The organism is Vibrio sp. QJM3NY_35 (genome assembly GCF_057785915.1).
This window is the reverse complement of sequence record NZ_CM173508.1, coordinates 1-115343: the sequence shown is the minus strand read 5'-3', so window position 1 is coordinate 115343 and position 115343 is coordinate 1. Positions and strand designations below refer to the sequence as shown.

Sequence of the window (115343 nt, the reverse complement as noted above, 5' to 3'; positions counted from 1 at the left end):
AACCTGCTGGTGCAAAAGAGTTTATTATTTCCGACGATTTTGTAGGTGCGTCTAATATCTATACTGCTGGTGAAAATATTTATATCATTGGTTTGAATAAAAATGGCAAACCATATGTTGAGAAAGCGAAAGGCGGCACAAACGAATTTGAACGCGTTTATGAGTCTAAATCAGACAAAAAATTTAGCCACGGTAAGGTGCATATTGAAGATGGTAAACTGTATTACTATCTGATGGAACGTGCTAAAGGTAATTCTCGTCCACTATATCTACAAGTTATTGACTTAGATCTATAAGATAAGAAAGTATAGTAAAAGTGCCAACAAGATAATTGTCTTGTTGGCACTTTTTATATAAGAAATATAAGATTATTGATTACAAGCTTCTATGGTTATTTCTTAAATTCTGTATTCAGTAAATCGACGATAATTAATATGCTTTGCTACCCAGTCTACATCACTAACATCATTAGATCTGGTTCTGGTATTGCCGAGTAGAACTTCAGCGATTGCAAATGCAAAATCGATGGTGTATCCGTAATCTTGACCAGTAATAAATTGACCATCCATTACAACGGGCTGATTAATGTATGACCCATCAGAGTAGTTTTGATGGAAGGTTCCACAGCAAACGTAGTGGTGAGAGCCCAGCAGCGAGTTCTTGGCTAGTACTTTTGCACCAGAAGAGCATAGCGCTGCAATATAGGCCCTCATGCTGATGTGTCTTTCAATAAAGCTGATAACCTGACCATCTGTACCTAGTTTATCGGTATTCGGTGGACCACCAACAAGAACAATTGCATCAAAATCACATTGTATGTTGGCGGATAATAAGTCATCTGCAACAATTTTTACCCCATGATAGGAGGTAAGGTTAACGGTTTGATCGCAAGACAATACCTTCACCGAAAGCTGCAAGCGACGTAATATGTCAATTACGCTGATTGCCTCACCTTCTTCGAATCCGTCACTGAGTAAAAGTGCAATATTTTTCATACAGTATTACCTTATATATTAAATGTATTCATCGCTATCAGTGTCGATTGTATTCATGCTATCTACAATAATTATTATTGCCCAATGACTTGTCATATATTGCTCGCCACTTCATCACTACGTTCTAATAGTGTCACTATTATTTTAATAATTACGTTCCCCCTGTCTAGGTAGTTGCGCAGAAATTGTTCCAAGAGTTAACAAAAATAAATCTTATAACTTGTAGAGGAAATTGCAAATATAACGTTAGTAAAAAAACATTGAAAATAAGCCGAGTATATTTCACTACCATACTCAGTAATAAATATAATTCAAGGAATTGAAACATGAACAAAGCAAATCTAATTGCATTAGCAGTGACCTCTACCCTCATCAGTACCTCTGTTCTTTCAGCAACATTGATGGTCCGTCAAGAACACTTGGCCGATCCTAGTAACCCAATAAATAAAAACGCTACTCTGATTAAACTTGGAGCTAGCTCTGGTAACACGTTCTTTGGCGCTCAGGTTTCTCATAAGGGCGAAACGCTAAGCACGTATCAATTAGGTAGTGGTGAGGTGCAACTTGGCCATCGTTACAACGTTAATGACGATATTAGGCTCATCCCACAGCTTCAAGTGACATCAGTAACTAGTGGTCTTCTGTACAAACCGCAAATGGGTTTTGTTTATCAGCTTGGTAGCGGTTTCTCTACTGAGTTGAAATATAAGCATGAGTTTCATGTTCGCAGCGATGACAAAGATACTACCCAAAAAAGTCAATACCAATTTAATCTAAATTATCGAATAGATGACGCGCTGCGTTTGGGCTTACAGTATGATTACTTTAAGAGCCTTGACGATGTAAAACAGTATAATAACGATGACTTTAAACAGCACCTAGAGCTAAAAGCGTATTACCGAGTGGCTAAGGGGTGGACGCCATTTGTTACTATTGCAGGTGTTCCTGTTAGTGCTACGTCAGAAGACTACCAACTCCGTACAAGGGTAGGCTTCCTCTATAGCTTTTAATATAAAATTGCTTAGCTGATATTATTAAAAAACAGGGCCTCAAAAGAGGGCCTGTTTTTTTTTGGGAGTAAATGCAGTCGTAAAGTACCATAGGTTCAGTGGTTAAAATAACTATAACTATAACTATAACTATAACGATAACTATGACTAGCTCGCTATGCTTTTGTGTTTACAGAGCAATAGATAGTACTAGTTTTCTGGTTCCATTTATTATCCTTATTTTCATGTTAATATTGCAATTTAGGCTAATTTAGTCTTATTAAGTGGTTATTTTTGCTTATATAAAGAGTGTTGAAAAATAATTTTGTTATAAATGTGATATTGACTACATTTAACAATGAGACCCATCATTGAAATGAGGAATAAAACATGAAAGTAATTATTGCAGTAGTTTCAGTTTGTATGTCATTAAGTGCCTATGCAATGACAGACCACGATGTTTGTGAGGCATATGGTGTTGCGATAGCGGCGAATAGTACTCATGACCAGGTGCATTTCTTTGACGAAATGCGTTCTAGAATTGAGAATAAATCTTGGAGTCTAAGCTCTGAAGAATGTAATAACCTGAGTATGGAAGCAAAATATGAGTTCGATGTTGATTTGATGATTGAAATGGGGACAGATTAATCTCTGGTTATCGGTGACAAATGAAAAAGCCTCAACCCACCTTGTTCTAGATGAGTTGAGACTTTAATTATCGCTTCTATTCAGTGCGCGTAAGCGCTTCTTCCTGCAACCTTTGGATTGGTCCGTTATCTCCGAGGAGGTACATCTTGCGCCATTGCGTTGATCCTTTTGCTTTCTCGGCAACAAACAGTCGTGCATCTGGATGAGCATTGCTAATCATAGCGGACATAGACCAACCAGACTTCGCTCTGCGTAAGAGTTCCGTGCTCTTCTCAAATGTCTGACCACCATCTTCAGAAGTAAAGTAGGCTACGACACCATCACCTTTTTCCTTATACCCCAGTGTAAATGTTACTTTTTCAGGTGATGAAATAAAGAAATCACCACGAGTATCGACGCCCCAGTTTACCGCTGCAGGGTTAACGGGATTTCCACCTATCCACTCTTCACCTGTCCAGCGAATGTGGGACGTCTGTTTTGGACCACCCGTCTTCTTAACGCCTAAGTCGACACCAATGTTTGTCCCAATATGAGGGTTACCATCTTGGTCTAAATGCACTGAACCATTAAAGGTCCACTTGTCTTCGGTGTCAAAAGCGAGTGTTTTCTTATCTGCGAGCTCTTTGGTAACCGGCAGGTCGAACGTTTCACCCTGGACATTACGCCATGTCCCTTCCTTGGTATTAAATACCATATAGTAAGTGTTGTGACGTTCTGTCGTGTGCCCGCGATCATTGTTTGCGTGGGTTTTCCAACACAGGTGATAGTCGTAGGTGATGATTATGTTATCGCCTTGTCCCTTGACGGCCCAAGCATACCAACTGTCTACGGCCTCTACATCATCACGCTCTTTGTGTTTGAGGAATGAGACAGGGTCTTCGAACGTACGGCCATGATCTGTCGATTTTTGGTACACCCAATCACTCTCATGAGCACCATGGCGATAGAACAGGTAGATATCGCCATTATCCATTTTGACCGCTTGGTTGTAGTTGCCAAATGGAGGAATATTGTCAAGCTCTACCCAGTCAGAAATGTCGTGTGGTTTTTTTGAAACGATATGCTTATTTTTCCCATCATGAACATCGCCCAACGGGTTCTCACCATGGCGGGCACCACCACCATGTCCGCCAAAGAAAATGTGGATGAAACCAAGATCGTCAATAATCATCGTCGGCTTACCGTGGTTGTCGATAGCACGGCCAGATGGAGCCCAATAGTTATCTTTACCTAACTCACTAAAGCCGGCTTTTATTGGACCTTGCCACTCCTTTGTCTCGTGGTTGTATGCAACGACATATGGATCTTCTAGGTCGCCTTGGTAGGTAAGATAAGTAATACCATTCTCATAGATCCCTGCTGGCGCTTGGACCACGGCAAGAGGGTTCCCGAATCCATTGTTAGCAAAGTAGTCAACCATCTCACCCTTGTCTTTTTCTGTCTGATCTGCCGTCGCGTTGAATGCGGTTGTGCCTAGAGACAATATCATGGCAGATGCCAATAGGCGTTTCTTAAATCGAGATGGCGTAGTGGTAACAGGTTGTGTATGTGACAAGTTGTCATTAGTAATCGTCATTAATGTTCCTTATATATTTTATTAAATAACAAACTAAAATTAGAAAGCTATGGATTATTAATTTTTTACTCTTTGAATAAAGAAATATAATGATATCGTAAAGTTGGTGGATTACTATTTCCATGCCTATTTTTGGGTTGTTGTAAGGCAAAATTTGCATGTAGGTATCAACTACAATTTATCAGGCCATATCACTAATCTGATAGAACTTAAAAATATGATGTGTAAAATCTTCTATAACTCATTTTTAGAGATTTATTCGGAAGTAACTTTAATTTAAATATCACTAGTAGTTCCAGTAGCTTGTAATAATTAAGTATGAGGTTGGGGTGGGATGACTATTTTTATATATTTGGTTTTAATATATCATCATAAGTTAAATATTAGTTAAGCTAGACTATTTAGTGTGATTAATTCGTTAGATTTCCTTATTAATGTTGAGTCTAGTTCACCAGTTACCCAGGGCAAGATCATGAAAAACCCATATGGAATAAGGGGTAGCGTGAAGTAATGTTTCCACTAATTTGTACACTGAAGTCACAATAATCTCAATACATCCAAGATCGATTTGATGATCAGATTTAGGTGTGATCATATACTGTTTTTTAACAGCAGATATTTAGCCTAATGAACGGATTAAGCCTTTTGGACCATATTTCAGTTATTCGAGACCCTCGCCAAGCTTGGAAAATAGAGCACACGCTAACCGACATTATCTTCTTAACAATTGCAGCAGTGATTGCTGGTGCTGAAGGTTGGGAGGATATTGAAGATTTTGGTGAAGATAACTTGGAATGGCTTAGACAGTATGGTGATTTCAAACAAGGCATACCAGTACACGATACCATTGCCCGAGTTATCAATCTTATTTCCGCCAAGCAACTACAACGATGCTTTACAGCGTGGATGAAAGACTGTCATGAGGTGACTGAGGGTGAAGTGATTGCTATCGACGGCAAAACTCTCAGAGGCACATACAACAAAGACAAGCGTTGTGGTGCAATCCATATGGTTAGTGCGTTTAGTGCTGCAAATCAAGTTGTGTTAGGGCAGGTTAAAACAGCAGACAAAAGCAATGAAATCAAAGCGATCCCCGAACTGCTTGAAATGCTTTCCTTACGAGGTTGCTTAGTGACGATTGATGCTATGGGATGCCAGAAGGATATAGCTGAAAAGATAGTCGGCCAAGATGCAGATTACCTCTTAGCGGTAAAAGGTAATCAAAAACGATTGGAGCAAGCGATTAGCCAAGTGTTTAATTCTAGTATGCTTAATAGTTTTGAAGGTGATAAATACGTCACTCAAGAGAAAGGACATGGTCGTACAGAAACGCGTTTGAGTATGGTTGTTCACAATACAGATTTCTTAGGCGATATAGCGCTTGATTGGGCGGGACTCTCCACCATTGGTATGGTCGTTTCAATTCGTCAAGAAGGTGATAAGCCAGCAGAAACAATGCAAATCAAGCACTACATAAGCTCAGCAAAACTGACGGCTAAAGCTTTACTAGAGAGCACGCGAGCACATTGGAGCATTGAAAATCAGATGCACTGGCGATTAGACGTAGGTTTTAAAGAAGATGAATGTCGGATTCGTCGAGAGCAAGCTGGTGAGAATTTAGCAGTTATAAGACATATAGCTTTAAATCTGCTGACGGAAGAAACTAGCTTCAAAGCAGGGATCAAAAGAAAGCAGAAAAAAGCAAACCGTAGCAATAGCTACCTTTCGCAAGTCCTTGCAGTACAAGGGGCTTCGTAATCTTGCCCTGACCAGTTACCGTCCTTGGTGATTGGTTTTTCTTACTTCATAAATACCTAACTGTCTCATACACTCAAGCCAAGTGATACGATTATTGACCAATTTCTCAGTGGCAATTATTGACTGATTTATTGTAAAGACGATAAATAACATATCGTTTGTTTGGTGGTCTTCTTTCCTGTTAGCGTAGCTTTTGTTTTTAATTGACTTAATTTAAAGGGTATTTTTTATTGGATACGCTTGGTTGAATAGCAAAAAATGACACCATTAAGGGCAATTTAACGCATTTTACCAACTGCTGATTCTTGTATGATGAAATCAAACACTAGGAGGTGGTTATGAATTACTTTTTGGCAGTCGATATTGGTGCTTCTAGTGGAAGGCACTTATTAGCGCATATTGAGAATGAACAAATAGTGCTTGAAGAAATATATCGATTTGAAAATAAACTTTCATCAGTCGATGGTCAACTATGTTGGGAGCTGGATAATCTATTTAGTCATATTCTCGAAGGGCTAAAACAATGTGTCACGATCGGCAAGATACCAAAAAGCGTCGGTATTGACACTTGGGGTGTTGACTTCGTTCTTCTGGATAATGAAGAGAATATTATCGGTAATACGGTATCGTATCGAGATAGTCGTACAAAAGGTGTTATGGATGATATTTGTGATCAAGTTGGGCACCAAGAAATCTATAACAAAACTGCCATTCAGTTTATGGGTTTTAATACCTTATATCAGATGAAGTCTGTGGGTTCAAAAGAGAAGCAACAAGCCTGCTCGTTTTTGATGATTCCAGATTATATCAACTATCTGCTAACGGGTGTTAAAGCGAATGAGTATACCAACTCAACAACAACTCAAATGCTAAATATTGATACTGATGATTGGGATAAAGATTTACTTGAAGTATGTGGTATCAGCAAAGATATCTTCACTAAACCCCAATACCCTGGTCATCAGCTTGGAAACCTTAAATCCTCAATACAAGAGGCGATTGGCTTTGATTGCGAAGTAGTATTACCAGCTTCACACGATACAGCTTCTGCTTTTATTGCCAGTGTTTTAGAACTCGAAGACGATGGTGTAATTTTGAGTTCTGGTACTTGGTCATTGTTGGGCACTGAACTTGAGAAACCGATAGTTTCTGATATTTCTCGTCAAAGCAATTTCACTAATGAAGGTGGTTACGACAAACGATTTAGATTTTTGAAAAATATTATGGGTCTTTGGATCGTTCAAGAAGTTTCACGAATATTGGAATACAGGTATTCATATGCAGAATTAGCCGATCAGGCAAGAGAAGCCAGTGATTTTACCTCTGTTATCGATGTCAATAATGAACGCTTCTTTGTGAGTGAAAACATGATCGAAGAAATTGTCGATTATTGTAAAGAAACTGGACAAGACATCCCACAAACAACAGGTGAAGTCTGCATGTGTGTTTATCGAAGCCTAGCCAAGTCTTATAACCAGTACATTGAAGAACTTATCAGTATTACCGGAAAAACCGTAGATAAAGTCAATATCATTGGTGGAGGGTGTAAAAATCAGTTTCTCAATGAGTTAATTGAACAGGAAACCAAGAAAGAAGTTATTGTCGGCCCAGTAGAAGCAACTGGTATGGGTAATATTATTGTACAAATGTTATCCATGGGCGAAATTGCTCATTTAAAACAAGCGAAAAATTATATTAGAAACAGCATTTAATTAGGAATTATCATGGAACAGAGTTTAAAAAATAGATACGAACTGAGTAAGTCACTTTACGCTAAATGGGGCATTGATGTAGATGCTGTTCTTGAGAAATTAAAAGGCGTTAAGGTCTCTATTCATTGTTGGCAGGGTGATGATGTTACGGGCTTCGAGGAAGCGGCTCATGAACTGTCTGGTGGTATCTCTGCTACTGGTAGCTACCCGGGTAAAGCAACAAATGCACAAGAGTTACGTGCTGATTTAGACAAAGCACTGAGTCTAATCCCAGGCAAGCACAAGATTAACCTCCACGCTCTTTATGCAGAAACACATGGTGTAGCGGTTGAGCGTGATGAGTTGAAACCAGAACACTTTGCTGGTTGGGTCGAATGGGCGAAAGAGCGTGCTCTAGGCCTAGATTTCAACCCTAGTATGTTCTCTCACCCGAAAGCGAGTGATGGTTTGACACTGTCTCACCCTGATAAAGAGATCCGTGATTTCTGGATTAAGCACTGTATTGCTTCACGTAAAATTGGCGAATATTTCGGTAAGGAATTGGATCAAACGTGTCTGACAAATATCTGGATTCCAGACGGCTATAAAGACACCCCAAGTAACCGTTTTGCGCCGCGTCAGCGCCTAAAAGATTCTCTAGATGAGATTTTTGCTGTTGACGTTGACGAGCAGTTCAACAAGGACTCAGTAGAATCAAAAGTATTCGGTATTGGTGTTGAATCTTACACGGTTGGTTCGCATGAGTTTTATATGGGTTATGCGGTCGCGAACAATAAGCTTTGTTTGCTAGACAATGGCCACTATCACCCGACCGAGTCGGTTGCGGACAAGATCTCATCAATGCTGCTTTATCAAGATGAGCTTGCTTTGCACGTTACTCGCCCTGTTCGTTGGGACAGTGATCATGTCGTAACGCTAAATGACGAAGTTAAAGAAATCGCGAAAGAGCTAGTTCGTACAGACAGCTTGGACAAAATATACCTGGGTTTAGATTTCTTTGATGCAAGCATCAACCGCGTAGCTGCGTGGGTATTGGGTACTCGCAATATGCAAAAAGCGCTACTTGAAGCGATGCTTATGCCACATGACAAGCTGACTGAGTTGCAAGATAAAGGCGACTTCACACAGCGCTTGGTTCTGATGGAAGAGCTAAAAACCTATCCAATGGGTGATATTTGGAACTATTTCTGTGAATTGAATGATGTACCAGCAAACGAAGATTGGTTTAGAGCGATCGAAGTTTATGAGCAAGACGTTCTGTTTAAGCGAGGCAAATAATGGATAAGTTAGCATTTATACAAGAGTTTAAAAAGACGACCAACGACGCATGGTTGAAAGGATGGCATGAGCGTAATGGGGGCAATTTGTCCTACCGTTTGACTCAATCCGAAGTAGAGCAAGCTCGTCCATTTTTTGAAGAAACATCGCAATGGCTGGAGATCGGTGTAACGGTTTCCAATCTTGCAAATGAATACTTTATCGTTACCGGTAGTGGTAAGTACTTTCGAAACGTAGAAGTTTGTATTGAAGAAAATGCTGGAATTATCCAAGTTTCAGAAGATGGCACTCAATACCGAACACTTTGGGGTCTTGTTAACGACGCGAAACCGACGAGTGAGTTGCCTGCGCACCTTATGAATCATTCAGTCAAGTTTGACGCGACGGGTGGAGCGCATCGAGTTGTTATGCACTCTCACACGACAAATTTAATCGCGCTTACCTTTGTTTTGCCGCTGGAAGCTGAGACGTTTACTCGTGAACTATGGGAAATGGCGACGGAGTGCCCAGTTGTATTCCCTGCTGGTGTGGGCATTGTCCCATGGATGGTTCCCGGTGGTCGTGCTATTGCTGAGTACACTAGCGAACTGATGAAAACGTACGATGTGGCTATTTGGGCTCATCACGGTACATTCTGTTCTGCGGAAGACCTAAGTCTCGCGTTTGGCTTGATGGATACCGCAGAGAAGGCCGCTGAAATACTAGTAAAAGTTCTCGCGATGGGTGGCAAACGTCAAACTATTCAACCAGCAGAGTTCAAAGAGCTAGAATCTGCATTTAACGTTACGTTGAATGAAAAAGCATTGGCTTGAGGAGGCGTTAGGTGATTAGAAAAGCGTTTAAACTCAAAGTTAACATGGATCAGTTTGAAGAATACAAAAAGCGTCACGACAATATTTTTCCTGAGTTAATTGATGTACTTAAAGCTGCGGGAGCAAACAACTACTCTATCTTCCTAGACGAGGAGACAGGTTGTCTGTTTGGTTATGTTGAGTTAGAATCTACTAATAAATGGAACGATGTTTCAAAAGCTGAAGCTTGCCAGAAGTGGTGGAGTTATATGGAAGATATCATGGAGACGAATCCAGATAGCAGCCCTAAATCCACAGAGTTAACAGAGATGTTTTATCTAGCGTAACTATGATCCGCTAATGCTATGAAACAAATTAGTATCAAGAGGTAAATATGAACAAGCCGAATATTATTGTAATTTTTAGCGATCAGCAGCGTTGGGATACGTTGGGTTGTTACGGTCAGGAACTGCCTGTAACACCAAACCTAGACGAGCTTGCACGAGACGGTGTTATGTTCGAGAACGCATTCACAGTCAACCCTGTATGTGGTCCAACACGTTCAACGATGCAAACTGGGCTGTATCCAACCGAAACCGGTTGCTTCCGAAATGACATTATTCTTCCCCAAGGTCAAAAAACCGTGGCTCACTTTCTTTCTGATGAAGGTTACAGTGTCGGTTACGTCGGTAAATGGCACTTAGCTTCAAATAACACTGCTCATGAGGGCTTTGTTGTAGCGGCACCGACAGAAAGCTCAGGTGAAACTATCGATAATTGCTTCACAGCAATACCAAACCAGTATCGAGGTGGTTATAAAGACTTTTGGGTTGCTTCCGATATCCTTGAAGGCACATCGCATGGCTATGGCGGACATATGTTTGACATCGATGGCAACAAGGTAAGTTGGGATGAAGATGTATATCGCGCAGATTTTTTGACTGACTTGACGACAGACTACATCGATAATTACCAAGAAGAGAAGCCGTTCTTTTTATTCTTGTCTTATCTAGAGCCACATCATCAGAATGACAAAAATACGTATGAAGGCCCCCATGGCTCTCAAGAGAAATGGAGTAACTTCAAAGTCCCTGGTGATCTAGAACCGTTTGTTGATGGTAATTGGGCAGAAGAATACCCAGATTATTTAGGTTGTTGTAATAATCTCGATCAAAATGTTGGAAAGATTCGCCAAGCGGTAAAAGATAAAGGCTTAGATGATAATACTGTAATCGTTTATCTGAGTGACCACGGCTCTCACTTCAAGACTCGCAATGGTGAATACAAGCGTTCATGTCACGACTCTTCGATTCGTATTCCGTTCGTGATTTACGATCCACGTGCGAAAGCAGGTCAGGTGATAGATGACCATGCAAGCATCATTGATGTAGTTCCAACTCTGCTGAAGGCTGCGGGCGTTAAAGTACCTAGCTACATGCAGGGTCAGCCGCTTCAAGATCTGTATATTGACAACGCTAAGAAGAGTAATGCTAGCTTTATTCAGATCAGTGAGTCACAGATTGGCCGTGCTATTCGTACTAATTCATGGACGTATTCGGTATCAGCTCCGGATCAAAGTGGTTTAATCGAGAAAGACAGCGGGGTGTACCAAGAAGAGTTCTTGTACAACCTAGTTGATGATCCTAATCAGTTAGAAAACTTGGTGGCTAATGAAGATCTGAAGCCGGTGAAAGCGGAGCTAAGAAAGCTTTTATTGGAAGAGATCTATCGTATTGAAGGGGTACAACCGGAAATCATCGAAGCGTAACTGTTGGTGTTGAACACACATTTATATGTTCATTGCAAAAGTCCATAGTGGTAACACTGTGGACTTTTTTATTGTCATCTTTCCAGCAACAGTTTCGATCTCAATGCTAATGGGCACCTTGGAGGTGCAACCTATGATTCGGCTGTGCAATCGGTTTGTGCTCATTCGTAAGCAACTATGAGGAAACCATTATTGGGCGAGGATAGTTCGTTGATACGGTGGGGTAAATGAAGATATGGTTCGGCGGGAGGTTATACCGCAAGAAAAAAGACGTTGAGTATGAACCTCTATTGGAGTTGAACACGAACTAAATGCGCGGAGCTTCTCCTCTGGAGGGGACTAAAAGTCAAATCCGCCTTCTAAGAAGGCGGGTTTTCACCTAGTTGTTATGCACAACAGCGTTTGTATTTCTTGCCACTGCCGCATGGGCAGGCGTCATTTCTACTCACTTTCTCAGCCTGTTTATTGGCAAACTGTGCCATGATCTCTGCAGGGGACTTACCATTCTTTATTAGCTTCGCCATATAAGCCATCGCATGTTGAGAATGATCGAAGAAACTATAATAGCCCTCACACAAGTAGTTATGGTCGAGTTCCCCTGTTGGTCCAGGCAAAAATCGATGTTTCGGGCAGCCGCCGTGACAGGCGAATCGATATCGACATGATTGGCACTTGCTATTCAGTTGTTTTGACTTGTTGAGTCCGAAGTCGATGGCCTCTTGACTATTGTTCATCGAAAGGATGGTGCGGTCATGGATATTGCCTAGTTTGTACTCTGGGTACACATAGTGGTCACATTGATAAAGGTCTCCATTTGCTTCGATGGCAAACGCATGCCCACATCGAGGTGCGAATACACATATAGGGCTGGGTTGACCAAGCCAAGTGGTTAATGTGGTATCAAATTGTTGAACAAAGACGTGTCCAACATCCTTGGTTACCCAGTAGTCGAAGATTGTATTGAGGAATTGACCATAATCAACGGGTTGGACAGACCAAGGTGTGACTTTTCCATATTTTTGGTCTGGATTTACTAACCAGGTATCGTTTGTCAGTTGATCAGATTCTTGTCGTTCAACTAATGGGATAAATTGAATAAAGTTCGAACCGATGCTTTTTAAAAATTGATAGACCCTGAGAGGATGCTTGACGTTCTTGTCATTGACAACCGTGAGGGTATTAAACTCGACTTGATGCTTTTTCAATAGCTCGATTGCTGCGACGACTTTACTGTGAGTCCCCTTACCACTGGTGTTGGTGCGATAGGCATCATGTAGATCTTCAGGGCCATCTATTGAAACGCCAATAAGAAAGTTAGCTTGCTTGAAGAGCTCACACCACTCATCGTTGATCAAAATCCCATTGGTTTGAAAGGCGTGAGAAATCGTTTTATTACCCCGATAGCGTTCGCACAATTGAAGTACGGTGCGATAAAAGCCCACACCGAGTAGTGTCGGCTCTCCCCCTTGCCATGCAAACTGAACGGTATCGCCCTGCTGCGCGTCGATATATTGTTGAATAAACACCTCAAGCGTTTCTTCATCCATACGCCAGTTTTTTTGTCTATCTGGATAGAGTTTTTCTTTCTCTAGGTAAAAACAGTAGTCACAGTCGATATTACATACCGAGCCAGATGGCTTGGCCATCACATGACAGTTGGTAATTTGGTTCATTGTAGTTTTCCTATGAAGACATCAGATAGCATGGTTAGGGCGTAGGTCACTGCTATCAGCATTATTATTATTGAAGTTAAAAACTTGATAATTCGCGCATGGGAGAAAGAGCACATGATGGCAACCAGCATTGCGGTTGCACCACATAAATATGTGAGAGTGGCATCTTGAGTTATCGAGACCTTTAGCAATACCACACCAATGGCAAATAGAACCAACTGAGTTCGTAGCCAGGATAGAGCAGTACGTTCAAACTGTAGCCCTTTAACCGCACTCATAGAGTGATGGCCAACGTGATAATGAAGGTGAGCACTAAAATGGTTGCACTAATAATCTTCATGTTCGATGTGTATTTGAGGTCTTGGTTTAGCCTCATCGCTTGTTCGTTGCGAGACCATCGTCGATAAGCATAGATAGCGACCGCTCCAGAGCAGAGGCATAAAAAACACGAGAGCAACAGTCGCACAAGTGGGTTCGCTAGTTCCGGAGTCAGCTGATCGAGAGCAATAGCGCCCGCTAACAAAGCAAGTGATGTTCTAATCCATGCTAGATAAGTTCGTTCATTGGCGAGTGAGAAGCGATAATCCGGAGCGCTACCTTGCTCCCGCCATGGTGATTTTTTAGAGCGGAACTTTTTCATTCTACTTTTTCCTTGGACAACGAGTTAAGACTCGTAAGCTTTGATAGATCGGCAGGATGGGGGCTGCGATGGTGCATGCTCAGCACTCCGGATTGTTTGAGTGATTTACAAAAACGAATCACAGTCGTCACGTCGGTAGCGCTGTACTCGCTAATTTCGCGATAAGTCCAGGGATAGTGTGGGTAGTATGCGAAGAAATGCTGTATCGCATCGATTATTCGGTTTTTAGCGTTGAAAGCACTAAATTGAACAAGACGTCGCTCAGCTTCCCCTAACTCTTGGCAAACTTCGGTCGTTAACGCTTTGGTTAGTGAAGGGGCCAGCTGTTGCAGATCTTCAAAGGTGTGAATATTTACTCGACTAACAACACTGTTCTCCATCGCTCTAGCCGTCGCTGGGTAGCGCTGATGAGTAAACAGAGAGCGATAACCGAAGTATGAGCCCTTCCCGTACAGTCTGAGTAACGATTCTTTTCCGGTTTCTGCCACTTGGTAAAGCCCTATAAATCCACTTTCAACGCGATAAAACCCAGATGCTTTGTTGTTACTAAAGTAGACAGCTTCTTGTTTGCAAACGGTGAGTTTACTGGTCATCTCTTTCAGTGATGTTGGTATCGGTATCGTCATACTGCCGTCATTGCGTGTTACTGGAAGCGATAGTGTACTGCAAAAAAAACAGAAGAAATATGATCAACGCCATAAACTAAACACTAATTGGTACGTTAGATTGTTTTTAGTAAAAAGGTGTTTTGTTTTTAGTGCTAACGGAGGTGGTCTATGCCATTCAATGAGCTGTTGATGAACGTGTGGTCTGCGGATGCAGTGGCTTTGAAGCTGCTTTTAGGAAGCATTTTTGGTTTATGTTTAGGGCTAACCGGGGTTGGCGGAGGAGTGCTGTTAATACCAATGTTGCAGTTATTTTGCGGAATGTCTCCCGTGTTGGCGGTCGGCACAGCAAGTTTGATTTCAGCGATGGTTAAGATCAACGCTTCCCTAGTTCATATAAAAGCTCGGAACGTATCTTGGAACAAGATAGCGCTACTGTTTGTTGGTGCGGTACCGGTTACATTGGTGGTCACTCAGCTGGTAGTTTACTACAGTACACATCCGCTTTACTCGCAAAGTACAGAACAGATGGTGACTTGGCTTGTGACAATTGTGATGGTTGGGTCACTGGTTTCAGTGTTCTCTAAATACAAAAGCATGTCTAAGGTTGAGCCGGGCTTAATTTCAGAGCCTAAAACAAACACCAAAAAAGCGATTGTTTCTGGCATGTTCTGTGGTTCAGTTTTGGGTTCGACGGGTGTTGGTGGGGGCGTTTTGCTTCTCCCTGTACTCAACAATGTGTTGCATTTGGATATTAAGAAAGCCATTGGCTCTTCGGTAGTATTGGCATTGTGTCTGTCTGCCATTGCCGCAGCTGGTTATGCAAAGGGTGGACAGTCAGATATTCATACCGCAATCTTGTTTTTTATCGGTTCATTTCTTGGCGTTCCTGTGGCTGCTCATTTGATGAAACACATGTCTGAACGTCACGTTTATTCGGCGACCATGATTGTTATTTTGGTTAGTTTGATTGCATATCTAATGCTTTAGATATCGAGCTTAGAGTTTGCTTTAAATTACTGTCGCTGGTGAATCAGCGTTCCTAAAAGTGTAGGTCGAGTTTAAAAAGTCGACCTGTGATTATTTGTAAATATATTGTTGTTAATTACAAGGATTAAATATGGCATTTACTTTGGCACTACCCAAAATAAATATCTCTGGCGAAAATGCGATCAACGAATTGGTTTGTCATTTAGTCTCCAAAGAGGTTGGTGATGGCTTTATTATTGCGGACAATGCATTAAAAGATCTGGGTTTACTTGAACCACTGATTACAGCGCTCAAAGAATCTAATTTGTCTTTCACTTGTTTCACGGATACGGTTCCAAATCCAACTGTAGCCGTTGTTGATAGTGCTTATCAGGCATACAAAGAGTCCGGTGCGAACTACATTATTGGATTTGGTGGAGGTAGTGCAATTGATACCGCGAAAGCTGTAAAGATCCTGACTGCGAATCCACAACCAATCACTCGTTATACAGGGGTGAACAATGTAAAGAATCAAGGCGTACCACTATTTGCTATCAATACCACGGCAGGTACTGCTGCAGAGGTGACCAGTAATGCTGTCATTACCGATGAAAAGAGCAAAGTAAAGTGCGTTATTATCGATAGCAATATTATTCCGGATATTTCTGTGAATGACCCTAGCATTATGGTTGGCTTACCCGCTGATGTTACGGCAGCAACTGGTATGGATGCCCTGACTCATGCTATCGAAGCTTACGTTTCAGTAGGTGCACACACCCTAACCGATCACTCTGCGCTAGAGTCTGTTCGCGTGATTAGTCAATACTTACCTCATGCTGTAGAGGATGGTTCAAATATCGAAGCGCGAGAGAAGATGGCATTAGGTCAGTTCCTAGCAGGTATGGCATTTAATAGTGCTGGATTGGGTATGGTTCACGCCATGGCACATCCAGCAGGCGCACATAAAAACCTACCACACGGGGTCTGTAACGCTATTCTCTTGCCACTAGTGTGTGAGTTTAACCGACCACATCGGATAGGGAAATTTGCCAAACTGGCTGTTGCTCTGGGGTGTAAAATTGATGGAATATCTGAAGAGCAGGCGAGTATCGAAGCTGTGAAGGCGATCCGTGAACTTAGCTCGCGTGTTGGTATCCCCGTTGGATTTGGCCAGCTAGGTGTCACAGAAGATGATGTGAAAGTCTGGGTGGATAGTGCGTTGGCAGACCCGTGCGCCGGAGGCAACCCCGTCAGCATGACCCCTGACGATGTGCTCACTTTGTATATCAAGTCGCTTGGGTAGTTAACACCATTACGTTGATTACATGAGCCCGTCATTCAAGGCGGGCTCATTTGTTTGCAATTTTTTAAGGTTTCAAAAGAGAATCATCTTACTGATTGCATTTTTTGACGCGATTCACATTGGTCATCCAGAAATGCGAACATCTCTTTGTTATTTAAACCCACGCACTATGCAAATTTTGCCCTCAAAATTACCAAAAATTATCATTTAACTTAGCAAGTATAGATTGTAACTTTACTATGTTGGTTTTAATTGATGGTGAAATTAATTCTCAAAATGAAATTTTTGTGGCTCATAAATAAATGGAATAGATTGTTTATTCTAATTTTTCATGTCACTTATTTATTCAAATGAGATTGTGATTAATGTTCGGATAAAACGGGCAAATTAAAATAAATTACGTTGAAATAAAATAAATGAAAGGGAAGAAACATGATTGATATAGCAATCGTACTGGTTTACTTTGGCTTCCTTGTGGCAATTGGGGTCTTATTTAAATCCTTCAGTAACTCCACAAGTGATTATTTTCGTGGGGGCGGTAAAATGCTGTGGTGGATGGTGGGTTCCACATCATTCATGACAGCGGTTAGTGCCATGACGTTTACTGGCCACATGGGGAAAGCATTAACGGGTGGATTCGCAGTAGCGACAACAGTTTTTTATGCAAATGCACTTGGCTACCTGTGTAACTATCTGTTTTTTGCTGCAAAAGCGCGTCAAATGCGAGTGGATACACCACTCGAAGGCGTACGCATGCGATTGGGTGCCGTGAATGAGCAGGTTTTTACATGGGCTAACGTACCATTAAGTGTTCTTCAGGCCGCGATTTGGATCAACGCACTTGCGGTATTCTGCAGTGCAGTCATTGGGCTTCCTCTAGAATTAACAATCGTAGTTGCCGGTTCTGTTGTGTTGTTTATGTCTCTTGTTGGTGGTAGCTGGGCTGTTATCGCATCAGACTTCATGCAAATGATCATTCTAACGACAATGACGTTGGTAACAGGTGCTGTTGCGATTTGGAAATCTGGTGGCTTAACACCATTGCTTGATGCAGGCCTTCCTGAGCAGCCATTCATTGGTGACGGATACAACCACGCATACTTGTTTGTTGGTTGGTTTATCTTCATGTTTATTAAACAGTTCTTTAGTACGAATAACATGGTGGATTCATACCGTTATATTGCTGCAAAAGACACCAAAAACGCACGAAAAGCGGCTATTCTAGCTGGTACCTTGATGCTTATCGGTCCACTACTATGGTTTGTTCCAGCTTGGTATGTGGCAGCTCACTACCCGGATACAAGCACTTGGGGCTTGGATGGTTTGGGTAACAAAGTCGCCGACGCGACCTATTTTATGTTTGTAAGTCGCGAAATGCCCGTCGGAATGGTTGGATTGATGCTCGCTGCTATGTTTGCTGCAACCATGTCTTCGATGGACTCAGCGTTAAACCGAAATGCAGGTATTATTCTCAAGAGTGTATATCAACCATATTTCTGTAAAAATCACTCTGAGTCACACCTCATTTTTGTGAGTAAACTGCTGACGGCTCTATTTGGTATCATCATCATTGTTTCAGCGTTGTTCCTAACATCATTGAAACAGTTTGGTTTGTTTGATTTAACGATGTTGGTGAGTACGCTAATCGGCTTCCCAATCCTTATTCCGTCGATCATGTGTTTCTTTGTCAGAAAAACACCTGATTGGGCAGGCTGGGGTACGGTTATTGTAGGTATGTGTGTGTCAGGATTTATTGCCATTGTTCTAACACCGGAAGTACTACAATCAATTTTAGGTTTAGATCAGCCACTGACGTCTCGTGAATACACAGAAATGAAGTCGGTAACGTTAGGCTTGATAGGACACATGTCGATTACACTACCGTTCTTTGTTTGCTCACAGTTCTTTTATAAAGGACTACCAGCGAAACGAGAAGCTGAAGTTAAACAATTCTTTACCAACGTAGACACTGAAGTTGTCGTTGAAGATTGTCCAGAAAGTGTTGCGATGGATAATAAGCAAAACACTGTACTAGGTAAGATGGTACTTATCGCGTCTGTCTTTATCCTTTGTCTGACTCTCGTTCCTAACCCTTTGTGGGGAAGAATGCTGTTTGTCTTTATCGCAGCAATTCTAGCACTTATCGGTACCTTGTTAGTTAGGTCTGAACGTAAACTTGAAAGTACAAAAGTAACTCAATCTTCAGCAACCGTTTAGATATAAGATAATACTGAAACCCTTAATGAGTTAATTCCCATTAAGGGTTTTTGGGTTTACAGCGAACCATAGTTATTTTTACATCTGGGATTCTAGTTTTGTGGGCAAATTATGATATTGCTATGGGCAATAAGTTACCTTGTTGAGTGGTTATTTATATCAATTAATTAGGTAAGATAGATGCGGACGCCTTACTTTCTACTATGACAATAAAAATATTCATATAAATAGTAACTTAAATAAGATGAGACAAACTTATGAACCACAGTCATTTAACAAAAAACCTATCTCTCTTGATTCTCAGCTTAGTATCGAGCACCGTAGCCGCCGAAGACTGTACTTCAGCGCCGATAAACCCAAAGGGTGATACAAGCAAACTTCAAGCTGCGCTCCAACAAGCCACCAATACAGGCACTGAACTGGTACTTACGGGTACTTATTACATCAGCCAAGATACAAAAGTTTACTTGAGAAACGATCTTAAAGTAGATGCTAGCGAGGCTAGCTTTATTGCTACAAAGCAGTTGGATGGTGATATGTTTAGTTTCGATACGCACACCTCAAAATCGGATGAGTGTGGTGGCGCGAGTGTGCTAGCGAACTTTGATTGGACTGGTGGCACATTCAATATGTCAAAAGCCAAGGTTTCTACTGTTGTTCCACTTCGCTACAAAACCCCTGCGGGAAGAGAGGGAACAAAGCAGACAGCAGATGCGCTTTCAATCCGAGGTGCGACAAATTCAGGCAGGAGCAAACTTAACGAGTTACTTATTGAAGATATTGTTTTTATCGGTACTGAAAATGACACTGACCCTTATTATCTAGCTGGTGGAGATAGCGGAATCCTCATGACGGGGGCACTAAAAGCAATTATTAGAAACAGCAGCTTCTTTGGCGTTCGTGATGCAGCAATCTATGTTTCTGCTGGGGGCGTATCAGGAGAATATGGAGATCACTTCACACTGGTTAACAACTACGTTGAAAGAGCTTATGATGGCATCACGAGCAAACGAGGCGCTGATAATATCAAGATGCAAAACAATATCATGAACGATGTCGTAGTAGGTTTGAGTATCAAGAGAGTGTATGACGGTTGGACTGCAACCAACATTAATATTTCTGAAAATAGTGTGTCAAACTCGGTTAGACCGATTAGTGTAGAGCGAGCTAATGATGTTGTGATAGACAGTAATCGTATCGATAATCTTGGCTCTATTGTTGCTGATTCTCCGAAACCAACAAACAAGTATGGGCAGCAATATGAAGGTATCGCACTCAACGGCGCTCAAGGGAGTAATCGTGTGACGAACAATATAATCAACGGAATCACGCAAGACGACTCACGCGAGAAAGATACAACGACATGGGGTATTGTCCTTCGTCCGGAAGATGGTCGAGAAACAACGAATGTTGTTATCGAGGACAACAGTTATTCTAGGCTCGATAAGTGGGTAAATAGAATATCGCTTTAGTCTGCATTTGAGAGTGTCTCTTTTTATCTGAGTGGCTCTTCAGGTTTCGCGACCACGATGAATCCAAAGAGCTAGATTGGGTAATGGTGATACCCGAGGTTCTTAGAAATGTTACGAGCCGCATGATGCAATGAGCTAAAGTAATCGCGTTTTCTTTTTTCATCAAATCGATTTGTCGGAAAAGAGATTGAAATTGCCGCTGCGGCTTCTCCAAATCGGTCAAAAACTGGCACTGCAATACATCGTAACCCTGGCTCTTGCTCTTCAAGATCTTCCGCATAATGTTGATGTTTGACCCAATCTAGCTCCGCTAGCAGATGCTCTACAGTTTTGTGTGTTTTGTCTGTGTGAGCTTTGAATTCCACAGGAGAGAGTAGCCCCCTGATTTCGGACTCAGAGAGGTAACTCATGATAATCTTGCCAATTGCGGTACTATAGAGAGGAGCTTGTCGCCCGATTCTAGAATGCATTCGAAAGTGATAGTTTGAATCTACTTTGTGAAGGTAAATGATCGCATCTTCATCGATCACGCCTAGGTGAACGGTTTCATTAAAGGCACTGCAGACAGTCGCCATTTCCTTGTTTGCTGCGTCGACAAGATCAACATGAACAAGCGCTTTTGAACCAAGCTCAAACAGCTTGGAAGTTAGTTCGTACTTCTCTGCATCCCTATTTTGCTGCACAAACCCTAAACTCGTCATCGTTTGTAAAAAACGGAAGGTCGTTGCTTTCGACATCCTCAATTGCTTTGAGAGCTCAGATAGGCCAGCCTCTTTTTGGTCCGCTAAGGCAGAGACGATATTAAATACCTTTAGTACTGAGGAGACGGCTCCTGGCTGGGTTGTTTTTTCCATTTCATGCCCTCGGCTTCGTTTAAATCAAAAAGTCATCACATATAGTTTTGCTAACTCTGCGATCTCATTTTGATAAACTTTAGTGTTGAGTAAAAGGCTAAGGTTTGCAGTGTTGACTGGCAGATTTAGTGCTAGCCTTAATCATTCTAGCCAGGGAGCGGCGTTATAGGTAATTAAGCTTGTACTAGCGCAAGTAGAGGTCTGGTATCAGTTGCGACAAAGACAAGCTTTACCTTGCACTTTGAATATTCACGTATTAGTAGGTCAATGCAAAGCCTGATGGTTATATCTTTGAGTTAAAAGAATGTAATGAAAAAAGGATTTATCAGATTTTTTGATCTAACTGATGAATGTCCTCTTTATGATCACAAAGCGATTCGGGAACACATCTTTGATCAAACTTAATTTTCAGATATTGAGCTTTCGTTCATGTAATCTAATACAGAAATGGTCAAACTATTGTCCTCCGACAAGATGTACCCTAGGAGTTCTTCTGGTGGCATTCCATTTACTAAAAGATGTATTTTGGCCGCAAGTTCTTTCATTTCTTTCAGAATGTCTGCCGCAACTTGTGCTTGTTCAATCAATTGAAGTGCCTTATAGATAAAGTGGAAATTTAGCTCGTTACTGAACCGCTACGAAATCGATGGACACAAGCATGCCTGTACGATTACCCAACTATTAGCATATTGAGTCATAAAGGAAATTTGATCAAATAATGAGATTCAAGAATGTTGCGAGTAATGACCCTAAGTAAGAATGAAGCAAAACCTTCTCAGAACGAAAGACAAACGACGATAAAAAGCATCGAAAAGTTTCGAGCTTTATTGTCGAGGGAACAAACTATCAATCTTTGTTGTTCCCCAATGTTTTAAAAGGCCAACAAAGTTGGTTTTGGAGGAACCAAGCATACTGAGTTGTGTGGTAAAAAGGTTCGGTTTCGTTAGTTATTAGCGCATCAATGGATAATAAGTGAATCGAGGGGTAGACCTTGGTCAGTGATTTGCTATCACTGACCAGTCGTTTTATGTACTTTACTTAACTCTACCCAAACACGATCGGATTCTTTCTTGTTGGACTCCTGAAGCCACTTGCCGTAGATCTTCGCAACCATTGTAATATCCGCGTGACCCATTTGTTGGGCAAGGTAGCTAATATTGATGTTTGCATGAGTGATCATCCAACTAGCGTAAGTGTGTCGGAGTTGATATTGATTGCGGTACTTTATACCAGCATTATCACAGAGCGAGCGCCAAATTCGACCGATGCCACGAAGCCCGTAGTAATCATAGTCACTTCCTTTTTGAACTCGGACCGCTTTAGGATTGAACACAAAATGGAGTTGTTCACATCTCTTTGCCTTACCGGGTAACTCCACTGCATACTCTTTCGCTGGAAATGAGTCCGTAAGTAGAAGCTGTGACTTTAAAGCTTCAATGGCTGGTGGTAATAGATCTACATGTCTCTCTTTATCGGTTTTGGTTGTTTTCAGGCCACGGTCTACATAAGTCGATCTGCGGATGTGGAGCGTGCGCTTTTTAAAGTCGACATCCTCCCATGCTAGTGCACATAGCTCACCAGTTCTAATGCCTGTATAAGCAAACAAGGTAACTATGTTTCGGTGCTGTAACTGCATGCAGTTGGAGATTGCATCATGAACTTCTTCTATTGAGAATGGCTCGATATTCGGCTCACTTTCCTTTACACGAGCTAGGATAGTAGAGAGGTCTCGGGGTACATAATCCATAGTGAAAAGCCATTTAAGAAATGCATTCACCGTGACTAAGTTACGATTAATTGTTCTACCACTGCGGCCATTAACAAGTTCTCTTTTATACTGCGCTAATGATCTAGGTGACAGGGTATCAGTACTGCGGTTACTACCGTAGATCTTGCAGAAATCTCGAAGTACCCAGTCATAACGTTGTAGTGTAGAGCGCCTTACATCTATAGAAACCTCGTCGATGTATTGCGCGGCTAGTTGGCTGATCTGTTGACCTTTAGGCCTCCCAAACCCATGCTTAGAATCAGGGAAATGCTGAGCATAATTGAAAGTGCCAATCTTCATCTCATGCAAGATAGTCTGGCGCTTTCCTGCTGCAAATTTTATGTTCTGCTTAGTTGGACTTAAGCCGAGAGCTTCTCGGTAACGCTTGCCTTTGTAATAGAAGACAATTCGTAACGTTGAACCGTGACACTCAATACCCGATGGTAGAGCTATTGATAAGTTCGATGCCATCTGTTCCACTCCTCTATATCGGCCATCCATGTGCCATTCACTTTCTTGAAAACCGTAGATGGATAGACACCTTCGTGAATTCGGTTGCGTAATGTCTTCGGAGAGAGACCAATAAGCCCCGCAGCTTTGTTAAGCGTTATGATGGCTACTTGTGTGTTGTTCATAAAAGCCTCCGATTTATTTGTTCGGAAAGATGCTATCGGATTCAACATAGTGAACTGAGCCACAATAACCTTGTGGGTTTGTTTCACTTGCCTTAGCGTAATTACGGTGGTGCTTGTCAATTAATTTAGAAAGTGGATACATCAAATAGTCCGAGCATGATTGAGTACCCAATTGAATATCATCGTGGACGCAAATACCGCCACTTGTTGACTGGGATAGATGAGAAGAGAGGCAACGAACTTCAACGTGGTTATAGCTACCATCGACTTTATTGATCAGCGTGAGACAAGACCTTCCAACATCGATATTGTCGATAAAGTAGTGATCTGTTAGTAGTAACCCGGCTAGGTGAAGTGCTTTTTGGTCGGTCGTTGGGAGCAGGGCATCAGAAGTTTTAAATAATGACACTGAGGGGTAATGAGAACCGGTTGATAGCTCAACCGTAAGACCGTTAATAAGAGTGTTGCCATTACTATATTGCTTTTCGATCTCTTCAAAAAACATCTGGTAGATCATGTAAGGAATAGTGATTTGTTGCCCAGGTGAATAGCATACGCCATGAGCAGCTAGCCAGTCAGAAAAACCATATTCTGAGAGTCCTAGTGAATTCTTGAACTCGTCTAGACAACCAATGGTCTTATTGAATTTCGTTGTGTTCATGCCACTGTGCAGCAGTTCATCAATCGTCAAAAAAGGAGCTTTACACAGCACCTTTGATACATAGTCAAGTAGGCGAACTTGCTCCTCAGTTACTCCCATGTTGAATACTGGTGTGAAACTGACAGAGCGGGCAAAGGTCTCTTGCTGTTCGAGTAAGTACATTACGGCATTACGTTGGTATTGATTGAGTGTCTTCACTGGTCTACCCCTCAATTAAATTAGCACCCAAAGGTCATTATTAACCCTCTTGAGGTACATAATAGTCCTCGATTATTTGCTGTCAAGGTTCTTTTTGATTCTCTAGGGTGTTATTTTATGGCTATAAAGGTAGGTTAAATTGAAGGAATAGATTTCGGATAGAAATTTTGCGTATAATGAAAAGATAATTCAGCGAAGATATCCCTATGATTAAGTGCCATTTATCGACCATTATGGGGTCGAAAAAATTAAAAGTATCTGATGTAGTACGAGCGTCTGGAATCAACAGAAATACTATTACTCGCCTTTACCATGAAACGAACAATCGGATTGATTTCGATACTTTAGATATTCTTTGTAAGTACTTAAATTGTACGGTGGGGGAGTTACTGGAGCGTGTCGATGAGAGTGATCTAGCAGAAAAATAAGAGCCAAACGTTGCTGATGCTATAAAGCATCGCGCTCGCATCAGCAACGTTTGGAGTGTTAGAGAACAGCCAATTTTTCCTGCCAATGACCAGTGGTTTAATTGCGCGTTCAGCGCGATTATTATCGATAGATAAGTGACCATCGTCGATATAACGAATGAGTTTAGGCCATTGCCCGAGTGTGTACTTTATCGCTTTGCCTAGTGGGCTAGAGCCTATCACCTTCTGGGTTGTCATCCATTGGTAAAGATCATCCAGTATCGGCTTGGCAAGCGCTTGACGCTCTGCTTTTCGCTCTTCGGCAGGCGCACCTTTTAAGCGTGATTCTATCCCGCAGAGTTTTTGGGTTTTAGCCAGCGCCTTATCAGCCTTACCTTTACCTTGAAGTTTCTTCGCGTCCATGAACTTGCGACGAGCATGCGCTAAGCACCCCACATTGGTGACTTTATGAAGTCCATCATAAGCTGCGTAGCCATCGGTTTGTAGATAACCGTTGTAGTCACCTAAACAGTCCACGGGACACGCCCTCGCGCGACTGTTTTGGTAGTCGTACAAGGCGATATTTTTCACATTAGGCAGTGCCGCTTCGGGCGAGTCAGCGCCTGAGCAGTAGAGCCACATATAACACTGCTTCTCTTCTTTGAGCACATTGAGCGGCGTTTCATCCGCCTGAACCACCACTTGTTGAAGTAGGTGCTCCTTCAAGGCGGCATACAGCGGGGCGAACTTCTCGCTGACTTGGATGACCCACCTTGCCATCGTAGTGCGTGAGAGATCGATACCCGACTGGGTAAGCAGCGATTCTTGGCGATAAAGTGGCATTGCGTATTGGTACTTACCAAGAGTGATGCTGGCCAACAAGCTTTCTGTGGCGAAGCTTTTAGGAATAAGGCTCTGAGGGGATGGTTTCTGAACGATACGGCTGCTGTCGCTTGTTTTCTCGCACTGGCGGCAAGCGTACTTAGGGCGAACATATTCCAACACCTTGAGTACCGCAGGCGTGAACTCAAGCTTCTCGCTACGGTCTTCACCGATTTTATGCAGGTTATGATTGCAGCAAGCGAACGGCTTTTCATGGTCGTCTAAATCGAGTTCGATAACCTCACGAGGTAAGGTCTTAGGCAGAGGTTTACATTTTTCGTTGTGGTGATCGTCGTGACTTCAACTTCTTCTTCCTTAGCGGCTTCACATTCCGCTTCGTTGAAGAGATCACTTTGGGATTCATCGTAAGGCTTTAATGCCTCCGAGCGTTTCGCGAACTGGCGCTCTTGTTTCCACTCATTTTTCTCCGACATCAGAGCGGCTACCATCGCTTGTAGCTCGGCAATATTTTGGCTTTCTGGGTTGATATTTGGCGTCTTTTTCATGGCATTGATTATACTGAAATCGCGCCGTTAACGCTTGGTTAATAAGGCTTTATTCTCGATTGACTCATTGTAAAATAGTTTATTTTCACGGGTTCATGGCCGATAGCTGTGAAGCCTGAAAGCAGTCTATCAAGCTCAAATTGTGTCAGGGTAAACACCTGATTGTTCTCTTTTGAAGGCCACTTATACTTGGCTTTTTCAAGGCGTTTGTACCAGAGGGCGAAGCCTGTTTTATCCCAGTACAGCACCTTAATCTTATCGCGCTGTTTATTGGTAAATAGGAACAGCGCACCGCTGCCAAGAGGCAAGTCCGTGTCATTTTCGATAATCGCGGCAAGACCATTAATGGATTTTCTAAAATCGACGCTTTCACGATAAAGGTAAATGTCTGGCGGGCTGAGCATGCCTTTCATGACAATGCTCCAATGAGTTCAGCAAGATAGGTGGCTGGCGTACCTTGAGGAATGCTCAGTTCCACATCATTGATGGTAAGTGTCATGTTCGCCGTGGCTATCTGCGCCTGATACTTGGTTGTCTTTTCAACGATTTCAGCTTTAACAAATCCGACAGATTCCGATTGGTTGCTGTTTGGAGTTGACGCCGCTTGGTAAAGAACGTGGATAAACTCAGTCCATGTTGTTCGCAAAAAGCGCGCTGGGTAATATTGCTGCTTTCATATTGTTCAAACAGTGTTTGCCATTCTAGGTTGGTGCGTCGTTTTGCCATTTCAACTCTCCTTTGGGTTGGAGAGTTGATCTTATTCTTCATGCTGAAAGATTAGAATGCGGGGTTCATGACACGCTTACGGACAAAGACATCGAGGCTGTAAGTCCAATGAACCACTTCTGAAGGCCTGAACCAAGGTTTTAGATAAACGGGTAACAAATTCTCAGTGTGTGCGGAGTCTCAGTAAAGAGTAGAAACCCTACAGCTACGTTAGGAATAGGTGGAGAAGTCGGAAACGGATCTGCAACTAACGAAGAGAGGCAAGACACAGTGGCGTTGAAGTTAGGCAGTTCATCTAAGCCAACGAATGTTGGTATACCTTGGAACCGCCGTATGCGACCCACGCTTGTACGGTGGTGTGAGAGAACGGAGGCCGCGAGGCCTGCTCCTACTCGATTGGAGTTGACGCCGTTTGGCAAAGAACGTGGATAAACTCCGCACTGCTGCTTTCATATTGCTCAAACAGTGTTTGCCATTCTAGGTCAGCGCGTCGTTTTGCTATTTCAAATCTCCTTTGGGTTGGATAGTTGATCTTAGTTTTCGTGCTGAAAGATTAGAATGCGGGTTTTATGATGCGCTTACTTTACATCAATATAGAAGTGAAAGTTATCGCAGTGGCTCGTTGTTACGGGTGTCATCAACACATTATTCTTCTTTTAGTAGTAAGACAAAGTGCTTTCTACGTTCATTATTTGTAAAAATGACGCGATTTTTGTCAATGTCAAAGCCCCAGAGTAGTTCGCCGTCAGAATAGTTTAAGACAGAAACCAAAGACCATAAGCTCAAAGATATAGGTGTTGCTAACGTGTTGGGTGGAATCGGCATTGGGTAATCAATAGATGAATGTACATTATCCTGCGAGAGACTAAGAGTCGTGAGATCTGATTGAAAGTGCTGATCTATATGTAACCGAGCTTTTTTTTCATCGTTGGCAACATTGAGGTTTACCAGGGTTTCTTTCAATGTGTGCGTACTAAATGAGTTGAAATACTCATTGTCCAGTGAACGGAATTGTTCGGCAACGCTTGCTCCATCCCAGGTGGGTTGAGTTTGTCTAAAAGCACATTGCCATTGACCTCTAGACAAAGATAAGTGGGACTGACAAATATCAACCCGAACTGAGCCTGAAACCTGACTTAGCAGACCCGTTAATTTGCTAAGGGCAGATATGTTGATGTGTGCCAGTCGGTTATTATAGGCGAAATTTTGTGTATCGCATTGTATATCAAGCTCTTGGCTGGCAAACCATTGAGATTTCCGTGAATACAAACTGATGTAATTATGTGACTCATTTATTTTAGGCTCTAGAATTAGCTCGCAGCTTTTAAATTTGTTGTTATCCGGTTTGATGTCGCCTCCTTCTTTAGCCAATAGCTCAATCAATTTGAGCTCTTTGCAGAGCGTCGCTGCATCGACTTTAAACGAGCACTCATTGCCATTAAATAGAAAATCATATTCATTGAGTTTTCGATGCTCGATAGATTGAATACTGTAACGTGGACCCGTTCTATTCGTGATCTTAGGAGTATATGCTGGTGGCTCAAAAAGTGATATTTGTGATGGGTGAGTTTCTTGGTAGGTTGCAATATAGATTTTATTTTCATCTGGCAGTCCCAGCCATACAGGTTCATTAACGCCTACCTTACTAAGTATTGAAACGAACCCCCGAGCGGGCACCTCTAAATAGCGGTTTTTGAGAAGAGTAGATTGTACGATTGGCCACCGATAAGTCGCATAGAGACCTGAGCGAACGGATAAGTGAGTGCTGATTTCAAGAACTTGTTTTTGGACATCAATATATACACCAAAATAAACGTGGGTGGAGTCAGTCCCAATAATGGCTCTGACCATGAACTCTAATAATTTAATTCTACCGCCTACTTCTAACACGAGACTGTTGCGACATTCCATTAGTACCCTTTATCCTTTACAAAAATGAGAAAATCAAAGTAATCAATGATTTGTTTGATAATTAGTTCAATATGAATCCATAATGGCCACCTAAGCCGATAAGGACGCAATGCAGCAGTGAGTTGCCCACTGACTTCAATTTCAAAAATAGGCGAACCAAATTTTTGTATTAGCTTTTGCCACTGATCTATTGATGTGGAATGAGCGTCCCCGACCAACTTGATGGCAATTGGTTGCAGGTTGAGTGATTGGTAAATGGTCAAAGCGTTGTGTAACTCTCTATACTGGGTAATGTCTCGTTTTTGGCTGAGCAACCGAAGAAATTTTTCGCATCGGTTTCTCATTCTGTTTAAGTTTTTGAGAGGCTTGGTGTGCCATGTGTCTAGGTGCAACGATAATGTCAACCACGCACTGGCTTCGTTAGCTTTGGGGATGAATACGTTAGGAGCGCACTGAGTGGATTGTAACCATGCAATTAAAGTACTGTTGCAGTCTTTATCGTCAGCGTGATGATGCAGTTTTACGAGCTCAGTCGTGTAAACGGAAAATGGGAGATTACTACTAATACGGGGGGCATTGTCGACGAACGTTGTCGAAATATCGTAATAAGTACTCACACCCCAATGGTGTTTGACCCAATGGCGTAGAGAGTCTAGATGAACAATACCAGTTAGGCTTCTGTCGTTTTCCGATTGAAATAGCTGTTTTTGACGCTCGAAGCCATAATTTGAGTCTGATGTCCAATAGCGAAGGGCTGCTTTGGTGACAGGACGCGGCTTTGCGTTAATTACGATAGAGACCCAGTCTAATAAATGAAGGTAGCTTCCAATCGTTATTGAAGGCGACGCATGACCGAGTTGGCTACTCACCCAACTGAGTATAGGAAAATACGGTGTTAACCTCTGACCACATATTTTGAATGACTGTTTGATTTTTTCTCTCTGTTCACTGGAAAAAAGAACGTGTTGATTGAAGTGTAATTTCGGTTCAATGGGAGGTTTAAAGGCTATGACCGACAATAAATAGGTCCAATTGTTTGCAGTACAGTGTCGTAAGGAATGTGTGACCAAATCAGGATCTTTGAGTTCATCTCTTAGGTACTCGATAAATATCTTCTCTTGATTAGCATACAAAGATGAATCAAAAAGCGTATTATCTTCGTCCTGTGTTGACCTTAAAATGATACGACGCTCGTTTATTAAAGTGCTGATACTTTTAAGTGCATGATTTGGAATCAGCGCCAATGGGATCTTCCGGTGCGCGTTTTTTGACTTTCGTTTTTTAGCATCAGTAACATAAAGCAATCCGGTATTGAAATCGATGTCCATTATTTGTAATGAAAGCGCTTCATCTTCTCTTAACCCTGCGTAGTAACAAAGCTGCATAAATACGACAATCGGAAGAGGGCTATGGGCATGAGGTGGGTAATAACGACGACATAAAGCATCAAACATGGCTGGCGGAATATAATGTACGCGGGTTAGTTGTTCATGATGAGAGAGCTCTAAAGCGTCGACCTCAATCCTAGGAAAGTCATCGAATTGTCTACAGTACGTTAGGAATCGAATAACGGTACGTTGTCTATCGTTGTTTTTTAATGCATCAAGCCCATATTGGCATCGCGCTTCAAGCTCATGCAGTGGCAGATCTAACACCCCATCCTCAAATCCTGCAAGCTTAATAAAAACACTAATGGCCGATTGATAGGTGAGCAGTGAGTCAACAGCAAGTGTGGGCTTCCAAGGTGATCCATATAGAAAAAGGCTCGTTATCCAGTGAACGGGTAGTGCAATTGTCCAATGGTGCCTTTCATTCTGTAGGCATATTAGTGAAGACTTACAGTACTTGGCAGCGGCACTTCTCCGATCTTGAGTTGGGGATTGAGTTTTAAATTGTTCAAGTGCTTCCCTAAGTTGTCGATGAGTATTTTTCGACCTTGATTTATCTTCGCTGGTGAGAGTGTTATTCCAAACAATGCTACTGGTAGGCAAAACTTTAGGTGATGGTCTACTTGGCTCTGGGTTCTCAACTACCGTTCCTGCAAATGTTCTTACGAAGGTATGCGGTTTTAATGGGTGATGATTTTGCCATAAATGACTTATCCCTTCAGAACGGTCTAGTATCGACAAATTCTGTACCATCGCATCGATGGGTAGTGCCTCGATAAGTGTTGCGATGTGCTGTGGGTACTGGAATTTAGCGAATGTTTTCCAGTCTATTAAGCTCTCCTTAAGCCGTATTTTTTGACGTGAACAAGGCAGTGCGTTCATGGTCAATTGTACGCGTCTTAATGCGAGAATCGCCTCTTCTACTGCGTAGATTCGTCGATTTGAATTGGGGAGTAATGTACTGACAATAGGGTAAGTACCAATAATTGTTTGCCATGCTTCGTTCGGTAGCATAATGAGCGCCTCTAACTCCTGCATTGTTTTCAATTCACAGCGATAGGCTACGGTTAAAATCGCATGCCCTAGACTTGCGCTCTCTATATTGACAAGTGGTACAGTTGACACCTTCGATGTAGGGTGATGGTTGAAAAGACAATCCTTTAATGCCTCGATAACCCTTATAGGGGGAGTGGTGTCATTAAATAGAGGTTTCTCATCTCGAAGTGGCAGGGAAACCGTAGGGCTGAATAGATTTGGATTTAGCTGCTGGTGAGCCTTATACAAAGTGATAAGTACATGGCTAGTGGCGCGCAGTTCATGTGCAGTTTCCGCTTGCGCCGTGAGCAGTTTTGCTAGTTTTTTAAGAATGTGTTTCGGTAAATCGACATTATTGTAAAATAGGCGAGATTCCAATTTATAAGCTCGATGAATGACGATAATGAGTGCATTTCTAAGCTCGGAAGGCTCCGTATCAGGCAGTGCTGTGTCAATTTTGAAAATCCACTCTTCTAGACTACCTAACATCCGCCCCCCTTAGGTTTATATTGCCGCATTTTGTTCGTGATAATGACATCCCATTTTTCTACTGATGCCCAGAAACCATGAGTATGGTTAGCTGCATTGTAATGCTTGACTTTCTTTTGCATTCGCCGTTGTACTTCTACCGAAGTACTTATCGAGCACAATGAGAATTCGCCTAAAGTATTCTGCCCACGCTTGTAGTGATTCATTTTCTGATTGAGTTCGCTCTGTTGAAAATCGCCATGGGGCTCTAATGCCATTTGGATAATTTGATGTGCGCATAAGTGACGAAAGCTACCAGGGTCAATTGGTGCGAGGTATCTCTCACTTAATCGACTAATGACTTGAGGAGACATCGCTTGCAACTGGTCATCAATCAGCACAGACAAACAGGGGGCGTGAGAAGGGCAATAATGAGGCCTGAGATTTTGAGAAAATTTCTGATAGTCTTGCAGCAATCCTGATAACTCTTCAGATAATATAAGTAGTCTCCTTTCTTCATTATGGTGTACTCGTTTATCTTGCACTACCATGATGCCCGCACTCCAGGCGCAGTTTTTATCGAGGGGATAAGGGGCTTTTACGGGGCGCAGTGCAAGCTCAACCGCAGTACGAATATGCAAGTACAATCCAATCCGTTGTGAGCAGTCAGTGTCAGAGATTTGTCTATCTTGGCTTTCTATTGGTGAGAGTAATGCTTCAAATAAGTCTCGAAAAAGCGTATCTCTGAGAGTAATCGCACTGCCGAGCTGCTGATGAAAGGTGTCATTGAGAGTCGAACCACTGTCTGTTTGTGAAGACCATCCAAGCTCATTAGGTACGCCAACAAGCGTTATAAAATGAAACCAATGCCGATTAAGCAAAGATGAAAACGCGGATGTTTCAACATTCACATAGTGCATGAGTACGCTGCCATTTTGATTCAAGTAGTCGCTCCACACCGAAGGCAATGATTGTGCATAAAAGTGCTGAAAGGCATGGAATAGAGCATTTGGGGTTACTTTAAAAGGGAAGGTTGGTTTGCTTTCTTTTATTAAAGTTGAGAGCCATTTATTTTGTTCACTAGCAGATCGAGCAAGCGCCGAATCAAGTGAGATGTTGTGTCGCTTATTTGCGGGCAATGTTCGTAATATCAGATTCAACAGCGTACCTAAAGGCCAAGGAAGTTTGAGTTCAATATAAGTTTGGTTTGAGTAATACTGTTTGGCTCCCTGTGGGGCTTGCTTACCCTTGAACAGACGCCGAGTAGATAATCGAAGTGAGGATGCACAGTCTCCTTTTTTATCAAGGATATAGGTAATAGAGGTGTCTTCTGGTGAGTCTCCGAGTTTATTGGCTTGATTGAATAATATGGGATTGAATTTGATGTTCCCTAACAATAACCGTAAGAAAAATAGAAACCAACAAATACGATCTTCCTCGGTAAGCCGATTGAGTTGATTCGTAAAAAGTTCGGGGCAATGATGAGTTAGCCAGCATTGCAATTCGCTCGGTGTTAGTGCTGCCATACTCATTGGCAGTTTTTGGTTGTTCCGAGCAATAGCGTTCTCAACTCCAACTCGATGAAATTGATAGTGTCTTTTTGCTTGATCGTGGGTTAGTGAAGGTGAGCCTTTGAATGTGGGATCGTCTAATTCATAAAAAGCACTTTTTTCATTGCCATCTCTATCTACAGGGGTACAAACAGTGATTGATTGACCCAACGCTGTCGTCATGTTGTCTTTGTATTCATTGTCACTTTTATATGGGTGGTATGGTTTCCGTTTTCGAGTTGGGTTAGGTGGAGAAATAAAATAGTGACTGAACCTACGCAGTTCAGGGGATGAGCGGCATAAGTTTGACAGTTCAATTTGAGACAGCTCTTTAATGTCACTTAATATGAAGGTATCTTCTTGAGATAATGTTCGCCTCGCATTATCAAAGTCCAATAATTGTTCATAAGTCAGATTTTCCATGCAGAGTTGCAAGCGTGCTAGCAGCCAGAGCCAAGTATTCTTTTGCCCTTCATCTGGTATGGAGTGGATAAAAAGCAGTGTACTGTAGAGTGGGAAGTCGGTGAGGTGTGTATTTAGTTCAGACCTCTTAGCATTGCATGAAATAGTCCTGATATCTTGATTATTAATAGACATGCAATGGCATAGTTCATCAATGCAATTTTTTAATAGGTATAGTCGATTCTGTTGCAACTGGTTAGGGTGATTTGTAAGTTGAACATGGATATCTAACCAGCGATAGATAATGCTCTTATAAGAGTCGATAAAGCGAATACTGGCAGGAGTAGGGCACAGTTGCCATAAATAATTGAGACCTATTCGCCTATGTTCTATGAGCAGAGTGCTTGCAAATTCTGGAGATAGGAAGTCTAGATAGACTCCTGATTGGGTTAAATCGACTGGAAATACGTTAGATTGTTGTAGAAACCACATAGCAATCTTCCGTTCATTTGTTAGTGTTATTTGAAGGTATTTGTCGCGTCACTTTTTGCCACGTGAAATCGCTGGAGTCGATATGTGCTTCTGGAGATAGTTCTGGTGATTCAGTTAATTGCTTATGATGCCGACGCAGCAAACTACGCTCACAATTTATTAGTTGGGCCCACTGTTTTTGGTTTAAGAAGGGAGAGTAGTCACTGTTGATTTGCTCTTTCCGTTTTTGTTCGAGTCCATAGAGATCTTTATTATTTATGGAAGACAGGTGTTTAAGGATGAGTCGTGTATAGATATGTTGGTTAACTTCAGCGATGCTATTGACTACTTCAACAGTGATAGAGGCTATTTGCGTTTCTGGATAATGAGAACGAAGCCAGAGGAGTTCATCGAGGTACTCGACAGGGTAGAGTTTTCTTCTGTATTGAACGACTTTTATTGGGCTTATGCAGGCGATAAGGCAGTCTAAAACATGCGGATGTGCAGTAAGGTGATTCAAGTAACGAGCGATTTCATCATGTGGATATATCTCAGTCTGGATGTTGATTTTTTTTAATGAGATTGCCGTTACCATAAATGCCCCACCTAACCGCACAGTATTATGTAACGTTTATGTTACCAGACTTATTTATGAGACGTAAAGGTTTTTGGTTGAAATTTAACCGTAATGAAAGAGGGAGGACTGTTAAAAACAGAGTTTTTCAGTTAAGCAACGTTTTAATTATGCAGCATAAATGCAACATTGTAAGTCAGGTTTTTGCTTAACATTTAAGATTTTTGTTTTAAATTTATCGCCCCAAATTCGCCCCAAATAGAGGTTGTTTTATAGCAAGTTATTGAAATTAAATTACTTTTTCCCTTGGTTCGTAAAATGTTCGAAACTTGGTACAAGATGGCTTCACTAATCCAGTCTGGCCTAGATCTAACACCAATCATTACTCACCACTACAAAGTGGACGACTTCCAGAAAGGCTTCGACATGATGCGCTCTGGTATGTCAGGTAAAGTAATTCTTGATTGGGAATAAGCTTTAGCTGAGTAACAAGATATTAGAAAGGCGACAGTTTTTACTGTCGCCTTTTTTACATCTCGGAACTCAAGAAAATGGGCGATATGATCAAGGTTCAGTTGCCCATTTTTTACAGCAATGAGTTGTTAACCCAATGCAGCAGCCTGCATGATTAGGCCACAGATGTAAGCGCCGTATGTACCGAGTGCGTAACCAAGTACAGCCATTAGAATACCTACTGGAGCTAATGCTGGGTGGAATGCTGCTGCAACGATAGGAGCTGATGCAGCGCCACCTACGTTGGCTTGGCTACCTACAGCCATAAAGAACAATGGAGCACGGATCAGTTTCGCCATCGCTATCATCAGAAGGGCATGGATAGTTAGCCATGTGATACCAATGAAGAAGTAACCAGGGTTGTCTAGGATAGCTGTCACATCCATTTGCATACCGATAGTTGCGACAAGAATGTAGATGAATGCCGAACCTACTTTTGATGCGCCGCTGTGCTCAAGGCTACGTGTCGATTTGAAGCACGAAGCGATCAACGCGAACGTTGTTACCATGACAATTAACCAAAAGAAGCCAGATGTTAAGCTGTATTTTGCAAGCTCTGGTGCGTTGGTTGAAATCCATGGTGCAATCATGTCACTGAAGTAGTGAGCTAAACCCGTTAGACCAAATGCGATAGCAGTGATCTTCATTAGATCAGTTGTAGTGGTAGGGCGTGCGTTCTCTTCTTGGTATTTTGATACCGTCACTTTTAGCTCATCAATAGATGATGTGTCTGCTTTCAGCCATGCGTCAATCTTCTTCTGGCGGCCTGCCATAACAAGCAGCACTGCCATCCAGATATTTGCACAGATAACGTCAACGGTAATCATTGCTGAGAACAGTTGGTCGTCAACCTCGAACACTTCTTTCATCGCTGCTTGGTTCGCGCCACCACCAATCCAAGAACCAGCTACCGTTGTTAGACCGCGCCATACGTCGCCAGATACAAGGTCAGGGTTAACTTGGTCGATAATCAGAATAGCCAGTGGGCCACCAATGATGATGCCGACAGTACCGGTCAAGAACATGATGACGGCTTTAGAGCCAAGCCCGAAGATTTTACGAAGGTCTGCTGAAATGATCAGAAGAACTAATGCACCTGGTAATAGGTAGCGGCTTGCCACAAAGTATAGCTTCGAGTTTGAAGCATCAATGATGCCAAAGCTGTTTAATAGCGAAGGAACGAAGTAACAGAGTAATAGACCCGGAACGAACGAGTAGAATTTTTTTAGTGCGCTGTTTTGGCTACTTTCCGTGATAAATACACCGCCAAGAATAACAGCTAACATGCCCATAATTACGGCATCATTAGTAATCATTATTATATCTCCTTTAAGGTGAGCGCAAAGGTCTCACTTTTTGAATTGCAGGACTATACCGACAACCGCCATTCGTTACAAATTGTAACGATAGACATACTTTGAAATGTTTATGTTAATTTTGATGGTTTGAATTTGTGAATGTCGTGCGTTATTTATTTGATTTATGAATGAATCTGTTAGGGCTTTTGCGGCGTATTTCGATATATGCAATGTAATTCAAGCCTTAGAGAGTGGTCGCTAAGAATTGGGTGGGTGCTTGTATGGTAGGAATGAGTGCATATATAGCCATGTTTATGGTGTGGTTTATGCAGGGGTGGAATGTTTCAATAATGTAAAGATTGAATCCACTTTTGCTATGTGGTCAGAAATTAAAAATCTTAGCTAGATCACACAAATCTCTCGGATTACGAGTATCAGCACTTGATACTTTTATGCTCATTTGAGGTTTTGTCGGGGTTAAATGAAAGAAAAAGCGGCTCAAATAGCCGCTTTTGATGGTTGAATTGCATGGTTATCTAGAGCTGAAGTCTAGATGCTACTTAAGACTCTTCTTCCTCAAAGCCATCTGCATAGCCTTTCGGTGGAGGTGTCCAACCACGTTCAGAGCGAGAGTGCTTGTCTGAACGGTCTTTCTTCATATCTTCTTTCATTGCTTCCTCAAGGTGAATGAAGATTTGTCGGTAGTTGTTGTCGTAGCGTGGATTCTCTTCCGCTTCAGACCAAGCTTGGTAAAGCTTTTCAGACTTACGACTCTCAACGCGTTGATACGTCGATTTTTGCTGCTCGACGAAGAATGGATGATGACCCAACGAGCGTAGTGCTTGTGCGCCCATTTCTAGTGCTGAGTGGTAGGTTTCTGATTCTACGAAATCAGCACCAGCCTCTCTTAAGCGGTAACTATGACCACGGTCGAACGCACGAGCCAAGATTTTTACGTTAGGGTAGGAGTGCTTAACGTATTTGACCAACTCCACGCTTGAGTCTTGGTTGTCGATAGCCACAACCAACATTGCAGCTTCTTCGATACCAGCGGTATGTAATAAGTCATGACGTGTCGCATCACCAAAGTAAGATTTGATATTGATAGAGCGCAGTAAGTCTACTTGGTTCGCTTGGTGATCCAGAACCACCGTATTGACATCGTTCGACACCAACAAGCGGTTAACGATTTGACCGAATCGACCAATGCCCGCGATGATAACGGTGCCTTTCTCTTCGATGGTATCTTCTTCGCGGTCGTTAGATTTTTGTTCGTAACGAGGAAGAATCACTTTATCAAATAAAATGAACAGCCCTGGCGTTAGGAACATTGAAAGTGCCACAACCAGCGACAATGTTTGGACGATGTCAGCAGGTAATACGTGGTTTTGAGCTGAGAAGCTTAGTAGTACAAAACCAAACTCACCGGCTTGCGCCAAGCTCAGTGTAAACAGCCAACGGTCACTGTTTTTGATTTTGAATATCAATGCCAACGTAAATAGCACCAAGGCTTTAAGAAGCATAACGCCAAGGGTTAGGCCAATGATCAAACCAAAGTCGTTGAATAGAACATCAAAGTTGATGCCTGCACCTACGGTGATGAAGAACAAGCCAAGTAGCAGCCCTTTAAACGGGTCGATATTGGACTCAAGTTCGTGGCGGAATTCACTGTTCGCTAAAACCACACCCGCAAGGAAGGTACCCAAAGCCGGAGATAGGCCGACTAGGCTCATCAGTGCAGCAATGCCAATCACCAACATCAGTGCGGTTGCAGTAAAGATTTCACGCAGGCCTGAGCTTGCCACGAAGCGGAACAGTGGACGACTCAAGAAGTGTCCGCCGACCACAACAATCGCAATAGATGCTGTGATCACAAGGCCATAAGCCCAACCGGGTAGGCCAGCGACGAGGCTTAACTCTTCATGGTGATCAGAAGCCGAAGCAACCGCGCTTTGTGCAGCTTCAATTAATTCTGGCAAGGCTAATAGAGGGATAAATGCCAACATAGGAATGACGGCAATATCTTGGAACAGTAGGACTGAGAAAGCGTTCTTTCCGCCTTCTGTTTTGGATAGCCCTTTTTCGTTAAAGGTTTGGAGTACAATCGCGGTAGATGACAGTGCGAAGATCAAACCGATAGTCAGTGCGATCGTCCAAGGCTGCCCAAAGAACAGAGCAATACCCATTACAATCGCGGTAGTGCCACCAACTTGCAGGCCACCCAGCCCCATAAGTCGGTTCCTCATTGCCCAAAGCATCTTAGGTTCAAGCTCAAGACCGACTAAGAACAGCATCATAACCACACCGAACTCGGCAAAGTGTTGGATCGTTGTGGTCTCTTCACCTACCAGACCAATGATTGGGCCAATCACAACACCAGCAATGAGGTAACCCAATACAGAACCAAGGCCAAGTCTTTTGGCAATAGGCACGGCAATAACTGCTGCGACTAAGTAGATAAATGCTTGTAGAAAATATCCCGTCATTATTTAACCTCTGCCATTAGTTCTTCTACGTAGTGGTTGAGTTTTTCTGCTTTGCTGGCTTTCTTGATATTGATCTTGCCAGCAACTAACGCCTCTAACAGCACTTTATAGCTATCGACATGCTCTTGAATGCGGTTTTCTTCCAAAGCGGTACGCGAGCCAAATAACGCAAAGGGCGCGAGATAGTTCATCCCGCACAGAGAAGCGGTTTGTTCGATTGGGTGAAGCAGTTCTCGAATCGTGAAATGGTTGTAACCATCACTTTGGTAGGCATCTTTTTTACCTCCTGCAGTAATGCTACATAACAATTTCTTACCCTGTAGTTCATTGCCTTCGGCGCCGTAGGCGAAGCCGTATTCAAGAACAAGGTCTTGCCACTCTTTAAGAATCGCGGGTGTTGAGTACCAATACAAAGGGAACTGAAAAATGATGATGTCATGGTCTAACAGGCGTTTCTGTTCACGGTCGATGTTGATTTTAAATGTCGGATACTCGGCATAGAGATCGACACAGGTAACACCGTCAACGCGTTTGGCTTGTTCAAATAAGGGTTTGTTTGCTTCAGAACGATGTTGAGAAGGGTGAGCGAATAGCACCAAGACTCGATTTTTCGACATATAGCCCTCTTTGTCCATTAACGAATAATATTTATTGGAATTATAGATATACAATAATAGAAGAATGGTTGAACAACAACGAATTAGCCCATACTTATCTATTTAGATGCGTGTGTTTTTAGGTACTTAATTATATAAAACATCCGTCAATTTGAGTATTTCTGGCACAAGCCGCCGATGACTGAGTAAAACTAATTATTCACGAATAATAAAAGCGAATATGGGCATTTTATGTCACCGTTGGTGGGTAACGTAAATAATCCAATAACCCTACATAGAACGATAATGAATAAAGGAAAAACTATGAGCATGGACTTGCGTCAACAATGTGATTTGTTGCTTTCCGGTCACCTAGAACCGACTCCAGCACAAACATTCGCTCAGATGGCTGAATGGTGTGAGGCACACAATGTGAGCCATGATAGCTACGGCGATGGTGAGTTTATCGAGAGCTTCGAAAACAAAGTCGCGGAACTGCTAGGATATGAAGCGGCTGTATTTGTGATTACTGGCACCATGAATCAACCAACAGCATTAGAAATTGCGTGCCAAGAGAAAAGAAACCCAGTAGTGGCGATGCATGAATCGAGTCATATTATGCGTCATGAACGCCAAGGGTATCAGCTCCAAAACCGATTCAACGTACTTCCCGTTGGCAACGTATTTCGCACTTGGAATGTTGATGACTTAAAGGCGTGGCCTGATGAGATTGCAGCCGCTCTATATGAATTACCCATGCGTGAAATCGGCGGCCAATTACCAGAATGGGATGAGCTTGAAGCGATCAAGCAGTACTGCAAAGAACAATCAATTCACCTTCATATGGATGGTGCGCGTTTGTGGGAATGCGGCGCCTATTACCAAAAGTCATACAGCGAGATTGCTCAGGGCTTCGATAGTGCTTATGTTTCGCTGTACAAAGGTCTCAATGGCCTTGGGGGGTCGTTATTGTTGGGCGATAAAGCCTTTGTAGCGAAAGCATCTGCGTGGATGAAGCGCCAAGGTGGCAATGTTTATCACCGAACGCCTTATATGGTTTCAGCAGCAATGCAGTTTGATGAGCGATTAGAGTTGATGCCATCACTGTTTGAGCGAACAAAACAGATCTACCAAATCTTATTAGACTATCCTCAGTTCACTGTTAATCCGCAGCAACCGCAGGTCAACATGCTTCACCTATATTTACCTGTGAACTATGAAGACGGCATTATTGTGAGAGATAACATAGCGAAGAAACACAAGATTTGGATAGGAAACCCAGCGATCAGTGAGTTGCCAAACCAATGTAAGATTGAATGGTATGTAGGGGATAACCTACTAAATTTGCCTGATCATGAGCTGATAGACATTCTAGATTTTATTAGCGAAGAGCTGATTTGATCACGGAAGAGCTGGCTGAAGAAGAACTGATCTAATTGGAACTGAAATGGATACAGGAAAAGGTTCTTATATCCATTTATATAGCTAGGATGTCCGGCTCTGTTACATATACTGGTTGATGTACACATCAACTAAGAACATGAACACTGGAACCGTGCTGAGAAGTCCGAAGAAGACGATTGGCACCCAGTTTTTCATTTTCTTTTTAGGTTGCTCAGTGTTATTCATAAATTCGGCCTTAAATTTGTTGTTGAGTCTGTTTAGCTTTTTGGTACTAAAAATCTAAGTGTATGGTATCAAATAAATGGGTTTAGCCCTATGTAGATTTAGAGAACCGTGGTGTATATCAATCACATAAAATGTAAGTGATTCATAAACGGTTCATAAAGGTTCAACAATAATGAACCTAATAGAACAAGCATTGCCTTACTCGGCATATCAAATAAACAGCATTCAAAGATTTGGAGAATACAGAATGAAAACAATAGGAAACATTATTTGGTTTCTATTCGGTGGCGTATTTATGGGACTGGCTTGGTGGTTCTTCGGACTGCTCGCATTCCTAACCATCGTTGGTATTCCATGGGGCAGAGCATGTTTTGTGATGGGTAACTTCTCATTCTTCCCATTTGGTCAGGAAGCGATTTCGCGTGACGAGCTAACCAATGAAATGGACATCGGCACGAGCCCGCTAGGTGTGATTGGTAACGTTATTTGGTTCTTATTTGCGGGGATCTGGCTTGCGATTGGTCACATCATGTCAGCTGTGGCGTGTTTCATTACCATCATTGGTATCCCGTTCGCGATTCAACACCTTAAGCTAGCGGTTATCTCGCTGGCGCCAATCGGTAAGACGGTTGTCGATAAACGTGAAGCAGAAGCGGCGCGAGTAAGAAATTACAAAGGTTAAGATTACACTTTCAGCCTGATTGAATTGAAAAGCACATCGCATGATGTGCTTTTTTGTGCCTCTGTTCTTATCTCTCGATGCTCATATCCTAAACACTAACTAGGCGTTGTTGAGCTAGACATTATTGAATAGGACTTCAAGCCGTAGGGTGATGTTGGCTTCTTCGGTGTGTTTCTCATGGGGCTCTCGTTCCCATTGATAACGAGGGATGAGTTCGTAGAACAGCCACTCTTTCCATACGTTTTGTCGGTAGGTAACCGAAACCTGAGCGTATTCGTAATGATTATGCGGCTCATCCGTTGCATTAATCGTGGCGCTATATTGAAGTGCTTGGTCTTGGGCAAGGTAGTGATACAAGATTAGCCCTGTACCATAGTTCCAACCTTTAAGGTTGTCGTTGTACCCTGCAAAGCTTGACCATCGAGCCAAGAAATCATCACTCAAAGAAAGATCAAAATCGATGTCAGTGATTTCGCCAGTCTCTTGTTTTTCTTGATATACACGTAGAGTAAGCCTGAATACCGCATCGGTTGTGAGAGGGTAGGTAAATCGGTAGCGAGCTTCAATACGCGGGCGCAGTGTCGCTTTGATATTGAAGCTACTGTAACCCTTGGCATAAGCATCGTAACGTAGGCCGAGTGCGCTCTCTAATTCCTCTGAATCTTGCGGAAAGAAATCCAAGAACTCTTCATCGCTGACAGATTCGTAGATCAACTTTAGGCGTTTACTGACAAAGGGGAGATGAAGGCGCGCTTTGAGCTTGGTCGAGTAGTCTAGCTCCCCACCTTCAGAATAAATAAAATCGTTATACCAACGTACAGATGTGCCAGCTCTGGCATCTTCAGTTATTCGGTCATCTACAAAGAAGCTATCGAACCAGAGTGCAGGTTGGCAAAATTTACTGTTCAGAAAATGGTAAGCCTTTTCGACAGGGACGTCTTCTAACGGCTGACTGTGGCACTCATTCTGTTCCTCTGCCTGAACGGAGTATGAAATGAGTGACGCCAATAATGAGGTGCTAGCTATCCTACGACTCAATGGAACCTGTTTGTTATTCTATATATCAATAGTTTGACTATAACCAAGCGATTGCAACAATGCGACTTTTTAGTGATGAGTGATGAGTGATTAGCGAGGAAGATAAAGGTTTGAAAGGGATTGGATAGATAAAAGAAAACGGACTCACAAGGTGAGTCCGTTTGTTTTAGCTATAAGAAGTGATTTGTATCTAGGTTACATTGCCGCTTCGAAGATCGCTGAGATCTCTTCGTGAGTTGCTTGTTTAGGGTTGGTGAAGCCACAAGCATCTTTAAGTGCATTATCAGACAGCGTTGGGATATCTTCTAGTTTCGCACCAAGTTGCGCGATACCAGTTGGAATGTTCACGTCGTTTGCAAGTTGAACAATCGCGTTGATCGCTGCTTCTGCGCCTTGTTCTGCCGTCATGCCTTCAACATTCACACCCATTGCTTTTGCCACATCACGTAGACGCTCAGGACAAACTTGTGCGTTGTAGCGTTGAACGTGTGGAAGCAAGATAGCGTTACATACACCGTGTGGAAGGTCGTAGAAACCACCCAGTTGGTGCGCCATTGCATGAACGTAACCCAGTGACGCGTTGTTAAACGCCATACCCGCCATGAATTGTGCGTAAGCCATCTGCTCGCGAGCTTCAATGTCTTCGCCGTGCGTTACTGCTGTTCTTAGGTGCGCTTGCACAAGTTCGATCGCTTTAATTGCTACAGCGTCGGTAATTGGCGTTGCTGCGATTGAAACGTAAGCTTCGATTGCGTGGGTTAACGCATCCATACCCGTTGCTGCAGTCAGTGATGCAGGTTTAGCAAGCATCAACTCAGGATCGTTTACTGAGATAAGCGGAGTTGTGTGCTTATCAACGATAGCCATCTTAATGTGACGAGCTTCGTCAGTAATGATACAGAAACGTGTCATCTCAGATGCCGTACCAGCTGTGGTGTTGATAGCGATCAATGGCATCATTGGCTTTTCAGATTGGTCTACGCCTTCGTAATCTGCAATCTTGCCGCCGTTAGAAGCAACCAGAGCGATACCTTTTGCACAGTCGTGTGGAGAACCGCCACCTAGAGAAACAACAAAATCACAATCGTTGTCAGTCAGCAATTCTAGACCATCGTTCACGTTAGTGATGGTTGGGTTTGGTTGAGTGCCGTCGAATACAACTGCATCTACGCCACGCTGGCTAAGAAGGTCTTGTACCTGCTTAACTACGCCAATTTGGTTCAGGATCTTATCAGTAACGATCAGACCTTTTTTAAAGCCTTGAGACTGAATGCTATCAGCAGCATCCTTCAGACAGCCAGTACCCATGAAGTTGATTGTAGGGATGTAAAATGCAGTAGACATTGGAAAACTCCGTTAATTATGATTTTTAATTTCCTACATGTTGTCGGCATTCAAGTGGTCGACCATTGATCTGGAACAACTTTGATTCCGAACTACCACTTTGTGGCTAGTCGTTGTGATAGGGCTCATATAGCAATCGTTTTCATGTTTTTTGGTTGTGTTCTTTGTCATTAATGGGTCGTGATAACTGGGCTCCACTAAGAGCAGAATGGTGCTCTATAACAATGAAAATCAAGATTTGTCACTGAAAGTTGATCTGGTTAGGCAGGTGTCGATTTTTTATCAGAGTCATCACTGCATTCAATTTGAGGATCTTGCGACTCTTCAGAACCAAGGGTGTCTTCTGGCTCCTCGTCATAGTATTTGACAAGAAAAGGGGTGAGCATGACAGATGACGGTAAAAAGTGCTTCATAATACCTCCCGGTACTTAAGTGTGTTTCTTGTATGGTATTGGTTTAATATGTGGCAAAATTTGCGATACATCATGACTTGTGGCTTGTTATCTATAAATTATTAGATTTATATACAGGATCACAGATTTGCGAGTAAAGTGATTGCCAGCCTACAAGGCGAAAAGAAAAATTAAGCAAAACTACGATAAAAACAGACACAGCATTGCTCAACAGCGCGAATAACAGGACAGAAAATGAAGTACGATTGGATATTCTTTGATGCGGATGAAACCTTGTTCCACTTTGATGCTTTTCAAGGAATGAAGCTGATGTTCTCCCGTTTTGGTGTGGACTTTAGTGAACAGGATTATTCGGTTTACCAAGAGGTGAATTTACCACTTTGGGTAGATTACCAAGATGGGCGTATTACGGCAGCTCAACTGAAGCACGCGCGTTTTGAAAGCTGGGCAACAAAGCTAGAGACAACAACAGCAGAACTAAACAGTGCATTTTTGACCGCAATGGCAGACATCTGTTCGCTGCTTCCTGGTGCAAAAGAGTTGATGGAGTCTTTAAAAGGCAAAGTGAACATGGGCATCATCACTAACGGTTTTACAGAGCTGCAGTCAATCCGTTTAGAGCGCACAGGAATGACGGATTACTTTGATCACGTGATCATTTCTGAAGAGGTTGGGGTAGCGAAACCGGATGCCGAGATTTTTGAATATGCGCATAAGCTGGTTGGATTGCCATCGAAGCAAAGAATATTGATGGTCGGGGATAACCCACATTCCGATATTCTAGGTGGGTTAGATTTTGGCATTGAAACTTGCTGGTTAAATAGCCAAGAAAAGGCAACGCCAGCGGGCATCAATCCTCACTATCAAGTGAAGTCTTTGGCTAACTTGCAAGCTCTGCTGCTGGCTTAGTTATTAACTGCCTGCCACTACTGAATACGCATCATAACTGGTTGATTTCGTTAATTGAGCAATGCTTTGTAAATTGATTGGCGTTTCGCTGGTGGATAGATGCTTCGTTAATTGATTAATGTTTCGTAAATTGATAGATGCTTTGTAAACAAAGTATTGATGGCCGAGTACGAAAATGTACTCGGCCAATTATTTTGAACTTGGTTTAACCATAGAGTGACCATCAAAACAGATAAAGGAAAAGGCGTGCTGAAATCTCATCGTTATAGCTGCTACGGTATTATCGCCATTTTATTATGGAGCTGTTTGATTGCTCTGTCTCGTAGTGTCTCAGAACAGCTAGGTCCAATTGGTGGCGCGGCCAGCCTTTATACGGTGAGTTCGCTATTGTTGGTTTGTGTTATGGGGCTACCTAAGCTTTCACGCTTTTCTAAGTCTTATTTGCTGATTGGCGGCGCCTTGTTCGTTTGTTATGAGATCTTCTTGGCTCTGGCATTGGGAATGGCGAACAGCCGACATCAAGCGATAGAGATGGCGGTAATCAACTATCTATGGCCAGCACTGACGGTGTTATTTGCCGTGCTGCTGAGCGACAAGAAGATTAACTGGTTGGTTTATCCAAGTATCTTTTTGGCATTCTTTGGCGTGGCGTGGAGCATCAGCGGTGACCAAGGTCTCTCTGTCGACCAGATTGCTGCCAATATTGCGACCAACCCTAAAACCTATTCTATGGCGTTTTTCGGTGCGATTATTTGGGCGGTTTACTGTAACTACACCCAGCGGGTCGCGAAAGGGCAGAATGCGATTGTGCTTTTCTTTATCGCTACGGCGATCACTTTGTGGATCAAATACGCATTGAGTGATGAAACCGGTATGGTGATGACGAGCAGTGCTGCGATTGATTTAGCGCTAGCGGGCGCTTGTATGGGCGCAGGCTATGCACTTTGGAATACTGCGATTCTTGGTGGCAACATGGTGTTTCTTGCGACCATGTCGTACTTTACGCCAATTTTCGCGACCTTACTCTCTTCGGTGATTTTGGGCTTGTCATTGACCATGACGTTTTGGCAGGGCGTATGTATGGTAACTGTTGGCTCACTGGCTTGCTGGTGGGTAACAAGAGAAAAGCCGACGGCAAAGGCGTCGGCTTCTAAAAAGGTTCAATCTCAGCTTTAATTTGCGCTAATGTGCCAGCGTCATTTGCTCGGTGAAATCTTAGCTCGCGACATTGAGGTTTAGTTGAAGCTCATAAGGCATTTTAGATAGGCGTCGCTTCAGTTGGCGGCGCGTTCGTTCAATATCATCAACCGCAATCGCATCTTGGTCGTTGGTATGAATATCAACATTGATACGTAATTCTGGACCAACCTTAGTCACACCCATCAGCTCCAAATCTTGCTCCGCTTCTTTGTCTACCGCGACAACGTTCTTATCTACCGCATCACAAATATCTTTGTTTGCCGACATCATAAGCAGTTCGCGCATCGCCTCACGTAACATGTCGAAAGGCACTTTGATGAAGTAGAAAGACATTAGCAACATCATCATTGGGTCGGCATATACTGCGTATGACGCAAGAGGAGAGAATGTCATTGCCCACGCTACGACGAAACCAGCCGTTACCGCGACACTCAATAGTGTATCCATCTGCCACTGCTTAGATTCCGCTTGAATCAGACCAGAAGAGATACGTTTGCTTTTGTTAGCGATGTACCACCAAGCGTAACCACAACCCAACACGTTGAAAATACCAAACAAAGTTGCGATAGAAGCATCCACCTCACGACCGCCAGTCATCAAGGCACCAATCGCAGAGTAAAGTGAATAACCAACCACAAGTAGAATCACAACGGCTTTAATGGCAATAACAATCGGTTCGATAATTGCTCGACCAAACGGGAATTCAGTGTCCGAAGGGCGATTGATGTATTTCGAGGCAGCTAGTGACAATAAAGTTAACAGTAAGCTGATAAGAGAATAAACACCGTCAAATACTATGACCAGAGAGCCAACGAGAAGACCCAACACCAATCCGCCAATTGCGAAGCCTGATGCTAAAAGGGCTGAGAACAATAGTACTCGATTTTCGTTTTGGCTTTTCCTGTCACACATAATATTTTCCAGATGTTTTTGATAACTTCATTGTTCTAATATTGAGCTAACTTTACAAACTTTATCTGATGACGTTTATATGCCCTATTTAAGCAAAATGTATAAACACTTTAAATTCAATGGCTTAGGTTGAATTTAAGGTGTCAATAAAGTTGACGTTGAGTGTTTTTTGGGATGTTATGCAACTGAAATAGGATCGTTTATGATTAATAAAACACATTAGTCGCTAAGGTTTTATTGGTCTTCTAGATTGAACTGCGACTGCGACTGCGACTGCGATGGACAAGGAGTGAATCAATATGAAGTTTGACGATATCAGTGATAACGATTTGTGGGCGATTGCTAACCCGATCATGGATAATCTGATGGATGGTTCAACCAAGGTTGATCATGAGCAGCACTGTCGAGACTTTACTCAAAGAATGAAAGACATTGTTACGCCGGAATATTTAGAAAAGGTGTGCCACCATTATCAGCACAGTAATGGCTTTTTTGCTGAGCGTGAGCCTGTGGCGCTATTTAGACGTTCAGACTCCATCGCTTTTGTGTGGAAACAAGCTTACACCATTGCCAAAGGTGAGTTTGTCGCTGAAATGGTATTGGTTGAAGAAGACGGACGCTACTTAGTGGATCACGTGATGGTTTTTTAGGAGCAGTGCTGTTTGTGATTTTGCCCTTTGCTATAGACGATAAGCTATAAGCGCGAGCTAGAAATCAAACAAGTAGTCACTGAGCTGGTCGGCTAACCAATTCATTCCCGGGTGCTCCGCCATGCCAGCTGCGGTAAACATACAGTAGTCTTCTTGAGTCAGGCCGTAGGTGTGTTTGATCACCGCTAATTCTTGTTCACGTAGCAAGTGACGAATCAGTGGCTCTGGCATTACGCCCCACGCCTCTTCACGTAAAATCGTATCCAACATAAAGTCAAAGCTAGAGAAACCAATGTAGCGACGCGAAAAGGGCTCAAGCTCTGGATTATCCTTTTCATTAAGATAAACCATGGTCGCTTGCATCGAATTTCTCAGTACCTCATCAGACACTCGTCGCATCGCACTCAAATCATGGCCTTTCTTACATACAGACATCATTCGAATCTTACCAAGCGGGTTGTAGATAATTCTTGGGTCATCGACACGTTCGTAATCGACGCCAAATGCGAAGTCGACTTGCTGAGTTTCAACTAGGTTTGCTAAATCACCGCTCGACGCGAGAACGAAGTTGAATGAGGTAGAAGGGTACTTGTTATTTAAGGCATGAGATAAGTCCTGCCACATTTCATCGGGTAGGGAATCATCTCGCGCTATCCAAATCTCTGCGTTGAATTCGCCCGAGACATGTAAGCAGGTTTGTTTAATACGCGCGGCTGTCACCAACATGCCTTCGCAATCTTTGTAAATCGCTTTACCCGCTTCTGAAAGCTCAACGTGGTTTCCGCTGCGGACGAACAGCTCGACATCTAACTCTTTTTCCAAGGCTTTAATCGACATGCTGAGTTTGGTTCGGTTGCATTCTAACTGGCGTGCAGCTTCAGACACTGATCCTAAATCAGCAACGGAACAAAAGGCTTGGACTTGAGAAAGGTTCATTTCATTTCCATATTGAGCGGGGGTCGGTGCATATTATCTGAATATTGTGCTGACTATCTTAGAAATAGTCCATCTTTGGATGATAACTCTATGACGAATTGACTAATTTGGTTTACTCTGGGGAAGTTCCGAACCTACAAGAAGTAAAGATGGAGGCCATGATGGCGAAACAATGGGACGAGTACGCCGTTGATTGGGATAAAGATCCCGCGACCGCAGTATTCGCACAGTCCGTATTTGACCAGTTAACACAGCTCGTTGATTTAAACGGAACCCGTGTCCTTGATTTTGGTTGTGGTACAGGACTACTCAGCCAGAAAATATCTCCTTTAGCAAAAGAGATCATCGCACTTGATATCTCTGAAGGGATGATTGAAGAGTTAGATAAGAAAGAGTTACCTAACGTTGAACCGGTAGTTGATATTTTATCGCGCGGACTTGCAGCGCAGCATCCAGCATTCAGAAACCAGTTTGACCTAGTGGTAGCTTCTTCGGTGTGTGGTTTTATCCCGAACCTACAAGACACAGTCAGTCTGATTTACACGCTGCTTGAAAACGACGGCACGTTTGTACACTGGGATTGGTACTTGGAAAGCGACAGTGAAGACTACGGTGTAAGCCAACAGCGATCAGAAAATGTATTGAGCGCAGCGGGCTTTGCAGTGGTTGAGGTCTCTACACCGTTCTCGATTGACACTCCACAAGGAGAGTTAAAGGTATTAATGGGTGTTGGACGTAAACAAGCGCTTCCTGATCTGTAATCGTGTGTATGCCTTGAGCTAGCATTCAGAATGCTCATTTAAACTACTAAACCCACATTAACGACTTTAAGTCAGTTATGTGGGTTTTCTCTTTTTGGCGCTATCGTTTTAAACAGAACGAGTTAGCGCTTTCTCATTTCTTCACTATTAACTCTGGTTTCTCTATTTCTCATCTCGCTCATAGAAAACTCAACATCCCCCTAATTTACAAATTACTTATTTCCATTTTGGAAAAACAGCATTGCATACATTTCATTAGTGGAAATATGATGGTGAGATATAAAATAAGCCCATAACAATTTTAAGGGTTTAATAATGAGCCACCAATCTGCGTCATCTACTTCTTCACCACTTTCAGAGCAACAACAACGCTTTAGCAATATCATTTCAGATGCCCACCTGTCTCCAAAGCAGAAGTCGAGCTATCTTGCCTTAGAAGCTGAAGCCAGCCTGCCGTACATGCCGGTAAGCAACGAAGTAGTGCAAGCCCTACAACAAGGTGTGCTATGTGACATGTTTGAAGGGCATGCACCATTTAAGCCGCGCTATGTACTTCCAGACTATTCTAAATACTTACATCAAGGCTCAAAGTATTTAGAGCTTAGCGCGGCAACTAATTTCGATGAAGCATTGAACATGCTTACCATCCTTTACCACCATGTTCCGTCTGTGACATCAATCCCGGTATACCTAGGTCAGTTGGATGATGTACTGATGCCATTTGTTGGCGGCTTGACGGATGAGCAGGTATATCAAAAGCTTAAGCTGTTCTGGATTATGCTGGACCGCACATTGCCAGATGCCTTTATGCATGTGAATATCGGCCCGACCGATAACATTGTGTGTCGTACGATTTTGCGCGTAGATGCTGAACTGAAGCAGATCGCACCAAACCTAACCTTTATGTATGACCCTGCTGTGACACCTGATGATCTACTTCGTCATGCGGCAAGCAATATCTGCGAGTGCAGTAAACCACATATCGCAAACTATCCAGCGCATGCCGAGGCTTACGGCGACAAGCGTTTTGGTATTGTGAGCTGCTATAACTCTTTGCCTTTAGCGGGTGGTTCAAACACGCTAGTACGTATGAACCTGAAGCAAGTGGCGTTGAAGTCTGAGGACAGTGCTGATTTCTTACAACAAGTATTGCCGAACTACAGTGGCATCATGGTTGAATTGATGAACGCTCGTAGCCGCTTCTTGCATGAAGAGTCTAACTTTTTTGACGGCTTCCTGACCAAAGAAGGCCTTATCGAAGAAGACCGCTTTGCGCCAATGTTTGGTATTTATGGCATGGCGGAAGCCGTCAACATCTTGATGGAAAAAGAAGATAAATCAGGGCGCTATGGTCACGATGAACAAGCTAATCAACTCGGTCACCGTATCTCTGAAAAGCTGGCTGAGATCGTCGAAAGCTCTGAAGTGAAATATGGGCTGGAAGGTAAGGCTCTGCTGCATGCTCAAGGCGGTATTAGCCTAGATGAAGATGTGACTCCGGGTGTCCGTATTCCTTATGGCACCGAACCAGATCCAGTCTCTTACGTTCGTGCTACCGCGGGTCACCATAAGTTCTACATGTCGGGCATCAGTGACATTCTGACCATCGACGAAACAGTGAAATCTAACCCTGAAGCGATGTTCAATTTGTGTAAAGGTGCGATTCAAGCGGGTTACCGTGAGTTTACGGCTAACGTGGCATCAAACGATTTGGTTCGCGTGACGGGTTACATGATTAAGCTGTCTGACATTGCCAAATATGACGAGCAAGGCTCACGCACCAATACCACCTTCTTAGGTGCTGAAGCTGCGAAGAACACGGGCATATTAGAGCGTAAACCACGCGTGGCGAGCTTAGAGATGTCGCCGACATACGAATAGCTTTAACGTGCGTGTGTTATGTGTGTGTTGCGTTTCGACTACGAACAATGTGAATTATGAAAATTTCTGATCTAACAACTCAAACGGCTAGGGTTAAAAATAATAAGACAGAAAAACAAGCGAAGGTCAGCCGTGTGCTGACCTTTTCTTGTGTTGATGGACCGGGGAATCGGCTTGTGCTGTTTCTACAGGGGTGCAATTTCGACTGTATAACCTGTCATAACCCTCATACCATCAATCACTGTAACCATTGTGGAGATTGTGTGAGTGGCTGTCCAAGCCGTGCTTTAAGCATGGTTGATGGCAAAGTGAAGTGGGACCCAGCAGCTTGCACCAACTGCGATAAGTGCATTGATGTCTGCGACCATAAGTCGAGCCCGAAAATTACCACAATGACGGTCTCAGAGGTTCTGGAGCTTGTCAGGCATAATCAGTTTTTCTTGAGTGGCATTACCGTTTCTGGCGGTGAAGCGACCATGCAGTTGCCGTTTATCATAGAGCTATTTCAAGCGATTAAAAGTGATCCTCAGCTAGCGCACCTTACGTGTTTTATTGATAGTAATGGTTCGCTGTCACTTCAAGGGTGGGACAAGGTGTTGCCTTATCTTGATGGCGCGATGATTGACCTAAAATCATGGCAATCGGAAACACATCAATGGTTAGTGGGCAGAGGCAACCATAGGGTGTTTGAAACCATTAACTACTTAGCAGATAAAGGAAAACTGCACGAAGCTAGGTTGCTGCATATTCCAAATAGAAGCGACCTTGAGGACGAAATTGAACAGGTGGGGCGTTACTTGAAGACTCTACCAAGTGATGTTCGAATTCGACTGAATGCGTTTCAACATCATGGTGTCATTGGCGAAGCGTTAGATTGGCCGAAATGCAACGAACAACAGATGCAGAGCTTTCACGATAAGCTATACACCATAGTTCAAAGACCGATGCAAACCCCTGAGGTTTATACCTAGTCTTTAGATTTCTTAGGCGGTCAATTAGGCTTCTAAGAACGTTAACTTTCTAAAGATATTAAGTCTCTAAAAATATTAAGCTTCTAAAAACAGGTCACACAACCATTTGATCGCTTGATCATTCATGTTGGGCTTATTCCACACCAAGCTATACGCCACCTTACCGTAATCAAAAGGCAAGGGCTTGCTCACTAAGCCCTGAGCTTGTTTAGCATGCTCAGCCCACTGTTTAGAGCAAGTGAACAGGAAAGGTGTGTGGTGACACAACACAGCCGCAGCGCCGAAGTCCGCGACCGATATTGCCATCTCTCTTGGCTGGTGGCATTGAACCAAGTTTTGTTCAAAGTAGGGCTGAGACAGTTCGTTATCTAAAATCCCAATGTGCTTGTAATCTAAGTAGCCTTCCACCGTCAGTTCTTGCTGAGCAAGAGGGTGATGTGCGCCCATCAAACAAACCATCTCGTCAGGAAGAATTGTTTCCCAAACCAGCTCTTTGTTATCGGTCGGCGGCTGAGATATATCATGGGGCAACAAGATCAAATTGACCTTGCCACTGAGCAAAGCATCGAAGCCGAGCTGTTGTTTCGAATAGATGTTGAGCTTCGCGTTTGGTGCGAGTTCAGTGGTAATTTTGCTGAGCTTTGACGCGAATACTTCAAAGGTACTTTCGCGCATCGAAAGTGAAAAGCTGCCTTGGTATTCTTGAGGGGTAAAACTCTTCTGATGAAGCAGTCCGTTCATGCTTGAAAGAATCGCGTGAACAGTAGGAGCTACCTGCAAGGCAAATGGCGTCGGGATCAGCTTGGTGCCGTCCCGATAGAAAAGCTCGTCGTTAAGTATGTCACGCAGCTGAGATAATGTCTTACTCACACTCGAAGGGCTGACAAAGAGTTGCTCTGAGGTTTGAGTAACGCTGTGGGTGTTCAGCATAATATGAAGCGCAGTGAGGTGCTTAAGGCTCACTCTAGATAAGTGTAAGTAATCCATTTATGACTCACGCATTCAGAGTGGCTTGTGCTCTTGTGCAATCCACAAAATCTCACAAGCCAAATTGGATAAAGGTTATTAACGAGCTAATTTGTGATGAGCTCGCGAAAAGTGACCTGCGCAAAACGCGCCTACAATCGACAGTTCACCCGCTAAACATAATGCAGCACATACCTCAGCTAAGGCTTGCGATTTACCATTGCCGTGAAGACCAAGTAAATCTAGACATGCCTTTTGGCTTGGTAGACCAGTGCCGCCGCCTACTGTACCTAGCATTAAATTAGGCAGTGTTACGCTAGCGTATAGGCCACCTTCTTTGTTCAACTCCATGCGAGTCATGCCAATGGCAGATTCTGCAACACACGCTGCGTCTTGTCCGCAAGCAATATAAAGAGCAGCTAGTGCATTAGCGTAATGGGCATTGATACCGATAGTGCCGCTCAGAGCGCCGCCCACAGTGGTCATTTGACCAAACTGAACCATCTTCTCTGGCGTGGTATGTAGATACTTAGCCACCAGTTCTGCTGGGATATTAACTTCAGCGGTTACCTTTTTGCCGCGCACGCTGCGCAAGGTTTGGGTATTGGCTTTCTTATCACCCGACAAGTTACCATCAAGGAAGGCATGGTCAGGCTTAACTGGTGTGTGTTCGATGATGTACTCAAATACCGCGTTGGTCGCGATGGTCACCATATTCTGACCAGATGCGTCTCCCGTTAGAAACTCAAACACCAAGTAAACATGGTTGCCTTCAATGTTGATATTGATGTCGGTCAGTTTGCCGTGAGAAGTCGTAGATTCTGCTAAAGTTTTAAACTTTTCATATTGGGTCACGGCCCATGCCACAAATTGCCCTGCTTCTACTAACCCTTGAAACGCAAACCCTGGGGTGCGCGTAACACCTTCATTCAACAACATTGCACTCGCGCCACCACAGGCACTAATGAGTTTAGAACCACGGTTGTAAGACGCGACAAGTGCTGCTTCGGTTGTTGCCAGTGGAACTAGGTAATCACCTTGGGCAAACAAGCCGTTAACGCGCAATGGGCCAGAGATACCTACAGGTACCTTAACAGTGCCAACGAAGTGCTCGATGTTTTTCTCATAGGCTTGCATCTGACTTTCGGTATGAGGGTCGAGTAGCTCTTTTTGTGATTCTTCATTATCGAGAGCAGTCCAACGACGTGTCACATTCTTTTCTGTCAGGTAAGGGCTAGGAGTCAGCTTGTTTGCTGGCTTTTCAAAATTAGGTTGGAGTTTATTTTCTAATTCGTCTGCGGAGATATCGCCCCCTAAAATAGAAACATAGTCACGGCGATGCAGATTTAGTTTTGGCATAAATAGTATGAAGTAAAGTTTGTGCAGCAAAATGGTTTGCGCTGATTCTACCGAGTAATAAACCAGAAACAAGCGCCAGATATAATGAGTTACAGTTTGTGTGCTTATTGCGTCAAAAAGCGTCCAAAGTGGTTGAATCGAGTCGATTTAGAACATTGAAAATAAGTGCGAACAGTAAGTATAGCTTAGATGTGGATGTCTAGAAGACTACCGATCGCTTCGTTTTGACGATCAACCACACTCGCACCCACATGGTTATAACTGGCACTTTGGGTTAGCTTCAATAGTGAATCGGTTGAAGATGAAACAGGTTCTGGGTCTTTGTCTTTAAACGAAATGGATTGTTCAGGCTCTATTTGGTTGAAGCTGAGATCACTGCCTTTGAAAGCATCATCGGATTCTGGAGTGTGTTTGGAGGCTTGATTGAGTTCGATCGCGGCTTCTTCAGCCATGTTGTTTGACTGCTGAATAATGGCGTAACCAGATTGAATACCAGATATCGACATAGCAGAACCTTTAATTGACGTGTTGAATAAGTCTAGGTGGACGATATTTTGAGCGCAATGGTGAAGGGGTAAAATTTACAGTGAAACGGAGTACTTAAGCTAAAATAGTGACGTCTGTCTATTAACTGAACAGATCGTTCAATGCATTTAGTTCTTCATCAGTAAGAAGAGTTTGTTGTTCCGTTTCAAGATTACCGTCAATCTCGCCTTGCAATGCTTTTAATTGCTGCGGGCTAAGAAGCTGAATCTGTTGTTTGAATGCTTCAAATTGTTGTGTATTCATAATGTGACCTTGGTGCAAATCCATATGCTCAATTGAGCATAGACTACTGGTGCAGGAAATCAAACAAGATTAAGTGAATATTAAACGAAATTTGTAATTTCCTAGAACTAAGACAACTATAAATTCCTCTGGTCGGCTTTTTGTCCGACAAATTTTAGGCAAAGTTAAGGCTTGGTCAATCAAAGTCAGAAAATTCCTACAACGTAAAAATCGTCTTAACCCTTATGGGGTAAGGGTAGGTAAGCAGTTGCTCTACTCAATTAGAGGTATTGGTAGAGCAACATATAACGGTAACAAATGATCAAAAGGTGTTCGATTAATGCTATCTTTTTGTTTTTACAGTATTTTGTTTGTCTATTAAGAATCTGCTTTATCGAGCGGTTTATCAATCTTCACCTTAACCGCAAACTTGGTCGCTAGCGTATGCAGTTCTGGAAGCATTCGATAAATCAAATGAAGCTGTTGTAAGACCATTCTGACAGAACTCTCATCTTCCTCTCGCCATTCACTTAGACGTTTATCAAGTTCAGGGTCGTATGCATTTTTAACCTCACACTGTTCACGATGTGAATAGAGTTGGTCATTCAGAGCATCAAGGTGCTCGTGTATCACACGGTGTGCATCCAGAACGAGCTTGTGTGTGGATTCGTCGTCAATACGCGTCCTGTGTGCGCCCAGTGCCGAAATATAGCTGAGTAGGGCGTGATTCAGCGTTAGAAAGCGAAAGCTCTCATCCTCAGAGGTTCGATATTTACCGGGTTCCACCAACATGCTGCTGATAGCGCTAGTCAGGTTCGCATCGTTATTGTGTGCGCTGCGGCGGGCGATACGGTAATTCAATGTGTCTTTCTTACCTACACGATATTGGCCGATGATTTGCGCGAGGTAGTTCTTGTTGGAATCAAGAGCATCAGCCATCACTTTATGCAGTCGTTTTGATTGCCAATCAGGTAACAAATAAACGACCGCCAATACAGCGAGGGCACAGCCTATGAAGGTATCTGCCAGTCTTGGTAACACCACGGCGTATCCTTCGCCAAGTTGGTTAAAGCAGAACAATACCAATAGGGTAATAAAGCCTGTTGCGAATCCGTAGTTGTTGATACGGAACGCAAAAAACATCACGCCACTGATCACAATGAACACCAACTGGCTCTCTTGAGAAGGGAAGAAGGTCAGTAGCGGAACGCCAATTAATAAGCCTGCAACGGTGCCAATGACACGTGCAGTAAGCTTTTGACGAGTAGCGCTGTAGTTTGGCTGACACACAAATAGCGTCGTCAGTAGAATCCAGTAGCCGCGTTCAATGTCAAAACCTTGAATAATGCCGTAACCGAGTGTCAGCGTGATCGCCATACGAATTGCGTGACGAAACAGCATCGAATCTGTATGCAGGTTGGCTTTTATCTTTTGCCACATCGCCGTTAAGGTGTGCGGATTGGTATCGTCTAAGACATCTTCTTCTAACTTCTCTGCATCTGGGTTACTGATGTTCGATAGCTGCTTTTCAACCGTTGCAAGGTTATTGAATAGATAATCCAATTGGCTCAGCAATGGCTTCCATTCTGGTTTGTTTTGTTGATGAAGGTGATTAAGTGAAGACATCAGTTCATCAAGCGCCAATACCGATTTATCGCCATGTTGGTATTCCGCGCCAACCTTTAGCGAGCTCGCCACTTCTTTACACGCGGTCGCTTGCGCTTCCAGCAGATATTTAAAACGGAACAGCACATCAGAGCGCTCAAAGTGTTTGGCAAGTTCTTGATAGCGATAGTGGGTCGAACTCACGCGTTCGTGAATGTCTTGCGCGATGAAGTAAGTATTGAGGAATCGGTCACTGGGTCCGTCAATGTGTCCGCGTTTGGAGCGATTAAGCAAGGTTGCTTTACACATGTTGAGCGCATTGACGGTACTCGCATTTAATTTGGCTTCAATAATGCGGTGCGGCTGAGGGATAAGATCAGATACTGGGTAGAACAGTTCTGCCTTAGATTCCATGTAGGTGCCAACCTGATCAAACACGTTAGCAAGGTTTTGCTGCACAGGTTGCATTGGCCATACAATCTGCCAGATCATCGACATGAAGTAGTACCAAGCCGCGCCTGTTAAGAGCAATAACGGTTGGAACCATAAGTTGATGCTCTCATGAGCGCCGAGCATGGTGTAGATAGCAACCAGCAGAGAACCAAACGCGATGCTGGCATATTTGGGCCCAATTGCACCGAGCATGATGAACGAGAATGTGGATGCGAAAAGACCTAATGCGAATAACCAAGGTGTGTCGAACAGCAGTTCTATAGAAAAGGCGGCGATCGCAAAACAGATAAAGGTCAGGGTGAGCGCTTTCAAGCGTCCCGTAAAGCTGTCATCACTTTCTGCCAGTGCCGCGGCGATCACACCTAAGATCAATGGAGTGATGAGTGTGTTTTGCCCATAATACCAAGCCGGAACGACAACACCGAGCAGAGTGATGAGAATTAATACGCTGTAATTTATGGTTTTATTCGCCCAATAGAGGCGTAATTTGGCTGAAAAGTCCACAGTCGCTCACTTGACACACTAAAAACCATAATCCTAACAGAAATCAAGCACAAGAATTTGATACTTATCCATAATTGCCCGTAGGTGGTCATGAAAGCGTCGATAAGATATGAGATATTATTAATTCTCATTGCATCATGATATAAATTCAATATTCCTAATTAAGAGCACACTCCAATGCAGCTAAGCGCTAACAAGACTGCACAATTTTTTATTCAAAATGAATATCATCAGGTTGAACTTGATGGTTCACGTCTGCTGTTATCTTCAGTAGGCAGTGAAGAGCGTATCCCGTTTACTATTTGGAGTGGCAAGATCGCTATAAAACGCGGATTGTTTTGGGGATCGCTACAATTTTTTGCTAATCAACAAGATGGAACACAGCGCAGTTGGTTAGTACAAGGCTTACCTTGGGATCAATGTCGTCAATTTGCACGCGCGTCAGTTACCGCTTATCAGAAGTGGCACGACACGCAATGTGAACAATTGGCTGAACACGTACCTCAGTGGGAAGCTGAATTAACACGCCTTGAGCAACTCCCTGCTTTTCTACCGCATTCGAAGGTCAATACTTGGGCTGATATGGTCAACTCAGGCCTAGAGAGTATGACTATGACGCTAGAAGAGGCCGCGCAGCGCATGCCAAATCGCATCGCAAGAATGCAGCCATGGTTGTCTGAAACGGAGATCAAGCAAGCTGAAAGAAACCAGCAATGGCTAGAGACCGAGCGAAAGAACTGGGAAGTGTTGTTTGCGCAATGTGAGTCGTCACCACTGAACTTATCGCAGCAATATGCGGTGTTGATGAATGATGATCACAACCTTATTTTAGCGGGTGCAGGCTCGGGTAAAACCAGTGTTCTAACCGCTCGCGTCGCGTATTTACTGCAAAGCCATCAAGCTCAAGCTGAAGAGTTGCTATTGCTCGCTTTTGGTCGTGAAGCGGCAGAAGAGATGAAGCAACGTCTCGACAGCAAAATTGGTTTATCAGCAGAGAAGGTGCAAGTCAGCACTTTCCACCAGTTGGGTTTAAAGATACTGAATCAAGTTGAACCTGAACGCGTGGTTATTTCTCCTTTAGCGCTCGATGACAACCAACGCCAAGCATGGTGCATTGATTGGTTGAAGAAGCACTGGATGACACCGACCAACTTTAAACGTTGGCAAAAGCATTTGTCTAAATGGCCAATCGCTTATTTAACCGGTGACGATGAGCTTGGTAGCCATGTTTCAAACCTCAAATTGATCGGTTGGCTTGAAAAGCAGCTTGAACAGTTAAATGCGTCGGGTTTAACGAAAAAAGAAGTACAGCAACAGCTGATTGACCACCGAGACTATACGCGCCTCAACAGCGAGCTTTCACTGTGTTGGCCATGTGTAACCGCGTGGCAAAAGGAGCTGAAAGAACAAAATCATATCGACTTCTCAATCATGATCAGCCGAGCTACTCAGTATGTCGAGAAAGGCAAGTTTATCTCACCTTGGAAGTTCATCATGATCGATGAGTATCAAGATATCTCACCCGATCGTCTTGCCTTGGTTGAAGCACTTTGTAATCAGTCTAAAGCCAAGCATCAAGCCTCTATTTTTGCAGTAGGCGATGACTGGCAGTCGATTTACCAATTTGCGGGTGCGGATGTGGATTTGACCACGGGCTTTAAGGATCGTTTTGAAAGCTCGACCATACATCACCTAGATACCACTTATCGCTTTAACAATCAGCTAGGTGCAGTTGCCAATCGCTTTGTACAAGAAAACCCAATTCAGATTCCGAAAGAACTGAACAGCTTCAAGCAACAAAAGCAGAAGGCGGTGTACAGTGCGCCAAGCAAAGAAGTTGAGAAGATTCTTGATCAACTGAACCGTCAATCCAAAGGCAAAACCAATAAATCGGTGTTGCTACTTGGACGTAATCATTACCACAAGCCAGAGTTGTTGGAAGATTGGAAGAAGATCTTCACTTCCATTGATATCAAGTTCATGACTTGCCACGCCAGTAAGGGTAAAGAAGCAGACTTCGTTATTATCCTTTGCGTGGATGAAGGACAATTCCCAGCGAAGAAGAAGCAACTGCATATTGATGGTGCATTGACTGAATCGTCAGACGTGTTCCCATACGCGGAAGAGCGTCGTTTGTTCTATGTAGCAATGACGCGAGCAAAAGAGAAAGTGTGGATCACGCACAGTGGCGATGGTTCTGGCTTCGTACAAGAGCTACACGGCTCCGACTATCCTGTGGTGCGTAAAAAGTAGTCGCCCCGCTAGGGTGTTTTGATAAGGGCTCAAGTCGCATTCGCCTGTATTTTATTTGCAGACATAAAGCAGAAGGACATGCATATGGAACATGGATCAATCAACTATATCGAATTTGCCGCGAAAGATATTGCCGCGACCAAGGCGTTTTTCAGCCAAGTGTTTGGTTGGAACTTTGAAGACTATGGCCCTGAGTATTCTGCTTTTGAAGGCAAAGGCTTAATGGGCGGTTTCTATTTGGCTGATTTGTCTTCTGATGCAGAAAAGGGCGGGGCATTGATGGTTTTCTACAGTGAAGATCTCGAACAAACCGAATGTGACGTGCTTAATGCGGGTGGAGAGGTCAATCGTGAAATATTCAGTTTCCCAGGTGGTCGACGCTTTCATTTTCGCGAGCCAAGTGGCAATGAAATGGCAGTGTGGAGTGACAAATAGCCTCTTATCAGAATTTCTATATTCAGATAAACAAAAGCCTGCGATTAAGCAGGCTTTTTAGTCTGTGACGTACTCATCTGTCTTAACGAGAATTAGGTACGCTCAGCAAGGTACGCTTCGTAATCTGGAATCTCGATAACAACTTCTTCTTCAAGTAGTGAAGAGTTGAAAAGGAAGTTCGCAGTAGCGCGGTTGGTTGCTACAGGAATGTTCCAAACACTCGCGATACGCAGTAGTGCTTTTACATCAGGGTCGTGCGGTACAGCATTGAGTGGATCCCAGAAGAAGATCAGCATGTCGATCTTGCCTTCTGAAATTAGAGCGCCAAGTTGTTGGTCACCGCCCATAGGGCCGCTGATCATGCTCTTGATTGCTAAGCCTGTCTCTTTACTTAGTAAAGAACCAGTCGTGCCCGTTGCGTAAAGGAAGTGCTTTTGTAGTTTTTCTTTGTTCTCTTTGACCCATCTTAGTAGCTCAGGTTTGAAGTGGTCATGAGCGACCAAAGCGATATGCTTATGTGTTGGCATAGTGCGCGTCGTTTTTTGCATGAATGTTCCCTAAATTGTTGTTTCGTTTTTATTGTTTTGAGTTCTTCAGCCAATATAGCACTAAGGATTCACACTGAATACCGGACGAAACTCAGAAGGTGACAATGAGTCGGCGATAATTTGATCTTTGAGAGTTGCAGGTGTCAGCGCTTCGATAATCGGTGCGCTGTGTTGCTCGTAAGGTTGACCGCGTAAGTAACTCGTGGCTTGTTTTACCGACAAGCGACCTTGCTCAACCATTTTATCGGTTGGCGCAAAAAGTACCTTGTTACGAAGTAAACCACGGTAGGTTCCGTGACTTAAGTAACTCGAAATTAACCCAATCTCTTCGGTTTTATCGGCCGCTCGTAGCTCACTGATCGCTGCTTCAATCGCGACGGCACTTCCGACTATATATTGTATATCCGGCTCCTCGATCACCTGTTGTACTAGATTTCTTTGAAGTTCTTTATCGTTATCTGCCCAATAGCTGATCGCAATTTTGATATCACTCGACTTGATCGCATCATAAAACCCCAGTGCTACAGGCTTAGTGCCGCCACTCGCTTGTGGGCCAAGTAACAGGGCGATAGGTGTTTCGCCTGATCCTTTCGGGTGTCGTTTCGACAAAAACTCTCCGACTTGGTATCCCATTTGGTACCAATCGACACCGACTGTGCCTTTCAGTACCTTCTGTTGTTCTTCATTGACGGTTAACTCATTCACCGTAGCAAACACAGGTGTCGAGCCAACCCAATCACTGAGATTGTCATGGTATGCATCGGGTGAAACGGTGCCTAAAATAATGGCATCGGCTCCCCATTGTGTGCAAAGCACCAGTTGCGAGGCTTGTTTGGCCACGTTGGGGTAACCGCCAGCTTCCAAAACTCTTAGCTCAACTTGCTGCTTTTCTGCTTCAGAGATCATTCCATAGTTTACCGACAACCAATAAGAGTCTTTGAGGTGCGGATAAATGGCACAAATTTTCTCTTTGTGTGATGTGGCTTCGGCTGGTTTTATTGGGCTCAAAGGCTCGCTAGCACTTGCGACAGTAGTCACTGAGGCCAGTAGTGAGAGAAGAATTATTGAAGCGAAAGGTCTAGATAGCATGAATTGCCGTTTTATTGGTTTTAGATAAGAAACACTGCAAAATATAGCGTATTCTGCATGGGTAAAGAAGAACGTTTTAAGGTTTAGAGTTTATGTTGTTAGCTTCAGCGAGTATTGGACGCAAGCTGCTGGCCTCATTCTTAGTGATGGCACTGTTGGTTCTATTGTCTGCATTGATCGGTGTTTCTGGTTTTAGCTTTGTAGCCAAAACGGAAAGAAACGTCGTTGATTCGGCGCTTCCTGCCATGATCGAAGCTCGTCAGGTTTCTGAGTTGAGTAACCGTATTATTTCGTCAGTACAAACACTTTCTAATGCGAGAAACGAGGCCGAAAGAAAAGAGGCTGGCACCGTACTGTTTGACCAACTTGAGTCGCTTCTTCAACATATCAAAGAGCTTGGTGTCGACAGTTTCGATTCTCAGCTCCTCAATAAACTCGAAAACAATGTTCAAAGCGTTATTAACACACTGGCTGAGTTGGGTGTGTCGGTTGAGCGTAAGCTTTGGTTAAGCAAAGAGTTGTCGTCTCGTGTCGAAGAGATGCGCCTATTGGCCGAAGAGCTAGAGCAGTTGACGCGAACCCAAGTTTTGAACACGGCTACCATTGCGGTTGCTAACGTCACGCATATCTATGACCTGCTAGAAACCAAAGAAACGGATAAAGCCTACCAAGCCTTAGATGCGCTTGTAGAGGTTGACCTTGATTTGTCTGAGCGCCTACACGAATTGCATTTGCTGGCGTTCAAAATGCTTAACCAAATTGAAGAAACGCAAACCGTTACCAACGTAGAGCGTATTCATCAAATCCAATCAGAATTTGAATCCAACCTAAGAATCATGGCGCGCCGCGTTAAAGCGGTCGAAGATCCTACTCGTTCAGCGCAGATGTCTCAGCTTCTAGAAGAGCTCAGAAAACGCCAAGTCGTGTTCGATATTTCATTAGAACAATATGAGAACACCAAAAAGTCAGAGTTTCTGATGCAAAATACGTTGGAGCTGTTCTCTCAGCTGAATACAACGGTTAACCAACTGGTTGATGATTCAAACCGCAGTACCAAAAAAGCGGTTGATGAGCTGACCAGCACGTTGAATTTGGCTCAATGGTCACTGTCTGTGATTTCGGTTATTGGTTTGGTTATCGTTGCATTTATCGTGTGGCGAGTGGTGTATATCTCGGTTGTTAAACGTCTTACTGAATACTCATCGGCCTTGATGTCTATCGCACAAGGTCGCCTGAATATTGATATCTCGGTAAAGGGTAATGATGAGCTGGCTCATATGGGCGAGGCGATCATCACTGCCAGAAACACCGCGCAGGCGCTACAAGTGGTTGCGGTGGGTGAAGCAAAGGCGAAACGCGAACTTGAAGAGCACAAAGAACACTTAGAAGAGTTGGTCACAGACCGAACCTACCAGCTGCAAAAGACCAATGAGAAGCTGAACATCGAGGTAGGGAACCACGCTAAGGCTCGTAACGCCGCAGAACAAGCAAGCCGCGCAAAATCCGCTTTCCTTGCGACGATGAGTCATGAAATACGAACGCCGATGAACGGTGTATTAGGTACTGCAAGATTGCTCAAAGATACCGGGTTAGACCCGCTGCAATCCGGCTATGCAGACATCATTAACCGCAGCGGTAAGAACCTACTCGCGATTTTGAATGACGTGTTGGATTACTCAAAGATTGAAGCAGGGCATTTAGAAATCCGCACTGCTTCGTTTGATCTTCATCAGATGGTTCAAGATACCTACCAATTGATGGAAGGGCGTGCCGCTGAGAAGAAGCTGAACTTTGATTTCCATATTGAAAGTGATGTGCAACGCTATTGGCGTGGTGACGTAACGCGAATCAGCCAAATCTTGAATAATTTGGTCGGTAACGCGATTAAGTTTACGGAAAGTGGCTCGGTCGATATCTTTATCAGCTTAGATATCGAAGATGAAAATCGAGTGATGTTTGAAGTGTCAGATACAGGTGTCGGTATTGATGCTAGCGAACAAGCTTGTCTGTTTGATGCCTTTACCCAAACCGATAGCGGTCGCAACAAAACCGGCGGCACAGGGCTTGGATTAGCGATCAGTAAAAGCATCATGTTGGCAATGAACGGGGATATTGGCGTTCATTCTGAAGAAGGCGAGGGTAGCCAGTTCTGGTTCTCACTGCCACTTGAAGCCGGTGAGAAGATAGAAACGAAAGTACCGGTCATTGAAGCGTGTATTCGAGCTAAAGTACTTCTGATTGAAGATAACCCCGTAAACTGCATCGTTGCTGAAGGCTTCTTGCATAACTTGGGGCACGAGGTTGTGATTGCGACAACCGGACAAGAAGCGAGAGCCATATTCAGTGAGCAAGAGTTCGATATTGCGCTGGTGGACATTAACTTACCCGACTGCGATGGCGTCGAGTTAATTCAACAACTCAAAGACGATGCGCTTCAGCATAAAAGTGAAGAAGACGTAATTCGAAAAGTACCCCCAATGATCGCAGTATCGGCTCATGTGTTTAACGAAGAAGTGGAAAGCTACTTGTCGTCTGGTTTTGATGGTTTCTTGCCTAAACCGCTTGAAAAAGAAGCGCTTTCTCAGCTCATCGTTGCTCAACTCGATGGTGAAACACTATTGTTGCCACAGCCCGATCCAAACGATGCCGTTTGTAAGCAAAACGGTAACCGTGTTATTAAGAGCAACCATGATGAACTGCACTCGACACAGGTGGCTGATGTTTTGACGAAACGCGCGACGACTACTGACGCTCAAGATGAAGGAGACACTCCGGTGAAACTGATCGATTCCAAAGTGATAGAGGGTGACCTATCGATTCTTGGTTTAGAGAAAATGAAGCAAATCGTTGTGCTTTTCGAGGAGAGCAGCAACCTTACTTTGAATGAATTAGTCGAGGCGAGTGAAGCCGATAATGGACGAGAAGTGAAGTCTTTGGCGCACAAGCTTAAAGGATCTGCAGGTAGCTTGGGTTTATCAGCACTGTACAGTTTATGTCAGAGCATTGAAGCAAGTGAAGCCCCATTACTGCATTACAGAGATAACGACCAAGCTTTATCCGAATTGGTTAAAGATTCGTTAGAGGCCCTCCTCCCTTATGTTTCTGCTTAATGGTGTAAGTTTGTTTTAAGCAATACCCAATCAGCAAGACCAACAAAAAATCCTCTGTACGAATATCGTCAGAGGATTTTTTGTATCGAGCAAGTGAGCCTTCTTTCATAACGACTAGCCTCTTAAAACTAATCTCTCCCAAGAGCTTGAACTAAAACCAAGGCTTATTACTTATTATCTATTTTCAAAGCGGTTGTAATCCAACAAACCAAACTCGATCGGTTGGTCTTGTTGATACCAACGATGAACGCGATCACTGAATGGCCAGAACTCGCTAGAACTGCGTCGTACCGCAAACTTGTCTAGCAGCGCCACGTAGTCCTCTTCCGTGTTTAAGTTTTGCAGCGTTTTGACCAGAGTCGGAATCTCGCTCTCGGTTAATGACAGGTAAGCCGCAGGGTAGCTACCGACAACGCCTCTTACGAGGGTTAAGTCATCATTGGCGTAATCACGGTTACCTTCTTCATTAAACAAGCTAGAAATGTTGCTGTGCGCGTTATTGTGAATCATGGTGAACAGCTGTTCTTCGCCGTTTTCACCTTCAATCATGATCATCACTAATTGAGGCACATGGCGCAGGCCTTCTCCCTTAATCAAATTCACTTGATTAAGCAGTGCTTCATTCTTTCTACCAAAACCCGTTTCAACAATCTCAAAGCGATTATCGAGAACAGGTGCGAGCTTATCTTTGATCATATTAAGCAGTTCACGCTTCGGATCAGCCGTTTTGTAAACTACGCTGGTCGGCTGATCAAAAGGTGCTATGTTTCGTTGCAAGTAGTCACTCAGTTGTGCGCTTTGGTTCTGGTACCAACTAGAGTGTTCAATGTGGCGAACGTCTTTAGGAAGAAGGGTTAAGAAGTTACTCTCACCTTCAAGACGCAAGAAGTCCATGAACATGCGTGTAATCAGTTGGTGGCCAAAGTTGCCGTAAACATCGAAGCCCGCAACGAGAAGATAATGAATACGCTCTAGAAGAGCATAATCAAGAATCCACGCAGTCTTAGGTTGCGTGCCAACTAACCCTTGTACAACAGAGGCGCTATCGAAGTGCCTAAAGACGGTGAGAGCAGCATTCGGGTTGATGCCATCGCCATCCCAAATGATGCCAGTGTCTAGGTTCACGCCACTTTCGAACCATTGATTAGTGAAGTCTGATTTCGCGTTTAAGTATCGCGCTTGTTGCTTCGCGTATCTTACCCAGTTGGTCACAGGTACGGTGTTGCTTTTTAGCTCGCTAGGCAGCTTTAAGTTTTTCTTTTGGCTCGCGTAGAAGGCATTTATTTCTGGTAAATCGGCTTTCTCTGGGTCGATGAAGAAAACCCAAAAACGGTCGTTAATCACGTTCAAGGCAAGTTGACCACGACACACAGGTCCTTTGATGTAGGCCATGATGGTGTTTTGCGCGTTATCCAACATGAAGTGGAAGCGCGAGTTTACTGGCAGCGCTTCAAATGATGTCATTGGGTTAGCTGAAACATCGATGTCGTAACTAGGAAGTTGTTTTACTTCGTAATTCGCGTCAACAAACCAGGTATTCCACTTTTGTAGACGCTCTTTATTAAGTGCGAAAGGCATGTGCGTTTTGTCGACGATAGTGCCTTGTTCTGGAATCAGACGGTAGTAAACACGGTCTACTTTTGGATCGTCATAAGGGCGACGAGTCGTGATGCGCTGTACCGCTTCACCCGGAGGTGTTGCAGAGCGAACAACAGTGAAGAAGCGTGTTGGCTGAGCTAAATCAGAAAAATAGACATGAGATAAAAACAGGTGCTCGTAGATGTAACGTGCTGAAAGTTGGCTCTTATTGTCGCTCTTATTTAAAAAGCTTTCGTAGACATTAACGAGCTCTTGTTCCGCATCATTCAGCGGAATGTGGTCGTTCATTAACGCGCCATTTTCCAACCAACTCATTAAAGTCGCGTATTCGGTTTTATCTAAATTCGGCATCCCATAAGGCATGCCCCAAGTTGGGTAATCTCTCTCGTATTGGGCGTACTCTTCAATCGTTGGGCATTGTTGGTCTCGATCGGTTGAAAAGTCGAAACCTTCTAGCTGGGTTTGATCGGGTAGAGGGTGATTCTCTTTCTGGATCAACATACGAGAAACAAGACCTGCATCGAGGTTAGCGGTTGAGTTCTGCATACGCTCATTGAGGACAGGATGAAAATCCGCATCACGCCACTCTTGTGTGGTTATAGCATCTTCAAACAAGCGAGTAGGGGCAGAAGCAGTTAAACGGGTACCTTGATAAACGAGTGCTTTGCTTGCACCTCGGTCTATACCTTCTACTGAAGACATCTTTAACTGGCAGGGCGCATCATAACAAGCGTGACAAACCACGCATCGGTTATCAATGATGGGTTTTACTTCGTTAATGAAGTGCTGTGCTTGAGCCGAAAGAATAGGGGCTTGGCGATCGCGTACTTGTTGCTCACCAAACAACTCGTCGAAGTTTAAACCTGCGTAGACGGCACAACCTGAGAAGACGCTAACAAAAGCTAAAATGAAGAGTTTTTTCAAATTCATACGTATTTATATATTAAGCATTTTCTCTAATTATATCGAAAATGATTGAAAATGCTCATGTTCTAACAATCTTATAGATAAGATCTTGATGGAACCGAGTAACTTGTCGATGTGCGTCACTCGCTAGTGCTCAGAAATTGGTGATTAGACCTAACTAGATTTAAGCGCCAAGAGTTAACAGTTAAGAGCTAAGACTCACTGATTGACGTAACAAACAGAGAAAGGGACAGACAATCGCTCAAACTCTTTGATCCAGCGCCACTGGTTTTCTTGCAGTTTATCGCCAGGGCCTTTTACTTCAATCCAGTGAAAATCACCGCCCTTGAACGCAATTAAATCCGGCATCCCAGTTCTAAATAGCTTTAAATCACTCAATATCACTTTGAAGAGATCGACAATTAGGGTATTTGGAATCGAAGCCAAGCTGTGTTCGATGAGTTCCTTAGGAAAATAATTCCAATGAACAAAGGGATTCGCGATACCTTGCTTTTCATCGTAAGTATTGAGCAAATGGTTCAGCCCATGTTTGGATATCGTCTGAAACACGGCTTCAACCTGTTCGGCTCGCTTGTCTACGAAATCTGAATGGTACAGATCCAATGGTCGATGTTGGTATCGATTGATAAAGGCGCCTTCAACGTCTGCGAAAATGACATCCCAGAAAGCCAAACCAAACAAGCCACACAGAAAACTGTTTTCAGAAAAGTAGACGTCCCAACCTTGGTTCTCAAAATGCTGCTTTACCGCAAGCTCTACTCGAGTTTGGCTGAGGTCCAATTCCAGTCTTATCTCTTTGCAGATCGGCTTTATGGTTCGTGATACTTTGTGCCCCTGTTTCCGTAGTAGCCTGTCTTCAAGCTTAATGGCGACTTCTAACTCTGACACATCCGATGGATCAGCTTTCACTTTCGTGACAATGTCACACATTAAGTCTAGCTCGTCTTGCTTGTCGTAGATGCGCGCAAGTCGTTCTCTGCTGGGAGGAAGTGTAGATTGTCTGAACCAAAAGATAGCTTGGTCGTTTAGCTTAAGTCTTTCTAGATCGCGAGCAATATCATTGATCAAACGCGATCGTTTTCTGGCAATGCTTCTGTGTTCTGATTCTTCAGGAATCGAGTTTAAAAGTAGTTCCAGAAAGTCATCGTCTTTGCGGTTACCTTCTGAATACAAGCGTTGAATATCGCGCATCTGGAGTAATTGATTGAGTTGATCTCTGGAAGTGAAGAAGCGGCGCTGCTTGCTTAATGGGTAGTTCTCAAAGGTATTGAGCCCAAGATCGCTTAAGACGAATTGGCTTAAGTCTTGATAGGTGTTGGCAAAGAACAGTAACAGCAAAACATCGATAACTTGAGCTTCGACGACGTAAATACAGTCGAAAGGGAGGACTTGAAATTGATCAAAAGGTTGCTGATCAAGCAGTAACAACAGATCATCTTTCTTGGCAGTTCTATGGCTCTTAAGGGCGGGGAATACATTCAACAGCTCTGGTTTGGTGAGCAAGTGCAACCCGAGCTCGATCTCACTAATGGCGAGGTCATGCTGTTCTTCGGGGTGACTCAACGCAATGAAGCCTGCGGTGCTTAGCTCTTGTAGTGCGCTATTTAAATCAGGAATCTCAACATAGTTGAGTTTATCGCTGCGAAACCAACGCCCTTTACGAGAAAGCAAACGAACCATTAAGCATTGGCTTGAAACTGAAAGACGTTTGTATGCGGACAACCAACGACATTCATCGTCACTCAGAAGATCGGGGTAGAGCGTTTGAGCGTGTTCAACCAGTCGATTGAAGTTGTCGAGATAATAAGTAGGGGAGAGCTGAAGAGTGGTTTCGGTCGTCAATGGAGAAGTCGCTTGATACAAAAAGAGCCTAACCCTAAGGTTAAGCTCTTCAGTAACAAATTCAATCTTTTCTGTTGATTAAGCTTGCGATGCTTTTAGTTCAGCAACTTTAGCTTCAGAGATTGGCTTAGTGATGATTGCTAGAACAATACACACTGCCATCATAACTGCAGAGATTGTGTAAGCTAGGCCGTAACCTTCGCCGTTTGACATTGAGAAGCCAACAACTGCTGCACCGATAGCGCCGCCAATACCCCATGCCGTGTAAAGTACGCCGTAGTTAGTACCGTAGTTTTTCAGGCCGTAGAACTCAGCAGTCAGAGTTGGGAATACTGCTAGAAGCGTACCGTAACCAACAGCTGCGATAGCTGTACCAATGATTAGCGTGAATTCAGAGTTGAACGTAGCGAATAGAGCCATGTTCGCGCCTTGAAGGATGAAGGCTAGAAGTAGAGTACGTACGCCACCGATTTTATCTGCAAGCATACCCGCAGCAACACGGCCACCTGAGTTGAATACTGCAAGGATAGACGCTAGGTAAACTGCGTTTGGCAGGTTAGCTTGAACGCTAGCAATCGTAGTGATGTTACCGATGATCATTAGACCAACAGATGCAGCGAATGCGTACATGATCCATAGAGAGTAGAACTGAGGAGTCTTCAGCATTACTTTCCAAGTTAGGTCTTCAGTCTTCTTAACCGCTTTAGGAGCTTGGCCTGCTTTTACTTTAGGCTCAGCTGGTGTGTAATCCGCTGGTGGGTTGTTGATTGTTGCTGCTAGAGGTACTGCGATTGCAAGTACACCAACACCAAGAATCATAAAGCTAGTTTGGATACCCATGCTGTCGATTAGCGCAGAAGTTACTGGTGCTAGGTAGATAGCTGCAAGACCGAAGCCTGCTGCGATAAGACCGTTAACCATACCTTTCTTAGAAGAGTGGAACCACTTCATTGCAGATGGAGAAAGACATGCGTAACCGAAGCCGATACCAGCACCTGTCATAATACCGAACGTGATGTTCAGCATCATAGGCGTTGTAGCGAAACCAGAAGCAATCATACCTAGGCCTGTAAGCGCAGTACCTAGGATAAGGATCTTACGTGGACCCATACGGTCTTGTAGGATGCCCGCAACAAGAAGACAAACAGAGAATGTGATAGTTGCAATAGCGTAAGGTGAAGATGCTTCAGCAGCACTCCAACCAGCTTCAGTTACTAGCGCTTTGTTAAATACACTCCAAGCATACAGGATGCCAAGACAAAGGTTGATACAGAAGCCTGCTAGCAGGATACGTGTTGCTTTATCAATCTTGCTCATTTTTATTCTCAGTTTTGTCATCGGTTAGTGGAGAGCCACTTAACTAAAGACGGGTTATTGTGATTGTTTCTTCAAAATTAGTTTGCGTTTATCAACAGATAGCGCAAAAGAGCGCGGATTATAACCAATAAAAATGTGATTGGAATCTCTTTTTCCATTTTCGGTAAATTAAATTCAGCTTGTTAATGAGTTGTTTTTTATTGGTTTTTAAAATGTATTCAACACCTTTCTGTTTTGTTCTTTTTCGCTCTGTTTTCTTATTATTTCAGGGATTTTGAGGTGATGGTTTTTGAATAGACACGTATTCCGTGCGGATATCACAGAGTTACAAATAATTTTAATTAATTTCCAAGGTTAAATTTGTGTAACAAAATAAATCGAAATAGCGCTTTGTTCATATGAGACAAGGAGTAACGGAGTTTTATTAAAAACAGAATGTTACGTAATTGTTAAGGGTGATTTTTGTTAGCACCTTTGCTTACATTTTGTTCGATTGGAGGGGTTGTGTTGTCCGTAAAAAGTGGGAAAATAGTACGCAAACTGAGATTCCAAATTTGAAAGGATGCGTTTCCAACTTATGGTGAGGCGAGTATTATGAAACTGTTTTTAATTTTATTGATGTCAATTTCTGGTGGTGTAGCGGCAGCTGACCATATTCACTCTTTCCTATTCGGCTTCTATGTTGCGGCTCTAGCAGTTGGTAGTTGCTACTGGCTTGCATTCCGCAGTACGCGTTTCCCACAGTTGGCATTAGTGCTATTGATGTGTGGCTTTTTTGCGAAAATTGCAGTGACTGTTATCGGTGTTTCTTGGGGTATCTCGAACGATATCATTCAATCGCCGTTCATTTTCTCATTGTCATATCTGTTCTTCTTAGTGGTCGTGTCTTACGTTTGGTTTGCGTACCGCGATAAACTGACGATGAAAAAGCGCGCTAAACAGGTAGAAGAGTCTCGCAAACAAGCGGCTGCGTAATTCGATTTGATTCTTAAAAAGCCTTCTTCGGAAGGCTTTTTTGATCCTGCCTATCTGAACTCTATTATTTGGTTATGACGGCAGATAAAAGAAACCCCAATATGGTGACATACTGGGGTTTCTTATTATTTATCTATTATCTAGCAGTTACCATCTACCAAAGGCAACTCTGAAGGTGTGTTACTTCTTCATCATCTTAGCGAGATCGGCGAACGGGTTGTGTGTCGCTGACTGATGATCATCTAAACTCGCTTTTGCATCCACACCATAACGCTCATGGTCAGTGTATTTTGAATGCTCATGATCGTGACAGTACAGGCACAGTAGCTCCCAGTTGCTGCCATCTTCAGGGTTGTTTGTATGGTCGTGATCCACGTGGTGAACGGTAAGCTCTCGGAGGTTTGAGTAAACAAATTCACGCGCACATTTACCACAAACCCAAGGGTACAGTTTTAATGCTTTTTCGCGGTAGCCTTTCTCTTGGCGAGCATACGCTGCACTCGAACCTGTGAAATCAGAAGACATTGCCAAATCCTTATCAATTGTAATATCCCGATTTTATCACAGCTTTCTTGAAGCTGTCGGTATGTCGTTCGTAAATCATTGTTAAATGATGCGGGGGATTTTCCGATATTAGACTGAAGTTTGAATACGGACTTATCTTTTACACACTAACGCTTAAGCGGGTTATGTCTTTCTGGAATAAGCCATGCTTAACAGTTTGAAAATAAATCGTATTCAGGGGTTTTAACCGCAGACATGTGACCTAATATCAGTTTGTGAGCCCCTATATTAATAAGGAAATATCATGTCAGAACAATACACTCCGCCAAAAGTTTGGGTTAACGATACTGCTGGTGGTAACAAATGGGCAAACATCAATAGTCCTGAATCTGGAGCTCGCTTTGATAAAGAGCTTCCTGTTGGTGACCATGCTTTTCAATTGTATTCTCTTGGCACACCTAACGGTCAAAAAGTCACTATTTTGCTGGAAGAGTTGTTAGCGGCGGGTGTTAAAGAAGCTGAATATGATGCGTACTTGATCAACATCGGTGAGGCTGATCAGTTCTCTTCTGGCTTTGTTGGCGTGAATCCAAATTCTAAAATACCAGCACTTGTCGACAAGTCTGGTGACGAAGACGTTAATGTTTTCGAATCGGCATCTATCTTGATGCATCTAGCAGAAAAATTTGGTCACTTCTTACCAAAAGAAGGGGCAGCAAGAACACAAACCATTAACTGGTTGTTCTGGGCACAAGGTTCTGCGCCATTCCTAGGTGGTGGCTTTGGTCACTTCTACGCTTACGCGGATGAAAAGCAAGAGTACCCAATTAACCGCTTTGCGATGGAAGCTAAACGTCAGCTAGATGTGTTAGACAAACAGCTCGCAAATAACACATTTGTGGCGGGTGACGAGCTAAGCATCGCTGATATCGCGATTTGGCCTTGGTATGGCAACCTTGTGCTAGGCAAAATCTACGATGCAGCCGAATTCCTGCAAGTAGAGTCCTATACCAACGTCGTACGCTGGGCGAAGCAGCTAGAAGCGCGCGAAGGCTTCCAACGCGGCCGAGTGGTTAACCGTTCATTTGGCGAAGAGTGGGAGCAAGTACCAGAGCGCCATTCTGCAGAAGACATTGACCGAGTTTTAAAGCTTAAGCCTTAGTTCTTTTTTGAACGTGTTTTTGGCAGACATACCCTATCGGTCTTAATGTTAATGGCTAATTGAAACGCCATATCTCAATCGAGATATGGCGTTTTTCCGTTTTAAGGTAGGGAGAGGTTTTGCAATTGGAATGAGAGTCTCAATTATCATTTTGTTTATCTTATTCAATCGCTTATGAGAAATGGTCTTTGTGGTTAAGACAAAAAACAATAGTCATCGAGATGGAGTAAATCTATAAGATAACGGTCCACTTAAAATTACGATCAACTTCGCTCAATGAAAAAAAACTTAATTGCGCTGGCTATCATATCCGCGGCTCTTTCCGGGTGTAATCACGATTCACTAAGCTATAGTGACGGCCCTGATACGGTTCCTCCAACAGACATTATTCCACCAACGGATATTGTTCCACCGACAGATATTGTTCCACCAACGGATATTCTTCCGCCGACTGACATTATTCCACCAACAGATATTATCCCCCCAACAACTTACATAGGTTCACTGTTGTCGAGTGGGGCGTTTGTGTCTGGAGATGTATACTGTGACGGCGTTCATCTTGAAAACGGAACGTTCAGTGTTAAACAAGGCGTGAGTTTTAGTTGTACCTTGGGTCACCTTACTTTAGGTGATTTCACTGCTCCTTTCCCTGAAGTTACAGAAAGCACGATTTCAAATGATGCGCTTCATGCGGCATTTGAGTTGACAGAATTACATGGAGACAACGTTACTAAGGTACTCGAATCAATTGATGTTTGTGAGACTGAAAGTGCTATCTGTTTAAAAGAACTGGATGCTTTTGATATTGAAGGTGTGTTCTCGCAACTTGATGATCAAGATGCTGTCGATGCGTACTTTTCATCGAAAGAAGAAGAGTCTACAGATGAAGTAGGTAAGGCTCCTAGTTCACACGTAGACACAACAGTTGTTCCTGCGGTTGATCCTAATGCGGACAATAACCTTAACGCTGGTTTTGTCTCTGCAGATGCAGAGTCGACTTATGCTTACAAGCCAAGTGTTGAAGGAAAGGTATTAACGCGCAGTAAGCTAACAGACGAGAATGGTAAACCAATTTCCGGGGTCAGTTTCTTTTCAGCTAACGCGACGGGCGTGACGGATGAAGAGGGAGTCTTTGAGTACCTGTGGGGCGACAGAATCGTTTTTGGTATTGATACGTTTGAGTTTGGTTATATCACTGGTAACCAGTTAGCCTACAAATTGTCTGATGTGACTAATAATGTGGTTGAGAAAGCGAATATCCAATCTTTGATTGAACGTTATGCTGTTGATCATGTGAGTCACTATGAGATCTCTGAAGAGGTTCAGGATACGTTCTCAAAGTACCCGAATGTTATTAACGAACTGATTAACCTAACTCTGCCAAACGGTGGGGTAATAGAAGGTACTGACTATGAACTTCCTAATGAGTTTGTTGTTCAGTTTAGCCAAGGGTTAACGGCTGTAATCGACGAGGAGTTACGTCAAACACCTCTGTTTATGGATTATGTGCGCCAACCTGTGATGCTATCTATGGGTTCTGGCCACTATGTTACAGAGTCTCTGCAGCAAATCTTCCACAACGTCACCAAATTCCATGTCTTCAATGACAATGGTAGCTTTTACGGTGCGACGGGGTATACCCGTGGTATGCGAGCTCTGAACATATCGAACAGAGCATTCCCTGTGGTGATGCCAAGAACTGATAAAAACCGTGAGCTTTACTTTGGTGAGCAACAGGCTTGGACTCGTGAAGGCAAACCTTACATCGCACAACACCCAAGCATCTCGATGCCTCCGATTCCTTTAGTCTCTGAAGACAACGCGACTTATGGTTTTCCATTCGTTACAGCAGGCGAGATAGGCAAAGGTAAAGTCGTGTTCATGGGTAATGGCTTATACCCAAGTATTCTGTCATGCCCAGAAAATTATTGGGCCAATCGAACATTGCATATCGATAGCAACAAACAACAGTGCACTGTTTCGACGTTCGAAAACCTACTGCATGATGACCAAGGCAGTATGAGGTTGTTTTTCTCGAACTTGTTTGAGTGGTTCAATAATGGTCTGCCTATTGCTGGGATGAATGCAGTCACCAATATTGACCAAGCTTATTCGGCTTATCACCACTCTACAATGGGTAAGCAGTACACGTTTTTTGTTAGTCCTCAGTATGGTTTTGCATCAGTAGAAAAGCGTGGTTCAGGTGACTTTGATGGTTTAGATGCGAGTACTACGCCGATTTTGATCCTTCAGGCATATCCTCCTAAGTTGGTTCAAGATGGCATGACTAACCAGTTTGTTGCTGACTTGGATAACCCAAACTTAAGCCAAGACGATATTACCGCTCTTATCAACTATGTTAATAACGGTGGCAATATCTTATTTATGGATGCGATTCAAACGACAAACCCTGAACCTATTGGACGCTTGGCGGATGCCGCTGGTGTTTCACTAGGTGGTGAAAACGTTACGTCGACAAACCAAGCTTTCTGCGGCAGCTCTTATTATTGCCAAGCGCCGTATCCAAATCTTCACGTGAAGAGCGAAAAGGAAATGGTGGTTCTTGAGCGTTTTCAAGATAACCAAGGAGAGCCTCCATTCACGGTAAATCAAGATGGTACGGTTGAGTGGATCAAAGATGAGTCCAAAATCAAGTTTGAAATCCCGACTTATGAGGTTACTAAGTTAGGCCCTGAAGGGAAACCAGTGCTTGATGAGTCTGGCGTACCAGTCATGGAGACCAAATCCGCACGTATTCTTGTTGAATCGGCAGAAGAGCGTGAAGCGGCGATCAAAGAACTGCAGTCGGCATTCGTTGGCACTAAGCTTTGTAAGAACGAGTATGAATACGAATTTAACTGTATAGAGACTCGTTCTGGAGACGGCATCACTGTTCGTGGTGCTTATCATAGAGCCGATTTCGACCGCTATGAAGTGAGTAAAACCGTTGTCGACAGTATGGTGAAAGCAGCGAACTTGGGTTCTAACTTTACAGCGCTTTACGAGCACGAGATTTACTATCGCACGAAGGGCACTCAAGGTAAGCGTCTGTCTAACAGCGAATTGAATCAAGCGTTTGATAACCTGTCTGTTTGGATGTGGAATGACAACGCATACCGTTTTGAAACAGATATACAAGATGAGTTGGGGTTCAAGCAGGCTGTTCAGTTCCTAAACTGTTATACCGAAGACTTACATCAAACAGACACAATTGATGCACAGTGTCCTGTTGACCTAAAAGCGTCGTTAGTCGCTAATGGAATGATTCATGGCGAAGGTGAGTTATCTGGGCAGTTGAATCCTAGCTATCCATTAAATTACATGGAGAAACCTCTGACTCGTATTATGTTGGGGCGCTCATTCTGGGATCATGAAATCGTTGTTGATACCACAATGTATCCGGGTCGAACTTCGGGGGCATCTTCGTCAAGTACGGTAATGGTTCAGACCAACGGTAAAGCGGTGACGTATTCGGCAGGAAACAATCAATCGACAGGTCTGTGGGCACCTCAATTACAAGAAGTAACCATTCAAGATGGCGTGGCAGCTACGATTACTGTGATGATCGCGGATGATCTTACAGGTAAGCCGAATCACGAAACGAGTTTGAAACGCCCTCCACGTATGCAAACCAGCTTTGACTACAATGGTTCGAGCTTAACTTTCAAGGTTCCATATGGTGGCCTTATTTACATTCAACCGAAAGTAAAAGAGCTTGGTGAAGTCTCGTTTAGCATTGATGGCGCGTTAAAAGCGGCTTGGTGGAAAGAGGGACAGTGGATTAACACTATTCAATCGGCAGACGCACCAATTGCAGAAATCGATACGGGTTCATTTATTTACACTACACCAATCAGGAATCTAGAATCCGCTGATTTGAACCAATTCGCAACAGATATGAATCGATTCGCTGAAGCGGCAAGTGACTTCTACGGGCGTGATGAGAAACAAAGCACTGGTTTACACCGTAGGTTCACTTATCCAGAACTGAATGCGTTCCGCCATCGTTTTGTGAATGACGTGCAGATTTCGATTGGCGCTGCTCACTCTGGCTACCCAGTGATGAATTCAAGTTTTAACGCAAATCGGACATACATTCCAACCAACCCTGTGAACGATTGGTTGTTGTGGCATGAAGTTGGTCACAACTTAGCATCAGCTCCTTTCCTTGCGGCTGGTAGTACAGAAGTGACCAATAACCTTCTTGCGTTGTATATGCAGGAGTTAGAGGGGCGCAATGCAAACCCTGAAATGGATCGTATTAAATCGGATATTAAGAAAGCACCTAAATGGCTAGAGCTTAATAATGAACATGCGTGGTCACATGGTGATGCAGGTTTACGATTAGTTATGTTTGGTCAGCTAAAAATCTGGGCAAAATCGAATTTTGCAATTGATGATTGGTATACACGCGGCGCAAGCCAATCTGATGTGTATGGTGAAGATGAAGGCTGGAACATGTTCAAACTTATGCACCGTAAAGCTCGAGGTGATAGAGAAGGCGACTCGAATACTAACTATTGTAGCGCTAGCGAGACTGGGCTTTCTGGTGGAGACCTAATGATGGTGTGTGCTTCTTATGTTTCGAACTATGATTTAAGTGACTTCTTTGTTGCTTGGAACGTAGGTGAAACCTCCATGACTAATGCTGACGGTTCAAAGTCTTACAGTGGAGGCATCAGCGATAAAGGTCGTAGTTTGGTAGAGCAATTAAACTTGCAGAAGCCAAAGAATAGTCCTTTGAAGATCGACTCTATCTAATAGGGACAACCTTTGTTTACACTGCCTATTGCTTGAATTAAACGCCACACTTCACTTTAGTGTGGCGTTTTTACAGCCATAAAAGAGATCTATGCGAAAAAGCAGGTTAAACTGCGCCTATCATAATTCTAAAGGATGGTGCCATGTACCACGGTCATATCTATTTCCCTCTGCGCTTTGCAGAGCAAGCAGAAAAACTGCGTCAGAAAATTCTATCAGAACGTAAAGATGTGTTAGAGACTTTCCCACTAATACAGCGTTTGGTTGGCCCGCATAAGATGCCGATGTTTGAGATTCACTTTGCAAACAAAGAGTCGGGTATTGTTGAGTGGCTTGATCAAGAGCGCGGCGATATGTCGGTGCTTATTCACCCAGTCACAGGCGGTGAAGAAACGCTAGACCACACAGTACGTGCGATTTGGCTTGGTCGTGAGCTAGGTGTGTTTGAAGATACGCTGACTAGCTAATCAAATATACCAATATTGCACTTAACTCATTCCGACCGGAAAATACATGAACAATAAAAAGGCTCCTCAAATGAGGAGCCTTTGTTTTAGGGAGCCGTTTTACCAAGAAACCGGTTATCAAGAGCCTCTGGTTATCGGGCTGAACCGTTAACCAGAGTAGGGGGATTAAGCCTCTGCTGTTGCCTTAGAGTCGCTCATCTTTTTAAGCGCAGCGTAACCGAAACCTGTTACAGCTGTACCCGCTGCAATCGCCACTAGGTACATAAGTACTGGAGAGATAGCACCAGGAATCAGTAGTACGAATAGACCGCCGTGTGGAGCCATTAGCTGAGCACCAAACATCATTGATAGTGCGCCAGTTAGTGCACCACCTGCCATACAAGCTGGGATAACACGCATTGGATCTTTCGCTGCGAATGGGATTGCACCTTCAGAGATGAAACATAGACCAAGAACGAATGATGCTTTACCCGCTTCACGCTCGCCTGCTTCAAACTTGTCTTTCACTAGGAAAGTCGCAAGGCCCATACCTAGAGCTGGAACCATACCTGCTGCCATGATTGCTGCCATTGGTGCGTAAGTTTGCGAAGCCAGTAGACCAACACCGAACGTGTAAGCTGCTTTGTTTACTGGACCACCAAGGTCGAAACACATCATTGCGCCTAGAATCACACCCAGAAGAATCGCGTTAGACGTTCCCATGTTGTTTAGGAAAGTCGTCATTGCGCTCATCACGCCAGAAACAGGGCCACCCACGATGTAAACCATCACAAGACCAGTGAACAAACTCGCGATAAACGGAATGATCAGGATTGGCTTGAGGGCTTCCATGGATTGTGGAAGTTGAACCTTGTCGGCAATGAATTTCGCTGCGTAACCGGCAATGAAACCCGCTGCGATACCACCAAGGAAACCTGCGCCTGTTGAGCTCGCCAACATACCGCCGATTAGACCTGGAGCCAGACCCGGACGGTCAGCAATCGAGAATGCAATGAAACCAGCAAGAACAGGAATCATCAGTGCGAACGCAGAACCACCACCGATAGTCATCAATGCTGCTGCCAGTGTGCCTTCTTCTTTAAACGCTTCGATACCGAATACGAAAGAGAGTGCGATGATCAAACCACCCGCAACAACCACAGGAAGCATGTGCGATACACCTGTCATTAGGTGCTTGTACACGCCTTTCTTCTCGTCAGCAGGCGCTGAATTAGAAGAAGCTGTGTGTTGGTATGGTTTAGCTTCTGCGAATGCTTTTTCCATCTCTTGCTTTGTTTTCTTCAAAGCAGGACTTGTCGTTGTTTTGTACAGTGCTTTACCGTTAAAACGATCAAGAGGGACGTCGATATCGGCAGCGATGATAACAAGATCAGCGTCTGCGATTTCTTGGTCAGTCAGTTGGTTTTTCGCACCTACAGAGCCGCGAGTTTCCACTTTAATTTGGTGACCTAGGCGTTTGCCTTCTGCTTCAAGCGCTTCAGCTGCCATAAAGGTATGTGCAACGCCAGTTGGGCAAGCCGTAATCGCTACGATCTTTTTGCTGCCTGTTGCTGGAGAAGTACCAGTAACTTGGATAGATTCTTCAATTTGAGAAGCGTCCAGTACTGTTGCTTCTGCTACCGCTTTCTCTAGAAATGCTTTTGCATCCGCTGTGCACTCAGAGATAGCCGCTTGGTACACTTTCTTACCGACAAAGCGTGCTTTATCAACGTTTGTGTTGGCTGCGATAACCACAACGTCGCTGCTGTCGATAGTGTCTTGCGATACGGTTGAGTCTGGTAGCACGCTTGATTGACATTCAATAGCGGCGTTCCAACCCAGTGCTTTTGTCGCTTGCTCTAACAAGCCTGCGGCGATGATGCTGTTTGCTACGCCACTAGGGCAAGCTGTGATAATGGTAATATTCATAATAAACCTTTTGTCCTATTTGCTTGTGTCTAACTGGCTAGTTGGAGCACTAAGCGACTGTAATTGGATATTTTGTAGTACTGATTCCAGCTCTTGTTGGCTGGTGATGCCCACGCCTACCTGTGAAACTGCTAGAGCAGATAGGGCAGTGGCGAATTTAATAAGTTCTGGTTTTGGCATCTGTTGCATGTGACCCCAACACAGGCCTGCGACTAATGTGTCACCTGCGCCTACTGTGCTTACCACTTGCATACGCGGCGGTTGAGCATGTAGCCATTCACCTTGGTTTAGCCACATCACGCCTTCTGCGCCAAGTGATACCACGATGTTGTCGATGCCTTTTTCACTCAGAACTTGGCCTGCGTGTTGGCATTGGTCACGTGTTGTCAGTTCGGCATTGAATAGCTGAGACAGCTCTTCATCGTTTGGCTTAATTAACCAAGGTTGTGCATTGATACCGGCTTTAAGTGCGTCACGGCTGCTGTCAAATAGCACCTTCTTACCTAAATCGTGTAAGCGTTGAACCCAAGAAGCGCAAAGCTCAGGAGAGATACCTTGTGGCAAGCTGCCTGCAATGACGAAATAATCGTGCGTTTCAGCAAGTTCTAATAGGGTTTCTTCGAACGCTTTAATCGCGTCAGCATCAACAGGAACACCTGGGAAGTTGATGTCGCTTACTTGGCCTGAATTCTCTACCAATTTCACGTTAATGCGAGTTGCGCCATCAACACGGATGAAGCGGTCAGTTGCGCCCATCTCTTCAAACAGTTGGCAGAACGCTTCTTCGTTATTGCGACCAAGGAAACCTGTTACGGTCACTTTCGCGCCAAGCTCTGAAAGAACTTTTGCGACGTTTACGCCTTTGCCCGCTGCATGCAGAGAGCCTTTGTTTACTAGGCTAACTGAACCTACATTTAGTGCGTCGATAGCGCCTGTCAGGTCTAGAGCAGGGTTAAGCGTTACGGTAACGGCTTTGATTTGTTTATCAGACATATCGACTCCTTAGCCTTCGCCAAGGCCTGAAGCGATAGCTTTACCAATCGATTCAAGTGCTTGTGCTGCATCGTCACCTTCAGCAACAAACTGAAGCTGGTGGCCGTGTTTAACGCCAAGTGCGATGACTTTCATCAAGCTCTTCGCGTTCACTTCTTTTCCGTCGCCATCTAGGTTTGAAACGCGGATTGTTGATTCGAATTTCTTCGCTTCAGCAACCAACATTGCACCTGGACGAGCGTGTAGGCCGTGTGCGTTTTTGATTTTGAATACTGCGCAGTTGTCGTCGTCTTGAGAAGCTGTAGAAACCGCTTCACCTTTTAGAAGGCCAATCACTTGCGCTGCGTCAGCGGTTAACAGTTGTTGCTGTTTACCTTCGAAAACCATCTTGCTTAGGTTTGCTAGAATAGATTGGTGTGCGCTGTTACAAGCGGCGAATGCTACCAATGCTTTCACTGGTGTGCCTTCGTATTCACAATGGTTCGCTGTTGAAACGAAAGATACGCCAGTACGTGTTACGCCTTTATCGCTGCCCAACAACCACAGGCCTTGGCCTAGGTGAGTCGGTGTTTTTGTTACTAGGTCAGCAACGAATGCGTTGTCTGTACAACCTGTGTTCTTAAGTAGGCCGCCTGCCACTGCCGACATTTGAACCATGTCGCTTGCAGGGAACAGTAGCTGAACTAAAGAAGCGTCTAGGTCTGCTTCTAGCTGAACTTCGCCGTTAAGTAGGGCGATGATTTCGTCTTCTGATTTCGCTTGCTTTAATTTCTCTTCAACGCCGTCAGCCGCTAGCACTTTCGTTAGTTGCTTAAGAATGCCTAAGTGCTGGTCAGATTTAGCTGCAATACCAATTGCTACGTAAACACGGTTGCCGTCTGCCCAATCAATACCTTCTGGGAAGTGGTGTACCGCAACGCCTGTCTCTTTCACTAGGTCACGAGTATCCGTCGTTCCGTGAGGAATCGCGATGCCGTTACCTAGGAACGTAGAGTTCTGGTTTTCACGGTTCAGCATTCCTTCAACGTAACCAGAGTCAACTAAACCTTTAGCTGTCAGGTCGCCAGCAATGTTTTGGATTGCTTTGAATTTGTCATCGGCCGTTTGACCAAGAGTGATGTCAGATTTTGATAATTTAAGCATGGTGCCTCTTTAGCGTATCGCTTGAGAATTTGTGTATCGCTACGATTCAGTCTAGAGCAATATTTGCCCGTTGCTTGCTCTTTGTTTTATCTTGGCTGAATCGGTTCAGCATTTAGTGTAAAAAAATTCAGCAAAGCCGATTTTGGTTTTCAAAATAGTTTTGCTGCGTGTCGTAATTTTAGTTTCGTTAATAACGAGAAGTTGAATCACAACAAATGACGCTCAATCCATACAAAAGGATGATTGAAGTCACTTTTCAGATTTTGCTGAATCCTTTCAGCTTTTATACTGAATCGATTCAGCATATAATTCAACTAATCCGAGGATCAGATCATTGGTTATATGATCCTACGCACAAAATACAGGTCACCCATATGACACTTGATGAAATTGCTAAACTGGCTGGAGTATCGAAAACCACGGCCAGTTATGTCATCAACGGCAAGGCGCAGAAATACAGAATCAGTGAAAAGACTCAGCAGAAAGTCATGGCGGTTGTGGAAGAGTATAACTACCGACCAGACCATGCTGCTTCGTCGCTGCGTGCTGGTAATAGCCGTTCATTTGGTTTGATTATTCCTGATCTGGAAAACAGCAGTTACGCGCGTTTAGCAAAACTGATAGAGCAGAACTCACGTAAAGTGGGCTACCAGATTTTGATTGGTTGCTCTGATGATGATGCTGAAACTGAACGTAAAGTCGCTGAAGCTTTGGTGAGTCGTCGTATCGATGCCTTGTTGGTGGCGAGTTCAATGCCAGACGCCAATGAGTTCTACTTGAAGCTGCAAAATTCAGGCACACCCGTAATTGCGATTGACCGTCCGTTAGATGATGAGCATTTTGCTTGCGTGATCAGTGAAGATTTCGAAGCTGCGTTTGAGCTGACCCATTCGATTCTCGATGACAGTATTCATAGCGTTGGCTTGATAGGTGCATTGCCAGACCTAAATATCTCACGTGAACGCCAACTGGGTTTTGAAGCAGCCAACAAAGCGTATGCTCAGCAGGTTGGACTCTCAGAAAGCAAATCTACAATTGTGGGCTATGGTGAACACTTTGACAGAGAGTCTGGGCGTGCGGTTTTTGAAGAATGGATTGCCAAAGACACAGTACCCGATGCGATTGTCACTATGTCTTACACCTTATTAGAAGGTGTGCTGGATGTGATGGTCGAAAAGCCAGAGCTGATCAGCCAAGTAAAGCTAGCAACCTTTGGTGATAATCGTTTATTGGATTTCTTACCTTTTAAAGTCCACTCACTGCCACAGCAATTCGAAGTGATTGCAGACAGCGCCTTTGCACTTGCTTTGAACGCGTCGGCTAAACGTTACCAAGCTGGCATTGAGCTAGTTCCGAGAAGCTTAGTAAAACGAGGCTAGCTCGAATTTTACGCTTAGCTAGAAGCCTCGCGTTTAGCTCGAACTTAGATTTAACCCGCACTTGGTTTTAACTCGAACCTGTAATTAACTAGAACTCAGTAATAAGCCCATTTCTACAATGGCAACAATGCCGAGCAACAAAGCCAACACTTTCCAAAACTGGATCGGGTTTCGGTTTATCAAAGGTTGCTTGGCTTTGCTTTTCACCAAGCTTTGGTTTGGTGTGTAAAGGTCTGCTACAAAATCCCCCAACACTTGATGACGTTCGCTTGGTGATTCCGCGCAGGCTTTTTGTAACACCAAATCGACCCAACTTGGTAAGTCTGCTCGTTTCTGTGTGATGGGTTGGTATTCCCATTGATGGTGGCGAGATTGTTTAAGCGATTGTGCCGTCATTTCAGAGTAGGGCAATGCACCTGTTAGCATCTCATAGCCGATCACAGCGATAGAGAAAAGATCCGAGCTGGTGGTCGCGCTGTTGTGCTTGATGGTCTCGGGTGCAATGTAATTGACCGCGCCTAATGGAGTGTCGTCTTTGTCGGTGAGCTCTCCCTCTTCAAGGCCTCTCACTAATACCGCACCAAGGTCGATGATTTTTACCTCACCATCACGTTGAATCATGATGTTCTCGGGCTTTAAGTCTCGGTGCACCATGTCTGCACGTTGTAATACTCGGATGCCTTGAGTGATCTTTTCTAGTATGTCGCGCACTTCATTTAGTGACGGTTTTGGATTGTCGTACATCCATTGTCTTAGGGTGATGCCTTCTACCCATTCGCAGATTTGGTATAAGAATTGCGAGTTCTCTGGCGTCGGGTAAACCTTCATTACCCTCTTATTTTTTAACAAGATCCCCGCCCATTGTTCATTAAAGAAAGCTCTGAGTTGAGAAGGGCTATCGTGATATTGAACAGAAGGGACTTTCAGCACGAACTCGGTTTGTGTTTCTTTCTGCATCACACGATACACATGGCTTCTTGAACCTGCATACAACACCTCAAGTACCATGAAGTTGTCGATACTTTGCCCGAGTTTTAAAGCGGGTGGGATGGCACGTTTAGCTAGCTTCTCATGGAATTCAATCAGCGAAGGCTTAGGCAGATGGCTGACTTGCACAATCAAGCAGCTGACGTTGTCTGAGCTATTGTGGCTTAAAGCGGTGTTACAGATGCTTTGTGCGGCGTATTCGAAATCCGCTCCGGGTTTGTCGATGTGTTCCTTGAAGGTGTTGGGAGAAACAAACTCGTGCACGCCATCAGATGTCAGTATAAAGCAGTCGTTTTTCTTGATAGGTAGGGTTTGATAGTCAACGTTGAGTTGGTTATCCATGCCTAAGGCGCGTGTAAGATAATGCTTCTGTCCCATATTTTTACGTGTGTGGTCGCGGGTCAGTTGGTGTAATTCTCCATCTCTTAGTAAGTAGATACGGCTATCGCCAACGTGGAAGATATGTGCGGTGTTCGATTTTAATATCACGCTGCTGAACGTCGAAACGAGGGCATTGTGGTTCACTTGTTGTGCAGGATGAATATTAGAAACAGACGTGTTGAAGAGCCAAGAATTGAGGGACGTTAAGACCTTTTGCGCCGAGCGTTGAATGCTCCAGCTATTTGGCGTGGCGTAGTAGTCGTCGATAAATTGCATCACGCTGGTGTGACTGGCTTTCTGGCCGTGCTCACTGCAACTCGCGCCGTCTGCTATGCAGGCGACACTGCCTTTCAACTCTTGCTCTGCACGAGTCTTCGGGTGTTTTACAATGATGGCGTCTTGGTTTTCATCACGTATGCCTTTATTCGAATAACCACCAAACTTGAGTGTGAGCTGATTGTTTGATTCCGGCGTGACGACTTGCCCTTGGCTGAATGAAATTGTCATAACTGGTCTTCTTCTTAACTGGCTGTCTTCTCATTTACTTGAGAGCACATCTGAGGAAGAACAAAAGCCCTAGTGAACCTAGAGCCTTTGAACGCAGTACCAAAGTGGTGAAATAAACCTCGGTACTACTCCCGATTCAATAATATCAATGCTTCATAGTAGTGAGGCTAGCTCGATACGTTAATCAAGGTCACGCTGCCGTCGTCGTTTACTTCGGCGATTTGACCGTTAGGCTCTTCCATGAACAGTAGAGTTACAAAGCCAAGTACCGCTGTTGCAGCAATCACTAAGAAGAACGTTTGGTAGCTTACGAATGACAACACAGTTAGGTAAACTACCGCACCCACGTTACCGTAAGCACCCGTCATACCTGCAATCTGACCTGTCATACGACGCTTGATTAGAGGAACCGTTGCGAATACTGCACCTTCACCCGCTTGCACGAAGAAAGAACACGCCATCGCCGCGACAACCGCTAGCCATACAGGCCATGTGCTGTCTACCTGACCCATTGCAAAGTAACCCACAGCAAGACCAATCGTTAGAATAAGCAGTGTTGGTTTACGACCGAATTTATCTGAAATCCAACCACCACCTGGGCGAGACATTAGGTTCATAAAGGCATAAGCCGATGCAACCATACCTGCAAGAACCGGTGTTAATTCAAAGGTTTCAGAGAAGAACAGTGGCAGCATAGAAACCACAGCCAGTTCAGAACCAAATGTCGCGAAGTACAATACGTTAAGTACCGCAACTTGCTTGAATTTGTACTGGTGAATCTCAGGCACTTCTTCTTTAAATACGTTCTTGTTTACTTTCCAAACTTGCGACACTTCGTACACGTAAAGTGCTGCTAAACCTGCATACACAGAGTAAACCGCCATGTCAGACAACATGTTGATATTGCTTGGTGATAGCTTCCAAGTCAGTAGCGCTAAAGCGGCATACATAGGGATCTTCATAATAAGTAGGAAGAAAAAGTCACCCTTTGATGTCACTTCCATTGCTGTTACTTGAGCAGGCTTGAAGTAAGTAGAACCTTTTGGTGTATCTGACACGTTTTTGTAGAAGATAAACGAGAACGCTAAGCTCATTACGCCAGTAATACCAACCGCATAACGCCAGCCGTCTTCACCACCAAACGCTAGAGCGAGGGTTGGAAGTGTGAACGCTGCTGCCGCTGAACCGAAGTTACCCCAGCCGCCGTAAATACCTTCTGCTGTACCCAGTTCGTTGTGTGGAAACCATTCAGACACAAGACGAATACCGACAACGAAACCTGCACCAATGAAGCCCAGTAGGAAACGAGCGATGGCCGCTTGAATGAAAGAGTCTGCCAGAGCAAACATGAAACAAGGGATCGAACAGACCGCGAGTAGCGAAGAGTAGACCAACCTAGGGCCGTATCTATCGGTTAGCATGCCTATGGCGACACGTGCCGGAATGGTCAATGCAACGTTGAGGATCAGGAGGGTTTTGATCTCTTCAGTAGAAAGACCAAGCGTAGTTTTTACCATTTGCAGTAGTGGGGCAAAGTTGAACCACACAACAAAGGTAATGAAAAAGGCCATCCAGCTTAGGTGTAAGACCTTCATCTTACCCGTAAATGAAAGCAGCGAAAATTTAGTGTTATCCATGGTTTAAATCCTTTAAATCTGGAAAATTACCCGGTTTGTGCATCTGCGTTACTTCCGAACTTCGAACGCTTTAATGTGCATAAACCTTGTGCCGAAATTGCGCACGCCAATAAGCGTTTGCATGATGGTGTCGGCGTTTTAGTTAACTGGCGATAGCAAGTGGTGCGAGAACTTGAACTTGTTCTCCTTGCTTGCGAACTTCAAATTTCACGAGCTTGAGCTCAGGCTGTTCAAGACATTCGCCAGTTTCTAAGTGGTAATGCTGCTTGTATAAGGGTGAGGCCACGTAAGGTTCTCCGCTTAATGAACCAATTATACCACGTGACATCACATTCGCCTTGCCGATAGGGTCGTAGTTAGAGAGCCCATAAAGCGTGTCGCTGCGCTTGCAGTAAAAAATAGCCACTTGGTTATCGTCTACTTTGGCGCAAATTCCCCCGTTTGGGGTTAGGTCGCTGGTGCTGCATACGGTTGTCCAATTTTCCATGACTTTCTCCTAGTCTAAAATTGAGTTTTTATTTTTTTATTGATGAACCTGATGAACCTGATGAACCTGATGAACCTGATGAACCTGATGAAATTTATGAAACCTCAGTCACTTCGATTTGGTCTGCTTTAGCGAGCTTTTCATCGCGTTTTGAATTGGAAGTATCACTCAAGCTCAGCTTAGGAAAACGCTGCTCTCGTTCTTTGATGAAAGAGAGGCTAGTGTCCATTTCTTCACTGTTGATGTAGTGCTGGAAGCGCTTCATCTTCTCAGGGTTTTCAATGGTGGTTTTCCACTCACACTGGTACTTCTCGATGTTGAGTGTGATGTCCGCTTCGAGCTCTTCAGCTACATTGAGCTTGTCTTCAATCACGACTTGCTTGAGGTATTCGATGCCACCTTCGAGGTTCTCCATCCATACCGATGTACGCTGTAGACGATCCGCGGTTCGTGTGTAGAACATCAGAATGCGGTCGATGTATTGCAGCAGGGTGGTTTCATCAAGGTCGGTAGCAAAAAGGTCACCGTGGCGAGGACGCATACCGCCGTTACCACAGATGTAGAGGTTCCAACCTTTGTCGGTGGCGATAATGCCAAAGTCTTTTGATTGGGCTTCTGCACATTCGCGCGTACAGCCAGAAACCGCAAACTTGATCTTGTGGGGTGAACGCAGCCCTTTGTAGCGGTTCTCAAGTCGAATTGCTAAGCCAACACTGTCGTCGACGCCGTATCGACACCAAGTGCTACCCACACACGATTTTACGGTACGTACCGATTTACCGTAAGCGTGGCCAGTTTCAAAACCAGCATCGATTAGCTTTTTCCAGATGATTGGTAGTTCGTTAAGTTGCGCGCCAAACAAGTCGACACGTTGACCACCGGTGATCTTGGTGTAAAGGTCGAACTCTTTAGCGACTTCACCAAGCACGATCAATTTATCTGGAGTAATTTCACCGCCAGCGATACGCGGAACCACCGAGTAAGTGCCGTCTTTCTGCATGTTGCCGAGGTAAATGTCGTTGGTGTCTTGCAGTTCGATGTGTTGATCTTCGAGGATGTAATCGTTCCAGTACGAAGCCAAAATTGAACCGACTGCGGGTTTACACACGGTACAACCCAATCCGTTTCCATGAGAATCCAACAGTTCATCGAAGGTCTTGATTTTGTTGACGCGAATGATGTCGGTAAGTTCTTGGCGAGAGTAAGCAAAGTGCTCACAGATATCGTTAGAGACTTCAACACCCAAGTTACTCAGTTCGCTATCGAGAACTTGTTTCGCAAGAGCAGAACAGCCGCCACAACCTGTTGAAGCATTGGTGGTTTCTTTCAGTGCAGCCATCGTGGTGCAGCCAGCAGATACCGCGTCTTTAATGTCGCCTTTAGTCACATCAAAACATGAACAAATCACAGCGCTATCAGGCAGAGCTTCAACACCCATTGCAGAGCCTGAATCATCGGCCACATTAGGCAAAATCAACACTGATGGGTTTTCAGGAAGGGGCATATCGTTTTGCTTGATTTGCAGTAGCGAGCCATAGGCTTCTGCATCACCGACCAATACCGCACCGACAATCTTTGTGCCGTCAGCTGAGATGATTAGGCGCTTATACACTTGTTCGATTTCATCGTTATAGGTATATGATTGAGCACCTTCAGTCTTGCCGTGTACTTCACCAATACTGGCAACATCGACGCCAAGCAGTTTGAGCTTAGTGCTCATGTCTGCGCCAGTGAATGCAGCGTCGTCAGTACCGCCAGAGACAATATGCGAAGCCGCGATTTTTGCCATCGAATACCCCGGCGCCACTAAGCCGAAGAGCTTGTTATCCCAAAGCGCGCATTCACCAATCGCGTAGACGTTCTCGATATTAGTTTGGCAGTGATTGTTGATCACAATACCGCCGCGTTCGCCAATCTTGACATCAGAGCTTCTTGCCAGCTCATCTTGAGGGCGAATACCGGCAGAGAATACGATCATATCGGTTTCTAAATGGGTGCCATCGGCGAAGTTCATGCGGTAGCGAGCGTTTTCACCGTCGACTATTTCAGAGGTCGCTTTCTGGGTATGAACTTGCACACCAAGGTCTTCAATCTTTCTGCGCAGTAGGGCACCGCCACCGTCATCTAATTGAACGGCCATTAGGCGAGGCGCAAATTCAACTACATGGGTTTCTAAACCAAGGTTTTTGACTGCGTTTGCGGCTTCTAAGCCAAGCAGACCACCACCAATCACCACGCCAGATTTGCTGCCTTTGCTTGAAAGCTCGATGGCGTCTAAGTCTTCGATGGTGCGATAAACGTGACAGTGTTCTTGGTCGTTACCGGGAATAGGGGGAACAAAAGGGAAAGAGCCCGTCGCCAAGATTAGCTTGTCGTAACTTTCAACGTGGCCACTTTCAGTGATGACTTGTTGATTGGCGGTGTCTAGCTTGGCAACCTTCTGGTTCAACAAGTAGTTCACGCCGTTGCTTTGGTAATACTCTTCACTGGTCAATGACAGGTCATCAGCGCTTTTACCATTAAAGTAAGCCGTTAGCTGAACACGGTCGTAGGCTAGCCTTGGCTCTTCACTGAAAGTAATCACATCAAACTCATCACTGTCTGATTGCAGGATGTTGTCGATAAATTTGTGTCCAACCATGCCGTTACCAACAACGACGATTTTCTTCTTGCTCATAATCCATTCCTTATTCTCGGCGTCACCATCACTAGCATCTAATTTCTAGTCGTTAGCAGATGAATACCGGGTTGAGATTCCACTCAATTCATAATCATCAAGAAAAACAAAAATGTTTTTTCTAAGTCTTGGTTTTTAGTGGAGCAAGGAGGGTGCCAGATTACGGTTCGTTCATTTAAATAAAAATTAACTTATAATTTTCAGTGCTTTAAAAAATAGAGGTGGCACGCAATTACCCCTAAAGTGGTATGTAAAATTTTTGTTAGATTTATATAAATGAACGTTTGTGGTGCAACTTTCCGCAAGATGGTGCAAAAATTAAGTTTCTATCTTGGTTAAGTTCTTATTGGTTCGTTGTTGATATTTGTGTTTTTATTAAGTTTTTGTTTTTAAATAAAATTATTTGCTATTCATCAGCTGTTATTAAGTGGCGTGTTATTTGCTTGGTTTCAGTTATTACAATTATGGATATTTGAGCGAGAAACGGATGACGGATTCAAACAGCGGCTGGATAAAATCGACCTGTGCTTATTGTGGTGTAGGATGTGGAATAGAAGCGAGACCGACATCGCTAGGAAAACTAGAAGTGCGTGGTGATAAAGATCATCCATCAAACTATGGAAAGCTTTGTACTAAAGGGATCGCGCTCGGCGACACCGTCACGCCTTTAGGTCGTCTTACACAGCCTGCTCATATTCAGAATGAGCAAAAACAACAGCTGGATTGGAACAGTGCCACTCAGTTGGTCGCAGACAAATTCAATCAAACCATCGAAGAATATGGGGCCGATTCGGTTGCGTTCTATGTGTCTGGTCAGCTGCTTACCGAAGACTATTACGTTGCCAATAAACTGATGAAAGGCTTCATTGGTAGTGGCAACATCGACAGTAACTCTAGGCTATGTATGGCTTCAACCGTGGTCGGGCATAAGCGTGCATTTGGCGCAGACACAGTACCTGTTTGTTATGAAGATCTCGAGCAAGCCGATCTAGTCGTGATTACAGGCTCCAACCTAGCATGGTGTCACCCGGTACTTTTCCAAAGGTTAAGAGCCGCAAAACAAGCCAACCCTGAATTGAAAGTGATCGTCATCGACCCTCGTTATACCGACACCTGTGAAATTGCTGACATGCACTTGGCGTTGGAGTCAGGCTCAGATGTCGCACTGTTCAATGGTTTGCTAGCCTACTTAGATGACAACGACCAACTCGACACTGACTACATTGAACACAACACCCAAGGTTTTACGGAAGCCATTCGATCCGCAACTCATTACCGTTATACCGAGTCAGGCTGGGGCGACAAAAGCGTTCCCGAACTAACAGGGCTTACAGAGCAACAACTAGAACAGTTCTACAAGCTGTTTGCTTCTAATGAGAAAGTGCTCACCATCTATTCGCAAGGCGTTAACCAATCCACACAAGGGTGCGACAAGGTAAACGCCATTATTAATTGCCATTTAGCGACCGGAAAAATCGGTAAACCGGGCATGGGGCCTTTCTCAGTAACAGGCCAGCCAAATGCCATGGGTGGGCGAGAAGTGGGTGGCTTAGCCAATACCTTAGCGGCGCACTTTGAATTTGGTGATCCGCAATCACACCAAACCGTCAGCGAGTTTTGGCAAACCGACAGCTTAGCGACTCACGCAGGCTTAAAAGCCATCGACCTATTTGATGCGATGAATGACGGCAAGATAAAAGCCGTGTGGATCATGGCAACTAACCCTGTCGTGAGTTTGCCAGATAGCGAAAAAATCAAAACCGCATTAGAGAAGTGCCCGTTTGTGGTGGTGTCGGATTGCATTGCCGATACGGAAACCACACGCTTGGCCGATGTAGTGCTGCCCGCGCAAGGGTGGAGTGAAAAGTCGGGCACTGTAACCAACTCTGAGCGTCGAATCTCACGCCAACGCCGCGTATTACCAAGTCCTGGTGAAGCCAAACCTGATTGGTGGATATTAAAAGAAGTCGCGCAAAAGATGGGATTCAAAGAGCAGTTTGATTACCGCCACGAAGGTGAGATCTTCAAAGAGTATTGCGAGATGACAGCCTTAGGTAATGAAACAGGTAAAACGCGTGACTTGTGCTTAATCGGGCTTACTCAGCTAGATGAGAAAGGCTATGGCGAACTCACTCCACAACAATGGCCAGTACTTGAATATCAACCAGAGATCATTGAACAGCGCATGTTCACCGATGGCGAGTTCTTTACTGAATCTGGCAAAGCGCAGTTTATTGCCGTTGAACACGACAAGCCGATTGCTGATACCAGCGTCGAATTCCCCCTAATCATGAACACAGGCCGAATCCGAGACCAATGGCACACCATGAGCCGCACGGGCTTAGCCGCAGGTTTAGGTGAACACACACCAGAACCCTTTGTCGCCATGCATCCAGATACGGTTGCAGAGCTTGGTTTAGATGAATTCGGGCTAGATGCCTTCAACCACGCGACTATTAATCCGGTGGTGAAAGTGCGCAGCGCACAAGGTGAGTGCCAAGCGCGCTTAGTGGTGACCAAAGAGATGCGCCGCGAACAAGTCTTCATGCCTATCCACTGGAACGCACCGACCGCCAAAGACAGCAAACCGTGTGACTTGATCTTGCCTCATACCGATGCTGCATCTGGCCAGCCAGAGTTTAAACACACCCCAGTGGTGGTTGAACCGTGTGGCTATCGCAGCGAAGCCGCATTGGTCAGTGACAAGGTGATGGATTGCAGCGGCTTTGATTACTGGGTGCGCCAAAGAGTGGAGGGCGGTTTTCTGTATCGCATCTCATCATCCAAGAACCCAATGGAGCTGGTGATTCAACTGGCCAACACACTCGATGCCTTACCAGAGCCGAACGCAGAGGCGATCAAATCACTCCATTACCACGGCAACAAATCATTCAAGAACTACGGCTCTGCCAAGCTGGGTCAGTCTGGCGTAAAGCAAGCTTTCGTGGTGAACAGTAAGCTCGACCATCAAAGCATCGACTGGCTGGTGGAGTGCCTAACAAGAGAAGCCGATGAAGAGTTCGAAGCCGAGTTTTTGAGTACCATGGCGAAGTAGTTACTACCTCTCACTTATCCATACCTAAAGCAAAAATGCCGACAATCATGTTGGCGTTTTTGTTTGAGAACACGATTCCCAAGATAACACCTTCATTGCCTGAACTGCGGTTTACTCACACATTAGGGAGTTTTCTGCATTTTGCCGAAACTATATGGAAAATTTCTGCTTTTTGTCATGTTTGATACAAAGATAAGTAGGTAAGATGATGTTATTAAATGAGTTATTAGACTAAGTGTAGTGTGTCTTGGAAACTAGACAGAATTGTTTCAGGGACAAAATGCAGAATTATTCTGTCTAATATAGCTGTTATGTGAATTGGAGAAATTGACTATATGAAGAAGTTTATCGCTATATTTATAGCACTCTTTTGTCTAGCCTCGATTGGTGCTCAAGCTAATGACCATCAGTTAAAACAAGCATATGAGAATCATCAAAGTGATGTTCAAGTTCAAGGCTCAGGCACAGTCATTCGCTTGCTACGTGATGACAACGAAGGAAGTAGGCATCAAAAATTTATTTTAAAGTTGGACAGTAAACAGACCTTACTTGTTGCGCACAATATTGATTTGGCTCCTAGAATTCCAAACCTAAAAGTGGGCGATCGAGTTCAGTTTTACGGTGAATATGAATGGAATAAAAAAGGTGGTGTTATGCACTGGACACACCATGACCCAAACAATAGACACCCGCATGGTTGGTTAAAGCACAACGGTAAGACGTACGAGTAAAAATTCACATAACAAAGCATTTAAGAGTGATTCGCAACGCTTGGCGTTTTCGCTTCGCTCAAGTATAGCCAAGCGCCGCTCACACCTTAATGCGGCGTTATGTGACAGGTATGAGATTCGAACACAAGAAAGTAGAACCAAGCAATATTGATTTTCAGTCACTCATGGCTGAATTGAACTCATCACTTAGCCAGATCACTAATGATTCTGGCGAAAGCTCGTTTTTATCTGATGCTTTCGATTCGTCGAAAGATGGATGTATTGTGGTCTACCTAAACAAAGTTGCTGTAGCGTGTGGGGTTTTTAGGCACCATCAAAATGAAGTCTGTGAATTAAAGCGAATGTACTCAAACAAACCTGGCGCAGGTGGTTATTTACTCAAACAACTAGAATGTTATGCGGTTGAAAAAGGTTATAAAAAAGCCGTCCTGTCTACACGTAGAATTAACTTAAAAGCGGTGAACTTCTATAAACGTAACTCTTATTCAGTGTCAGGTGCATATGGAAAATACGTTGGTGTAAAACGGTCAATTTGCCTATCAAAGGCGCTAGTCACATAACAAAGCATTTAAGAGGGATTCACAACGCTTGGCAGTTTTGGTTTGAATTAGCTTAAGTGTTTACGGCACAATGGTTTAGGCTGGGTGGAATGCGTTGTTCACCCCTTAATGCGGCGTTATAAGGTGCTTTCTTAATCAGGTTTTTTGAAGTTTTGTGAGTACGTTTTGTTGGTGTGTTTCCGATTCAAATCGCCAAAGTGAGTTGGATTTAGAAAAGTGTTTTGCAGTTTGTATTGCTCCTTAATTTGCTTTTTCACTTGCGAATTCATCAATGGGTAAAACGTGAATTTTGTTTGTTTTGGGGCTGTTTTTTCCATTTCGTCAATCAAGTTTTGTGGCGGTGGTTTTAACCCAAATGGGCAATTGGGTTTTCATAAAGTGTTTAATATTTAGTTTTGTTAAATCTGCGTAGTAATTTTTTTGCGTGAGTTCAGAGTTAAACATTAAATGGCTTTAAATCTTGTGGGTTTGTTTTATTATTCCATTTCGTTGTGCACTGGTTAACTTGTTGTTTTAAAACTGATCGCACACTTATAACAAGGCGTTTAAGTCGGAACAAAAACAGTTGGCTTTTGTTCGTGCCTCACAAATTATAGCCAACTATTTTCGTCCGCTTAACGCGACGTTAGTTGGTTTTCAAAATAGAGGTTGGTAATTCTTTCTACGAAATTGGATTGAGTTCAATTTGTGTTTCGCTGTCTTCTAAGTTTCCACCTTGTAGGTGAGTTTGTAATCCACGATCATTCCGCCAAAATATGCTGTCGTTAATAGTCGTCTGGTGCAATGTTTAATCTCGAAGTGCATTGATATCTTCGGCTCCATTAACTCCGCTTATTTTATAATGGCGTCATTCTGGTTTGCTAGTTTTCAAGTAGTAACCTTTAGAGTGCATTTAAGTTGTATTTGAGTCGTAGTTTTTGAATTGGTCACTGGATAAAATTTCCAATATTTATTATCGTGTTTGTTTGGTCTTTAAATACCGCCAAACACAACTAACAAGGCACTTAAACGGAACTAAAACAGTTGGCTACGTTTCGCTTCGCTCCACATTATAGCCAACCATTTTAGTCCGCTTAGTGCGGCGTTATGCCTTTTGTCGAAAATTAACATGGAGGTTAATCGTTTTGGGTAAGCAATTTTCAGAGTTATCGGATAAACACATTGAATTTATAGGGCAGCAAAAAATCTATTTTGTAGCTACCGCAGCAGAGAGTGGTAGTGTGAATCTGTCCCCTAAAGGTGGCGATTCCTTACGGGTTATCAACCCGAAGCAAATAGCTTGGTTAAACCTTACAGGAAGTGGCAATGAGTCAGCATCACATGTCATTCAAAACCCAAGAATGACCGTTATGTTTTGTGCTTTTGAGGGCTCTCCTCTAATACTTCGAGCCTATGGTAAGGCTACTGTTTTGCACTCTCAAGACGATCGTTGGGGTAAGTATGCACCGATGTTTCCTGAAAGTGTTGCTTCTAGACAAATCTTTGTCCTAGACGTCGATTTGGTACAGTCTTCTTGCGGGATGTCAGTTCCTTACTTTGCCTATGAGGGAGACCGTGAAGACCTAGCTAATTGGTCAGAAAAGCAAGGTACAGAGGGTATAGAAAAATACTGGCTTAAAAAGAACCAAAAGAGTATCGATGGTTTTGAAACAGAAATCGCCAAAAGGTCTGGCTTGGACGTAGAGTAACCAAATCGCTCTAATCACCACAGGCATAACAAGCAATTTAAGAGGGATTCCCAACGCTTGGCATTTTTGCTTCTACTTCAAATTAAGTGTTTATGGCACAATGCTTTGGGTTGGGTGGTAGCGTTGCTCACCCCTTAATTGGGCGTTGATATGACCCCCACTGTCAATTAAAACGTAGAAGTTTCTGCTCCCACATTTCAGAGCCTTTTGTTTATTTTGAGATAGTGTTAACGCATAGATGAAGCAAGTAATTTCGTCGGTTCTCATGCTGATATACGTGGATTACTCATCGCGAGATGAGCAGCGCCTACCTTACTTATTTCGTCGTGGCACCTGTCTTCAGTCTATGCTCGTGGTTCAATAAAGCGCGAGCTTTATTGCCATCCTAACGCCGTCGGTGTTTGTGCCACACCCGATGCTCTATCCAATGCGTTAACACTAATTCTTTTCTCATACAGGCAGCCTTGCAATCCGTGTTTTTGGTTCGACTGCGCTAACGACCACCTCTCTTGCGATAGCCCAGATATACGCGATCATTTCTCTTGCGATAGCGGCGACGACAACGTTTCGATGTTTGCCTTTTTGTAGTAATCGTTGATAGCGGCGACATAATCGTTGCTGAGCATGCCAAGCAATACCGACAATTTCTTTGGGCAGTCCTTCTTGTCGCAGTTGCAGTTCGACGGAGATATTAGCTTTGTGCTTATAAGTATGTGCGCCCTCAATAAGCAACCGTCGTGCTCGACTGTTTCCGCATTTGGTGAGGCTCCCTCGCTTCGTTTTACCGCCACTGGAGCTTTCAGTCGGTACGAGGCCAACATAAGCCATAAGTTTTCTGGGATGGTCGAAGCGACGTAGGTCGCCGAGCTCGGCAATGGTGCCGAGAGCAACAAGGAGTCGCACCCCCCGCATAGCTTGAATGGCTTTGACAACAGGGTAGTAACGCCAGTTTTTGACTTGGTGTAATAACTCGTTATCTAACCGTTGTAATCTTTGCATCCGCTCACTGATGGTGATGATCATTTCTTGCAATACAATCTGTTGGCTGTGATGGGGAAGAATGAGGTCGGTTAGCCACCGTAGATGCTTTTTAGACCAGTTATCATTCACCGTCGCTTGTACATTATTACGTAGAAGAAAGCCTTTGAGTTGGAATTTTGCATCTTTAAGATCTTTCATCGCGGTTTCTCGAGCCCTTGATAAATCTCTTATCGCCTCGTCTTCAGATTCAGGCACATAAATAGGCGTAAGCTCTTCAGCCTTAAAAAGCTTGGCAAGTTTTGCAGCATCCCTCTTATCTGTTTTGACTCTATCCCCTGATTTCTTTGGAATAAGGGAAGGAGCGATGACACAGCAGCAGTGGCCAAGGCTGGTGAGCAATCGGTATGTCCAGTATCCACATGGCCCAGCCTCGTAGACAAAATGGAGGGTGGCTTTTGGATATTTAGATTGCAGTTGTTGTGTGAGTTTAATGAGGGCGGACTTGTTAGACTTTATCCGTCCCAAATGTTCAGGTGTAGCCCCGCGTTGCTCTTGCAAGACGGCGACTTGGATAAATGACTTATGCGTATCTAAGCCAATGAAAATTATGCTATCGTTATTCATGCTAGCCTCCAAATTTAGTTGTTTGAACACACTAATTATGGCTCTGGCTTTACGCTAACCCACGAAATTGGAGGCTAGCACCTCGTGGGGGTCATTATGCAGGGCAAGATTACGAAGCCCCTTGTACTGCAAGGACTTGCGAAAGGTAGCTATTGCTACGGTTTGCTTTTTTCTGCTTTCTTTTGATCCCTGCTTTGAAGCTAGTTTCTTCCGTCAGCAGATTTAAAGCTATATGTCTTATAACTGCTAAATTCTCACCAGCTTGCTCTCGACGAATCCGACATTCATCTTCTTTAAAACCTACGTCTAATCGCCAGTGCATCTGATTTTCAATGCTCCAATGTGCTCGCGTGCTCTCTAGTAAAGCTTTAGCCGTCAGTTTTGCTGAGCTTATGTAGTGCTTGATTTGCATTGTTTCTGCTGGCTTATCACCTTCTTGACGAATTGAAACGACCATACCAATGGTGGAGAGTCCCGCCCAATCAAGCGCTATATCGCCTAAGAAATCTGTATTGTGAACAACCATACTCAAACGCGTTTCTGTACGACCATGTCCTTTCTCTTGAGTGACGTATTTATCACCTTCAAAACTATTAAGCATACTAGAATTAAACACTTGGCTAATCGCTTGCTCCAATCGTTTTTGATTACCTTTTACCGCTAAGAGGTAATCTGCATCTTGGCCGACTATCTTTTCAGCTATATCCTTCTGGCATCCCATAGCATCAATCGTCACTAAGCAACCTCGTAAGGAAAGCATTTCAAGCAGTTCGGGGATCGCTTTGATTTCATTGCTTTTGTCTGCTGTTTTAACCTGCCCTAACACAACTTGATTTGCAGCACTAAACGCACTAACCATATGGATTGCACCACAACGCTTGTCTTTGTTGTATGTGCCTCTGAGAGTTTTGCCGTCGATAGCAATCACTTCACCCTCAGTCACCTCATGACAGTCTTTCATCCACGCTGTAAAGCATCGTTGTAGTTGCTTGGCGGAAATAAGATTGATAACTCGGGCAATGGTATCGTGTACTGGTATGCCTTGTTTGAAATCACCATACTGTCTAAGCCATTCCAAGTTATCTTCACCAAAATCTTCAATATCCTCCCAACCTTCAGCACCAGCAATCACTGCTGCAATTGTTAAGAAGATAATGTCGGTTAGCGTGTGCTCTATTTTCCAAGCTTGGCGAGGGTCTCGAATAACTGAAATATGGTCCAAAAGGCTTAATCCGTTCATTAGGCTAAATATCTGCTGTTAAAAAACAGTATATGATCACACCTAAATCTGATCATCAAATCGATCTTGGATGTATTGAGATTATTGTGACTTCAGTGTACAAATTAGTGGAAACATTACTTCACGCTACCCCTTATTCCATATGGGTTTTTCATGATCTTGCCCTGGGTCATTATGTCTATGCTTATCGACGAACAGGAGGAGTTGAAGGTTGGAAGGAATAAAGAATATACATATTCAAGTAAAAAGTGCATATCCAGTCATTAGTGCATATGAGTTTGAATTTCTTAAAGAATTAGATGAGATCCAACAGCTTTGGAGTGAAAGTACCATATATTTTATCGTCCAAAGACCTTTGATTTATTTTAATAAGCTTCATATCGATGAAGGTATAGTGAAATACGAAATATCCGACATGAATGGAAACCCTCCGCTTACGGGAAGCCTAGACCCATACACTGCAGGGTTTGCTCGTGAAGGTGAAAGCTTTCATTTTACTGCCAATTTGTATACGGGGAGCGCTAAAGATAAAATGTCTTTGGACTATGTATCATCGTTCGCAATTGAAACTGAAACCCGAGAGCATTTAGCATGGATAACGCCTCAAAAAATTATCCACTTGAGTATAATGGGCAGTGAAGGCTATGCTCTAGAAGGCAATGTAAAGGATTATATAGATTACAGAGTTCATTATATTGGGCAAGCCTTTAGTCAAGATATTTGGTCTCGCCTAACTGGTCACGAAAAAATGCAGTCTATCCTGACTAGGGAAGCACTATTTGATAGCAAAGGTAATCGAAATTCATTTGAAATAGCACTGATTTTAATGGAGGTTACAGGATTCAGTGAAGCACAAATGATGCCTTTTCAATCATGGATGCTACAAGGCGATACCAAGCCAATAGTTCATAATTTGCAAGGTAACTCATTTAGCGGCTTTTGTTCTCCTTTTATAGATGCAGATGACCAGTCATTGACAAATGAAGTCGAGGCTCTTTTAGTCAATAGTTTTCAACCTGAATATAATAAAATAAAGTTTAAAAAGTACCCTGACATTGCAAATGGCACTAGGTCAAAAGGATATACTGAGGCTACCTTACAAATTGAGTATAACCCTGTTACTTTCGTAACTGATTCTCATAAAATAGAACCGATATTTGTACGAAAATAAGCATAACAAAGCGTTTAAGACGGATTCCCAACGCTTGGCATTTTCGGTTTTCTTCAGCGTAAGTGGTTATGTCATAATGGTTTAGGTAAGGTGGTAGCGTTGCTCACCACTTAACGCGGCGTTAGCTTTTATCAACGGAATCATCACAAACGAGGGATATTATGAAAATCTTTAAGTCTATTTTGTTGCTCGCGTTGGCAGCTTCTTCTTTTAGTTCTTTTGCAAACTCAAATATACTTGTAGGAGCATGGAAATGTAGTTCTGCTTTGCCAATTTCATGGCTTGATGCCCTGAGTGTTTATTCACCCGACGGTAGTTTTAAAGGCGTTGCTAATTCAATAACTAACTCTGATAACGGTGCTGTAGAATTTGACATGTATATTGATGGCTCGTGGACTTTAAGTGGAAACATGCTCAAAACAAATATCACTAGTCTCGAAGTATTTCCAAAAAATTCATTAGCCAAGAAAGAAATTAAAACAATTGAAGAAGCGGTAAATCAACCATCGCTTTTGAATTCTGAACAGGAAATTATTACCTTAACCAACGGCAATTTAAAAACAAAAAGTAACACTGGTGTAGTGGATAACTGCTTTAGAGCTATCTCAGCAGCTGATCTAAAAAATAAAAGCTAACAAAGCGTTTAAGACAGATTCCCAACGCTTGGCATTTTTTATTCCATCGTTGGGTTTTGTGTTTAAGGTGGTATGGTTAGGTTTCGTGGTGGCGTTGCTCACTACTTAACGCGGCTACATGGATTCCCCCGGTTGTCAAACATCCGCTAAACTTATGTTGATGGGTTTTGGACTGCCGCTCTACATTCGGCCTACTTATCGACGATTCGCATACGTCGTGGCCCTGATGACTTTGCGCGACTGCGGTGCCTTATTCGTTAGATGACATCTAGTGTGTCCGCCGCATTAACAGGCTCTCCGCAAGTGGTCTTAACCTATCTCCATCATTAGCGTCTGCAATGACCCGGTGGGTTTAACTCTTTATGCTGCTTAGGTTTCTACTTAAGCAGCATAGTTTTCATATTCTGTTTGATTGTGTAAAAGCGACCATATAATTCGTGCGTTCTTCGCGGCCAGTGCCACTATTGCTCGGTTCATTCCTCTTCGTTCTAGAACGCCGCGACACCACTGACTTAACTTATCTTGCTTGTCGCCAAGGTTGGCAATCACGGTCCTTGCGCCATGAACTAATAGTGTTCGTAAGTATTTATCACCGTGTTTGGTTATTCGGCCTAAGCGAGGTTTTCCTCCTGTGGAATATTGCTTTGGTACGAGTCCTAGCCAAGCAGAGAAATCACGGCTTTTATCAAATTGAGAACCATTGCCTATCGAAGCAAGTATCGCAGTAGCGGTTTGAGGACCAATGCCTCGAACCTTCATCACTCGTTGAACATTAGTGCTGACCTTAGCAAAAGAATCAAAGACTTGTTCAGTATCGGCGATACGTTGATTCAATTCACCAAGGTGGTGATAAGCATCGGCTATTACTGTTCTAGCGAGATGTGGCAGTTCATTTTCTGCACCTTCGAGCATTAAGGGAATCTGTTTCATCAATGAAGAGCGACCAACGGGAATGATCAACCCGAACTCAGAAAGTAGGGCGCGCATGCGATTCATAAGCGCGGTGCGTTCACGAACCCAATGCTCTCTCATTCTATGTACCGATAGGATGGCTTGTTGCTCTGGTGATTTTACGGGCACAAAGCGAGTGGATGGTCGCTGAACAGCTTCGCAGATAGCAACAGCATCATTAAGGTCGTTCTTTCCCTTGGTTCGATAAGGAATTACGTATTTAACGGCCATAATACGGGTGTCGTGACCCAGTTTTTTGAGTGTTCTTGCCCAATAATGTGCACCACCACACGCTTCAACGCCTATACGCATGAGCGGCATATTTGCTATTGTAGTCAGTAGTTTAGAGCGGGTTACTGACTTATGAAGTATGACCTTACCATTTTGGTCCACGGCATGAAGACTAAAGTGGTTTTTGGCTAGGTCGATACCGCAGAAATAAGAATAATCAGACATGGTGCCTCCGATGCATTTAAGTACCACATAAGTGTGGCAGATCCTCGGTAGGGGGAATCCATGTCATTCGTTAGTTGCCGTACGCCGCATTAGTCCGTAGGGAATTTCTGTTTCTGGTGAAGAACTCGCATAATGCGAATAATTGAGCCTTCCACCCAATAAGAAACTATCATCGAAACTTCAGGAATAATAAGCAGTCTTCCTCGAATTCCATCACGTTGTACGCCTATTAATGGGTGCTCAAGTAGGATCTCGACTTTAGCTTCAATAATGTTGTCGGTTCTTTCTGCGACATCAGGGTTAAAGTCATAAAGGAATTCAAAGATTTTCTCTCGATCATTGAGGGACTCTTCTTCCCACAAAATCATTGTTGACCTCTGCTTCGAATTCTAGCTTTTCGTGCTTCCATACGAGATTTTGCGGATTCATTGTCAACAAAGACGGCTTTTCCAGAGTCATACTTATCAAAAGCAAGATTAACTTGTTCCGTTAACCAGACATCGTGGGATAATGTTTTTCGTTGTTGTTCTGCCATTTGCTCTGTGAGTTCACGGCAAGCATCACTAAGTGTACGACCTTGGCTCTCTGCCATCTGTTGAGCTAGGCGTTTTGTTTCGTCATCAACGCGAAATTGAATTCTGGTGTCCATGTGAGACTCCTAAAAAGCAGTGTGTGCACAAATGTTAGCACTGGCGCTTGAAATGGGCAACTAACAAAGCGTTTAAGACAGATTCCCAACGCATGGCATTTTTCATTCCATCGTTGGGTTTTGTGTTTAAGGTGGTATTGTTAAGTTTCGTGGTAGCGTTGCTCACTACTTAACGCGGCTACATGGATTCCCCCGGTTGTCAAACATCCGCTAAACTTATGTTGATGGGTTTTGGACTGCCGCTCTACATTCGGCCTACTTATCGACGATTCGCATACGTCGTGGCCCTGATGACTTTGCGCGACTGCGGTGCCTTATTCGTTAGATGACATCTAGTGTGTCCGCCGCATTAACAGGCTCTCCGCAAGTGGTCTTAACCTATCTCCATCATTAGCGTCTGCAATGACCCGGTGGGTTTAACTCTTTATGCTGCTTAGGTTTCTACTTAAGCAGCATAGTTTTCATATTCTGTTTGATTGTGTAAAAGCGACCATATAATTCGTGCGTTCTTCGCGGCCAGTGCCACTATTGCTCGGTTCATTCCTCTTCGTTCTAGAACGCCGCGACACCACTGACTTAACTTATCTTGCTTGTCGCCAAGGTTGGCAATCACGGTCCTTGCGCCATGAACTAATAGTGTTCGTAAGTATTTATCACCGTGTTTGGTTATTCGGCCTAAGCGAGGTTTTCCTCCTGTGGAATATTGCTTTGGTACGAGTCCTAGCCAAGCAGAGAAATCACGGCTTTTATCAAATTGAGAACCATTGCCTATCGAAGCAAGTATCGCAGTAGCGGTTTGAGGACCAATGCCTCGAACCTTCATCACTCGTTGAACATTAGTGCTGACCTTAGCAAAAGAATCAAAGACTTGTTCAGTATCGGCGATACGTTGATTCAATTCACCAAGGTGGTGATAAGCATCGGCTATTACTGTTCTAGCGAGATGTGGCAGTTCATTTTCTGCATCTTCGAGCATTAAGGGAATCTGTTTCATCAATGAAGAGCGACCAACGGGAATGATCAACCCGAACTCAGAAAGTAGGGCGCGCATGCGATTCATAAGCGCGGTGCGTTCACGAACCCAATGCTCTCTCATTCTATGTACCGATAGGATGGCTTGTTGCTCTGGTGATTTTACGGGCACAAAGCGAGTGGATGGTCGCTGAACAGCTTCGCAGATAGCAACAGCATCATTAAGGTCGTTCTTTCCCTTGGTTCGATAAGGAATTACGTATTTAACGGCCATAATACGGGTGTCGTGACCCAGTTTTTTGAGTGTTCTTGCCCAATAATGTGCACCACCACACGCTTCAACGCCTATACGCATGAGCGGCATATTTGCTATTGTAGTCAGTAGTTTAGAGCGGGTTACTGACTTATGAAGTATGACCTTACCATTTTGGTCCACGGCATGAAGACTAAAGTGGTTTTTGGCTAGGTCGATACCGCAGAAATAAGAATAATCAGACATGGTGCCTCCGATGCATTTAAGTACCACATAAGTGTGGCAGATCCTCGGTAGGGGGAATCCATGTCATTCGTTAGCTGCAATCGGTATGTAAAGAGTATTATCGAAAATGTATAAACTAGAAATATTTTGTAATCCAGAGCAGCAGATGTTAGTACAAAATGTATTACATGAATCTGGAGTCGATAAAATTGGTAATTACGATCATTGCTGGGCAATTGGTTCGGTTATGGGGTCTCATCGAGCATTAGAGGGCTCAAATCCAGTATTTGGTTCTAAAGGTGAGGTTGAAAACTACAAGTTACTTAAAATTGAAATCAACGTCTCAACAGAACAAGTGAGACCTATTGTAGAGTCTTTGAAAGAGAGTCTCGGATGGGAAGAGCCATTGGTTAATGTGTTCAAACTCTACAATATAGAGTTTGATCTCTAACTTTTGAGTTTGCAGCTAACAAACCGTTCAAGCAGGATTGCCAACGCGTGGCAAACTCAATGGGCTTTTGTGTTTAAGGTGGTTTCAATAATTTAAGCGGTTGTAAGTTGGCAACCTCTTAACTGGGCTAGGTAGCTAAGGAGTTTTAAGTAGAGCATATGAAACCGAGTATAAGTGATGTATTAAAAGCTCTTCAGGATAGCTGGTCTTTAGAAAGCACTGAGGAACCAGAAAACTGGACTCAATCTAATCCAAGTCGTGGGCAATGTGGAATATCTGCGCTAATAATTAACGACTATTTTGGCGGAAAGCTAGTTCTATGGAAGGTATTTTTGGGTGAAGATCAAGTTGGCTTTCATTACTCAAACGAGTTACCCGATGGCACGCTATTTGATTCAACTGGCGATCAATTCTGGGAAAGTGAAGAGCTAAAAGAACCTTCTTCGTTTGAAAGACCAGATAAACTACCAAAAAATGGAGCTGACCGGTATTTGGACTTATCAAATTTGGTTCGTAGTAAATTGGAAAGTTATCGGGTAGGGGCGGAAGTCTCTACCTAACGCGGCGTTCTACCGCAATCAATCATCTAACCTTTTCATAGCTTTACGGTAAACATCGCTACGTTCGCGTTTTCCGACTGCTAAGACGGTTACAATGATGACATCGTTTTTAACTTTGTAGACGAGACGGTAGCCAGATTGACGCAGCTTAATCTTATACATGTTGTCAGTTCCAGAGAGTTTTGAAGCCGGAACGTGCGGGTTATCTAAGCGCTCGATTAGCTTTTTCTTAAATTGTTGTTGAAGCGTTGAGCCAAGCTTTTTCCACTCTTTGAGTGCACTCTTTTTAAAGTCGAGTTTATAGGTCATCAATATTTACCGAAATGCTCTCTTCAGATTCACGCTCTTTCGCAATAGTTAGTAGTTCAAGATCTTCGAGTCTGTCCATCATCATTTCGTACGCTTCGGCTGGTACACAATAAAATGCTGGCTCATTTCGGTTCAATACAGCAACTGGTTCACCGTAAGCACTAGTTGCAACTTTCATAGGGTTAGCTTTCAACTCAGTAATGCTTGCAGCAACATCGGCTAAAATTCTAGTGGTCATGTAATGGGTCTCTTAAGTGGTCTTTGTTTCGGTCATTTTAGCCTCAACCAAGCGGTATAACAAGTTGCTTAAGAGTGATTCGTAACACGTGGCATTTTTACTATGCGTTGGTTTATTTATAATGGAAGAGCATGGTGGGGAATTTCAGTTTGCTTAGGCTAACAAACGTTTAAGATTCAAGCTAACCAAACAGGGCGCCAATTACCGGCGCCCTTTGTGTTAGTTGGAAACGCTATAAGTGTCGTAGTCGCGAAGTAAGAAGATCGCGATACAGGCTGCGAGCATTGGCCAAGAGGTGAAGAACAGTAGGTTGTTGAACGGGTCCATGTATTTTCCAAAAGAGGAAAAGGTTGGTCCTGCATGCAGGACTAAAATGGCTCCGTAGGTGTACTTTTTCCACATGCCTACAACGAATGCGCCCAAAAATCCGAGCTGCGCGACACCCAGAGCCATCATCGCATTGTTCGAGATGTCGATGCCGTAAAAGCCAGACAGTACTTTTGTCGCGTGCTCAGGGACAGTAATCTTATCCAAGCCCCTGAACAAGAAGACGATAAAAATGCCGATTCTCAGCAGTAATAGGCTAGTTGCCAGTTTGGTTTGAAGTGTCTTTTCCATGATATCCATTGTGATGCATTCAATGATGCGATGATTTAAATGTTCATCAAAGGAGACCCATAGCCTTCGCGTTTTCTTTCGCAGTTTTTCAGTGGCTTATGTAACAGGAAATGTCTGGTTGGTTTGTTCCTCAACGTTATCGGACTCAAAATGCTGCTGCCTGAGTAAGCTGACAGTCAGGTTTATCGGCATTGGCTTATAAAAATAGAAGCCTTGGATATAGTCGACACCTAGCTTAGATAAGATTTTTACTTGTGACTCATACTCGACACCTTCGACAATGACTTGCATGCCTAAGGTGCGTGATAGTTGAAGCATGGACTCTAGCAAAGGGAGACCAAAGCTGGATTCGTCGGATATGTTTTTCACGAACACGCGATCAATTTTGAGAATGCTGAACGGGAACTGTCTTACGAAATCTAACCCTGCGTAGCCTGTGCCAAAATCATCAATCGCGACTCTTACGCCCATGTTCGATAGCTTGGTTAGGTTGTCTCTAATTTTGAACATATCGGCATCAGAACATTCACCATCTTCGGTTACTTCAAATACCACCTGCTTGAGGATCTCAGGGTGTCTTTTAAAGATGCTGATCACTTTGTTAGAGAAGTTACTGTTGGACACAACGTTGCGGCTGATGTTGACGCTGATGTACTTTGATTCGAACACGTCTTGATTGCTTTTCAACGTCATTAATACTTTGCGCAGCACGAAGTAGGTGAGCTCCTCAATCAAGCCTAAGCTTTCAGCAAGCGGAATGAAAATAGCAGGGGAGACGTTACCTTCAATTGGGTCGTTCCATCGCAATAACGACTCACAGCCGACGATCTCGTTGGTGTTTTGGTTGACGATAGGCTGCATGTGAACATGAAGGTGCTGGTTTTTTAGCGTACTTGAAAGCGAATATTCTAAGCTACGTTGGCTCTGCTTTTTATGTTTGATCGAAAGGAGAATAATGGTGGTGATTCCGGCCATCAAAAAGCCAAACCACAAATAGCTCAACATGAAGTGAAGATAAAACTGATACCCAATGTATGAGGTGATGGTCAACGGGTAGGTGTTTGATTGTATCCGCACCTTGGCGATTGATGAGTCAATATCGATAGGGTGGATATCTCTTTTGATCACTTCAACTTTGGCCTGTATTCCATGGCTGCTCAGGTTTGGTTCAACAAGGTCATAGATGAAGTGTGGCGGAATCATTAGGCTCACTCCGGCATCTTCTTTGTTCGAGAAAATGAGCATGATGGACTGAACTTGCGTGATGGCCGAGTTGGAATACGACAGGGTCGTTAAATTCGGGTCGTCATTGAGCCGCTGCCTGATGGTGCTGTATAGGCGAAATGAAACGTCACCATCAGTGGTTGAACAGTAAAATCGGTTTTCTTTATTGAATACCGCTGCTTCTTTTACCCAATCAGCTTCAAAAACGTTTTGTCGAAGCTGTCTAACGATCGCGTCGCAAGACTGTTCAGGTCTAACTTCAGATAAAAAACGGTCGAACCTTGACTGGATCCCTCCTAACCTGGTTTCGACTAACCTTGATGTGTCTTCGGTTAATGTTTGGTAGTGATACGGTGTAAAAGGAATGAGCATTGCCATGGAAAAAAAGAAAGAAATGGCAAAGTAAAATGAAGTCTTGGCAATATTTTGGTACTTGATATCCATAGTTGGAGAAGCGTTACCGATTTATGTGAGCATTCGATTTAATTTATAAAGTTAGCGATTACGTAGCAATATAAATAATTAATATTGTGAATGCAGGTACGAAATATTGATATAAATAATATGTTTTCTAGTTTTACCAGCTAAATCTTGATGTTATCTCGTTTATTTGAGTTATCGAGGCGTCATTTTTGATGATTCATGCGGATAACAAATGCTTATATCCTGATAAGTTTTGTTGTTATTTGGCCGAGCTGAATGAACTGAATGAGCTGAATCTTGAGCCATGTTTAAATTAATAAAGTCATGTCACGATTCGTTTTGGTAGTGACAGCATAAAGGATGTTTATGAAAAAACTGATATCAGCACTCATAGCGGTGTGCTTCTCATTCTCTGCGTTGGCCGACGAAGGTGTTGTTGATTGCGAGAATGCGATGAATACCATCGAGATCAATCAGTGTGCGGCAATTGAGTTGGAATCTGCACAAGCGGAACTGGATAAATACCTTGCGGTCAGCTTTGAGCACAATGCTTATGATGCTGAGCTGGTGGCATCAATTAAGAAGGCTCAGGAGAGCTGGCAGGCGTACATGACAGCGCATTGTGACTCGGTTTACACCCAATGGCGTGATGGTTCTATTCGAGGGGTTATGGCGCTTTCCTGCAAGACGACGTTAACCAAACAGCGCACGCATGAGGTGTGGGCGAATTTCTTAACCTATATGGACAGCACGCCTCCCGTTTTACCAGAGCCTAAATTAGCGCCGTAGGCCGGTTTAAAATACGTACAGGACTGTGTACCTGCTTCAACCTTTGGCGTGCGAATAAGAAAATGATAAGGGATTGCCTTACTCTTTCGTTCTTAGTTCTTAGTTCTTAGTCTCCAGTTTGAAGCATTACAGCTTGAAGTGTTACCTAGCAAGGATTCGATTTTGAATAATGTCAGCATCACTCTTATTCAGCTTGAAGTTGAATACAAAAACAAACAAAAAAACATTGATTCGGTCTCTGATCTTTTACAAGCGGAGTCGTCAGTCGGTGATATTACTTTACTGCCTGAACTGTTCACGACTGGGTATATTTTTAATGAGGCTGAAGAAATTCATGAATTGGCTGAAGACTTCACGGACAGCAGTACTATTGATTCATTAACTCAGATGGCAGCGAAGCATCACACCTTGATTGTTGCGGGCATTGCCGAGAAAGATAGCGACCAATATTACAACAGTGTGGTGGTTGTGGATGCTTCTGGTTTACGACACAAATACAGAAAAATCAGTCAAACCAAATTCGATAAGCAGTATTTCTCGAGAGGGGACGAACGCCTCACGTTTGAGCACAAAGGCTTAAAGTTTGGTGTCGCGATTTGCTTTGATATTTGGTTCCCGGAGATCATGAGAGGGTATCAGTCGGTCGACGTTATTCTTCACCCTGCCAATTTCGGCGGGCAGCACAGTTTTGCTATTGCTCAAACAAGGGCTTTAGAAGAGGGGTGTCATGTCGTGACATGTAATCGGGTTGGACAGGATGTGGTTGATGCGTTTACCGCGACTTATTGTGGTGGAAGCCGAGCCTACTCACCCAAAGGGGAGTTAGTGACTCAACTTAATGAAAAGCAATCTATAGAAACCGTGAGTATTCAAGATCTCTCGATTGCGCCGCAATACAATGGCGTTGATGTTGAAGATGAGATGCAGCAAATCACCGATCTGTTAAACCGCTAAACCGTTAGACCGTTAGACCGTTAAATCGTTAGAACAGAGATTAGCGCGGTATCAGATCGAAAAACGCAGGGTGATTAAGCCTTGCGTTTTAGTTTGGGAACGAAGCGTTCTAAGCTTGATCGTTCATTTGATTCAGATGCTCGACTGAATGGGCGTTTTTCATCCGCTGAGCTTAATGGATATTGACCATAAGGCGATTGAGCAGTTTTTGCAGTCGTTCAATATCTGGCAGTTGTTGATTTTTGGCTTCGACTTCTAGCTCCAATGCCTGCTTAGAAAGCATGTTAAGGCCTAAGTTTAGTGACATGCCTTTAATGGAGTGCAGAGTACGACAAAGTGGCTCCAACTCCTTCGCTAAATAGTATTCGATGACACGATCAACCGACTGTTCGAACTCAATAATGGTTGAGTCGATGAGTAAGCTGAACCCTTCCGTGTCGTCTTTCAGGATGTGTATCACTTCTGAATGGCTGATCTCTTCTTCCGTTAACCTTAACGTTTCAATAGGCTTACGATGAAGCTCGACAATATTTTCATTCTCACTCGAACCTTCGGCTGCGGTTTTTTTCGGTAATCGACTTGAGAACTGTTGTAGGGCGTCGAAGAAACTCTCTTGCTGCAGAGGCTTGGTCAGAATATGGTCGACACCCGCCTGAATAAAGTTGTCATGCGCCTCACGGAATACATCGGCCGTGTAAGCGAATATCAAGGTATCGAGTTTCAGTTTTTCGCGGATGTGATGCGTTGTTTCGACCCCGTTCATTTCAGGCATATGATTGTCCATCAAGATAAGGTCATATTGAGTAGTTTTGAGGCGTTCAATCGCTAATTTTCCGTTCTCTGCATGATCGACATGATGGCCGAGTTTTTCACAGAAGCCTTGTGCAACAATGGCATTAATACGGTTATCTTCCACCAACAGGATGCTTAACGAGTCATAACTGAGAGTTTCTGCATCGACTGTATGGGTAGCGATGTCTTTCGCTTTGCTTTCTTGCCATGTGATAGGCAGGGAGACTTGGAATTTTGTACCAAGCCCAACTGCACTGGTTAATGTGACTTCTCCGTTCATGAGGTTGACTAGGTTCTTGACGATTGCGAGGCCAAGCCCTGTTCCGCCAAACTTCCTTGTTGTGGAAGTGTCGGCTTGTTCGAACGAATTGAATACCTGCTCGTGCTTATCTTTCGGGATACCAACCCCAGTGTTTGTTACCGTGAGAATCAGTTGATTGTTGGGGCGATTTAGGTCAGCTTGAATGGACACATGACCTTCTTTGGTGAATTTGGTCGCATTGCCGCCCAAGTTGAACATGATTTGACGTAGCCTTGCACAGTCTCCGACGAGTTGGATGTTTTTCGGTATGTTATTTTCGATCAACAGGCGAATGCCTTTTTCATCGGCTAAGGGTTTTAGAGCGCTGCATACAGGCTGCATGACTTGAACAAAATTAAAGGGTGCCACATCTAGCTCAAGCTTGTTTTCTTCGACTTTTGAGAAGTCGAGAACGTCGTTGAGTATTGTCATCAAGTGGTGACCAGAATCGAGAATGATGTTGATGTTCTCTTTTGTTTCGGGTTCTTGGGTCTGGCTTGCAATGATTTGAGATATTCCAAGAACGCCGTTCATTGGCGTTCTGATCTCGTGGCTCATGGTAGACAGAAAATCGCCCTTAGCTTTATACTGCGGCTTCTGCTTTGGTTCGTTCGGCAATTAGCTCCTGAGTTTTCGTTCTCATTTGACTGTCATTACTGATCAAATTGGCTGTCATTTTTTGAAAGCTTTGTTTGAGATGAGCGATTTCGTCTTGGGTGTTTATATTCGAACTCAATTCCAGAGTTGCAGCACCTTGATCCAAATGGCCAGCGGCAACTTGGTTAGTAGCCTCAAGTAGGGTGTGTAATCTTCGATTAATACGCTTTGACGCCCACGCAGCAACAAGGAGTGATATGAACACTGAAAACAGTGTTCCGAGGATTAATATGTAGCTGGTTTGATTGGCTGAGCTCTTCGATTTTTCGACCCTGAGAATAATAAGTTGTTGTTCAATTTCAATGAATTGAGCAATCTCTTGGCGGATCTCGTCAATCAATTTTTTTCCGGTTTGCTGCTGAGTGAGATCGATGACACTTTGTATTTCAGCTTCGCCTTTATTGACAAGGCTGCGTTGATTGATCTCTTTCTCTCCAGACTGTTTCAGCCATGTTTTATGAATATCATCGATTCTATATAGGCGTTCTACTTGAGGTGGGTTATCACTCACTTGATTCGCAAGGGTATGGAGTTTTTGAGGCCATACATCAAGAGCTAAATGGTAGGGTTCTAAAAAAACAGGATCACCCGTGATCAAGTAACCACGTTCAGCCGCTTCTATGTCGACTGTTAATCTGAGAAGTTCTTGAGCCCGAGCGATGGCTTTATGTGTGTGTACAACCCAATTATTGTCTTTTACAACCGTTCGTGTGTTTTCATGGACAGAAAAAGCCACGATAAGCATCAAAGCGATAGGAATCAAAAAGCTGACTAATAGCTTTTTCTGTAGGGATATATTGTCAAACCAACCCGCGATCATAAAACAGCGCTCTCGATGTCGTTATTATTCATTGTTAGTGTAGATGATAATCAGTCGTTAAGTACGCAAATAGTTGTTAAGTGCGTGAATACATACTTTAGCGTGTAAGTTTCGCATATTAACGGCATTTTGGGGGGTGATTAAGCGGCGTTATTATGTTTCAAAGATAAAAAAGCTAGCTCAATAAGCTAGCTTTCAACGGTGTGATGAGTGTGACGAGTATTAAAGCGCTTTTACACTGCTTCGTTCAACAAGAGTAGGTTCAAGTTCAACGACTTGCGGATAAGCATCTGGAGTTTGTAATCTGCTTAGTAAGGTATCGACTGCGGCTTTACCTAAACGATGTTTTGGCTGGTGGACAGTGCTTAACGCGGGGATCATGTACTTCGACAGGTGGATGTCATCGTAGCCAATGATAGACAGATCATTCGGAATCGATGTGCCATCTTGCGCCGCAGCGTGAATCACGCCCATCGCCATCATATCGTTACTTACGAACAAGGCAGACGGCATTTCGCCACGAGTTTTCAATGTCTGATAAGAGTCAAAACCACCGTCACATTCAAAGTTGGATTCAACAATCCACTTAGGGTTGATCTCTAAATTGGCTTCTTCCATTGCTTGCTTGAAGCCTTGATAACGAGACGAAGCTTGATTGCGGTGCAGTGGCCCTGTGATACAACCAATTTGAGAATGGCCGTTATCAATCAGGTGCTTAGTTGCCATGTAGCCACCTTGGTGCGAGTTATCTTGGATCTTATCGCTCGCAAACAGCATAGGGCCCCAGTCCATTACCACAACAGGCAGTTCTGGGTAGCGATCAAATACATCGATATGTTCGCCTTCAAGGGTAGAACACATCAGCATCAAGCCATCGACACGCTTTTGCAGCAAGGTATCGATAGAGGATTTCATGCGTTCGCTGTCACCTTCGGTGTTACACAAGATAAGGTTGTAGCCTTTTTCGTAGCAACGACGTTCCACACCCTTTACCACTTCACCAAAGAATGGATTGGTGGATGTGGTCACTAGCATTCCCAAGGTTTTGGTTTGCTTCATTTTCAAGCTGCGAGCCAATGCAGAAGGCGCATAGTTGAGTTCTTTAGCCGCACTGTTAACACGCTCAGCAATCTCTTCACTGACAAAGCGTGATTTGTTGATCACGTGGCTCACGGTAGAAGTCGAAACCTTTGCGAGCCGTGCGATGTCTTTCATTGTTGCCAT

The 115343-nt window shown here is 43.6% G+C and carries 94 protein-coding genes and 5 pseudogenes (1 of these 99 running past the window's edge); 42 read left to right on the top strand and 57 right to left on the bottom strand.

All coding sequences use genetic code 11. The features are described from left to right. Nucleotides 1–296 carry the final stretch of a BNR-4 repeat-containing protein gene (locus AC3CH3_RS15985; protein ID WP_488538655.1) on the top strand. The gene continues 1213 nt to the left of window position 1, outside the view, so the window shows 296 of its 1509 coding nt (coding positions 1214–1509); its start codon lies beyond the left edge, outside the window; the stop codon is at nucleotides 294–296. Nucleotides 297–398: 102 nt separating this feature from the next. On the opposite strand, the gene AC3CH3_RS15980 is transcribed toward AC3CH3_RS15985, so the two are convergent. After that, nucleotides 399–995 carry a DJ-1/PfpI family protein gene (locus AC3CH3_RS15980; protein WP_488538654.1) on the bottom strand — a complete coding sequence of 199 codons (597 nt, stop codon included), beginning with the start codon at nucleotides 993–995 and terminating at the stop codon, nucleotides 399–401. A gap of 326 nt (nucleotides 996–1321) precedes the next feature. Between AC3CH3_RS15980 and AC3CH3_RS15975 the strand changes: the two genes are divergently transcribed. Next, nucleotides 1322–2005: an oligogalacturonate-specific porin KdgM family protein gene (locus AC3CH3_RS15975; protein ID WP_488538653.1), complete on the top strand. Its 684-nt coding sequence runs from the start codon at nucleotides 1322–1324 to the stop codon at nucleotides 2003–2005. 369 nt (nucleotides 2006–2374) lie between these two features. After that, nucleotides 2375–2632, top strand: a complete 258-nt coding sequence (locus AC3CH3_RS15970; RefSeq protein WP_488538652.1) for a hypothetical protein — start codon at nucleotides 2375–2377, stop codon at nucleotides 2630–2632. Nucleotides 2633–2708: 76 nt separating this feature from the next. Here the strand turns inward: AC3CH3_RS15970 and AC3CH3_RS15965 are convergent, their stop codons facing one another. Continuing rightward, nucleotides 2709–4208: a BNR-4 repeat-containing protein gene (locus AC3CH3_RS15965; protein ID WP_488538651.1), complete on the bottom strand. Its 1500-nt coding sequence runs from the start codon at nucleotides 4206–4208 to the stop codon at nucleotides 2709–2711. A gap of 627 nt (nucleotides 4209–4835) precedes the next feature. Here AC3CH3_RS15965 and AC3CH3_RS15960 point away from each other — a divergent pair. From AC3CH3_RS15960 to AC3CH3_RS15935, 6 genes are all read left to right on the top strand, one after another. Continuing rightward, a complete protein-coding gene (locus tag AC3CH3_RS15960; RefSeq protein ID WP_261875708.1) occupies nucleotides 4836–5966 on the top strand; it encodes an ISAs1 family transposase in 1131 nt (376 codons plus the stop codon). A gap of 338 nt (nucleotides 5967–6304) precedes the next feature. Then, nucleotides 6305–7678: a rhamnulokinase gene (gene rhaB / locus AC3CH3_RS15955; RefSeq protein ID WP_261839790.1), complete on the top strand. Its 1374-nt coding sequence runs from the start codon at nucleotides 6305–6307 to the stop codon at nucleotides 7676–7678. 12 nt (nucleotides 7679–7690) lie between these two features. Further along, a complete protein-coding gene (locus AC3CH3_RS15950; RefSeq protein WP_065677831.1) occupies nucleotides 7691–8956 on the top strand; it encodes an L-rhamnose isomerase in 1266 nt (421 codons plus the stop codon). Further along, nucleotides 8956–9768 carry a rhamnulose-1-phosphate aldolase gene (gene rhaD / locus AC3CH3_RS15945; RefSeq protein WP_065677830.1) on the top strand — a complete coding sequence of 271 codons (813 nt, stop codon included), beginning with the start codon at nucleotides 8956–8958 and terminating at the stop codon, nucleotides 9766–9768. Before AC3CH3_RS15950 ends, rhaD begins: the two co-directional genes overlap by 1 nt. A gap of 11 nt (nucleotides 9769–9779) precedes the next feature. Continuing rightward, nucleotides 9780–10094, top strand: coding sequence for an L-rhamnose mutarotase (gene rhaM / locus AC3CH3_RS15940; protein WP_065677829.1), 315 nt, complete (start codon nucleotides 9780–9782; stop codon nucleotides 10092–10094). A 47-nt stretch (nucleotides 10095–10141) separates the two neighbouring features. Continuing rightward, complete coding sequence (locus tag AC3CH3_RS15935; protein WP_488538650.1) at nucleotides 10142–11515, top strand: sulfatase family protein; 1374 nt, start codon at nucleotides 10142–10144, stop codon at nucleotides 11513–11515. A 386-nt stretch (nucleotides 11516–11901) separates the two neighbouring features. On the opposite strand, the gene AC3CH3_RS15930 is transcribed toward AC3CH3_RS15935, so the two are convergent. The 4 genes from AC3CH3_RS15930 to AC3CH3_RS15915 are packed head-to-tail and all read right to left on the bottom strand — an operon-like array spanning nucleotide 11902 to nucleotide 14454. Then, nucleotides 11902–13188 (bottom strand): anaerobic sulfatase maturase, encoded by a 1287-nt coding sequence (locus tag AC3CH3_RS15930; protein WP_261839807.1) that lies wholly within the window; start codon nucleotides 13186–13188, stop codon nucleotides 11902–11904. Continuing rightward, nucleotides 13185–13466, bottom strand: a complete 282-nt coding sequence (locus AC3CH3_RS15925; protein ID WP_065677826.1) for a DUF202 domain-containing protein — start codon at nucleotides 13464–13466, stop codon at nucleotides 13185–13187. Before AC3CH3_RS15925 ends, AC3CH3_RS15930 begins: the two co-directional genes overlap by 4 nt. Then, nucleotides 13463–13828 (bottom strand): YidH family protein, encoded by a 366-nt coding sequence (locus AC3CH3_RS15920; protein WP_261839806.1) that lies wholly within the window; start codon nucleotides 13826–13828, stop codon nucleotides 13463–13465. The genes AC3CH3_RS15925 and AC3CH3_RS15920 overlap by 4 nt, the downstream gene beginning before the upstream one ends. Next, the gene (locus AC3CH3_RS15915; protein ID WP_261839805.1) at nucleotides 13825–14454 is read right to left on the bottom strand and encodes a Crp/Fnr family transcriptional regulator; all 630 of its coding nucleotides are present in this window, start codon (nucleotides 14452–14454) and stop codon (nucleotides 13825–13827) included. Before AC3CH3_RS15915 ends, AC3CH3_RS15920 begins: the two co-directional genes overlap by 4 nt. Nucleotides 14455–14604: 150 nt before the next feature. On the opposite strand from AC3CH3_RS15915, the gene AC3CH3_RS15910 reads away from it, so the two are divergent. From AC3CH3_RS15910 to AC3CH3_RS15895, 4 genes are all read left to right on the top strand, one after another. Next, complete coding sequence (locus AC3CH3_RS15910; protein ID WP_065677823.1) at nucleotides 14605–15423, top strand: sulfite exporter TauE/SafE family protein; 819 nt, start codon at nucleotides 14605–14607, stop codon at nucleotides 15421–15423. Between the two features lie 130 nt (nucleotides 15424–15553). Continuing rightward, entirely contained in the window at nucleotides 15554–16705 is a 1152-nt protein-coding gene (locus tag AC3CH3_RS15905) for an iron-containing alcohol dehydrogenase (protein ID WP_261839803.1), read from the top strand. 432 nt (nucleotides 16706–17137) lie between these two features. Next, a complete protein-coding gene (locus AC3CH3_RS15900; RefSeq protein ID WP_488538649.1) occupies nucleotides 17138–18922 on the top strand; it encodes a sodium:solute symporter family transporter in 1785 nt (594 codons plus the stop codon). Nucleotides 18923–19179: 257 nt separating this feature from the next. Next, a complete protein-coding gene (locus AC3CH3_RS15895) occupies nucleotides 19180–20394 on the top strand; it encodes a right-handed parallel beta-helix repeat-containing protein (protein ID WP_488538648.1) in 1215 nt (404 codons plus the stop codon). A gap of 71 nt (nucleotides 20395–20465) precedes the next feature. Here the strand turns inward: AC3CH3_RS15895 and kdgR are convergent, their stop codons facing one another. The 4 genes from kdgR to AC3CH3_RS15875 all read right to left on the bottom strand — a co-directional run bounded on the left by kdgR (nucleotide 20466) and on the right by AC3CH3_RS15875 (nucleotide 24510). Beyond that, complete coding sequence (gene kdgR, locus AC3CH3_RS15890; protein ID WP_488538647.1) at nucleotides 20466–21248, bottom strand: DNA-binding transcriptional regulator KdgR; 783 nt, start codon at nucleotides 21246–21248, stop codon at nucleotides 20466–20468. A gap of 401 nt (nucleotides 21249–21649) precedes the next feature. Continuing rightward, the gene (locus AC3CH3_RS15885) at nucleotides 21650–21835 is read right to left on the bottom strand and encodes a hypothetical protein (protein WP_065677818.1); all 186 of its coding nucleotides are present in this window, start codon (nucleotides 21833–21835) and stop codon (nucleotides 21650–21652) included. A 422-nt stretch (nucleotides 21836–22257) separates the two neighbouring features. Then, complete coding sequence (locus AC3CH3_RS15880; RefSeq protein WP_488538646.1) at nucleotides 22258–23487, bottom strand: site-specific integrase; 1230 nt, start codon at nucleotides 23485–23487, stop codon at nucleotides 22258–22260. A gap of 177 nt (nucleotides 23488–23664) precedes the next feature. Next, nucleotides 23665–24510, bottom strand: a complete 846-nt coding sequence (locus AC3CH3_RS15875) for a hypothetical protein (RefSeq protein WP_261839820.1) — start codon at nucleotides 24508–24510, stop codon at nucleotides 23665–23667. A gap of 206 nt (nucleotides 24511–24716) precedes the next feature. Between AC3CH3_RS15875 and AC3CH3_RS15870 the strand changes: the two genes are divergently transcribed. Next, a complete protein-coding gene (locus AC3CH3_RS15870; protein ID WP_261839821.1) occupies nucleotides 24717–24938 on the top strand; it encodes a helix-turn-helix domain-containing protein in 222 nt (73 codons plus the stop codon). A 15-nt stretch (nucleotides 24939–24953) separates the two neighbouring features. Here AC3CH3_RS15870 and tnpC read toward each other — a convergent pair. The 8 genes and pseudogenes from tnpC to AC3CH3_RS15830 form a co-directional block, all read right to left on the bottom strand. Continuing rightward, nucleotides 24954–26305: pseudogene (gene tnpC, locus AC3CH3_RS15865) on the bottom strand (IS66 family transposase); the annotation flags it as partial. 38 nt (nucleotides 26306–26343) lie between these two features. After that, entirely contained in the window at nucleotides 26344–26718 is a 375-nt protein-coding gene (tnpB, locus tag AC3CH3_RS15860; RefSeq protein ID WP_261839822.1) for an IS66 family insertion sequence element accessory protein TnpB, read from the bottom strand. Beyond that, nucleotides 26715–27031: pseudogene (gene tnpA / locus AC3CH3_RS15855) on the bottom strand (IS66 family insertion sequence element accessory protein TnpA). The gene tnpB and the pseudogene tnpA overlap by 4 nt, the downstream one beginning before the upstream one ends. A gap of 393 nt (nucleotides 27032–27424) precedes the next feature. Next, nucleotides 27425–27533: pseudogene (locus AC3CH3_RS15850) on the bottom strand (IS66 family insertion sequence element accessory protein TnpA); the annotation flags it as partial. Between the two features lie 143 nt (nucleotides 27534–27676). Beyond that, complete coding sequence (locus AC3CH3_RS15845) at nucleotides 27677–28942, bottom strand: hypothetical protein (protein WP_488538645.1); 1266 nt, start codon at nucleotides 28940–28942, stop codon at nucleotides 27677–27679. Further along, nucleotides 28942–31854, bottom strand: coding sequence for a tyrosine-type recombinase/integrase (locus AC3CH3_RS15840; protein ID WP_488538644.1), 2913 nt, complete (start codon nucleotides 31852–31854; stop codon nucleotides 28942–28944). Before AC3CH3_RS15840 ends, AC3CH3_RS15845 begins: the two co-directional genes overlap by 1 nt. After that, nucleotides 31848–34277 carry a hypothetical protein gene (locus AC3CH3_RS15835; RefSeq protein ID WP_488538643.1) on the bottom strand — a complete coding sequence of 810 codons (2430 nt, stop codon included), beginning with the start codon at nucleotides 34275–34277 and terminating at the stop codon, nucleotides 31848–31850. Before AC3CH3_RS15835 ends, AC3CH3_RS15840 begins: the two co-directional genes overlap by 7 nt. A 13-nt stretch (nucleotides 34278–34290) precedes the next feature. Continuing rightward, the gene (locus AC3CH3_RS15830; protein ID WP_488538642.1) at nucleotides 34291–34851 is read right to left on the bottom strand and encodes a hypothetical protein; all 561 of its coding nucleotides are present in this window, start codon (nucleotides 34849–34851) and stop codon (nucleotides 34291–34293) included. 291 nt (nucleotides 34852–35142) lie between these two features. On the opposite strand from AC3CH3_RS15830, the pseudogene tdh reads away from it, so the two are divergent. Next, nucleotides 35143–35304: pseudogene (tdh, locus tag AC3CH3_RS15825) on the top strand (L-threonine 3-dehydrogenase); the annotation flags it as partial. A 128-nt stretch (nucleotides 35305–35432) separates the two neighbouring features. Here the strand turns inward: tdh and AC3CH3_RS15820 are convergent. The 3 genes from AC3CH3_RS15820 to AC3CH3_RS15810 form a co-directional block, all read right to left on the bottom strand. Next, the gene (locus AC3CH3_RS15820; RefSeq protein WP_488538641.1) at nucleotides 35433–36659 is read right to left on the bottom strand and encodes a DUF819 family protein; all 1227 of its coding nucleotides are present in this window, start codon (nucleotides 36657–36659) and stop codon (nucleotides 35433–35435) included. A gap of 542 nt (nucleotides 36660–37201) precedes the next feature. After that, nucleotides 37202–39127 (bottom strand): monovalent cation:proton antiporter-2 (CPA2) family protein, encoded by a 1926-nt coding sequence (locus AC3CH3_RS15815; protein ID WP_019825753.1) that lies wholly within the window; start codon nucleotides 39125–39127, stop codon nucleotides 37202–37204. Then, the gene (locus tag AC3CH3_RS15810) at nucleotides 39127–39744 is read right to left on the bottom strand and encodes an NAD(P)H-dependent oxidoreductase (RefSeq protein WP_017069427.1); all 618 of its coding nucleotides are present in this window, start codon (nucleotides 39742–39744) and stop codon (nucleotides 39127–39129) included. The genes AC3CH3_RS15815 and AC3CH3_RS15810 overlap by 1 nt, the downstream gene beginning before the upstream one ends. Nucleotides 39745–40047: 303 nt before the next feature. On the opposite strand from AC3CH3_RS15810, the gene AC3CH3_RS15805 reads away from it, so the two are divergent. Then, complete coding sequence (locus tag AC3CH3_RS15805; protein WP_488538640.1) at nucleotides 40048–41124, top strand: threonine aldolase family protein; 1077 nt, start codon at nucleotides 40048–40050, stop codon at nucleotides 41122–41124. Between the two features lie 102 nt (nucleotides 41125–41226). On the opposite strand, the gene AC3CH3_RS15800 is transcribed toward AC3CH3_RS15805, so the two are convergent. Beyond that, on the bottom strand, nucleotides 41227–41352 hold the full coding sequence (locus AC3CH3_RS15800; RefSeq protein WP_017060906.1) for a hypothetical protein: 126 nt from the start codon (nucleotides 41350–41352) through the stop codon (nucleotides 41227–41229). Between the two features lie 247 nt (nucleotides 41353–41599). On the opposite strand from AC3CH3_RS15800, the gene AC3CH3_RS15795 reads away from it, so the two are divergent. Beyond that, nucleotides 41600–42034, top strand: coding sequence for a YccF domain-containing protein (locus AC3CH3_RS15795; RefSeq protein ID WP_004730224.1), 435 nt, complete (start codon nucleotides 41600–41602; stop codon nucleotides 42032–42034). A gap of 114 nt (nucleotides 42035–42148) precedes the next feature. Here AC3CH3_RS15795 and AC3CH3_RS15790 read toward each other — a convergent pair whose 3' ends face one another. The 3 genes from AC3CH3_RS15790 to AC3CH3_RS15780 form a co-directional block, all read right to left on the bottom strand. After that, nucleotides 42149–43072 (bottom strand): hypothetical protein, encoded by a 924-nt coding sequence (locus AC3CH3_RS15790; RefSeq protein WP_488538639.1) that lies wholly within the window; start codon nucleotides 43070–43072, stop codon nucleotides 42149–42151. A 195-nt stretch (nucleotides 43073–43267) separates the two neighbouring features. Then, nucleotides 43268–44416 (bottom strand): L-threonine dehydrogenase, encoded by a 1149-nt coding sequence (yiaY, locus tag AC3CH3_RS15785; protein ID WP_017064788.1) that lies wholly within the window; start codon nucleotides 44414–44416, stop codon nucleotides 43268–43270. Between the two features lie 260 nt (nucleotides 44417–44676). After that, entirely contained in the window at nucleotides 44677–44829 is a 153-nt protein-coding gene (locus tag AC3CH3_RS15780) for a hypothetical protein (RefSeq protein ID WP_019825757.1), read from the bottom strand. Nucleotides 44830–45063: 234 nt separating this feature from the next. Here AC3CH3_RS15780 and yjjG point away from each other — a divergent pair, with 234 nt between their 5' ends. Then, nucleotides 45064–45738, top strand: a complete 675-nt coding sequence (gene yjjG / locus AC3CH3_RS15775; protein WP_019825758.1) for a pyrimidine 5'-nucleotidase — start codon at nucleotides 45064–45066, stop codon at nucleotides 45736–45738. 246 nt (nucleotides 45739–45984) lie between these two features. Beyond that, nucleotides 45985–46914, top strand: coding sequence for an aromatic amino acid DMT transporter YddG (gene yddG, locus AC3CH3_RS15770; protein WP_488538638.1), 930 nt, complete (start codon nucleotides 45985–45987; stop codon nucleotides 46912–46914). Between the two features lie 39 nt (nucleotides 46915–46953). Here yddG and AC3CH3_RS15765 read toward each other — a convergent pair whose 3' ends face one another. After that, nucleotides 46954–47850, bottom strand: coding sequence for a cation diffusion facilitator family transporter (locus AC3CH3_RS15765; protein ID WP_488538637.1), 897 nt, complete (start codon nucleotides 47848–47850; stop codon nucleotides 46954–46956). A gap of 299 nt (nucleotides 47851–48149) precedes the next feature. Between AC3CH3_RS15765 and AC3CH3_RS15760 the strand changes: the two genes are divergently transcribed. Continuing rightward, nucleotides 48150–48500 carry a hypothetical protein gene (locus AC3CH3_RS15760; protein ID WP_019825764.1) on the top strand — a complete coding sequence of 117 codons (351 nt, stop codon included), beginning with the start codon at nucleotides 48150–48152 and terminating at the stop codon, nucleotides 48498–48500. A gap of 57 nt (nucleotides 48501–48557) precedes the next feature. Here AC3CH3_RS15760 and AC3CH3_RS15755 read toward each other — a convergent pair whose 3' ends face one another. Beyond that, nucleotides 48558–49436: a LysR family transcriptional regulator gene (locus AC3CH3_RS15755; RefSeq protein WP_016797108.1), complete on the bottom strand. Its 879-nt coding sequence runs from the start codon at nucleotides 49434–49436 to the stop codon at nucleotides 48558–48560. Nucleotides 49437–49597: 161 nt separating this feature from the next. Between AC3CH3_RS15755 and AC3CH3_RS15750 the strand changes: the two genes are divergently transcribed. From AC3CH3_RS15750 to AC3CH3_RS15740, 3 genes are all read left to right on the top strand, one after another. Beyond that, nucleotides 49598–50197 carry a class I SAM-dependent DNA methyltransferase gene (locus AC3CH3_RS15750; protein WP_017064785.1) on the top strand — a complete coding sequence of 200 codons (600 nt, stop codon included), beginning with the start codon at nucleotides 49598–49600 and terminating at the stop codon, nucleotides 50195–50197. 315 nt (nucleotides 50198–50512) lie between these two features. Then, nucleotides 50513–52078 carry a YjjI family glycine radical enzyme gene (locus AC3CH3_RS15745; RefSeq protein ID WP_488538636.1) on the top strand — a complete coding sequence of 522 codons (1566 nt, stop codon included), beginning with the start codon at nucleotides 50513–50515 and terminating at the stop codon, nucleotides 52076–52078. Nucleotides 52079–52134: 56 nt separating this feature from the next. Then, entirely contained in the window at nucleotides 52135–53049 is a 915-nt protein-coding gene (locus AC3CH3_RS15740) for a YjjW family glycine radical enzyme activase (protein ID WP_488538635.1), read from the top strand. Between the two features lie 75 nt (nucleotides 53050–53124). Here AC3CH3_RS15740 and AC3CH3_RS15735 read toward each other — a convergent pair whose 3' ends face one another. The 5 genes from AC3CH3_RS15735 to yccS all read right to left on the bottom strand — a co-directional run bounded on the left by AC3CH3_RS15735 (nucleotide 53125) and on the right by yccS (nucleotide 58704). Beyond that, the gene (locus tag AC3CH3_RS15735) at nucleotides 53125–54036 is read right to left on the bottom strand and encodes a LysR family transcriptional regulator (RefSeq protein WP_029405677.1); all 912 of its coding nucleotides are present in this window, start codon (nucleotides 54034–54036) and stop codon (nucleotides 53125–53127) included. Nucleotides 54037–54114: 78 nt separating this feature from the next. Continuing rightward, nucleotides 54115–55374 (bottom strand): hydroxymethylglutaryl-CoA reductase, encoded by a 1260-nt coding sequence (locus AC3CH3_RS15730; RefSeq protein ID WP_488538634.1) that lies wholly within the window; start codon nucleotides 55372–55374, stop codon nucleotides 54115–54117. A 185-nt stretch (nucleotides 55375–55559) separates the two neighbouring features. Continuing rightward, a complete protein-coding gene (locus AC3CH3_RS15725) occupies nucleotides 55560–55880 on the bottom strand; it encodes a hypothetical protein (protein WP_488538633.1) in 321 nt (106 codons plus the stop codon). Nucleotides 55881–56001: 121 nt separating this feature from the next. After that, nucleotides 56002–56187, bottom strand: a complete 186-nt coding sequence (locus AC3CH3_RS15720; RefSeq protein WP_017629650.1) for a hypothetical protein — start codon at nucleotides 56185–56187, stop codon at nucleotides 56002–56004. Nucleotides 56188–56520: 333 nt separating this feature from the next. Then, nucleotides 56521–58704, bottom strand: coding sequence for a YccS family putative transporter (gene yccS / locus AC3CH3_RS15715; RefSeq protein WP_488538632.1), 2184 nt, complete (start codon nucleotides 58702–58704; stop codon nucleotides 56521–56523). Nucleotides 58705–58881: 177 nt separating this feature from the next. Here yccS and helD point away from each other — a divergent pair, with 177 nt between their 5' ends. Further along, a complete protein-coding gene (gene helD, locus AC3CH3_RS15710; RefSeq protein ID WP_488538631.1) occupies nucleotides 58882–60957 on the top strand; it encodes a DNA helicase IV in 2076 nt (691 codons plus the stop codon). An 84-nt stretch (nucleotides 60958–61041) separates the two neighbouring features. Next, on the top strand, nucleotides 61042–61392 hold the full coding sequence (locus AC3CH3_RS15705; protein ID WP_488538630.1) for a VOC family protein: 351 nt from the start codon (nucleotides 61042–61044) through the stop codon (nucleotides 61390–61392). Nucleotides 61393–61484: 92 nt separating this feature from the next. Here AC3CH3_RS15705 and AC3CH3_RS15700 read toward each other — a convergent pair whose 3' ends face one another. Continuing rightward, nucleotides 61485–61940: a methylglyoxal synthase gene (locus tag AC3CH3_RS15700; protein WP_488538629.1), complete on the bottom strand. Its 456-nt coding sequence runs from the start codon at nucleotides 61938–61940 to the stop codon at nucleotides 61485–61487. Between the two features lie 60 nt (nucleotides 61941–62000). Beyond that, nucleotides 62001–62948, bottom strand: a complete 948-nt coding sequence (gene torT / locus AC3CH3_RS15695) for a TMAO reductase system periplasmic protein TorT (protein ID WP_231625674.1) — start codon at nucleotides 62946–62948, stop codon at nucleotides 62001–62003. Here torT and AC3CH3_RS15690 point away from each other — a divergent pair. Continuing rightward, on the top strand, nucleotides 62893–63057 hold the full coding sequence (locus AC3CH3_RS15690; RefSeq protein ID WP_241813117.1) for a hypothetical protein: 165 nt from the start codon (nucleotides 62893–62895) through the stop codon (nucleotides 63055–63057). The genes torT and AC3CH3_RS15690 overlap by 56 nt on opposite strands. Nucleotides 63058–63121: 64 nt before the next feature. Further along, nucleotides 63122–66139, top strand: coding sequence for a TMAO reductase system sensor histidine kinase/response regulator TorS (torS, locus tag AC3CH3_RS15685; protein WP_488538628.1), 3018 nt, complete (start codon nucleotides 63122–63124; stop codon nucleotides 66137–66139). A 174-nt stretch (nucleotides 66140–66313) separates the two neighbouring features. Here the strand turns inward: torS and AC3CH3_RS15680 are convergent, their stop codons facing one another. From AC3CH3_RS15680 to AC3CH3_RS15670, 3 genes are all read right to left on the bottom strand, one after another. Then, the gene (locus AC3CH3_RS15680; protein WP_019825792.1) at nucleotides 66314–68668 is read right to left on the bottom strand and encodes a fatty acid cis/trans isomerase; all 2355 of its coding nucleotides are present in this window, start codon (nucleotides 68666–68668) and stop codon (nucleotides 66314–66316) included. A 195-nt stretch (nucleotides 68669–68863) separates the two neighbouring features. Beyond that, nucleotides 68864–70528 carry a VRR-NUC domain-containing protein gene (locus AC3CH3_RS15675; RefSeq protein ID WP_488538627.1) on the bottom strand — a complete coding sequence of 555 codons (1665 nt, stop codon included), beginning with the start codon at nucleotides 70526–70528 and terminating at the stop codon, nucleotides 68864–68866. Between the two features lie 57 nt (nucleotides 70529–70585). Then, nucleotides 70586–71824: an L-lactate MFS transporter gene (locus tag AC3CH3_RS15670; protein WP_019825796.1), complete on the bottom strand. Its 1239-nt coding sequence runs from the start codon at nucleotides 71822–71824 to the stop codon at nucleotides 70586–70588. Between the two features lie 594 nt (nucleotides 71825–72418). On the opposite strand from AC3CH3_RS15670, the gene AC3CH3_RS15665 reads away from it, so the two are divergent. After that, entirely contained in the window at nucleotides 72419–72799 is a 381-nt protein-coding gene (locus tag AC3CH3_RS15665; RefSeq protein ID WP_019825798.1) for a hypothetical protein, read from the top strand. A 180-nt stretch (nucleotides 72800–72979) separates the two neighbouring features. On the opposite strand, the gene AC3CH3_RS15660 is transcribed toward AC3CH3_RS15665, so the two are convergent. Next, nucleotides 72980–73324, bottom strand: a complete 345-nt coding sequence (locus tag AC3CH3_RS15660; RefSeq protein ID WP_017060876.1) for a YajD family HNH nuclease — start codon at nucleotides 73322–73324, stop codon at nucleotides 72980–72982. 283 nt (nucleotides 73325–73607) lie between these two features. Between AC3CH3_RS15660 and yghU the strand changes: the two genes are divergently transcribed. From yghU to AC3CH3_RS15645, 3 genes are all read left to right on the top strand, one after another. Then, a complete protein-coding gene (gene yghU / locus AC3CH3_RS15655; RefSeq protein ID WP_017064768.1) occupies nucleotides 73608–74465 on the top strand; it encodes a glutathione-dependent disulfide-bond oxidoreductase in 858 nt (285 codons plus the stop codon). Nucleotides 74466–74741: 276 nt separating this feature from the next. Beyond that, the gene (locus tag AC3CH3_RS15650) at nucleotides 74742–79226 is read left to right on the top strand and encodes an SslE/AcfD family lipoprotein zinc metalloprotease (protein ID WP_488538626.1); all 4485 of its coding nucleotides are present in this window, start codon (nucleotides 74742–74744) and stop codon (nucleotides 79224–79226) included. A 143-nt stretch (nucleotides 79227–79369) separates the two neighbouring features. Continuing rightward, on the top strand, nucleotides 79370–79693 hold the full coding sequence (locus tag AC3CH3_RS15645; protein ID WP_019825803.1) for a DOPA 4,5-dioxygenase family protein: 324 nt from the start codon (nucleotides 79370–79372) through the stop codon (nucleotides 79691–79693). A gap of 165 nt (nucleotides 79694–79858) precedes the next feature. On the opposite strand, the gene fruA is transcribed toward AC3CH3_RS15645, so the two are convergent. From fruA to fruB, 3 genes are read right to left on the bottom strand one after another with little or no spacing between them, the layout of a single operon-like run. Next, nucleotides 79859–81601: a PTS fructose transporter subunit IIBC gene (gene fruA / locus AC3CH3_RS15640; RefSeq protein ID WP_019825805.1), complete on the bottom strand. Its 1743-nt coding sequence runs from the start codon at nucleotides 81599–81601 to the stop codon at nucleotides 79859–79861. Between the two features lie 15 nt (nucleotides 81602–81616). Then, nucleotides 81617–82594: a 1-phosphofructokinase gene (pfkB, locus tag AC3CH3_RS15635; RefSeq protein ID WP_019825807.1), complete on the bottom strand. Its 978-nt coding sequence runs from the start codon at nucleotides 82592–82594 to the stop codon at nucleotides 81617–81619. 9 nt (nucleotides 82595–82603) lie between these two features. After that, nucleotides 82604–83737, bottom strand: a complete 1134-nt coding sequence (gene fruB / locus AC3CH3_RS15630; protein WP_488538625.1) for a fused PTS fructose transporter subunit IIA/HPr protein — start codon at nucleotides 83735–83737, stop codon at nucleotides 82604–82606. Nucleotides 83738–84111: 374 nt separating this feature from the next. Here fruB and cra point away from each other — a divergent pair, with 374 nt between their 5' ends. Next, nucleotides 84112–85116 carry a catabolite repressor/activator gene (cra, locus tag AC3CH3_RS15625; RefSeq protein WP_488538624.1) on the top strand — a complete coding sequence of 335 codons (1005 nt, stop codon included), beginning with the start codon at nucleotides 84112–84114 and terminating at the stop codon, nucleotides 85114–85116. An 84-nt stretch (nucleotides 85117–85200) separates the two neighbouring features. On the opposite strand, the gene AC3CH3_RS15620 is transcribed toward cra, so the two are convergent. From AC3CH3_RS15620 to nirB, 4 genes are all read right to left on the bottom strand, one after another. Then, nucleotides 85201–86991, bottom strand: a complete 1791-nt coding sequence (locus AC3CH3_RS15620) for a bifunctional protein-serine/threonine kinase/phosphatase (protein WP_488538623.1) — start codon at nucleotides 86989–86991, stop codon at nucleotides 85201–85203. A 167-nt stretch (nucleotides 86992–87158) separates the two neighbouring features. Beyond that, on the bottom strand, nucleotides 87159–88628 hold the full coding sequence (locus AC3CH3_RS15615; protein WP_017060867.1) for a NarK family nitrate/nitrite MFS transporter: 1470 nt from the start codon (nucleotides 88626–88628) through the stop codon (nucleotides 87159–87161). A gap of 142 nt (nucleotides 88629–88770) precedes the next feature. After that, nucleotides 88771–89115, bottom strand: coding sequence for a nitrite reductase small subunit NirD (gene nirD / locus AC3CH3_RS15610; RefSeq protein WP_012600889.1), 345 nt, complete (start codon nucleotides 89113–89115; stop codon nucleotides 88771–88773). 94 nt (nucleotides 89116–89209) lie between these two features. After that, nucleotides 89210–91792 (bottom strand): nitrite reductase large subunit NirB, encoded by a 2583-nt coding sequence (gene nirB / locus AC3CH3_RS15605; protein WP_488538622.1) that lies wholly within the window; start codon nucleotides 91790–91792, stop codon nucleotides 89210–89212. A gap of 472 nt (nucleotides 91793–92264) precedes the next feature. Between nirB and AC3CH3_RS15600 the strand changes: the two genes are divergently transcribed. The 4 genes from AC3CH3_RS15600 (at nucleotide 92265) to AC3CH3_RS15585 (ending at nucleotide 97826) form a co-directional block, all read left to right on the top strand. After that, complete coding sequence (locus AC3CH3_RS15600; RefSeq protein WP_488538621.1) at nucleotides 92265–94847, top strand: molybdopterin oxidoreductase family protein; 2583 nt, start codon at nucleotides 92265–92267, stop codon at nucleotides 94845–94847. 335 nt (nucleotides 94848–95182) lie between these two features. Next, entirely contained in the window at nucleotides 95183–95578 is a 396-nt protein-coding gene (locus tag AC3CH3_RS15595; RefSeq protein WP_050907653.1) for a DUF3465 domain-containing protein, read from the top strand. Nucleotides 95579–95688: 110 nt separating this feature from the next. Further along, nucleotides 95689–96138: a GNAT family N-acetyltransferase gene (locus AC3CH3_RS15590; RefSeq protein ID WP_488538620.1), complete on the top strand. Its 450-nt coding sequence runs from the start codon at nucleotides 95689–95691 to the stop codon at nucleotides 96136–96138. Nucleotides 96139–97262: 1124 nt separating this feature from the next. Beyond that, nucleotides 97263–97826, top strand: a complete 564-nt coding sequence (locus AC3CH3_RS15585) for a pyridoxamine 5'-phosphate oxidase family protein (protein WP_488538619.1) — start codon at nucleotides 97263–97265, stop codon at nucleotides 97824–97826. Nucleotides 97827–98276: 450 nt separating this feature from the next. Here AC3CH3_RS15585 and AC3CH3_RS15580 read toward each other — a convergent pair whose 3' ends face one another. After that, entirely contained in the window at nucleotides 98277–99431 is a 1155-nt protein-coding gene (locus AC3CH3_RS15580; RefSeq protein WP_488538618.1) for an IS110 family RNA-guided transposase, read from the bottom strand. A gap of 109 nt (nucleotides 99432–99540) precedes the next feature. Continuing rightward, on the bottom strand, nucleotides 99541–100671 hold the full coding sequence (locus AC3CH3_RS15575; protein ID WP_261875708.1) for an ISAs1 family transposase: 1131 nt from the start codon (nucleotides 100669–100671) through the stop codon (nucleotides 99541–99543). Between the two features lie 211 nt (nucleotides 100672–100882). Between AC3CH3_RS15575 and AC3CH3_RS15570 the strand changes: the two genes are divergently transcribed. Both AC3CH3_RS15570 and AC3CH3_RS15565 read left to right on the top strand, forming a co-directional pair. Next, the gene (locus tag AC3CH3_RS15570; protein ID WP_488538617.1) at nucleotides 100883–101842 is read left to right on the top strand and encodes a hypothetical protein; all 960 of its coding nucleotides are present in this window, start codon (nucleotides 100883–100885) and stop codon (nucleotides 101840–101842) included. A gap of 161 nt (nucleotides 101843–102003) precedes the next feature. Then, nucleotides 102004–102477 (top strand): hypothetical protein, encoded by a 474-nt coding sequence (locus AC3CH3_RS15565; RefSeq protein WP_488538616.1) that lies wholly within the window; start codon nucleotides 102004–102006, stop codon nucleotides 102475–102477. 381 nt (nucleotides 102478–102858) lie between these two features. On the opposite strand, the gene AC3CH3_RS15560 is transcribed toward AC3CH3_RS15565, so the two are convergent. The 4 genes from AC3CH3_RS15560 to AC3CH3_RS15545 all read right to left on the bottom strand — a co-directional run bounded on the left by AC3CH3_RS15560 (nucleotide 102859) and on the right by AC3CH3_RS15545 (nucleotide 106004). Continuing rightward, the gene (locus tag AC3CH3_RS15560; RefSeq protein ID WP_488538615.1) at nucleotides 102859–103884 is read right to left on the bottom strand and encodes an IS110 family RNA-guided transposase; all 1026 of its coding nucleotides are present in this window, start codon (nucleotides 103882–103884) and stop codon (nucleotides 102859–102861) included. 89 nt (nucleotides 103885–103973) lie between these two features. Next, nucleotides 103974–104252, bottom strand: coding sequence for a type II toxin-antitoxin system RelE/ParE family toxin (locus tag AC3CH3_RS15555; RefSeq protein WP_019823661.1), 279 nt, complete (start codon nucleotides 104250–104252; stop codon nucleotides 103974–103976). Next, the gene (locus AC3CH3_RS15550) at nucleotides 104249–104533 is read right to left on the bottom strand and encodes a type II toxin-antitoxin system RelB/DinJ family antitoxin (RefSeq protein WP_019823664.1); all 285 of its coding nucleotides are present in this window, start codon (nucleotides 104531–104533) and stop codon (nucleotides 104249–104251) included. Before AC3CH3_RS15550 ends, AC3CH3_RS15555 begins: the two co-directional genes overlap by 4 nt. 445 nt (nucleotides 104534–104978) lie before the next feature. Continuing rightward, nucleotides 104979–106004, bottom strand: coding sequence for an IS110-like element ISVisp6 family transposase (locus AC3CH3_RS15545; RefSeq protein WP_488538614.1), 1026 nt, complete (start codon nucleotides 106002–106004; stop codon nucleotides 104979–104981). Nucleotides 106005–106110: 106 nt separating this feature from the next. On the opposite strand from AC3CH3_RS15545, the gene AC3CH3_RS15540 reads away from it, so the two are divergent. After that, the gene (locus AC3CH3_RS15540) at nucleotides 106111–106434 is read left to right on the top strand and encodes a YqfO family protein (RefSeq protein WP_488538613.1); all 324 of its coding nucleotides are present in this window, start codon (nucleotides 106111–106113) and stop codon (nucleotides 106432–106434) included. 158 nt (nucleotides 106435–106592) lie between these two features. After that, nucleotides 106593–106994, top strand: coding sequence for a YunG family protein (locus tag AC3CH3_RS15535; protein WP_061025733.1), 402 nt, complete (start codon nucleotides 106593–106595; stop codon nucleotides 106992–106994). Between the two features lie 18 nt (nucleotides 106995–107012). Here AC3CH3_RS15535 and AC3CH3_RS15530 read toward each other — a convergent pair whose 3' ends face one another. From AC3CH3_RS15530 to AC3CH3_RS15515, 4 genes are all read right to left on the bottom strand, one after another. After that, nucleotides 107013–107303 (bottom strand): type II toxin-antitoxin system RelE family toxin, encoded by a 291-nt coding sequence (locus AC3CH3_RS15530; protein WP_488538612.1) that lies wholly within the window; start codon nucleotides 107301–107303, stop codon nucleotides 107013–107015. Beyond that, on the bottom strand, nucleotides 107293–107541 hold the full coding sequence (locus tag AC3CH3_RS15525; RefSeq protein WP_004730320.1) for a type II toxin-antitoxin system Phd/YefM family antitoxin: 249 nt from the start codon (nucleotides 107539–107541) through the stop codon (nucleotides 107293–107295). The genes AC3CH3_RS15530 and AC3CH3_RS15525 overlap by 11 nt, the downstream gene beginning before the upstream one ends. A gap of 219 nt (nucleotides 107542–107760) precedes the next feature. Then, complete coding sequence (locus AC3CH3_RS15520; RefSeq protein WP_488538611.1) at nucleotides 107761–108159, bottom strand: hypothetical protein; 399 nt, start codon at nucleotides 108157–108159, stop codon at nucleotides 107761–107763. 96 nt (nucleotides 108160–108255) lie between these two features. Further along, nucleotides 108256–109827 carry an EAL domain-containing protein gene (locus tag AC3CH3_RS15515; RefSeq protein WP_488538610.1) on the bottom strand — a complete coding sequence of 524 codons (1572 nt, stop codon included), beginning with the start codon at nucleotides 109825–109827 and terminating at the stop codon, nucleotides 108256–108258. 345 nt (nucleotides 109828–110172) lie between these two features. Between AC3CH3_RS15515 and AC3CH3_RS15510 the strand changes: the two genes are divergently transcribed. Together AC3CH3_RS15510 and AC3CH3_RS15505 are read left to right on the top strand one after the other, a co-directional pair. Then, nucleotides 110173–110595, top strand: coding sequence for a lysozyme inhibitor LprI family protein (locus AC3CH3_RS15510; RefSeq protein WP_488538609.1), 423 nt, complete (start codon nucleotides 110173–110175; stop codon nucleotides 110593–110595). 162 nt (nucleotides 110596–110757) lie between these two features. Further along, the gene (locus tag AC3CH3_RS15505) at nucleotides 110758–111549 is read left to right on the top strand and encodes a carbon-nitrogen hydrolase family protein (protein WP_019823671.1); all 792 of its coding nucleotides are present in this window, start codon (nucleotides 110758–110760) and stop codon (nucleotides 111547–111549) included. Nucleotides 111550–111721: 172 nt separating this feature from the next. Here AC3CH3_RS15505 and AC3CH3_RS15500 read toward each other — a convergent pair. Together AC3CH3_RS15500 and AC3CH3_RS15495 are read right to left on the bottom strand one after the other, a co-directional pair. Then, nucleotides 111722–114119, bottom strand: a pseudogene (locus AC3CH3_RS15500) (CHASE3 domain-containing protein). A gap of 222 nt (nucleotides 114120–114341) precedes the next feature. After that, a complete protein-coding gene (locus AC3CH3_RS15495) occupies nucleotides 114342–115343 on the bottom strand; it encodes a substrate-binding domain-containing protein (protein WP_488538608.1) in 1002 nt (333 codons plus the stop codon).

Coding starts and splice junctions, on each gene's coding strand:
- AC3CH3_RS15980 (WP_488538654.1), bottom strand. CDS start 995: ATGAAAAATATTGCACTTTTACTCAGTGACGGATTCGAAGAAGGTGAG.
- AC3CH3_RS15975 (WP_488538653.1), top strand. CDS start 1,322: ATGAACAAAGCAAATCTAATTGCATTAGCAGTGACCTCTACCCTCATC.
- AC3CH3_RS15970 (WP_488538652.1), top strand. CDS start 2,375: ATGAAAGTAATTATTGCAGTAGTTTCAGTTTGTATGTCATTAAGTGCC.
- AC3CH3_RS15965 (WP_488538651.1), bottom strand. CDS start 4,208: ATGACGATTACTAATGACAACTTGTCACATACACAACCTGTTACCACT.
- AC3CH3_RS15960 (WP_261875708.1), top strand. CDS start 4,836: ATGAACGGATTAAGCCTTTTGGACCATATTTCAGTTATTCGAGACCCT.
- rhaB (WP_261839790.1), top strand. CDS start 6,305: ATGAATTACTTTTTGGCAGTCGATATTGGTGCTTCTAGTGGAAGGCAC.
- AC3CH3_RS15950 (WP_065677831.1), top strand. CDS start 7,691: ATGGAACAGAGTTTAAAAAATAGATACGAACTGAGTAAGTCACTTTAC.
- rhaD (WP_065677830.1), top strand. CDS start 8,956: ATGGATAAGTTAGCATTTATACAAGAGTTTAAAAAGACGACCAACGAC.
- AC3CH3_RS15935 (WP_488538650.1), top strand. CDS start 10,142: ATGAACAAGCCGAATATTATTGTAATTTTTAGCGATCAGCAGCGTTGG.
- AC3CH3_RS15930 (WP_261839807.1), bottom strand. CDS start 13,188: ATGAACCAAATTACCAACTGTCATGTGATGGCCAAGCCATCTGGCTCG.
- AC3CH3_RS15925 (WP_065677826.1), bottom strand. CDS start 13,466: ATGAGTGCGGTTAAAGGGCTACAGTTTGAACGTACTGCTCTATCCTGG.
- AC3CH3_RS15920 (WP_261839806.1), bottom strand. CDS start 13,828: ATGAAAAAGTTCCGCTCTAAAAAATCACCATGGCGGGAGCAAGGTAGC.
- AC3CH3_RS15915 (WP_261839805.1), bottom strand. CDS start 14,454: ATGACGATACCGATACCAACATCACTGAAAGAGATGACCAGTAAACTC.
- AC3CH3_RS15910 (WP_065677823.1), top strand. CDS start 14,605: ATGCCATTCAATGAGCTGTTGATGAACGTGTGGTCTGCGGATGCAGTG.
- AC3CH3_RS15905 (WP_261839803.1), top strand. CDS start 15,554: ATGGCATTTACTTTGGCACTACCCAAAATAAATATCTCTGGCGAAAAT.
- AC3CH3_RS15900 (WP_488538649.1), top strand. CDS start 17,138: ATGATTGATATAGCAATCGTACTGGTTTACTTTGGCTTCCTTGTGGCA.
- AC3CH3_RS15895 (WP_488538648.1), top strand. CDS start 19,180: ATGAACCACAGTCATTTAACAAAAAACCTATCTCTCTTGATTCTCAGC.
- kdgR (WP_488538647.1), bottom strand. CDS start 21,248: ATGGAAAAAACAACCCAGCCAGGAGCCGTCTCCTCAGTACTAAAGGTA.
- AC3CH3_RS15880 (WP_488538646.1), bottom strand. CDS start 23,487: ATGGCATCGAACTTATCAATAGCTCTACCATCGGGTATTGAGTGTCAC.
- AC3CH3_RS15870 (WP_261839821.1), top strand. CDS start 24,717: ATGATTAAGTGCCATTTATCGACCATTATGGGGTCGAAAAAATTAAAA.
- tnpB (WP_261839822.1), bottom strand. CDS start 26,718: ATGAAAGGCATGCTCAGCCCGCCAGACATTTACCTTTATCGTGAAAGC.
- AC3CH3_RS15845 (WP_488538645.1), bottom strand. CDS start 28,942: ATGGAATGTCGCAACAGTCTCGTGTTAGAAGTAGGCGGTAGAATTAAA.
- AC3CH3_RS15840 (WP_488538644.1), bottom strand. CDS start 31,854: ATGTTAGGTAGTCTAGAAGAGTGGATTTTCAAAATTGACACAGCACTG.
- AC3CH3_RS15835 (WP_488538643.1), bottom strand. CDS start 34,277: ATGTGGTTTCTACAACAATCTAACGTATTTCCAGTCGATTTAACCCAA.
- AC3CH3_RS15830 (WP_488538642.1), bottom strand. CDS start 34,851: ATGGTAACGGCAATCTCATTAAAAAAAATCAACATCCAGACTGAGATA.
- AC3CH3_RS15820 (WP_488538641.1), bottom strand. CDS start 36,659: ATGATTACTAATGATGCCGTAATTATGGGCATGTTAGCTGTTATTCTT.
- AC3CH3_RS15815 (WP_019825753.1), bottom strand. CDS start 39,127: ATGACGGGATATTTTCTACAAGCATTTATCTACTTAGTCGCAGCAGTT.
- AC3CH3_RS15810 (WP_017069427.1), bottom strand. CDS start 39,744: ATGTCGAAAAATCGAGTCTTGGTGCTATTCGCTCACCCTTCTCAACAT.
- AC3CH3_RS15805 (WP_488538640.1), top strand. CDS start 40,048: ATGAGCATGGACTTGCGTCAACAATGTGATTTGTTGCTTTCCGGTCAC.
- AC3CH3_RS15800 (WP_017060906.1), bottom strand. CDS start 41,352: ATGAATAACACTGAGCAACCTAAAAAGAAAATGAAAAACTGGGTGCCA.
- AC3CH3_RS15795 (WP_004730224.1), top strand. CDS start 41,600: ATGAAAACAATAGGAAACATTATTTGGTTTCTATTCGGTGGCGTATTT.
- yiaY (WP_017064788.1), bottom strand. CDS start 44,416: ATGTCTACTGCATTTTACATCCCTACAATCAACTTCATGGGTACTGGC.
- AC3CH3_RS15780 (WP_019825757.1), bottom strand. CDS start 44,829: ATGAAGCACTTTTTACCGTCATCTGTCATGCTCACCCCTTTTCTTGTC.
- yjjG (WP_019825758.1), top strand. CDS start 45,064: ATGAAGTACGATTGGATATTCTTTGATGCGGATGAAACCTTGTTCCAC.
- AC3CH3_RS15765 (WP_488538637.1), bottom strand. CDS start 47,850: ATGTGTGACAGGAAAAGCCAAAACGAAAATCGAGTACTATTGTTCTCA.
- AC3CH3_RS15760 (WP_019825764.1), top strand. CDS start 48,150: ATGAAGTTTGACGATATCAGTGATAACGATTTGTGGGCGATTGCTAAC.
- AC3CH3_RS15755 (WP_016797108.1), bottom strand. CDS start 49,436: ATGAACCTTTCTCAAGTCCAAGCCTTTTGTTCCGTTGCTGATTTAGGA.
- AC3CH3_RS15750 (WP_017064785.1), top strand. CDS start 49,598: ATGGCGAAACAATGGGACGAGTACGCCGTTGATTGGGATAAAGATCCC.
- AC3CH3_RS15745 (WP_488538636.1), top strand. CDS start 50,513: ATGAGCCACCAATCTGCGTCATCTACTTCTTCACCACTTTCAGAGCAA.
- AC3CH3_RS15740 (WP_488538635.1), top strand. CDS start 52,135: ATGAAAATTTCTGATCTAACAACTCAAACGGCTAGGGTTAAAAATAAT.
- AC3CH3_RS15735 (WP_029405677.1), bottom strand. CDS start 54,036: ATGGATTACTTACACTTATCTAGAGTGAGCCTTAAGCACCTCACTGCG.
- AC3CH3_RS15730 (WP_488538634.1), bottom strand. CDS start 55,374: ATGCCAAAACTAAATCTGCATCGCCGTGACTATGTTTCTATTTTAGGG.
- AC3CH3_RS15725 (WP_488538633.1), bottom strand. CDS start 55,880: ATGTCGATATCTGGTATTCAATCTGGTTACGCCATTATTCAGCAGTCA.
- AC3CH3_RS15720 (WP_017629650.1), bottom strand. CDS start 56,187: ATGGATTTGCACCAAGGTCACATTATGAATACACAACAATTTGAAGCA.
- helD (WP_488538631.1), top strand. CDS start 58,882: ATGCAGCTAAGCGCTAACAAGACTGCACAATTTTTTATTCAAAATGAA.
- AC3CH3_RS15705 (WP_488538630.1), top strand. CDS start 61,042: ATGGAACATGGATCAATCAACTATATCGAATTTGCCGCGAAAGATATT.
- AC3CH3_RS15700 (WP_488538629.1), bottom strand. CDS start 61,940: ATGCAAAAAACGACGCGCACTATGCCAACACATAAGCATATCGCTTTG.
- AC3CH3_RS15690 (WP_241813117.1), top strand. CDS start 62,893: ATGGCACAAATTTTCTCTTTGTGTGATGTGGCTTCGGCTGGTTTTATT.
- torS (WP_488538628.1), top strand. CDS start 63,122: ATGTTGTTAGCTTCAGCGAGTATTGGACGCAAGCTGCTGGCCTCATTC.
- AC3CH3_RS15680 (WP_019825792.1), bottom strand. CDS start 68,668: ATGAATTTGAAAAAACTCTTCATTTTAGCTTTTGTTAGCGTCTTCTCA.
- AC3CH3_RS15670 (WP_019825796.1), bottom strand. CDS start 71,824: ATGAGCAAGATTGATAAAGCAACACGTATCCTGCTAGCAGGCTTCTGT.
- AC3CH3_RS15665 (WP_019825798.1), top strand. CDS start 72,419: ATGAAACTGTTTTTAATTTTATTGATGTCAATTTCTGGTGGTGTAGCG.
- AC3CH3_RS15660 (WP_017060876.1), bottom strand. CDS start 73,324: ATGTCTTCTGATTTCACAGGTTCGAGTGCAGCGTATGCTCGCCAAGAG.
- yghU (WP_017064768.1), top strand. CDS start 73,608: ATGTCAGAACAATACACTCCGCCAAAAGTTTGGGTTAACGATACTGCT.
- AC3CH3_RS15650 (WP_488538626.1), top strand. CDS start 74,742: ATGAAAAAAAACTTAATTGCGCTGGCTATCATATCCGCGGCTCTTTCC.
- AC3CH3_RS15645 (WP_019825803.1), top strand. CDS start 79,370: ATGTACCACGGTCATATCTATTTCCCTCTGCGCTTTGCAGAGCAAGCA.
- fruA (WP_019825805.1), bottom strand. CDS start 81,601: ATGAATATTACCATTATCACAGCTTGCCCTAGTGGCGTAGCAAACAGC.
- pfkB (WP_019825807.1), bottom strand. CDS start 82,594: ATGTCTGATAAACAAATCAAAGCCGTTACCGTAACGCTTAACCCTGCT.
- fruB (WP_488538625.1), bottom strand. CDS start 83,737: ATGCTTAAATTATCAAAATCTGACATCACTCTTGGTCAAACGGCCGAT.
- cra (WP_488538624.1), top strand. CDS start 84,112: ATGACACTTGATGAAATTGCTAAACTGGCTGGAGTATCGAAAACCACG.
- AC3CH3_RS15620 (WP_488538623.1), bottom strand. CDS start 86,991: ATGACAATTTCATTCAGCCAAGGGCAAGTCGTCACGCCGGAATCAAAC.
- AC3CH3_RS15615 (WP_017060867.1), bottom strand. CDS start 88,628: ATGGATAACACTAAATTTTCGCTGCTTTCATTTACGGGTAAGATGAAG.
- nirD (WP_012600889.1), bottom strand. CDS start 89,115: ATGGAAAATTGGACAACCGTATGCAGCACCAGCGACCTAACCCCAAAC.
- nirB (WP_488538622.1), bottom strand. CDS start 91,792: ATGAGCAAGAAGAAAATCGTCGTTGTTGGTAACGGCATGGTTGGACAC.
- AC3CH3_RS15595 (WP_050907653.1), top strand. CDS start 95,183: ATGAAGAAGTTTATCGCTATATTTATAGCACTCTTTTGTCTAGCCTCG.
- AC3CH3_RS15590 (WP_488538620.1), top strand. CDS start 95,689: ATGAGATTCGAACACAAGAAAGTAGAACCAAGCAATATTGATTTTCAG.
- AC3CH3_RS15580 (WP_488538618.1), bottom strand. CDS start 99,431: ATGAATAACGATAGCATAATTTTCATTGGCTTAGATACGCATAAGTCA.
- AC3CH3_RS15575 (WP_261875708.1), bottom strand. CDS start 100,671: ATGAACGGATTAAGCCTTTTGGACCATATTTCAGTTATTCGAGACCCT.
- AC3CH3_RS15565 (WP_488538616.1), top strand. CDS start 102,004: ATGAAAATCTTTAAGTCTATTTTGTTGCTCGCGTTGGCAGCTTCTTCT.
- AC3CH3_RS15560 (WP_488538615.1), bottom strand. CDS start 103,884: ATGTCTGATTATTCTTATTTCTGCGGTATCGACCTAGCCAAAAACCAC.
- AC3CH3_RS15555 (WP_019823661.1), bottom strand. CDS start 104,252: ATGATTTTGTGGGAAGAAGAGTCCCTCAATGATCGAGAGAAAATCTTT.
- AC3CH3_RS15550 (WP_019823664.1), bottom strand. CDS start 104,533: ATGGACACCAGAATTCAATTTCGCGTTGATGACGAAACAAAACGCCTA.
- AC3CH3_RS15545 (WP_488538614.1), bottom strand. CDS start 106,004: ATGTCTGATTATTCTTATTTCTGCGGTATCGACCTAGCCAAAAACCAC.
- AC3CH3_RS15540 (WP_488538613.1), top strand. CDS start 106,111: ATGTATAAACTAGAAATATTTTGTAATCCAGAGCAGCAGATGTTAGTA.
- AC3CH3_RS15535 (WP_061025733.1), top strand. CDS start 106,593: ATGAAACCGAGTATAAGTGATGTATTAAAAGCTCTTCAGGATAGCTGG.
- AC3CH3_RS15530 (WP_488538612.1), bottom strand. CDS start 107,303: ATGACCTATAAACTCGACTTTAAAAAGAGTGCACTCAAAGAGTGGAAA.
- AC3CH3_RS15525 (WP_004730320.1), bottom strand. CDS start 107,541: ATGACCACTAGAATTTTAGCCGATGTTGCTGCAAGCATTACTGAGTTG.
- AC3CH3_RS15520 (WP_488538611.1), bottom strand. CDS start 108,159: ATGGAAAAGACACTTCAAACCAAACTGGCAACTAGCCTATTACTGCTG.
- AC3CH3_RS15515 (WP_488538610.1), bottom strand. CDS start 109,827: ATGGATATCAAGTACCAAAATATTGCCAAGACTTCATTTTACTTTGCC.
- AC3CH3_RS15510 (WP_488538609.1), top strand. CDS start 110,173: ATGAAAAAACTGATATCAGCACTCATAGCGGTGTGCTTCTCATTCTCT.
- AC3CH3_RS15495 (WP_488538608.1), bottom strand. CDS start 115,343: ATGGCAACAATGAAAGACATCGCACGGCTCGCAAAGGTTTCGACTTCT.